Origin of the sequence: Blautia sp. HCP3S3_C4 (assembly GCF_052064095.1) — a bacterium.
Lineage (GTDB): Bacteria > Bacillota > Clostridia > Lachnospirales > Lachnospiraceae > Blautia_A.
In genome coordinates this window covers 1-91,717 of record NZ_JBQHWF010000016.1, presented here as the reverse complement: position 1 = coordinate 91,717, position 91,717 = coordinate 1, and the positions used below count along the sequence as shown (strand labels likewise).

Here is a 91,717-nt window from a genome sequence, read left to right as displayed (position 1 = left end):
GTCACGAAGTGACCCCCGCGGAGTACAATACTCAATCGGCAACGCAGAAAGTTAATTCTCAAGGAAATGTCAACATGTATGTAGTTTTGAAGATACAGTAAAAACCAGCTAACTACTAGCTGGCTTTTTTGTATGTAAAAATATAAAAAATATTCCGAGTTTATAGATAATCCCCCTGTTGTTACGTTAATCGAAAAAATATTTAAGATTAATTTAGCGGTTAAAATAACAACAAGGGGATATTGTAATCGAAATTATTTATAAAATAATTCGATAATCTTTAATCCTACATCTACAGCAATATCCATTCCTTCAACAGTAATGTGTTCATAAGGTCCATGATAAGCATGTCCTCCTGTTCCGAGATTCGGGCATGGGAGTCCCATAAAGCTTAACTGGGCGCCGTCTGTGCCTCCGCGGATCGGGGTGATAAGCGGCGAGATATTGCATTCCTTGCATGCTGCAGTTGCATGCTCGATCAGTTCCATGCAGGTGTCGATGATTTCTTTCATATTTCGGTACTGTTCTGTGATGGTAAGTGAGACAGTTCCTTTTCCCCATTTTTCATTTAAAATTTTAGTGATGTGTTCCATACTCTTCTTACGGACATCAAAAGAAGCTGCATCGTGGTCACGAATGATATATTCGAGAGTAGCGTGTGAGACATCTCCCTTTATGGAATAGAGATGGAAAAATCCTTCATAGTCTTCTGTATCTCTTGGTGTGTCAGCGGAAGGGAGCATGGAATTGAACTCCATGGCAACAAGTGCTGCGTTGACCATTGTATTCTTAGAAGAACCCGGGTGTACGTTTACACCGGTAAATTCTACTACTGCTCTGGCAGCATTAAAGTTTTCATACTGGATTTCACCTTCTGTATCACCATCAAGTGTATAAGCAAAATCCGCTCCAAATTTTTTAACATCAAAATGGGCTGGTCCCATTCCTATTTCTTCGTCAGGAGTAAATGCAATGCAGAGGGGACCATGCGGAATAGTATTGTCATTGAGGTATTCAATTATTGTCATGATCTCGGCAATTCCGGCTTTATCATCTGCGCCTAGTATGGTAGTTCCGTCAGAAGTGATAAGAGTTCTGCCTTTTAATGTGGAGAGATGAGGGAACATTTTCGGGGAGAGAATTCTGCCGCTGGTTCCAAGTGCAAGGTCTTTGCCGTCATAATTCGGAGTGATAACCGGAGTAACCGGATGATCGCAGAAATCAGAGACTGTATCCATGTGAGCGATAAAGCCCAGTTTTTGGCGGGATTCATATCCTCTGGTTGCCGGAATATGTCCATAGACATAGCAATGTTCATCTACATCGGCATCTTTCACACCCAGTTCCCTTAATTCCTGAACCAGAAGTCTGGCAAGGTCAAACTGATACTGTGTGGATGGGGAAGTACCGGTTTCTTCACTGCTTGGAGTGAATACTTTTACATAAGATAATAAGCGTTCGTATGCTTTCATGAATTAATCCTCCTGACTGAGACCGAATTATTTGAAAAAGTTTCGGCTTTAATGTAATAAGTATGTTACTGTTCACACACCACTATCCCGCGAGGTGTTTTGGCATGAATATGCCAAAATCCCGAGACATACGAGCCAAAATTCCATTGCCGCAGGCAATCTGGAATGAATTTTGGCTACGTTACTGTGAACGGAGTGAACAGTAACATAAGTATAACATGTGGCTGAGATTACGTAAAAATATTTCTTGCATTTTGTAAATACTTATGATATGATGCTGCTCAAAGAAAAGGGAGTAGCGGCCATCGTTATGAAGAACTGGACTTGTTTTTCCTATAAATGGTACATAAATGCGTCAGAACGGCAGATTAAGAATGCCCGCATTATGATATAATCGGCAAGACTTTTGTTTTAGACATTAAGAGAAGAGCTCATGTTATGTCTGAAATGAAAGTCTTTTTCTTTTCTTCAGAAATTTTTAGAAGCAAAAAATTTAATTATGCCAAATGGTGAAACGGAGGAGAAAAGTGAACGAAAGAGTAAATCCATTTAAAAAATTACAGAAGCCGGGAAAACATGTGAAACGTATTGTAATAGGAGCAGCAGGGTTGGTGATTATTGCAGGGCTTGCAGGAGATGCTACCTATCAGATCCAGGAGCAGGAACAGGCAGTATTGACAACTTTCGGAGTGCCGAAGGCAGTGGCAGAAACAGGACTGCATTTTAAGATTCCTTTTATACAGAAAGTACAGAAAGTAAATACAACGATCCAGGGATTTCCTATTGGATATAGTATGGGAGATAATTCGGTGGTTGAGAATGAGGGCATTATGATTACCTCGGATTATAACTTTATTGATGTAGATTTCTTTGTTGAGTACAGAATTTTAGAACCGGTAAAATATCTTTATAATTCAGAGGAACCGGAAGATATTCTAAAAAATATTTCTCAAAGCTGTATCCGTACAGTAATCGCAAGTTATGATGTGGATGAAGTACTTACCACCGGAAAAGGTGAAATCCAGAGCAAGATCAAAGAAATGATCCTGAAGCAGATGGAGGAACAGGATCTGGGAATCCAGCTTGTGAATATCACAATCCAGGATTCAGAACCACCCACACAGGAAGTTATGAAAGCATTTAAAGCAGTGGAAACTGCCAAGCAGGGAAAAGAAACTGCTTTGAATAATGCCAATAAATACAGAAACGAAAAGCTTCCGGAGGCTGAGGCAGAAGCAGACCAGATCATTCAGGATGCTGAGGCGCAGAAGCAGGTAAGGATTAATGAAGCGGAAGCTGAGGTTGCACGTTTTAATGCCATGTATGAGGAGTATGTTAAGAATCCGGAGATCACAAAGAAGCGTATGTTCTATGAGGCAATGGAAGATGTGCTGCCGGGAATGAAGATTGTGATTGATAATGGAGATGGAGTGCAGAAGGTTCTGCCGCTAGATTCTTTTACAGGGAACAGTTCAGAGAATCCGACAGAGACACTGAACACGGATCCTGCTCAGGACACACAAGATTTAAATGATTCTGAGAACGAATAAAGAAATGACAGAAAATATTTCATATAAAAAGTGTTTTGGTAAATGAAATACGAAGGATAGAGATATAATTTGGAAAGGACTAATTTATGAAAGGTAATAAAATTGGAATATTAATTGGTGTGTCTGCAGTGGTTGTAGCTGTCGGAGCGTCGGTAACAGTAACTCAGCAAAATGAATATAAGCTGATCCGTCAGTTTGGTAAGGTTGACAGGGTGATCAGCTCATCGGGAATCAGTTTTAAGATTCCGTTTATAGAGAGTACACAGTCATTGCCAAAGGAAACACTGCTGTATGATCTGGCAGCATCTGATGTAATTACAAAAGATAAGAAAACGATGATCAGCGACAGCTATGTTCTCTGGAAAATTAGCGACCCGCTTAAATTTGCACAGACATTAAACTCTTCTGTGGAAAGTGGTGAAAGCCGAATTAATACTGCTGTGTATAATGCCACTAAAAATGCGATCAGCAGTATGTCACAGGATCAGGTGATCACAAGTCGTGACGGAGAACTGTCTGATATGGTTATGGAGGCAATAGGAACAAACATGGATCAGTATGGAATCGAACTTCTCAAATTTGAAACCAAGCAGCTGGATTTGCCGGATGATAATAAGGAAGCTGTGTATGAACGAATGATATCTGAACGAGATAATATTGCAGCGACTTACAAGGCAGAGGGAAACTCCGAAGCAAAGGTGATTCGAAATAAAACAGACAAAGAAGTAGCAATCCAGATTTCCGATGCCAAAAAACAGGCAGAGATCCTGGAGGCGGAAGGGGAGCAGGAATATATGAAAATCCTTGCGCAGGCTTATGGAGAAGAGGACAGAAGTGAGTTTTATTCATTTGTGAGAAGCCTGGATGCGCTGAAGACATCTATGAAAGGTGAGGACAAAACAGTGATACTGTCCGCGGATTCACCGATCGCTCAGATTTTTGAAGGGAAATAAAAGAAAGTAACAATAATACACTCTAATTTTTCACCAGATAAATGGAAGATAGACATAGAAGATAAGGAATGTTATAATTTTTTTACAAAGAAATCCTGAAGCAGAAAATGTAAGTATAATCTGGAAATAATATACAGAGAAAACGGAGAGATTATCACGGATTCCTGTTTAAAGATTGCTGGTAAATTGTATCATATTGAATGTCAAAGTGCAGACGATACAACTATGGCAATTCGTATGATAGAATATGATTTCTCCATAGCAATTGAAAATGCACAGAAACAGGGACGCAAATACAGGATGGATTTTCCAAAGTCCTGCGTATTATATTTGAGAAGCGGAAAGAATACGCTGGATTTTCTGGAGATAGAGATGGTACTTTCGGATGAGAACATAGTACATTATTGGGTTCCGACAATGAAATGGGAGACATATACGAGAGATAGTATTTTTGAAAAAAATTTACCGATGCTTCTGCCGTTTTATATTAAGCGATATGAAAAGGATATTCATGAAATGAGTGAGAATCCGGAAATGTTCCAGAGTTTGCTAAATGACTATGAAGAAATCCGGATAAATCTGGAAAGAGAACTTTCAGGAGCAGATAAGACGGCTTTATACATGAATTTAAATAAACTGATCATAAAAATAGCGGACTATATATGCAGGAATGAAAAAACAGTCCGGAAAGGAATAGATGAGATTATGGGTGGAAAAGTTCTTGAACTGGAATCTGAAAGGCTCGAACGGCTTCAAAAAGAGGCGGAAGCAGAGGCAAAAGCAATTGGAGAAGCAATCGGCGAAGAACGATTAAGCACTTTGCTTAATCGTCTGATTATGGATGGAAGAAGTGCAGAAATACAGTCTGCTGTGACAAATGCAGAGACTCGAAAACGGTTATATAAGGAATATGGAATTTTACCAGAATAGGTATTAAATAAAACGACAGTATTACTTTTTATATATGAGTTAAGGGGTGAAATTTTAGAGATAAAATGAAACTTGACGAACGATATGAATGTGGATATAATAGGTTCAGAAATGAAAAATTGGAATTTTTAACCGGATTTTACCGGTCCTGATATCGCTAAGGAGGAACATTTTATCATGAAAATCGGAAATGATATTTATTATGTAGGTGTAAATGATCATCAGGTAGATCTGTTTGAAGGCCAGTATGTAGTGCCAAACGGTATGTCCTATAACTCATATGTGATCATGGATGAAAAGATTGCAGTTATGGATACCGTAGATGCTAATTTCAAAGATGAATGGCTTGAAAATGTAGCCAAAGTCCTGGACGGTGCGAAACCGGATTATCTGGTAGTACAGCATATGGAGCCGGATCATGCCGCAAATATCGAGAACTTCATGAAAGCATATCCTGATACAACCGTAGTTGCAAATACCAAGACCTTCACTATGATGGGAAATTTCTTCAGAAACCTGAATCTGGACGGAAAGAAATTGGTGGTTGCAAACGGTGACAGCCTGACACTTGGAAAACATGTGCTGACTTTCGTATTTGCACCAATGGTTCACTGGCCGGAGGTTATGGTTACATATGACAGTACTGATAAGGTTCTGTTCTCAGCAGACGGTTTCGGTAAATTCGGAGCACTTGACGTGGAGGAAGACTGGGACTGCGAAGCACGCCGTTACTATATCGGAATCGTTGGAAAGTACGGAGCTCAGGTTCAGAAACTCCTGAAAGCAGCAGCAACTCTGGATATCCGGACAATCTGTCCGCTCCATGGACCGATCCTTACAGAGAACCTTGGACATTACATTGAGAAATACGATATCTGGTCCTCCTACAAAGTAGAGAGCGAAGGTGTTGTGATCGCCTATACATCTGTATATGGTAACACAAAGAAAGCAGTAGAACTTCTGGCACAGAAACTGGAAGAAAAAGGATGCCCGAAAGTAACTGTATTTGACCTTGCAAGAGATGACATGGCAGAAGCAGTGGAAGATGCGTTCCGCTATGGCAAACTGGTACTTGCAACTATTACATATAACGGAGATATTTTCCCATTCATGCGTACTTATATTGAAAATCTGACAGAACGCAACTACCAGAACCGCACCATCGGACTGATTGAAAACGGAAGCTGGGCACCTGCTGCAGCAAGAATCATGCAGGGAATGCTTGAAAAGAGCAAAAATATTACATGGCTTGAAAATAATGTAAAGATTACTTCTTCCTTAAGCGAAGCAAACGAAGCGGAGATTGAGGCTATGGCAGAGGAACTTTGCAAATAATTGATAATTGTAAACAGCAGGCTCGAAAGATTCTGCTGTTTTTCAGAATAAGATAAACCCGGTTACTGAGAACGGAGTACACAAGTAACTAAATCCGTAAGAGAAAGGCAGGAACAAAACATGACAGTAGCGGAAGTTGTAAAGAAAATGGTAGAGTATTCCAAGGGAGATCTTCATGACATCAATCATTTCATGAAAGTATACGCATATGCAAAAACAATCGCAGAGGGCGAAAATCTGTCACCGGAGCAGCAGAAGCTGGTGGAGGTGACTGCAGTTGTCCATGATATTGCCTGCCCTCTCTGCAGAGCAAAATACGGAAATGCCAACGGTAAGCATCAGGAGGAAGAAAGTGCGGCACTGATAGAGGAGTTTTTCGCAGATTCAGATCTGCCGAAAGAATTTGTAGATCGTGTTTCTTATATTGTAAGTCATCATCATACAATAACCGGAATCGACGGTATTGATTATCAGATCATGATAGAGGCAGATTATCTGGTAAATGCAGATGAGAGTAATTTTTCCGGAAACAATGTGAGAAACATGCTGGAAAAAGTATTCAAAACAGAGACAGGAAAATTCCTGCTCCAGTCTATGTATTAGAAGAGGCTGAATGCTGAAGAATAAAAAGAAAACGTTAAGAAAGATTATGAGTGAAAAAAACCGGTGCAGAAATGTGTCGGTTTTTTTGTAGGAAAATTCAGGGATTATAATTTGCTTGTATTACAATTATATGCGGACGAGAAGTTATAATAAATATAAAAAATCTGGCATCTGAAAATTTATTTAAAAGATATGAAACTTTTCTCTATAATTCCCCATCTAATAAGTGTAAAACAAAACAACAAAGCTTCATTCGAATGAAACATATTTGTAAAAACATAAGAGCTACTGGACATGAAGTAAACAGTAACACATAAAACTCTAAGCAAGGAGGATCAGCATTTGATACAGTTGGTAAAACGCTCCATCTCAGGAGATGCGGATGCATTTCTGGAACTGATGGAAAAGAATTCTCTGGCAATGTACAAGGTGGCGAGGGGAATCCTTGATAATGATGAGGATGCCGCAGACGCCATGCAGGATACCATACTTACCTGCTTTGAAAAAATACATACACTGAAGAATCCGGAATATTTCAAAACCTGGATGATCAGGATCCTGATCAATGAATGCAATAAAATCCACAGACACTACAAAAACTTCAACAGAGCCGAAGAACTTCCGGAAGTCCCCGGACAGGATATGTCCATTGAGGAATTTGAGTTCAAGGAAATGCTTGGAATGTTGGACGAATCCTACAGGATCATACTGGTTCTGTATTATGTAGAGGGATTTCGGATTGCAGACATTGCTTCTATATTAAATATGAATGAAAACACAGTAAAAACCAGACTGGTCAGGGCCCGGGTGCAGCTAAAGCAGGAATATACTTCAGCAGAAGATAATATTCAGAAGGAAAGACTGCAGCAGAAGAAAAAGAAAAACAGAGAATTTACAGGTATAACAGAAGAGCTTGCGGAAAACCAGAATGGAAATATGAGAACAGGATCGGTAACAGCAGGAAGTATAACGGTAAGTGCAAGAAAGGGATGAAGTGATTATGGCGAAGAAGTTGGATTTTGATAAAGAAAAGAATAACAGAAATGATAATGCGATAGAGGAAATCATGCAGGCAGATTTTCCATTGCCAAAGCAGGCAGAAGATGCAAAAAACGAAGCATTTGCTAGAATCAGGGAAATGGCAGCAGCTTCTGAAAATGTGGAAAATGCAGAGAATATTGTGCAAAGATTGCCAGAGAAATCAACAGAAAAATCAACAAGAAGTTCCGGAAAGAAATCCACAGGAACAGTAAAATCGCATAAGAAATTCAAAACAGTGTACAAAACAGCTTTGGGACTGACCGCAGCGGCAGCTGTGTTTTCCGCAGTGTGTATCACAAATCCTGCATTTGCAGAGAACATTCCTCTGGTCGGAAATGTGTTTAAGCAGCTCGGCAATTCCCTGGGATTTTATGGTGATTATTCGAAATACGCAAAGCAGCTGACAGCATCTGCAGAAGATACACTGTCTGCAGATGCTGATGGAAGTCAGGAGAGCAGCAGTAATTCTCAAAATGCACAGTCTGAGGATCAGAATACAACAGAAAATAACAATGCAGATAAAACGAAAGACAATGAATCATACAGTAAAACAGTAGATGGAACAACTGTCACGCTTTCAGAAGTATACTGTAATGAAATGGCTCTGTACCTGTCCATGACAATCCATACAGAGGACAAATTCCCGGATACCTTCATTACATCTGATGGAAAACCCAATGTTAAGCTCAGCGAAAATTCTACAGTGAAATATGATTATATGGATGGAAAAAGTAATCTGTTCAATGTTTATCTGGATGGAAAAATGCTGGATGATAACACCTATGCAGGAGTTTTGCGTATTCCTGTGGAAGATATGACAGTGGATGATGCAGGATGGACAAAATTTTATAAAGTGCGTAATGCATTTTTCAAAGAAAAAGGGATTGATGTAGATTCTGAGGATTTTAGTTTTGACAAGTTAGCCCAGACACTGGGAATGGATGAATACAGTGATGCGAAGCTTCCTCAGGTGGGAGGTCCGGCAATCAGTGATTATGTCAAAGACATCAAAGTACCTGACCGGTTTACCATGGAGCTGGATCTGAAAGATATTGTGGGTACTCTTCCGGATGATCAGGATACCACTCCGGATATCCCTCAGGATTTGCGGGATGAATATAATCAGAAAATGGCAGAGCATGGAATCAGCACAGACGATGCAGATTATGAGAGTCTGACAGAAGAGCAGAAGAATCTGGAATATCAGTTTTACACTGAGATGTGGAATGAGTATTTTGAACGGTATCCTGAGGCAAAAGAAGGTAATAACAGATATAACTCATGGACACTGAAGGGTGACTGGAAGTTCAGCGTAGATGTAGAGAAAAATACTTCCGATACGGTTAAAAAGGATGTAAATGTGGTAGATGAAAATGGAGATGGTGTTCTCTCCATTACGAAAACACCATTTGAGATCACTATGAAAATGCAGGATCCGGAAACAAAATATTTTGCTATTATGCTGGATGCCAATGGAGATATCATGCCATATGGCGGAGTGGCAAACAGTAATGCGGACACATATGCAATACAGGACAGAGATGTTTCCACAGTATATATCTATCTTTGCGATTACTATGAGTATATGGACGAGCTGAAAGGCTACTACTGGTCCGATGACTACGAAGAAAAAGCAAAGACCAGGACCTTCAAACAGCTCCTGGACGAACGGGCAGTTGCCGGCACAGAAGTACATTTTGATACAGATAAATAATGATATAAAGCTTCTTTTTGCCCTTGATATCAGATGATAAAGTCCCGTAACTGAAACAGCATCTTCACAATTTTCTGCAGAAAGATGATGTTTTAGTTATTTTGATAAAAAAAGGTCAGAAAAACAGTAGAATCTGAGCCAAGTTAATGTTACAATGTAGGCGTCTCAAAAAAAGAGTGCAGAAGGGAGCCAAAACAAAATGGACTACGCAAAAGAATCTTTAAAAATGCATTATGAGTTAAAAGGTAAAATTGAGGTTGTATCAAGAGCCAAAGTAGATTCCAAAGATGCTTTAAGCCTTGCTTACACACCAGGTGTTGCTCAGCCTTGTCTTGAAATTCAGAAAGACGTAAATAAGAGCTATGATCTGACAAGACGCTGGAATACAGTTGCTGTTGTAACAGACGGAACTGCAGTACTTGGACTGGGAGATATCGGACCGGAAGCAGGTATGCCTGTTATGGAAGGCAAATGTGTACTCTTTAAAGAATTTGGCGGTGTAGACGCGATTCCGCTCTGCGTCCGCAGTAAAGATGTTGATGAGATCGTTAAGACAGTAAGCCTCCTGGCCGGATCCTTTGGAGGAATCAACCTCGAGGATATTTCCGCACCGAGATGTTTTGAAATTGAAAAGAAACTGAAAGAATGCTGTGATATTCCGATCTTCCATGATGACCAGCACGGAACAGCAGTTATCACACTTGCAGGTGTTATCAATGCGCTGAAACTGGTTGGAAAGAAGCTTGACGAAGTGAAGATCGTTACTTCCGGAGCCGGTGCAGCAGGTATCGCTATCATCAAACTGTTAATGTCCATGGGACTTAAGAATGTAATCATGACAGACAGAAAAGGTGCGATTTACGAAGGCAGAGAAGGATTAAACCCGATTAAAGAAGAGATGGCTAAGATCACAAACTTCAACAAAGAGAAAGGTACTCTTGCAGAAGTGATCAAAGGCGCAGACATCTTCATCGGTGTATCCGCACCTGGAACACTGACACAGGATATGGTCCGCACAATGGCAAAAGATCCTATCATCTTTGCATGTGCAAACCCGGTACCTGAGATCTTTCCTGACGAAGCAAAAGCAGCAGGCGCAGCAGTGGTGTCCACAGGACGTTCTGATTATCCGAACCAGGTAAACAACGTACTCTGCTTCCCGGGACTCTTCCGTGGTGTACTGGACGCAAGAGCATCAGATGTTAACGATGAAATGAAAGTTGCAGCAGCATATGCAATCGCAGGTCTGGTAAGCGACGAAGAATTAACAGCGGAATATATTCTTCCGGCAGCCTTTGACCCACGTGTAAAAGACGCTGTAGCTAAAGCTGTAGCAGAAGCAGCAAGAAAATCAGGCGTAGCAAGGATCTAACCGAATAGAATAATGAAGCCCTCTGTTTTCATGTGAGCAGCATGCAGACAGAGGGCTTTTTTGCATAATATTCAATCTGACCCCTAAAAAAATCGAAAAATTGGTCATTGAAATAATGACACATTTCGCGTATGATAACTTCAACATATTGATGCGTCAATATATAAAATATCTGATAGCGAAAATCAAACAAGTAATCTGACTTATTGATATGAGCCTTCTATCAGATCATACGAGAGGGGACAGTTATTATGAATACTCAGAACAGCACAATTACAAAACTTGCAGAGACAGCTCTTATGGCTGCATTATGCTATGTATCCTTTACATTCTTGCAGATTAAGATTCCTGTACCGGGCGGTGATGCAACATCCATCCATATTGGAAATGCATTTTGCGTACTGGCAGCACTTCTGATCGGCGGTGTATACGGTGGATTATCCGGTGCCATCGGAATGGGAATTGCAGACCTGATGGATCCTGTGTATATCACAGGCGCACCAAAGACATTTGTACTGAAATTCTGTATTGGCCTTATCACAGGTCTGGTAGCACATAAGATTGCAAAGATCAATGAAAGCACAGATAAAAAATATGTTTTCAAATGGAGTGTGATCGCTTCTGTAGCAGGTCTTGCGTTTAATGTTGTGGCAGATCCGATCGTAGGATATTTCTACAAACAGTATATTCTCGGACAGCCTCAGGAACTGGCACAGGCACTTGCAAAAATGAGTGCTGTAGCCACATTATTCAATGCAGTAGTTTCTGTGATCCTGGTAGCAGTGATCTACAATGCAGTACGTCCGGTACTGATCAAGAGTCATCTGCTTACAGTTACCGGTAAGAAAAAAGAACAGGCAGCATAAAAAATGAAAAGCATTTCAGTTTTGCATCATACAGCAGACTGAAATGCTTTTTTGGTGTATAGAGTATTTATGAGAAGAAAAAATAAAAAGATGGGGTTGAAATAGGGAGGAATATATAGTATTGTAGGTGATATAACGCTTAGGGCGAGGACTGTCTTTGGACAGTCTCTTTTTATGAAGAAGGATGAGGAAAAAATTATGGAGAGGACAAAAGAAAGGTTATCGTTTCGTAAGAAGTTTATCGGTGACAGGAAGTTTTATATGATGGTTCTGGCTGTGGCTGTGCCGATTATGATTCAGAATGGAATTACAAATTTCGTAAGTCTGCTGGATAATATTATGATCGGACGGATCGGTACGGAGCAGATGTCAGGGGCTTCCATTGTGAATCAGCTGATTTTTGTTTATAATCTGTGTATTTTCGGAGGAGTATCCGGGGCAGGGATTTTTACAGCACAGTACTTTGGACAGAAGGATAATGAAGGAGTGCGGCAGACATTCAGGTACAAGTTATGGATGGCTGTGATCCTGACCATCGGGACGACTTTGCTGCTTCTGACGGTTGGAGAGAATCTAATCAGTATGTATCTGCAGGGGGATGGAACTGCGCAGCAGATTGCAGATACACTGAATTATGGAAAACAGTATCTGGATATTATGCTGTTGGGATTACCACCTTTTATGATGGTGCAGATTTATTCCAGTACTCTGCGAGAGTGCGGAGAGACGGTTCTTCCTATGAAAGCAGGAGTTGTGGCAATCTGTGTAAACCTGTTATTTAATTACCTGCTGATTTATGGTGTATTTTTCTTCCCGAGACTGGGCGTGAGAGGTGCGGCAATCGCAACTGTGTTGTCACGTTATGTGGAGGCTGCAATTGTAATCAGCTGGACACACAGGCATACGGAGAAGAATCCCTTTGCAAAAGGGTTGTATAGCACGCTTAAGGTTCCTGCAAATCTGACAAAGAAAATTCTGGTCAAGGGAACTCCGCTGTTATTTAATGAGACTTTATGGGCTTCAGCTATGGCTATGCTGACACAGTGTTATTCGGTTCGAGGGCTGAATGTGGTTGCTTCCCTGAATATTTCCAATACTATCAACAATGTGTTTAATATTGTGTTTATTGCCCTGGGAGATTCCGTGGCAATCATTGTAGGACAGCTTCTGGGAGCGGGAGATATGAAGAAAGCGAGAGACACAGATAACAAGATGATTGCCTTCTCAGTAATGTGCTGTACAGGGGTCGCAATTGTCATGTTTATTATGGCTCCGCTGTTTCCAATGCTTTATAATACCAATCAGGAAGCCAGGGGGCTGGCGAAGTATCTGATTATGATCACTGCATTCTTTATGCCGCAGAATGCATTCCTGCATGCAACCTACTTTACCCTGCGTTCCGGTGGAAAGACCATCATTACGTTCCTGTTTGACAGTGTGTTTATCTGGTGCATCAGTGTGCCGATCGCCTTTGTACTGAGTCGTTATACAGGGATTCATGTGCTTGTGATTTATGCATGCGTACAGTTGGCAGATCTGATCAAATGTGTAATCGGATTTGCTCTGGTTAAGAAGGGTGTATGGCTGCAGAATATTGTATCATAATGATAAAACAGTCAATAACATTTGGCTTGACTAACCAATATACTATAGTGTATTATCAGAAAAAATATTTATATTCTCTTTGCACTGCATTACATTCAACAGAATGCGAGATCAACAGTACAAACTGAGCAGGCGATGCCCGAGGTGATTAAGGGCATGGGGCCGGGCCGCGTGAAGCGGCAACAGATATGAAAATTTTCAGACATATCTGTGGGACAGTGTATGTTCCGCAGGTGTGTCTTTTTGTTTTCAGAAGAATATAGGAGGTTTTGGTTATGGAACAGTCAAAAAAGTTAAACATGACATCAATGTCATCACAGAAAAACAGTAACATACAAACAGAAAAAGAAGAACCGGCATGGGAACATAAGGTGGCAATGAAGGTATCCGGTGTGAGTATTGCTGTAAACCTTTTACTTTCATTGTTTAAGCTGATCGCCGGAATTGTGGCGCATTCCGGTGCCATGATTTCAGATGCAATCCATTCAGCATCTGATGTGGGAAGTACATTTGTAGTAATTGTGGGCGTGAATTTATCCAGCAAAAAATCCGATAAAGAGCATCAGTATGGACATGAGCGGATGGAATGTGTATCTTCTATTATTTTGTCAGGCCTGCTTCTGGCAACCGGCATCGGAATCGGTATGAGTGGTATCCAGAACATTATGAAAAGTACTTCAGGAAAGGATATCGCGATTCCGGGTACTCTGGCACTGGTTGCAGCAGTAGTTTCTATTGTAGTGAAGGAGTGGATGTTCTGGTATACCAGAAGTGCTGCGAAGAAAATCAATTCCGGAGCATTGATGGCAGATGCATGGCATCATCGTTCAGATGCAATGTCTTCTGTTGGTGCATTTATCGGTATCCTGGGTGCAAGACTTGGCTTCCCGATCCTGGATCCAATTGCCAGTGTGGCAATCTGTGTACTGATCGTGAAAGCATCGGTAGATATTTTCAGAGATGCTATTGATAAGATGGTTGACCATTCCTGCGATGAGGCAACAGAAGAGAGTATGAGAGAAGTGATCCTGGGAGTGAAAGGAGTGAAGGGTATCGACCTTCTCCAGACACGACTTTTCGGTTCCAAGATGTATGTAGACATTGAAATCTCAGCAGATGGAACGATTCCACTGAATGAGGCACATGACATTGCAGAAAATGTTCATCATAGTATAGAGAAAAATTTTAAAGACGTAAAACACTGTATGGTCCATGTGAATCCGGTGAATGAGTAATTTACTTCAAATAAGATATCCGTACTTAGCAGTTGTTCTGATTGCAAAATCTATCCTATGGAGTTACAATGACAATGCGGCAAAGTAAGTCAGACACAGGATAGATTAAGGAGGCTAGACAACAATGAATGAGGGAGAAGAAGTCAGAAAGGGGAAGTCTGTATTTAGATCAGTGATATTGCTGATGGCAGTGGTGTTTGCAGTTATGGCCGGAAATACCGGAATTTATTCTGCTCAGGTTGGAGAAACAAACGGAAATGATACCACAGAAATCGTCAATCCAACGGTAACACCGGAGCCGGACATAACAATAACACCAGAAGCAACACCGATTGTAAAGAAGGGGCTTTTGAAAGAGGGAAATTCCTATCGCTATTATATCAATGGTAAAATGGTTACAAATACCTGGAAGAAGGTGAAAAACCATTATTATTGGTTCAAGTCCAATGGAAAAGCTGCTGCAAATGGTTATTATAAAGTGAAGGGTGTATATTATGTTTTTGATGAAAAGGCACGCAGACTTTCCCCTGCTAAAAAATCAGTAGTAAAGGTTAAAAATATCAGTTATTTTGTAGATACAAAGGGCAGAGCTGTCAAGGGCTGGAATGAATATAAAAATAAAATGTATTATTCATATTCCAATGGAAAATGTGCGGTAAATACGAAAATAGATGGTATTAAATTTAATAAAAACGGGGCTGCAGATCTTACTCAGGCCAGAGAGATGCTGGAAGCCAAAAAGTTTATTGCAGCGCATACCACCAAAAATATGAATAACTACCAGAAGCTTCGTGCCTGCTTTAACTATATTATGTGGTATACAAAATATACTCCCTGGAAACGCCCAACAGAGGCTGAATTTAAAACACAAACATGGGTATATAAATATGCCTTGGATATGTTTCAGACAAATCTTACCGGAAATTGCTATGGCGTAGCCAGCTGTCTGGCAGCAGTTGCCAAAGAATTGGGCTATGAACCTTATGTGATCACTGCTTTGGAGGATCATGCTTTTGTTATGATCAATGGCCTTTATTATGACAATATGTATGGAACTCTGTTTGGATCACCTACCCATCCCTATTATCATTTAAGACAGAAAATCAAGTTTTAACAGATTTGATTTTGACAAAAAACGAAAGTGCTCGAAAGCCAGTAAATACAAGGCTTTCGAGCACTTTTTAAGAGCAGGGGATGAGAGAATCGAACTCCCACCAAAGGTTTTGGAGACCCCTATCATACCATTTGACCAATCCCCTATGAACTTATATGTAAATTTCGTTTACTGTTGCAATTATACATATAAAAGCAACGATTGTCAAGTCCATTGTACATTTATTATAAATATTTTTTGATGATGGATAGAAAAATGGAAATAAAAAATCCTGCTACAGAGCAGGAAAAGATAAAAGCGGAGATGGAGGGATTTGAACCCTCGCACCGGTTGCCCGGCCTGCCGCATTTCGAGTGCGGTCCCTTCAGCCTCTTGGGTACATCTCCATATTAAGATGAAAAACAGTTCCGCAGCGTAACCGGAACTGTTTTTCATTATATAAGGAATCTGCGAAAAGGTCAATTCTTTTTTTATTGACGAATTGGTTTTACTGTAATAAGATAATAACAAAATGCAGTTGTAAGGAAAGTAAACAGGTGATGATCATGACAGACAAAAAGAAAACAATTCTGGAAGCTGTGGATAAGCTGACAGATACTTACCGTAAGGAAGAACTTTTTCTGGGAGAAAACAGAAATCCTCTTCCCAATAAGAAAGAAATTATTGATTTTATTAAAGATATGAGATCCGTTATTTTTCCCGGATATTTCAGTGTGGATTCCAGTGCCAGTGTGTTTCCGGAACATTATGTGGCATATCGCCTGAATGATCTGTATGACTGCTTGCAGGAACAGATTAAGGTTGCATTTTTATATCAGGGCGAGCCCCTGCAGCAGGCAAAAGAACGGGCAGAGCAGATTACAGAGCGTTTTTTTGTAAGTGTACCGGATATCCAGTCCACGCTTCTTACTGATTTACAGGCAGGCTTTGATGGTGACCCTGCTGCAAAGAGCAAGGAGGAGATTATTTTCTCCTATCCTGGATTTTATGCAATCTATGTATACAGACTTGCCCATGTTCTCTATCTGGAGAATGTGCCGTTTATCCCCAGGATCATGTCAGAATATGCACATGGTTATACAGGAATTGATATTAATCCGGGTGCGACCATCGGAGAGTATTTCTTTATTGACCACGGAACAGGCGTTGTAATTGGTGAAACGACTGAAATCGGAAGGAATGTAAAGCTGTATCAGGGTGTGACACTTGGAGCACTTTCTACCCGCCAGGGACAATTGCTTGCCAATGTGAAGAGACATCCGACAATCAAGGATAATGTAACGATTTATTCAAATTCTTCTGTACTTGGTGGGGAGACCGTGATCGGAGAGAATACGATCATCGGAGGTAATACTTTTATTACAGAGTCTATTCCGGCAAATACCAAGGTCAGTGCCAAGAGTCCGGAGCTTGTGATCAAGAAACCCAGAAGTGCTGTGGAAGCTGCCAATGTATGGGATTGGGATAATTAGAATTGTAGCAGATGTCAATAAAATATAAAAAATACAAAAAAAATAAAAATAGTGTTGACAAATGCTTTTTCATAAGATATAATAAAGTCCGTTGATGCGTAAGAAATGTATCAACGGCACCAAAATGCGGGTGTAGTTCAATGGTAGAACACCAGCCTTCCAAGCTGGATACGTGGGTTCGATTCCCATCACCCGCTTATGCGATAGTGGCGTAGTTGGTAACGCGCGACCTTGCCAAGGTCGAGACCGCGGGTTCGAGCCCCGTCTATCGCTCTTAACTGAATATGCGGGTGTAGTTCAATGGTAGAACACCAGCCTTCCAAGCTGGATACGTGGGTTCGATTCCCATCACCCGCTTACGCGATAGTGGCGTAGTTGGTAACGCGCGACCTTGCCAAGGTCGAGACCGCGGGTTCGAGCCCCGTCTATCGCTCTGAAAAAGCTCCGGAATTTTGTTCCGGAGCTTTTTTTTGAAGTTTATTTGATTTTTAAAATCTGTTTTGAGGTGGTGTCATAATCCATACTGAATGCTTCCTGTACCTGAATTGTTACATCACTCTCATCTTTCAGAGAAAATGCCTGACATACGGTTACAGTCTGTCCGGGCTGGATCTCCGCTGTGAAATGATCAATAGCATCATCGTTTGTCTCGGGGATGGCAGCATCACATACTTCACCATGCTGGTAGGCTTTCATGCTTACATCTACCATAGCACTGGAAGTACCGGATGCACGATTGGTATAATCATAGTAAATCATAACACAGGGATTTCCTGCAAAATCCTTGGTTACTGTGTGTTTTTTGTATTTTATAGTAAATTTGTCGGTGGTCAGATCCAGAGTATCGCTTTCGGAAGCTTCTGGTACAGAAGCTACATCAGATCCATCGGAGTTTCCCATGTTGTTGATGGAATTATTAACTTCTTCTTCAACATTTTTGAAATTCGCAGACATAATTTTGACAGTTTCATCATCCAAGGAAACAATTTTCCAGCCTTCGTTTGTTTTGATCACCGGATAAGTGATGTCTGCTTCAGAATATTCGTCCGTTTTACTTTCCTTTGCCTTTTCATTCAGAATAGTGGCAAGCTGTTTTTGAGTTTCTTCTTCTGTAAGCTTATTGCCTGCATAAGCACTGGAAACAATCTGACGGAGAAATTCAGTAATGGTTTCTTTGTAAATACTGGTACCGTCAATATATTTAATGTGGGCGGTAACAGAAGCAGTGCCATCCTGGAGTCTGAAACGGTTTCCTGTAATTTTATAGGTCATTTTTTTGTTGATGGCCGTAAAGAAATCTGTATATGCGGCGTTGCGGATGTCTGCATTATCCAGGGCTGAAAGATCACTGCTCTGAAGCATGGATTCCATTGTATTAAAATCCATTTTCTGCATACTGGACAGGAATTTTTCTGCTGCTTTCTTGGGCTGCTGGCGCTGATAAAAATAGAATCCTGCGCCTCCTGCAATTGCAAGAACCAGAATGATAATAAAAATAATCAGTCCAATATGGCTCTTTTTTGTGTTTTTACTCATAGTTCCTCCTGATATTAGGATGGGTTACTGTTCTCAGTAACCCATGATTAATATATACGTAATTTCATTATAGCAGAAGAAGTTGACAATAGCAAATATCTTACCTATAATTACGGTAACCAATAATTAGCGTGAACAATAATTACAAAAGGTAAATCTGGCTGTGTGCAGGCAGATTATTTTATGGAGAGGAGTGGGATTATGAGGTATGAAGGAGCTTTTGTGTCGGAAGCAGATGGGCTGAGTATTTCCACAGCAGCTATGATTCCTGACCAGAAACCGTATAGAGCGATAGTACAGCTTGTTCATGGCATGAGTGAGCATAAAGAGAGATATTTTCCGTTTATGGAATATCTGGCAGGGCTTGGTTATCTTGTAGTGATCCATGACCACAGAGGACACGGCAAAAGTGTAAAAGCTGTGGAGGATCTGGGATATACTTATGGAGGGGGCGCTCAGGCGATGCTGCGGGATATTGGAACTGTAAACCGCAGACTGAAAGCAAAGTATCCGGATCTGCCGTTGATTCTTATGGGACATAGTATGGGTTCTCTTGCAGTCCGTGCCTTTGCGGCAAAACACGATAGCTGTATGGATATGTTGATTGTCTGTGGTTCACCAAGCTATAATGCGGCCTGGCCGTTAGGAGTAGCTATTGCAAAGACTGAGAAAGCATTATTTGGACCGCGCCACAGGAGCAAGCTGATCGAGACTCTATCTTTCGGAAGCGGTGTTTTGAAGTTTCGCAAGGACAAAAACTGTACTGCCTGGATTTGTTCAGATCCTCAGGTGGCCAGGGAATATGAGGATTCTCAACTTTGCGGCTTCACTTTTACAGATGATGGATATCTGGCCTTGTTTGAACTGATGAGGCGGGCATACGATGTGGAAGGTTTTTCCTGCACAAATCCGTCTATGCCGGTGCTGTTTATCAGCGGAGCAGAGGATCCCTGCCTGATAGATGTGAGGCATTTTGCCAAAACTGTAAGGGCAATGCGCAGGGCTGGATACAGGGATGTAAAGGGAAAGCTTTATCCGGGAATGCGTCATGAGATCCTCAATGAGATCAATAAGGAACAGGTTTACAGAGATATTGCAGCTTATATGCGTAAGAAAGGATTTTAAGGAGACTGATTATGGAAGAACAGAAAAATGAGAATCTGCCGGAGGAGGTTCAGGCAGACAATTCAGCAGAAGAGGATAACGGGGAACAGGAAAAGGCTTCCGGAAGACGGATGCTTCTCTGGGGACTGGCAGGAATCTATCTTCTGTATACGGGATTTAGTCTATGTAAAGGTTTTATCAATGGTGAAGAAGGAAGTCAGATGGGATTTATGATTGCAGGAATTGCATTTCTGGCCATTGGAGCAGGACTTATTTTTGTAGCTGCCAGAAATGCATTAAAGTCTGGCAAGGTGAAAGAACTGAAGGAAGCAGGAGAAGCAGCTGGCAGAGCAGGTACAGAAGCTGCAGCAGGCGGAGAACTGAAATCAGAAGACAGACCACTGACAGATCGTTCTATGAGTATTGCCCAGAGAGCAAATCTGACTCAGAGGCTTGCAGATGAGGAGTCAGAGCCTGTGGCAGATAAGGAAAAGACAGAATGAAAATATTAATTACATTGTTGAAACCCTTTTCCTTTGCACCGGCCATTCTGCTGATGATTCTGATCTATTCTTTTTCAGCACAGACCGGAGATATTTCCGGTAATCTGAGCTATCAGATCAGTTATACTATTGTGGAGACCAAGAATGAAGTGCTGAATGAGGGAAAAGGCTATGAGGAACTGGCTTATGAGGCGGACGGCATCCATTATTATGTAAGGAAAGCAGCCCATATGACAGAATATTTCCTACTGGCTATTGCAATTTCCTTTCCTTTATATGTGTATGGTGTGAGAGGAATCTGGCTGATGATCCTTGCCGGTATTGTCTGCGTAGGTTTTGCGGGACTGGATGAATATCACCAGTCCTTTGTAGGCGGACGTACACCGGCTGTAAAGGATGTGTGTATTGACAGTACAGGAGCATTGATCGGAATCCTGTTAGTGCAGGCTTTTTGCTGGTCAGTGCTCAATAATCCCAATAAAAAGAAGAAAAAACGAAAAAAGTGTAAAAGAAAATAGTTTATGCCTGTACCCTGAAAAGGCTGTGGAGCCCGGCTTTTGTATGGCGGACAAAGATGTCCCGGATAGCCTGGATTTCGCCAAGGCCCTTCAGGGTACAGGTAACAGAATATCCCTCTTTTTCCAGGATGCTTTTCCAGGAATCCCTGTCCTCTCCGGACATATCATTGGTTGCATGATCTCCGGCAACAATCATAAAAGGTGCCAGATGAATATGCTCAGGATGAAGCTTTTTTAATTCATCAAGGAAGCTTTCAATGCAAAAATCTCCCTCTACAGTGCCCATATGCATATTGGAATGACCGAAATGTTTAAATAACTGATCCATCTCAGGGTAGAGTTCATTGGCAACATGTTCTGTTCCGTGTCCCATAAATAAGAGAACCTGGTCAGCTTCCGGATGATATTCCCGGACCATAGCCTGACAGACTTCTTCTTTATCCTGTTTTGAAATCATCAGAGAATCGCAGATAATGACAGAATCAAAATTTTCTTTATGGGACAGGACTTTTTCCTTCATGGCATCACTTTCAAATCCGGTGATCACATAGGTAGGCTGGACAACTACATTTCGGATTCCGTCAGCTTTCAGCTGGGCCATTGCCTCGTCAATATCCATGATATGGATTCCGTCCCGCTTTTGAAGCTTTGCGCGGATGCGTGGACTTGTCCATGCCCGGTATAACGGATATTCCGGAAATGCATGGTGCAGGTCAGCTTCAATCTGTTCAATCGTTTTCTTTCGTGTTTCCTCATAACTTGTACCGAAACTGATAACAAGAATTGCTGTTTTTTCAGATACCCCCATTTTAAATCTCCTTTAAATATATTGACAACTATTCTGTGGTCTGCTACGCTGTGAGATATTGAATAGCTGTGTATAGTTTTGCTGTTTTTTGCGAATTATAAGAAAAAATGTCATAATTACAGACAGTGCTTATATTATACAGGGAACAATGGGGAAACACAAGAAAAAGCTAAGAATACTGGAGGAAAAGAGATGTATCAGTCATTTAAAGGAGGGCTTGGCGGAATTGCCCTGGCAAAAAATGGCAGAAGCCGTGCGATCAATGCAGAGAATCCACATGGAGAAAAAGGAAAAGGCGGAATGGCAGCAAGTCATCTGGGACCGTCCAGAAAAGGAAGTCCCTGTCTGAATGATATTGAACCTGGTGAGACTGTGACCCTGGCAGAGATGGAGGGGCCAGGAGAGATCAATCATATCTGGATCACAGTAGATAATAAGACAACCGATGCCGACTGTTTTGTATTAAGAGACCTGGTTATCCGCATGTACTGGGATGATGAAGAGTATCCGTCTGTGGAAAGTCCTCTTGGAGATTTCTTCTGCTGTGGATTCGGAAGAGAATGTGCTGTGAATTCTGTACCTATGGCGGTAGTGCCAAACAGAGGATTCAACTGCTATTTTCCTATGCCATTTAAGAAAAAAGCGAAGATTACCCTGGAAAATCAGCATGCAAATAAAATCCCTGCATTTTTCTATCAGGTAGATTACTGTCTGTATGATGAACTTCCGGAGGATATTACTTATTTCCATGCACAGTGGAGAAGGGAACGTCTGACAGAGAAGCAGAAGGATTATACAATTCTTGACGGAGTAAAGGGAAAAGGACACTATGTAGGAACTTATATTGCACTTACTACTTTGGAACGTTACTGGTGGGGAGAAGGCGAAGTGAAATTCTACATTGACGGAGATGAGGAATATCCTACAATCTGCGGAACCGGTACAGAAGATTATTTCGGAGGCTCCTGGAGTTTTGCAAAGCAGGTGGACGGAAAAACTGTGGAACAGAATTACAATACACCATATTTGGGTTATCCATATTACTCTGCTCATGATGAACTGATTCATAACTTTTATCATAATGATGACTGCCCTCCAATGAGAGGATTCTACCGCTGGCATATCCAGGATCCAATCTGTTTTGATGAGGATCTGCGTGTGACAATCCAGCAGATAGGGGTTGGATACAGAGGATTATTCGAGCGTCAGGATGATGTGGCAAGTGTTGCGTATTGGTATCAGACACATCCTCATGCACCGTTTGCACCATTAATGTCAAAGGAAGACAGATGGCCCAGATAAAACAGATGAGCTTATTGCTGCCCGGTATAAGGCGGCAGTAAGCTTTCATCTGTTTGCGGACAACAGGAGGTGTCTTCATGCAGAATCAACAACCATCAACTTTAAAGGAAATCCGTGTCCATGGTACTCAGAATTTTCCTTGTGCTTTTTATCAGACAGGCACAAAAACGAAAGGGAATATGGTGAAGCATCATTGGCATGAGGAAGTGGAGCTTCTGTATTTCTCAGGGGGAGAATTTTGCCTGGAAGTCAATATGGAGCGTTTTTATATTTCAGAGGAATGCTTTTATTTTATTAATCCCGGAGAACTTCACAGTATATCTGTTGAAAAGAATGGCGGGTGTGTGGAAAATGCATTGGTTTTCCATATGGATATGTTTAGTTCGGTATATTCACTGGATCAGATTCAGACTAACCTGATCCAGCCGGTCCAGATAGGCAGCATTCAGTTTCCCAGATGCCTGCGTAAGGAGGATTCGGCATTTGAACTGGTAAAAAAATCCTATAAAGAAATCAGAAATGTATTTGGCGGAGATTCTTTCCCTGATAATTATTATGACGGCGAGGCAGTTACTGACGATATTACCAGACAGCTATTTATCAAATCAGCATTGCTGCGGATTCTGGCAGTTCTGTCTGTGAATAATCTGTTTGAGGTAACGGAGAAGAACCATGACCACAGAATCGAGACGATCAAGACAACACTAACTTACATACAGGAAAATTATAAAGAGAAAATTTATATCCGCGATCTGGCAGGGCTGATCGGGATGAATGAGCAGTATTTCTGTAGATTTTTCAAGAAAGTAATCGGTCGTTCACCAATGGAATATGTGAATGAGTACAGGATAAAAAAAGCAATGCATTATCTGAAGGAATCAGATCTGACAGTTACGGAAATCTGTCTGGAATGTGGGTATAACAATTTTGGGAATTTTCTGAGAGAGTTCAGAAAATATACATCAACAACGCCGCTGCAATACCGCAAACGTTCTTTGGATGAAATAGAGAATACTGATAAATAGAATATGCAAAAGTTAAAATATCGTATTTTTATATCAAAATAGGATAAGACAGTTTCTGTGAATCCTGATAAAATCATGTTTATTGAAAAAGAGAACTTGGATAAAAATACAGGAGGATTTTTGCAATGACAAAGAAATGGTGGAATGAAAAGGTTGCTTATCAGATTTACCCGAAGAGTTTTTATGATACCAATGGTGATGGGATTGGAGATCTGAGAGGTGTTATTGAGAAACTGGACTATCTGAAGGATCTTGGAATTGATATTATCTGGCTTTCACCCTGCTATCGTTCACCGTTAGCTGATCAGGGATATGATATTTCCGATTATTATGATATTGACCCACGATTTGGAACTATGGCAGATATGGATGAGCTGATCGCTGAGGCAAAGAAGAGGGATATGTATATTCTTATGGATCTGGTGGTAAACCATTGCTCAGATGAACATGAATGGTTTAAAAAGGCTTGTCAGGATCCGGATGGAAAATATGGAAACTTTTTTTATCTCCGTGATAAAAAAGAGGGAGAATTGCCTACGAACTGGAGATCCTATTTCGGAGGTTCAGTGTGGGAGGACCTGCCTGGAACCAATAAGCAGTATCTTCACGTATTTCATAAAAAACAGCCGGATCTGAACTGGGAGAACCCGGAGGTAAGAGAAGCGGTTTATAAAAACATTAACTGGTGGCTGGATAAAGGGTTGGGCGGTTTCCGCATTGATGCTATTATTAATATTAAGAAAGCCCTTCCACTCCATGATTATGAGCCTGACCGTGAGGATGGTCTGAGCAGTATCCATAATATGCTGGCTGAAGCGCAGGGAATCGGAGAATTTCTGGGAGAGATGCGTGACCGCACCTTCAAAAAATATGATGCTTTTTCAGTAGGCGAAGTTTTTAATGAGAAACCGGAGGAGATTCCTGATTTTATTGGAGACAACGGATATTTTTCCAGTATGTTTGACTTTGCAGAAACAATCTGTGGAGGCTCTGAGAAGGGATGGTATGACTGCAGACAGATCACACCGGATGAGTATAAAGCATGTTGCTTTGGCACGCAGAGAAAAATCGGGGATATTGGTTTTGTTTCCAATATTATTGAGAATCATGATGAACCCCGTGGTGTCAGCAGATATATCCCGGAGGGTGACTGCTGTGATGCAAGTAAGAAAATGCTTGGTGGTCTGAATTTTATGCTTCGCGGAATTCCCTTTATCTATCAGGGACAGGAGCTTGGAATGGAGAATGTGAAGTTTGAATCCATTGACCAGGTAGATGATATTTCCACATTAGATGAATATAAGGTTGCTTTAGATGCCGGATGTACACAGGATGAAGCTCTGAAGGTGGTTTCCAGATTCAGCCGTGATAATGCCAGAACCCCAATGCAGTGGACAGACGGTGAAAATGCTGGATTTACAACAGGTAAACCATGGCTGAGGGTAAATGAAAACTATAAAAAAATCAATGCTGAAAGCCAGATTAATGATCCGGATTCTGTAAGAAGCTTTTATAAGAAGCTGATCGCACTGCGCAAAAATCCGGAATATAAAGAAACTGTTGTATATGGCGCTCTGGAACCGGTATGGGAAGAGGTACATAACCTGATGGCCTATTATCGCAAAGGTGACAGAACCCTCCTTGTAGTGGGTAATTATCAGAAAGAACCACAGACAATCGAACTTGCAGGAGAATGTAAGAAAATTTTGATCAATAACTATGATCATGCAGCTATAGTTGGAAATAAGATAGAATTGCAGGGGTATCAGTTCCTTGTTCTTGAGATATAATATACTTTAGAATCTGCATCACAGGCATTTTACGGAAAATATAAATAAAAGAGAAGGAAAATTCAGTTTTGGCAGGAAAGCTGGATTTTCCTTCTCTTTTTATATTATATGAGGATACCATGTTGCTGGGAACGGAGTGAACAGTAACTAATATTGTGCAGACGGATTTCCTAATTGACAAGTCTTGTATGTGGGAGGTAAATATTGTATAGTATAAGTATTCGGATTTACAGGAAAATACGATTGGGTATGGCAGAGAGGGATAATGAGAAAAATACAGATTATTGTGAATAACGGAGCGGGAACCGGACAGGCACACAGGGTATGGAATGAAACTCAGTATCTGTTTCGGGGGTACAAAATAAAATATGCCGCTTATATGACAAAATATCGGGGACATGCTACAAAACTGGCAGAGCACATTTCATCAATGAAAGGTGAGGAGCCGGTTTACCTGCTGGTGGTAGGGGGAGATGGCACGATTAATGAAGTCCTGAACGGTATTACAGATTTTGAAAAAGTACGTCTTGGGGTGATTCCCACAGGTTCGGGAAATGATTTTGGCAGAAATCTAAATCTGCCCAAAACACCAAAGGAGAGCCTGAAGGAAATATGTGCCTGTATCAAAAAGGATCAGAGAGGGGAAGAGCTCCTCAGGATAGATTTGGGGCAGGTAAGCTGGGAAGGCTGTAAGAAGCCACGGATTTTTGGAATCAGTTCCGGCCTTGGGCTGGATGCCCTTGTGTGCAAAAAAGCACTTCATTCCAGACTGAAACAGGTTTTGAACCGTTTCCATCTGGGTAAGCTTACATATCTTGCATTAACAGTGCAGTCTCTTTTTACCATGGAAACGGCAAATGGAAAAGTGATTACAGAACATGGGGGATTTATTCTGCCTGGGATGATCTTTGCAGCAGCTATGAATCTTCCTGCTGAAGGTGGAGGTGTTCCCATGGCACCTCATGCATCGCCGCAGGATGGTCTGCTCTCGCTTAGCAGTGCATCCGGAATCGCCAAATGGCAGACTTTTTTCCTGCTTCCATTTCTGGTTGCGGCAAAACAGGAGCGTATTAATGGATTTAATATTAGAGACGAAAAAGCGTTCCGGCTGATTCTGGACAAACCGATGGTACTCCATGCAGATGGAGAGTACTGCGCAAATGTGACGAGAGTGGAATTCCGGTGTTTGGAGAAGAAGCTGTGGCTGCTGCATGAATAAGCGGTATTACGAAAGTACAGTTGAGTATAAAAGCCAGAAATGCTATAATGCAGTGAAATATGCAAAACAGTAGAGAAAATAAAGAATATGGGAGTGTGGAAAATGAGTTACGCAGATGATGTATTTATAAAAATGTGCCAGGATATCCTGGAAAACGGGACAAGTACTGAGGGAGAAAAGGTACGTCCGGTCTGGGAGGATGGGACTCCGGCATATACGATCAAGAAATTTGGGGTGGTAAACCTATATGATCTGAGAAAGGAATTTCCGGCAATGACGCTCAGACGTACAGCCTTAAAGAGTGCTATGGATGAAATCCTCTGGATCTGGCAGAAGAAATCCAATAATATCCATGATCTTAACAGCCATATCTGGGACAGCTGGGCAGATGAGAAGGGTTCCATTGGTAAGGCTTATGGATACCAGCTTGGTGTGAAGCATCAGTATAAGGAAGGCATGATGGATCAGGTGGACAGGGTGATTTATGATCTGAAGAATAATCCCTTCAGCCGCAGGATCATGACAAATATTTATGTGCATCAGGATCTCCATGAAATGAATCTGTACCCCTGTGCATATTCTATGACCTTTAATGTGACACAGACACCGGGGAGCGATAAGCTGACTTTGAATGCAATCCTCAATCAGCGTTCCCAGGATGTTCTTACAGCAAATAACTGGAATGTATGCCAGTATGCCCTTCTGCTTATGATGATGGCTCAGGTATGTGATATGGAGGCAGGAGAATTGCTTCATGTGGTGGCTGACTGTCATATTTATGACCGCCATATTCCGTTAGTAAAGGATATGATTCAGAGAAAACCGTACCCTGCACCTATTGTGAAACTGAATCCGGAAGTGAAGGATTTCTATCAGTTTACAACAGATGACCTGATCGTGGAGAATTATGAAACATGGCCGCAGATTAAAAATATTCCGGTGGCCATCTGATAAATTAAGAGAGGAAAAAATAAAATGAATGTTATCGTAGCAGCAGATAAGAACTGGGGAATTGGCAAGGATAATAAACTTCTTGTAAGTATCCCGGCAGATATGAAGATGTTTCGTGAAGAAACCAGTGGAAAAGTAGTCGTTATGGGAAGGAAAACTCTGGAAAGCTTTCCAAATGGACTGCCACTGAAAAACAGAACTAACATTGTGATCACCAAAAATAAAGACTATGATGCCAAAGGTGCGATCGTAGTACACAGCATTGAAGAAGCACTGGAAGAGGTTAAGAAATATCCTTCAGAAGATGTTTACTGCATCGGCGGTGACAGCGTATATACACAGATGCTTCCATACTGCGATGTAGCCCATGTGACAAAAATTGATTTTGCTTATGAGGCAGACAGTCATTTTCCGGATCTGGATGAAGATGAGGAATGGGAGATCACAGCAGAAAGCGATGAGCAGACTTATTTTGACCTGGAATATCAGTTCGTGAAATACGAGAGGAAAAAATAGAAGAAACAAAGCAGAACTGGAAAAACCAGTGATGTAAAAGAAAAAATATCCCGTAGAATGTGTTCAAACTAATTCTGCGGGATATTTTTGTAATAGTTAACTGTTCGGCAGTCAGCTGTTATTTATTCAATAACTTTCAGCCATCCTTCCGGTGCCTGGATGCGGCCCATCTGGATACCTGTTAATGTGTCGTAGAGCTTCTGGATAACCGGACCCATTTTCTCCATTCCACTTGGGAAGCAGATTTCCTTACCGTGGTCAACAATCTTTCCGACAGGAGAGATAACTGCAGCAGTACCGCAGAGACCACATTCAGCGAAATCTTTTACTTCATCGAAGTATACTTCTCTTTCTTCAGCTTCTAATCCAAGGTATTCCTTGGCAACATAGATTAAGGAACGACGTGTGATAGAAGGAAGGATACTGTTGGACTTCGGTGTGACAACTTTACCGTCTTTTGTAACGAAGATAAAGTTAGCACCGCCTGTTTCTTCTACTTTAGTACGTGTAGCTGCATCAAGATACATGTTCTCATCGAATCCGTTCTTGTGAGCATCTACGATTGCATGTAAGCTCATTGCATAGTTAAGACCTGCTTTGATATGACCTGTTCCGTGAGGTGCAGCACGGTCAAAATCGCTGACACGGATTGTGATCGGTTTAGCGCCGCCTTTGAAGTATGGTCCTACAGGTGTAGTGAATACACGGAACATATATTCGTCAGCTGGCTTCACACCGATAACAGGGTTGGTACCCATCATGTAAGGACGGACATACAGAGTAGCTCCTGAGCCATATGGCGGAACATATGCTGCATTTGCTTTTATTGTCTGTATGATGGCATCAACGAAACGGTCTTCCGGGAATACCGGCATTTCAAGCCTTTTTGCTGAATTTGCCATACGTTCTGCGTTTAAATCCGGACGGAAAGTAACAATATGTCCGTCTTCTGTTGTGTAAGCCTTCATTCCCTCGAAAACAGTCTGTGCATACTGGAATACACCGGCACACTCATTTAATGTTACGTTAGGATCTGTAGTAAGTTCACCTGCATCCCATGCACCGTCTTTGAATTTAGATACATAACGATAATCGGTCTGTACATAACCGAAGCCTAAGCTGCCCCAGTCCATATTCTTTTTTTCCATAATATCAATTCCTCCGTTCACATTCATTACTTTGTGTAATTTATCTCTTTACCATTGTAAAACTTTTGACTGCTAACTTCAATGGGGAATTTGATTTTTTGGATTTTTTTTGTTCCTGTTTGTACTTTGCTTTCCCGCGTGTTGCTTTTTAGACAGGATTTCGCTATAATAAATAGCAGAAATATGGGAGGAAAAAATGAGTAATCAAAATTTGAATCAATTTGGAGAGTTAGGGGACAGACTTAAAACCATCATTGATGACGGCGTAAACTCCCAGGACTATCAGAAAATGACAAAAGAAATAAAAAATACAGTAAATGATGCAGTAAATCTGGCAGTGAATACAGCAGTAGAGACCGGAAGCACAGCCATTAAAAATGGCCTGGATAATGTGTTTGGAAATGGAAATACCAACGCCGGGATACAGAAAGAACAGCAGAAGACCAGAACACAAGCTTTTGAGGAAAAGCGAAAGCAGGAGCGTGCGGCACAGGATGCTGCCAGATCTCAGGCAGATGGGAAAAAGGAAATGCCTGCTCTTTATGAGAAAATGACAGGTGTCCGTGTGAAGGGGCTGCTTATGTCTGTTACAGGAGGAATCCTGGCCAGTGGAATGGGACTGGGATGTCTGGTTTTGGGAATTTTCGGTACAGTAGCGAAAATGAATTCCATAGTAGCCGGCGGTATTGGTTTTCTGGCAGCTGGAGCTGTTATCGGCGGTGGCTTTCTGGCAGCAGGCGTAAGCAGACTGGGAAGTCTGAACCGTTTTCAGAGATATCAGCAGATACTGGGAGATCATACCTATTCTAATTTTGAACAGTTATCCATTGCTGTGGACAAACCCGTGGATTTTGTAAAGAAAGATATCAAAAAAATGATAGCCAGAGGCTGGTTTCGCCAGGGACATATTGATAATCAGGAAACATGCCTGATCACAAGTAATGAGACATACAGACAGTATACAGTCACACAGAATGCACTGGAGCAGAGAACACAGGAAGAACAGAAAAAGCAGGCAGAGGCAGACAGGCTCAGGCAGAATACTGCTCCTGAGGTACAGGAGATTCTGGATAAGGGGAATGATTATCTGAAAAAGCTGGGAGAATGCAATGATGCAATTCCCGGTGAGATGATATCAGCCAAGATTTCCAGAATGGAGCTGATCGTGAAACGTATTCTGGAGCGTGCCCAGGAGCATCCGGAGATAGTGCCGGATCTGAAAAAAATGATGTCCTATTATCTGCCAATTACAGTGAAGCTTTTGAATGCATATGCAGATATGGATAAGCAGCCGGTGCAGGGAGAAAATATTCAAAATTCCAAAAAGGAAATTGAAGAATCTCTGGATACCTTAAACCTGGCTTTTGAAAAACTGCTGGATTCTATTTTTGAGGATACAGCTATGGATGTATCCAGTGACATTTCTGTATTACACACTCTATTGGCACAGGAAGGGCTGACAGAGGATGATTTCAACCGTATGAAGAAGCAATAACAGCAAAAGCATAATAGAAAAGGAGAGAACTTATGGGAAACGAAATGCAGGATTTTGAAAAAGCAAATTTAGTATTGGAACCAACAGAGGCACCAACCTTAACATTGGATCCTGATCTGGGAGAAACAGAACCGACAGCCGTTTCCGTGCCGGAGCCTGAAAAAAAGCAGGAAGTAAAAGCAAAAATGCCGGTCCTCTCTCCGGAAGAGCAGAAAATGGTAGATGATTTTGCTGCTAAGATCGATATTACCAACACAAACCAGATTCTTCAGTATGGAGCCGGAACCCAGAAGAAAATGGCTGATTTTTCAGATGCAGCTCTGGAAAATGTAAAGACTCAGGATCTGGGCGAGGTTGGGGATCTGATTTCAAGCGTAGTTGGAGAATTAAAGGATTTCAGCGCTGAGGAGGAAAATAAGGGCTTTTTTGGATTTTTCCGCAAACAGACCTCCAAGATTGAGAATCTGAAGAACAAATATGACAAAGCCGAGATAAGTGTGGGCAAAATAACAGATGCCCTTCAGGAGCATCAGGTACGCCTTCTGAAGGATTCTGCAATGCTGGATAAAATGTATGACCAGAACCTGAGCTACTTTAAAGAACTGACCATGTATATTGCAGCTGGAAACCAGAAGCTGGAGGCAACCAGAAATGGTGAACTGGCAGAACTGAAGAATAAAGCAGCTTTATCAGGACAGCCGGAAGATGCCCAGGCAGTCAGGGATATGGAGGAAAAATGCAATCGTTTTGAAAAGAAGCTTTATGATCTGGAACTTACCCGGACCATCGCTATGCAGACTGCTCCTCAGATCCGTCTGATTCAGAATAATGACACAAGTATGGTAGAGAAAATCCAGACAACGATTGTGAATACCATTCCTCTCTGGAAAAGCCAGATGGTCCTTGCACTGGGAATTGCTCATTCCACAGAAGCGGCTCAGGCTCAGCGTCAGGTAACGGATCTGACCAATGAGCTTCTGAGAAAAAATGCAGAAACCCTTCATACAGCCACTGTAGAGACAGCCAGGGAATCTGAGCGTGGTATCGTAGATATTGAAACTTTGCAGAAAACCAATGCAGATTTAATACAGACCCTGGACGAGGTGATCCGTATTCAGCAGGAAGGCCATGAGAAACGGAAGGCTGCTGAGGCAGAGATGCGTCGTATGGAAAATGAGCTGAAGGACAAACTGCTGGAAATCCGAAAATAATGTAACTGTTTGAAAGCCGGAGGATGTTGCCTGATAAGGGCAATGTCACATATAAAAAGAAAAAGAGGTTATTTTCATGTATAGAGACCACACTAAAGTAATTCAGATAGGAAACAGAAAAATCGGCGGCGGGAATCCCATACTTATCCAGTCCATGACCAATACAAAGACCGAAGATGTAGATGCCACTGTCAGTCAGATTTTATCCCTGGAACAGGCAGGCTGTGATATTATCCGCTGCGCAGTGCCGACTATGGAAGCGGCCAGGGCTCTGGGAGAAATCAAAAAACAAATACACATTCCACTGGTAGCAGATATTCATTTTGATTACCGTCTGGCCATTGCAGCTATGGAAAATGGTGCAGATAAAATACGTATTAACCCCGGTAATATTGGAAGCACTGACAGGATCAAGGCAGTAGTGGATACAGCAAAGGAGCGTAATATTCCTATCCGTGTAGGGGTAAATAGTGGTTCCCTGGAAAAGGAACTGGTAGAGAAATATCATGGTGTTACAGCAGAGGGGCTGGTGGAAAGTGCCTTGGATAAAGTACACATTATTGAAGAACTGGGTTATGATAATCTGGTGATCAGTATCAAATCTTCTGACGTTCTCATGTGTGCCAGGGCTCATGAGCTGATCGCACAGCAGACAGATTATCCTCTTCATGTAGGAATTACAGAAGCAGGAACTCTATATTCAGGAAATATTAAATCAGCTGTGGGACTGGGGATTATTCTGTATCAGGGAATAGGAGATACCATTCGTGTATCTTTGACAGGAGCGCCTCTGGAGGAAATTAAATCTGCAAAGAGAATCCTGAAAACCCTTGGACTGCGTAAAGGCGGGGTAGAGGTAGTTTCCTGTCCGACCTGTGGCAGAACTCAGATTGATCTGATTGGTCTTGCAAATCAGGTAGAGACTATGGTACAGGATATTCCGTTGAATATTAAGGTGGCTGTAATGGGGTGTGTGGTAAATGGCCCTGGGGAAGCCAGAGAAGCTGATATCGGTATTGCCGGCGGTGTAGGAGTTGGCCTGTTGATCAAGGGCGGCGAGATCATAAAGAAGGTTCCTGAAGATCAGCTGCTTGAAACATTGCGTCAGGAGCTTCTGAACTGGCAGAAATAATGGAAAGATAGGAATGGTTTTTCAGACAGGGTTTTCTGGCTGAAAAAAGGAGATTTTATTTTGGAAAAAGATTTTTTTGATGTATTTCCCAACTTAAAAGTGAAAAAAGAATTGGAGGAATTGCTGGAAATGGTCACTGTGACCAAAGTTTCCTGTAATCCCTCCAAAACTCATATCTGGGTTTATATAAAAAGTGAACGGTGGATCCACAAGAAACATATTTTTGAATTGGAGGACCAGATTGAAAGGCAGCTTTTCTCAGGACTTGAACTGCGAGTGACTGTTATTGAAAAATTCCGGTTGTCCAGACAGTATACCCCGGAGAACTTTCTGGAAACTTATCGTTCCAGTATGGAACTGGAACTGCGCAGCTATAACATGCTTGAGTACAATATGTTCAAACAGGCACAGATTACTTTTCCGGGAGAGAATGATTTGCGTATGATACTTCCGGATTCTGTAATCGCCAGGGAGAAAAGTGAAATTCTGGTGGAATATCTCCACAAGGTTTTTTGCGAGAGATGTGGCATGGATCTGAAGGTGGAACTGGATTTTGTGGAGACACAGGAGAGCAGATACAGGAAAAATGCAGCTGCCCAGATTGCACAGGAGGTAGATAATGTTATCCGCCATGCAAAACTGAACAGCAGCAAAGAAGAGGACGGACAGAAGCCGGCAGAAGAGGTAAAGACGGCGAAGACGGAAAACAAAGACAAAAAAGAAGACAAGACATCTGTAAAACAGGAGAAAAAACCGTCCTTTGGAGAGCGGAAAGAAAAAAAAGGAGATTTCCGCGGCGGTTTCCGCAAGGACAGCAATCCGGATGTTATTTATGGAAGAGACTTTGAAGGAGAGCCCATTACCTTGGAATCTATTACCGGCGAGATGGGTGAAGTTATTGTACGCGGACAGGTTATGGATGTGGAAGCAAGGGAGATCCGTAATGAGAAAACAATCCTGATCTTTCCGATTACAGACTTTACAGACAGTATTGTAGTAAAAATGTTCCTCAGAAACGAGCAGGTGCCTGAGGTTACAGAGCATGTAAAGAAGGGAGCTTTTTTAAAGCTCCGAGGTGTTACTACAATTGACCGTTTTGACAGTGAACTGACCATCGGTTCCATTGCGGGAATTAAGAAGATTGCCAATTTTACCACTGCCAGGGTGGATACCAGCCCTCAAAAGCGAGTGGAGCTTCATTGTCATACCAAAATGAGTGATATGGATGGAGTCACAGATGCCAAGGCTCTGGTAAAGCGTGCCTATGAATGGGGACACAAGGCAATTGCCATTACAGATCATGGCGTAGTTCAGGCTTTTCCGGAGGCAAACCACTGCTTTGATGCATGGGGCGGTTGTGTGCCCAAGGATTCGGATTTTAAAGTTCTTTATGGTATGGAGGCTTACCTGGTAGATGATTTAAAGGGTATGGTTACAAATGGTAAAGGACAAAGCCTGGATGGGAAATTTGTGGTATTTGATATTGAAACCACAGGCTTTTCCTCTCTGACCTGTCATATCATCGAAATTGGAGCAGTGCTTGTAGAGAATGGCCAGATCACAGAGCGTTTTTCTACTTTTGTAAATCCCAGGGTTCCCATTCCTTTTCGGATTGAACAGCTGACCAGTATTAATGACAGTATGGTAATGGACGCCCCTCCCATCGAGGAGGTTTTGCCCAGATTCCTGGAATTCTGCAAGGGTGCGGTAATGGTTGCCCACAATGCAGACTTTGATATGGGATTTATTATGAAAAACTGTGACAGACTGGGGCTTTCTCATGATTTTACCTATGTGGATACTGTAGGTATGGCCAGATTTCTGCTTCCTGCATTGAACCGTTTTAAGCTGGATACAGTAGCGAAAGCAGTAGGTGTTTCCCTGGAGAATCATCACAGGGCAGTGGATGATGCGGCGTGCACTGCGGAGATCTTTGTGAAATTTGTGCAGATGCTGGCAGAACGTGATATCGTAGATGTGGATGAATTAAATAAGCAGGGAGCAGTTTCAACGGATACTGTCAGAAAACTGCCTACTTATCATGCTATTATTTTTATGCGGAATGAACCGGGACGCATTAACCTGTACAAGCTTGTCAGCCAGTCTCATCTGAAATACTATCACAGAAGACCACGAGTACCAAAGAGCGTGCTGGAAAAATATAGAGAAGGACTTTTGGTAGGAAGTGCCTGTGAAGCAGGGGAGCTGTATCAGGCCCTTCTTAGGAATGCACCTGAGGCAGAAATCGCCAGATTGGTGAATTTTTATGATTATCTGGAAATCCAGCCAATAGGAAACAATAAGTTCATGCTTGCAGATGAAAAGCATGATATGATAAATTCAGAGGAGGATCTCCGGGAGATCAACCGCCGGATCGTGAAGCTTGGAGAACAGTTTAAAAAGCCGGTGGTAGCTACCTGTGATGTACATTTTATGGATCCTCAGGATGAGGTTTACCGCCGGATCATTATGGCCGGTAATGGATTTTCAGATGCGGATGAGCAGGCGCCTCTGTATCTGCGTACTACGGAGGAAATGCTGGATGAGTTTTCCTATCTGGGCAGCGAAAAGGCTGAGGAAGTGGTGATCACAAATCCAGGTAAGATCGCAGATATGATCGAAAAAATTTCACCGATCCATCCGGACAAATTTCCACCAGTTATTGAAAATTCGGATCAGGATCTGAAGAATATCTGCTTTACCAAGGCTCATGAAATGTACGGCGATCCTCTTCCAAAGATTGTAGAGGACCGTCTGGATAAAGAACTGCATTCCATTATTTCCAATGGTTATGCGGTAATGTATATTATTGCCCAGAAGCTGGTATGGAAGTCTAATGAAGATGGATATCTGGTAGGCTCCCGAGGCTCTGTAGGTTCCTCTCTGGCAGCGACTATGTCAGGAATTACAGAGGTTAATCCTCTGCCGCCCCACTATTTGTGCCCTAATCCTGACTGTAAATACAGTGATTTTGATTCTCCTGAGGTCAGAAAGTATTCCGGAATGGCAGGTTGTGATATGCCGGATAAGATATGCCCTAAATGTGGAACCAAAATGAAGAAAGAGGGATTTGATATTCCTTTCGAGACATTCCTGGGATTCAAGGGAGATAAGGAACCGGATATTGACCTTAACTTTTCCGGAGAATATCAGGCGAATGCTCACAGATATACGGAGGTTATTTTCGGAAAGGGCCAGACCTTCAAGGCAGGTACCATTGGTACACTTGCCGAGAAAACTGCCTTTGGTTATGTGAAAAATTATTATGAAGAACGTGGAGTACATAAGCGTTACTGTGAGATTAACCGTATTGTCCAGGGCTGCACCGGTGTGCGAAGGACTACCGGACAGCATCCGGGAGGAATTATCGTACTTCCTATGGGAGAAGAGATTGAGAAATTTACTCCGGTTCAGCATCCGGCCAATGATGTGAACAGTGATATTATCACAACACATTTTGATTATCATTCTATTGACGGAAACCTGCTGAAGCTTGATATACTCGGGCATGATGATCCTACCATGATCCGTATGCTGGAAGATCTGACAGGCATCAGTGCCAGGGATATTCCACTGGATCAGAAGGATGTGATGTCACTGTTTGCCAGCACGAAGGCACTTCACATTGAGCCTGAGGATATAGGGGGATGTAAGCTTGGCTGTCTGGGAATTCCGGAGTTTGGTACAGATTTTGCCATGCAGATGCTTATAGATACTAAGCCGAAATATTTCTCTGATCTGGTTCGTATTGCGGGGCTTTCCCATGGTACTGATGTATGGCTGGGAAATGCCCAGGTACTGATCCAGGAAGGAAAAGCAACGATTTCCACTGCGATCTGTACACGTGATGATATTATGATCTATCTGATCGGTAAGGGAGTGGAGAGTGGTCTGGCCTTTACCATTATGGAGAGTGTCCGTAAGGGCAAGGGTCTTCGTGAGGAGTGGATCACGACTATGAAGGAGCATGATGTGCCGGACTGGTATATCTGGTCCTGTAAGCTGATCAAGTATATGTTCCCCAAGGCTCATGCAGCAGCCTATGTTATGATGGCATATCGTATTGCCTGGTATAAGGTATTTCAGCCATTGGCCTATTATGCGGCTTATTTCAGTATTCGTGCCACTGCCTTTTCTTACGAACTGATGTGTATGGGAAAAGAACGTCTGGAATATTATATGGCAGAGATACGCAAAAAAGGAGATGCTGCCTCAAAGAAAGATCAGGATACTTTAAAAGATATGCGTATTGTACAGGAAATGTATGCCAGAGGGATTGAGTTTGTTCCTATTGATATTTATACTGCCAAGGCCCAGCGGTTCCAGATTGTAGACGGAAAACTGATGCCAGCACTGGCCACCATTGATGGTCTGGGAGGTAAGGCGGCAGATGCAGTGGTGGATGCTGCCAAACAGGGCAGATTTTTGTCAAAGGATGATTTTCGTGACAGGACCAAAGTTAGTAAAACTGTAATTGATCTGATGGATGACCTGAAATTGTTCGGCGATATTCCTCAGTCCAATCAGATGTCATTGTTTGATTTCACCAACTGATCTGTACAAGTGTCAGATTGGACATATCATAAGAGACAGGAAAACAAGGAGATGGATATGCGAAAAGAAGAATTAAGATATTTACAGAGACTGGCTGAGCTTTATCCTACAATAGGAAAAGCTTCTACGGAAATCATCAACCTGCAGTCGATTCTGAATCTGCCTAAGGGTACGGAACATTTTCTGTCAGACCTGCACGGAGAATATGAGGCATTTTCCCATGTCCTCAGGAATGGCTCAGGAGCAGTGCGTAAAAAGATTGATGATGTGTTTGGACATACTCTCAGCAACAGTGACAAGCGGGCTCTTGCTACTCTGATCTATTATCCCAAGGATAAAATTGATGTGATTAAAAATGAAGAAGAGGATATGGAAAACTGGTATAAGATTACCCTTTACCGTCTGATCGAGGTGTGTAAGACAACTGCCTCCAAATATACCAGATCCAAGGTACGCAAGGCTTTGCCGGCAGATTATGCCTATGTGATCGAGGAGCTGATCACAGAGAAAGCAGAAGTACTGGATAAAGAAGCTTATTATGATGCGATCGTAAATACCATTATTCAGATTGGAAGGGCAGAAAATTTTATTATTGCCCTGGCAGAATTGATCCAGAGGCTGGTTGTGGATCATCTGCACATTCTGGGGGATATTTATGACAGAGGTCCGGCACCTCATTTTATTATGGACAGACTGATGGAATATCATTCCCTGGATATCCAGTGGGGAAACCATGATGTAGTGTGGATGGGTGCGGCGGCAGGACAGCAGGCATGTATTGCCACTGTTTTAAGAAACAGTATCCGATATGGTAATCTGGATATTCTGGAGGATGGATATGGAATTAATATGCTGCCTCTGGCCACTTTTGCCATGGAAGTTTACGGAGAAGATTCCTGTGAGATTTTTTCCATAAAAGGAAATTCTGATTATAATATTCTGGAAAAAGAATTGGGCAAAAAAATGCATAAGGCCATTGCTGTGATCCAGTTTAAATTAGAAGGAAAGCTTGTGCGTAAGCACAGGGAATTCCAGATGGAAGACAGGGCATTACTGCACAGGATCGATCCGAAAAAGGGAACGATCGTCATGCCGGATGGAAAGGAATATCCACTGCGGGATACGAACTTTCCTACTGTAGACTGGAACCATCCTTATGAGCTTACTGAAGGAGAAAGGGAGGTTATGGATAAACTTTCCTCAGCTTTTCGTAATTGTGAAAAGCTTCAGAGACATATCCTTTTTCTTCTTGATAAAGGGGGACTTTATAAAGCATATAACGGGAATCTGCTTTTTCATGGAAGCATTCCTCTCAATGAGGATGGAACCTTCCGTGAAGTACAGATCTATGGGAAAAGCTATAAGGGTAAGGAACTTTATGATATTCTGGAAGCCTATGTGCGCAGAGCGTATTATGCGGTAGATAAAGAGGAACAGAAAAAAGGCAGAGATATTATGTGGTATATCTGGGCAGCACCTAATTCTCCTTTGTTTGGAAAAAGCAAAATGAGTACTTTTGAAAGGTATTTTATTGAAGATCCTGCTACTCATGAGGAGAAGAAAAATGCATACTACAGACTCTGGGAGAAAGAGGAAATCGTGGACCAGATGCTTCTTGAGTTTGGACTGGATCCGGAAAAGGGACATATTATTAATGGACATGTTCCTGTTCATCAGAGTGAAGGTGAGAGCCCTGTGAAATGTAATGGCAAGGTAATTGTGATTGATGGTGGTTTTTGTAAGGCCTATCGGAAGGTTACGGGAATTGCAGGATATACTTTGATCTATAATTCCTATGGACTGACTCTCTGTGCCCATGAGCCCTTTACATCTAAGGCAGATGCTATTGCAAAGGAAACAGATATTGCTTCAAACCGTGTTGCAGTCCGTTATACACCGAGACGTCTGCTGGTTGGAGATACAGATACCGGATATGCCCTGAAGGAAAGAATCCAGGAACTGATCCAGCTTCTGGAAGCTTACAGAAAAGGTATCATTAAGGAAAAAAGTAAGTAATAGATGAAGCGGTTTGAAAATATCCGCTATATAAAAGGAGACGGATAATTTGTCGGAAACGAAACATAACAGGAGAAACAGAAGAGGCAGAAAAAAAAGAATACTGACCAGACTTCTTATTGTATTGATTATTATATTCCTGCTTGTAGGTCTGGCAGGAATCCTTATGGCCAGACAGAAACAGGCTATGGAAAAACAGCAGAAAAAAGATGAGGCCATAGCAGCACTGGCCAGTATTCCTACAGTGACACCCACCCCGGCTGCGACACCAACTCCTACGCCTACACCGATTCCTACAGTAACTCCCACACCTGTTATTACCAGGGCACCTGCTTTTAATCCTGAGGATTATATGGGAGTCTGGAAAAGCGAAAACGGAAGGGTTACCATACAGATCACAGAGCTTACAGAGAAAACCATTACCTTTACTTATACACAGACCAACAAAAAAGGAACTGCTGTGTGTGAGGCAAATGTGAAAAAATCTGTGGCAGGAAATGCGGCAAATTTTTCCTTTAAAGATTCTCTGGGAAATAAGGCAAAGGGTTTCCTGACCTTTGACAACGGCAGGCTATATGCGTATATAAAAACCAGAAAAAAGGCAGAGGGCGCAAAAGTTCATCCGTCAGTGGACGGTATTATGATAAGAAATTAAAATGCAGGAGGAATAGACTGAAAATACAGTCCTTCCTCCTGCATTTATATTTTATTTTGCCATTTTTTTGTTATCTGTACGTCCCACAAGATAGTCCAGGCTGATTTCATAATAGTTGGCAAGGCGAATCAGCATTTCAATGGGAATATTTCTGGAACCGGTCTCATAGTGAGAGTAGGAACGCTGACTGATGTGAAGGATTTCGCTGAGTTCACGCTGGGACATATCAGCATCAGTACGCAAGTCCTGAATACGTTGAAATTTCATATAGAGTTCGCTCCTTTTTTATTATAATGTAAAAAGTATAAATCAGAACAAAATGAACACTTGCAAATTAGAGCAAAATGGGCTATAATAAAAGATAATCTTTTTCTCATTTCTTATTTTCTAAGCAGAGTTTTATCGTTTGACTGCGATTTCATCTGCGTAATTTCCAAAATATATATTTATGTGTGAAACAGCGGGGATTTTTGCGCAAAGAAAGGAGTAAATTTGTTTGCAAGTGTTTTATCTGCTGCAATTCTGGGGATAGAGGTGCGTCCGGTCCAGGTGGAGGCAGATGTAAGTAATGGTCTGCCATCCTTTACAATGGTTGGTTTTCCTTCTGCTCAGGTGAAGGAGGCACAGGACAGAGTGCGGACAGCACTGAAAAATAATGGTTTTCAGTTTCCGCCTAAAAAAATCACAGTAAATCTGGCTCCTGCAGATATGAAGAAAGAAGGAGCCGGATTTGATATGCCGGTGGCTGCTGCTGTGATGGCTGCTTTTGAGATGATAAAGCCTCAGGTATTGGAGGGGGTGATGATGTCCGGTGAAATCAGTCTGAATGGGGAAATCCATGAGGTTTCCGGAATTTTGCCCATGGTTCTCTGTGCCAGAGATCTGGGCTGCAGACTGTGTGTGGTGCCTTATGGAAATTTAAAGGAGGGCAGGCTGATCCGGGATGTTCCGGTAGCCGGAGTGAAGAATCTTCAGGAACTGATGCAGTGCTTAAATGATCCGGAACCCTATATACAGAGAGAAAAGCAGGAGGAACCGGAAGACGGAGGGAAAAGGAATCAACTGGATTTTGCGGACATTGAAGGACAGGAAAGTGCAAAGAGGGCAGCAGAAATTGCAGTGAGTGGATTTCATAATATATTGTTTATAGGACCGCCGGGAACCGGAAAAACTATGCTTGCCAGAAGGCTGCCTACGATTATGCCGGGAATAAGCTTTGAAGAGAAGCTGGAACTTACCAAAATATATAGTATTGCCGGACTCCTGGCCAGAGACCATCCTCTGATCAGCCAGAGACCTTTCCGCAGTCCTCATCATACAAGCACCGCCTATGCGCTGGCCGGTGGGGGACGCAATCCAAGACCCGGTGAGATTACGCTGGCCCACAGGGGTGTGCTGTTTCTGGATGAGATGCCTGAGTTTTCCAGAAGTAGTCTGGAACTTCTCAGGCAGCCGCTGGAGGATAAGGTGATTCATATTGCCAGGGTAAGCGGAACCTACACGTTTCCGGCAGATTTCATGTTGTGCGCAGCCATGAATCCCTGTCCCTGCGGTTACTATCCGGATCTGAACCGTTGTACCTGCACTCCGGGGGCGGTAGCCGGTTATCTGGGAAAGATAAGCCGTCCCCTTCTTGACAGAATTGATATCAGTACAGAAGTACCGCCTATTTCTTTTGAGCAGCTTCATCAGGGAAAAAGAGGAGAAAATTCAGAAGTGATCAGAAGCAGGGTGGAAAGAGTGCAGAAGCTTCAGAAAGAACGTTATAAAGATATGGATATCAAATTCAATGGTCAGCTTCGCAGCAGCCAGATCGACAGATTCTGCCCTGTGACAGACAGCGGTGCCAGACTGCTGGCAAGAGCTTTTGAACGTATTGCATTCAGTGCCAGATCCTATCACAGGATTCTGAAGGTTGCCCGGACCATTGCAGATATGGAGGGAGAAGAAAAAATTGCCAGTCATCATATTGGAGAGGCTTTATCCTACAGAGTTTTTGATAAGGAGTCAGTCATAAAATAAGAGATGGGAAGGTATTTATTATATGAAAGAATCTATTTCTGAAAATATCAGATGCATTACAAAGGATGATCCGGAATACCCTGTAAAAATGAAACAGTATCCATCTATGCCTAATAAACTTTATGCAAAGGGCAGACTGCCTCTGGCAGAAAAGCCGGCAGTGGCTGTGATTGGTGCAAGAATGTGCAGTCCATATGGCAGAATTCAGGCATTCCGGTATGCGAAAGTATTAAGTGAAGCAGGCATTCAGATTATAAGCGGAATGGCCCTGGGAATTGATTCAGAGGGGCACAAGGGTGCACTGGAGGGGAAAATGCCTACCTTTGCAGTACTTGGAAGCGGAGTGGATGTCTGCTATCCCAGGGCAAATCGAAAGCTTTATGAGAGAATTCTCTGGGAAGGGGGCGGAGTGATCAGCGAGTGCCCTCCTGGGACACAGCCTATGCCATGGTGCTTTCCGGCCAGAAACCGTATCATCAGTGCACTGGCAGATGCAGTACTCATCGTGGAAGCAAAGGAAAACAGCGGTTCTCTGATCACAGCAGGGTTTGCTTTGGAACAGGGAAAAATGGTGTATGCTATTCCAGGTGCAGTTACAGATGCTTTGAGCAGGGGCTGCCATAAACTAATTTATGATGGAGCCGGAATTGCCTACAGCCCGGAAATTATACTGGAAGAATTGGAAATCTGTACAAAAACTGATATAAAAAGCGATGAAAAAAATGACTTAGGGCTTGCAAGTGATTTGAATATGGTGTATAGTTGTCTCGATTTACGACCAAAAAATGTGGACTATATTGTGCGAAAAACAGGTTTTTCTCCTGGTCAGGTAAGTAATTATCTGATAGAATTAATGCTTCAGGGATTGATTACAGAATGTGGAAAACATTATTATACAAGGACGTAGAGAAGGTAACAATTCGGTTGTCTGTGGGACAACTGATGAAACAGAAAGTTGCTGTAAAATAAACAGTGACAGCAGATAGTATAGATTGTAACTAGGAGAGATAGCATGGCGAAATATCTGGTGATAGTGGAGTCACCTGCAAAAGTAAAAACGATCAAGAAATTTTTGGGTGCAAATTATGATGTGGAGGCTTCCAACGGACATGTGCGTGATTTCCCCAAAAGTCAGTTTGGAATTGATGTAGAACATGATTTCGAACCTAAATATATTACCATTCGCGGAAAAGGAGAGCTTCTTGCCAAATTACGTAAGTCTGCAAAAAAAGCAGATAAGATTTATCTGGCAACTGACCCTGACCGTGAGGGAGAGGCAATCTCCTGGCATCTGATGCAGGCGTTAAAGGAAGATCCGAAAAAAATGCACAGGATTACTTTTAATGAAATCACTAAAACTGCAGTAAAGGCTTCTATCAAACAGGCCAGAGATCTGGATATGGACCTGGTAGATGCACAGCAGGCCAGACGTATGCTGGACCGAATGGTAGGTTATACAATAAGTCCGCTTCTCTGGGCAAAGGTTAAAAGAGGGTTAAGTGCAGGCCGTGTACAGTCTGTGGCTCTCCGTATCATCTGTGACAGAGAAGAGGAAATCAATGTGTTTATTCCTGAAGAGTACTGGAGTCTGGACGGAGAATTTCAGGTGCAAGGTGAGAAAAAACCTCTGCAGGCTAAATTTTATGGTACAGATAAGAAGATGAATATTCATAATAAGCAGGAAATGGATGAACTACTTGCTGCTCTTCAGAATCAGGAATATGAGATTACGGAAGTGAAAAAGGGAGAGAGAACCAAGAATGCACCTCTTCCATTTACCACCAGTACACTGCAGCAGGAAGCTGCCAAGACACTGAACTTTTCTACTCAGAAAACCATGCGTCTTGCTCAGCAATTATATGAAGGTGTTGATATTAAAGGAAGCGGTACAGTAGGTGTGATCTCTTATCTGCGTACAGATTCTACACGAATTTCCGAGGAAGCGGATACTGCGGCAAGAGAATATATCACTGCCCAGTATGGAGAGGATTACGTATCAAAAACAGAGAAGGCTGTTAAGAAGGGACAGAAAATACAGGATGCTCATGAGGCAATCCGTCCTACAGATATCAGCAGGACTCCGGTGCTTCTGAAGGAATCCTTGTCCAGAGACCAGTTCAGGCTTTACCAGCTGATCTGGAGACGATTTGCAGCCAGCCGTATGGCTCCTGCAAAATATGAAACCACCTCTGTCAAAATAGGAGCAGGTGATTATACTTTTACAGTAGCTGCCTCTAAAATTGTCTTTGATGGATTTATGTCGGTTTATACAGACGAAGAAGACCAGAAAAAAGGAAACGTACTGAATCAGAGCCTGGAAAAAGGAATGAAGCTTACTCTGAAGGAATTGAAACCGGAGCAGCATTTCACACAGCCGCCGGCTCATTATACAGAGGCCTCTCTGGTAAAAACCATGGAAGAGCTTGGAATCGGCCGTCCCAGTACCTATGCTCCCACAATTACCACGATCATCAGTCGCCGCTATGTAGCGAAGGAACAGAAAAATTTATATGTTACAGAGCTGGGAGAGGTGGTAAACAGTATTATGAAGCAGGCTTTCCCAAGCATTGTAGATGTGAATTTTACAGCTACCATGGAGGGATTGCTGGACTGTGTGGCAGCAGGGACTGTAAAGTGGAAGACAGTTGTGAGCAACTTCTATCCGGATCTGAAGAGAGATGTGGATGAGGCTGAGAAGGAACTGGAAAAGGTGGAAATTCAGGATGAAGTTACTGATGTGATCTGCGATAATTGCGGCAGGAACATGGTGATCAAATACGGTCCTCACGGACGTTTCCTTGCCTGCCCCGGATTTCCGGAATGTAGAAATACAAAGCCATATTATGAAAAAATCGGTGTTCTCTGTCCGAAATGTGGTAAGGAAGTTGTTCTGAAGAAAACCAAAAAAGGACGAAAATATTATGGATGTGAGAATAATCCGGAATGTGATTTTATGTCCTGGCAGAAGCCGTCCAAAAAGAAATGTCCAAAATGCGGAAGCTATATGGTAGAAAAGGGAAATAAGCTTGTCTGCAGCCAGGAAACCTGTGGTTATGTAGAAGAAAAAACACAGGACTGACCGGGGAAAAAGAGAGTGATCTGTAAAAAGGAAAGCTTAGGAAACAGGATTCTGTAAATCAGCAGAATTCTGTTTTTTTGCGCTTTTTAACTTTAATATCAGAAAATCTATACCATCGGGGAAAATGTATTTGTTGAATAATATTTGGAAAAGAAATCTATTTTCAGAAAAGCAAAAATAAAATGAAAAATAGTAAAATTTATCTTGTAATTTTCAATCAAAACGTGTAGTATTAGACTATAAATATATGATTAAACATAACAAAGGCGAAAGGAGGACAATATGAGCGTTCAGTTGCTGGATAAAACAAGAAAGATCAATAAGCTTCTGCACAACAGCAGCTCTAGCAAGGTGGTGTTCAATGATATCTGTCAGGTACTGATGGAGACCTTGAGCTCCAATATTCTGGTACTCAGTAAGAAAGGTAAGGTTCTGGGCGTCAGTTTGTGTCCGGGTGTTGATGAGATTACTGAGCTGATAGAGGATAAGGTCGGTGGATATGTAGATACTTTATTAAATGAGAGATTTCTGGGAGTTTTATCAACGAAAGAGAATGTAAATCTGCAGACACTTGGTTTTGAACATGTGTCAAACAGCTATCAGGGGATTATTAATCCTATTGATATTGCAGGTGAGCGTCTGGGAACTGTATTTATGTATCGATTTGACAGACCTTATGATATTGAGGATATCATTGTCAGTGAGTACGGTACCACGGTCGTAGGACTGGAGATGATGCGTGCAGTTCATGAGGAGAACGCAGAGGAAGACAGAAAACAGCAGGTTGTGAAATCTGCATTTAATACCTTGTCCTTCTCAGAACTGGAGGCGATTATCCATATCTTTGATGAGCTTGACGGAGATGAGGGAATCCTGGTAGCCAGTAAGATTGCTGACCGAGTGGGAATTACAAGGTCTGTGATCGTTAATGCTCTCAGAAAATTTGAAAGTGCAGGTGTGATCGAATCCAGATCCTCAGGTATGAAGGGAACCTATATAAAAGTTCTCAATGAGGTGATCTTTGATGAGCTGGAGGAGATCAAGGCTCAGAGAAACAAGAAAGGCTGATGGCATCAGATAAGCCGGAAGAGAACAAATGTTAAATTTTAAGACTGCCTTTTATCCTTAAACAATATGGGATAGAAGGCAGTCTTTATCATTGTACATCAGTTATATTGTCGCAAATCTGGCAGGCGATTTCTACCATTTGGATAAAATAATTTGGAAATTAAGAAAAAGAAAGAAAAAGCGAGTATAAATTAGAAAGAAAGAGTATATATTAAATTATACAATACTCAGTGAAGTTGCTAATTTTACTTGTTTTAAATATTATATGGACAGTGATTAGCACTCGAGGTAAATGAGTGCTAGCAGAAATCGGCAGAATCTGACAAGGCGCCGAGACAGTTACCGGATATTTTGCAATAACAAAAAAGGTACGGTAACAGGAATGTTTTAGTTGGAGAATAAAGGAGGACATAGATCATGACATTAGTACCTTTAGGTGACAGAGTTGTATTAAAACAGGTTGAAGCAGAAGAGACAACAAAATCCGGAATCGTTCTTCCGGGACAGGCACAGGAGAAACCACAGCAGGCAGAAGTTGTAGCTGTAGGACCTGGCGGAGTTGTTGATGGCAAAGAAGTGAAAATGGAAGTAGCTGTAGGTGATAAGGTTATCTACTCCAAATATTCAGGAACAGAAGTAAAAATGGATGGAACAGAGTATATCATTGTAAAACAGAATGATATTCTTGCAATTGTTAAATAATCAGAGTTTAAACAGGAGGTCATATTATCATGGCAAAAGAAATTAAATTCGGCGCAGAAGCCAGAGCAGCTCTTGAAGCTGGTGTAAATAAATTAGCTGATACAGTAAGAGTAACATTAGGACCGAAAGGAAGAAATGTAGTTCTTGACAAACCATACGGTGCTCCGCTTATCACAAACGACGGTGTTACAATCGCAAAAGAAATTGAACTGGAAGACGGATTTGAAAACATGGGCGCACAGCTGATCAAAGAAGTTGCTTCCAAGACAAACGATGTAGCAGGAGATGGTACAACAACAGCTACAGTTCTTGCACAGGCTATGGTTCATGAAGGAATGAGAAACCTGGCAGCAGGCGCTAACCCGATCATCCTCAGAAAAGGAATGAAGAAAGCTACAGATGTAGCTGTAGAAGCAATCAAGAACATGAGCCAGGCAATCAGCGGCAAGAAACAGATCGCAAACGTTGCATCTATTTCCGCAAGCGATGAGACTGTTGGACAGTTAGTAGCAGATGCTATGGAAAAAGTTTCTAAAGACGGCGTTATCACAGTAGAAGAATCCAAGACAATGCACACAGAACTTGACCTTGTAGAAGGTATGCAGTTCGATCGGGGATATGTATCCGCATATATGTCAACAGATATGGAAAAAATGGAAGCAAATCTGGAAGATCCATATATCCTGATCACAGACAAGAAGATCAGCAACATCCAGGAAATCCTTCCATTACTGGAGCAGATCGTAAAAGTTGGTGCGAAACTTCTCATCATCGCTGAGGATGTAGAAGGTGAAGCTCTCACAACTCTTATTGTAAACAAATTAAGAGGAACCTTCCAGGTAGTAGCTGTAAAAGCTCCTGGATATGGTGACAGAAGAAAAGAAATGCTTCAGGATATCGCAATCCTTACAGGCGGTCAGGTTATCTCCGAAGAAGTTGGTCTGGAACTGAAAGATGCAACTATGGAGCAGTTAGGACGTGCGAAATCTGTTAAAGTTGCAAAAGAAAACACAGTTATCGTTGACGGTATGGGCGACAAAGAGGCAATCGCAAACCGTGTTGCACAGATCCGTGGACAGATTGAAGAGACAAAATCTGAATTTGATAAAGAAAAATTACAGGAAAGACTTGCAAAACTGGCTGGCGGCGTAGCTGTTATCCGTGTTGGTGCTTCCACTGAGACAGAAATGAAAGAAGCTAAGCTTCGTCTGGAAGATGCTCTTGCAGCTACAAGAGCAGCAGTAGAAGAAGGTATCATTGCAGGTGGCGGATCTGCTTACATCCATGCATCCAAAGAAGTTGCGAAACTTGCAGCTACTCTGGAAGGTGATGAAAAGACAGGTGCAAACATTATCCTGAAAGCTCTGGAAGCTCCTCTGTTCCGCATTGCAGCAAATGCAGGACTGGAAGGCTCTGTAATCATTAATAAAGTAAGAGAATCTGAACCAGGAATCGGTTTCGATGCTCTTAATGAGAAATATGTAGACATGGTAGGTGAAGGTATCCTTGATCCTGCAAAGGTTACAAGAAGTGCCCTTCAGAACGCTACAAGTGTTGCGTCTACCTTACTGACAACAGAATCTGCTGTTGCAATTATTAAAGAAGACACACCGGCACCGGCTGCTAACCCGGGAATGGGAATGATGTAATCCATAAAGAACGTGGTCTAAACAATATAAACCACAGTAAAGGGAATCATCGTCATAGACGTTGGTTCCCTTTTGTGGTATAATGCCTAATAAAATAATCCGGAAGACCGGAAAAATAAGAAAAGGAGTGATAAAGGATGAGTGATCTATATTCAGAATTATTGGTAAAACGGGAGCGCACAATCAAAGACAGCATTGTAAAGTATGGCTTGATTGTGTTGACAGTAATTGCAGTAATTGCCAGTCTGATTAGCACCCCCTTGATATGGATTGCAGCTATTGCATTGGGAATTGCATGCTATTTTGTAATCCCGAAGACAGATGTGGAGTATGAATATCTGTTTGTGAACGGAGAGTTTGACATTGATATGGTTATGGCAAAGTCAAAGAGAAAGAGGGTAAAAAGCTTCAATCTTTCTGAGGCAGACCTGGTGGCACCGTTAAATTCCCACAGAATGGACTATTATAATGGGAACCAGAACATGAAAGTTCTTGACTATTCATCAGGAAATCCACAGCACAAACGTTTTGGTGTGATCACCAGACTGGACAATGCTACATGTAAGATTATTCTGGAGCCGGATGAGGCTCTTGCCCAGGCAATGAAAAAAACTGCACCAAGCAAAGTATTTTTGGATTGACACGCTAACTAATTTTTGTTACACTTGATAAAAATAAAGGGCCAGTTACTGGTTCCTTATTTTTATTTTCTATTTAGGAAGGTCCTTTCGGGCCGAAGTTTTTTCTATACTTACTAATTTCACATACGCAAGGGAGGAAATGCAATGGGTACTATCATTGGTGAAGGTATTACTTTTGATGACGTCCTGTTAGTTCCGGCTTATTCAAAAGTAATTCCGAATCAGGTAGATGTCACAACGTACTTAACGAAAAAGATCAAACTGAACATTCCCATGATGAGCGCAGGAATGGATACAGTTACCGAACATCGTATGGCAATTGCCATGGCAAGACAGGGTGGTATTGGTATCATTCACAAAAATATGTCTATCGAGGCACAGGCAGAAGAGGTAGATAAGGTAAAACGTTCTGAGAACGGTGTTATCACAGATCCTTTCTATTTATCTCCTGAGCATACATTGAAAGATGCAGATGAGCTTATGGCAAAATTCCGTATCTCCGGTGTACCGATTACAGAGGGCAGAAAGCTTGTTGGTATCATTACAAACCGAGATCTGAAGTTTGAGACAGATTTTACCAAGAAGATCAAAGAGTGCATGACTTCTGAGGGACTGATCACAGCCAAAGAGGGAATCACTTTGGAAGAGGCAAAGAAAATCCTTGCCAAATCCCGTAAAGAGAAATTACCCATTGTAGATGATGATTTTAATTTAAAAGGCCTGATCACAATCAAGGATATTGAAAAGCAGATCAAATATCCTCTGGCTGCCAAAGATGAGCAGGGACGTCTGCTCTGCGGTGCAGCAGTAGGAATCACAGCCAATGTACTTGCACGTGTAGATGCGCTGGTGAAGGCATGTGTAGATGTAATTGTAATTGATTCTGCACATGGTCATTCAGAGAATATTCTGAAGGCTGTCCGTGAAATTAAAGCTGCATATCCGGATCTTCAGGTAATTGCAGGGAATGTAGCTACAGGAGCAGCTACCAAGGCTCTGATCGATGCAGGCGTAGATGCAGTTAAGGTTGGTATCGGACCTGGGTCTATTTGTACCACACGTGTGGTTGCAGGTATTGGCGTGCCACAGGTTACTGCAGTAATGGATTGTTATGAGGTTGCTAATCGTTATGGAATCCCGATCATTGCAGACGGTGGTATCAAATATTCCGGAGACGTTACCAAGGCAATTGCAGCTGGTGCAAATGTATGTATGATGGGAAGTATCTTCGCAGGATGCGATGAGAGCCCGGGAACTTTTGAACTGTATCAGGGACGTAAATATAAAGTATACCGTGGTATGGGATCTATTGCTGCTATGGAGAACGGCAGTAAAGATCGTTATTTCCAGGAAAATGCAAAGAAGCTTGTTCCGGAAGGCGTAGAGGGACGTGTTGCATATAAAGGACATGTAGAGGATACTGTATTCCAGCTCATGGGTGGTCTTCGCTCAGGTATGGGATATTGTGGTGCAGAGAATATTGAGACTCTTAAGACTACAGGTAGGTTTATCAAGATTTCCGCTGCTTCTCTGAAGGAATCTCATCCACATGATATTCATATCACCAAAGAAGCTCCAAACTATAGTGTAGATGATAAATAAATAATGAATGATACCCCGGAGGTCTTGTGAATCTGCCGGGGTATTTTTGTGGAATTACCGGATTTGATAGTGAAAAGAAAAGAATTCAATGGTATAATAGAAAAAACGAATTCCAGGAAATGGGTGGCAGAGAAAAGCTATGATACAAAAGAATCGGAGCGGTAGAAAAAGTACCGGATCTGTAAAAACAAAGAGAAAATCAGTTTCAAAATCAAAAACCAGTGCTGCACACAGAAAAATATCTGCCGGGAAATCAAGAAAAAACAGCAGAGTTCGACAGAGAAATCTGAGGATGCTGCTAATCTGCATTATCCTGATGGTGGGAGTAAGTATAGGATGCTGGTATGGAATAAATAATATGCAGGAGAGAGAAAGAAAAGAGCAGGAGGTACTTCTGGAGCAGGAAAATTCAGGAAGCGGTCCTGAGCAGTGGCAGAAAGAAGGGGCTCCCTATATTGATGTGGAGCTGCTGACTCCCAATGAATATTCCAGACCGCAGATTCCCATTGAAAGCGTAAAATATATTGCAATTCACTATACTGCGAACCCAGGAGCAACAGCAATGGCCAACAGAAATTATTTTGAGAATCTGGCAAATACACATGAGACAAAGGTAAGCAGTCACTTTGTCATTGGCCTTGATGGTGAGGTGGTACAGTGCATTCCTACATCGGAGATGTCTTATGCGACAAATTCCCGTAATGTGGATACCGTATCGATTGAGTGCTGTCACCAGGATGAAACAGGAAAATTCAATGATGCAACCTATGATTCGGCTGTAAAACTGACAGCATGGTTATGTGTGCGATTCGGACTTACTTCTGAAAACGTGATTCGTCACTATGATGTGACAGGAAAGAACTGTCCCAAATATTATGTGGAGAATCCGGATGCATGGATTCAGATGAAGGCCGATATTGCTTCTCAGATTGAGGTTGACTATAAATTAAAGAATACTCAGTAATGGTATATCCTATTGTTTTTGAAAAAAAGCAGGAAACAAAAAAATTGCCTTGAAATCTGCAAAGAAGTATTGTACTATAATAACAGTGTGTGAGTTTCACAACAGTACCTGCATGACTGGCGGAAGTAGGATTACCTACAGGGAGTGCAGTGTGTATATGAGCCGACCGCCTGGGCAGCCTGGAAATTATTCAATGAATAAATAGGTTTCCCAGGCTTTTTTTAACCTTATTTATAACGAAAAGGAGAAAAATTATGGAAATGTTATCACTGGAAAAAGAACTGAAAGAGAATTCCTATCCTGGAAGAGGAATTGTGATCGGACGTTCCGCAGACGGTAAGAAAGCAGTGACAGCTTATTTCATCATGGGCAGAAGCGAGAACAGCAGAAACAGAGTATTTGTAGAGGATGGTGAGGGAATCCGTACCCAGGCATTTGACCCGTCCAAGCTTACAGATCCAAGCCTGATCATTTATGCACCTGTACGTGTACTGGGAAACAAAACAATTGTAACTAACGGAGATCAGACAGATACCATTTATGAGGGAATGGATCATCAGCTTACTTTTGAGCAGTCTTTAAGAAGCAGAGAATTCGAGCCAGACGGTCCAAACTATACACCTCGTATTTCCGGTGTTATGCATGTAGAGAACGGAAAATTCAACTATGCAATGTCAATTCTCAAGAGCAACAACGGAAATCCGGATGCATGTAACAGATACACATTTGCATACGAGAATGCCATTGCAGGAGAGGGACATTTTATCCACACTTATAAATGCGATGGAAATCCACTTCCAAGCTTTGAAGGCGAACCGAAACTGGTAGCAATTCCGGATAATATGGATGAGTTTGCAGAACTTCTCTGGAACAGCCTGAACGAAGATAACAAAGTATCTTTGTTTGTAAGATATATTGATATTGAGACAGGTAAGTACGAAAGCAAGATCATTAATAAGAATAAATAAAACAGGGCAGATATGATAATGGAGGATTTATATAATGAAAGAATTCGAATTAAAATATGGCTGTAACCCAAATCAGAAACCTGCAAAAATTTATATGGCAGACGGATCAGAACTTCCGGTGAAGATTCTTTCCGGAAGACCGGGATATATCAATTTCCTGGATGCCTTTAACGGCTGGCAGCTGGTATCAAACCTGAAGAAAGCAACTGGACTTCCTGCTGCAACCTCTTTTAAACATGTATCTCCTGCAGGTGCTGCTGTAGGACTTCCACTGACAGAGACTCTGGCAAAGATCTACTGGGTAAATGATATGGACTGGAAGAATTTTTCACCATTAGCATGTGCTTATGCAAGAGCCCGCGGTGCTGACAGAATGTCCTCTTTTGGTGATTTCATTTCTCTTTCTGATGTGTGCGATAAAGATACAGCACTTCTGATCAAGAGAGAGGTATCTGATGGTGTTATTGCACCTGGATACACAGAGGAAGCACTGGAGATCCTGAAGCAGAAGAAAAAAGGAAACTACAATGTAATCCAGATCGATGAGAACTTTGTACCGGCTCCGCTGGAACACAAAGAAGTATTTGGTGTAACTTTTGAGCAGGGCCGTCAGGAGCTTGAAATCGATGATGCAATGCTCTCCAATATTGTGACAGAGAATAAAGAGCTTACAGAGGAAGCAAAACGTGATATGAAGATTTCTCTGATCATTCTGAAATATACACAGTCCAACTCTGTATGTTTTGTAAAAGATGGACAGGCTATCGGTGTTGGTGCAGGTCAGCAATCCCGTGTACACTGTACAAGACTTGCAGGACAGAAAGCTGACAACTGGTTCCTTCGTCAGTGTCCGAAGGTGCTGAATCTGCCATTTAAAGATACAATTTCCCGTGCAGAGCGTGACAATGCCATTGATGTTTATATCGGGGATGAATATATGGATGTACTTGCTGACGGTATGTGGGAGAAAACTTTCACAGAGAAACCGGAAGTATTTACAAAGGAAGAGAAACGTGCATGGCTGGATCAGATGACAGATGTTACACTGGGATCTGATGCATTCTTCCCATTTAGTGATAATATTGAACGTGCGCATAAGAGTGGTGTGAAGTATATTGCTGAGCCGGGCGGATCTGTGCGTGATGATGCTGTGATCGAGACCTGCAATAAGTATGGAATGGTGATGAGCTTTACTGGTATTAGATTGTTCCATCACTAAATTCTTGATATGGTGACGCGCAGGACATTATATGTTTTTGCCCGCGGTTTCGGAGCCTAAGAAAAACTAAGCGCCAGGAAATCTGCTAAAAACATGTAAAAAAATTTCAAACTCGCCGCAAATGCGGCTCAGACAGTGAAATTTTTTTACATAACGCAGATTTCCTGGCGCTAACTTTTTCTAAGACCCCTGCAAATGCGTGCAAAAACATATAATGTCCTGCGCTGGTTATTGATTTAACCGAATCAAGCAAGTACCCTGCTTCAATTGCGAATATCCGCTTGAACCAGGGATATTGGCTATAGATGTTATTCGCAGATATGGAATTGCTATAGTTATGGAAAGTTAATAGAAGGGGATGAAAAAAGCATCAGCCTTAGCTGATGCTTTAAGAGCGATAGACGGGGCTCGAACCCGCGGTCTCGACCTTGGCAAGGTCGCGCGTTACCAACTACGCCACTATCGCATTTATGATGTCGTTTGAGCGATTACCTTAGCGACAAAATATATGATACTATATACAGTGGAGTTTGTCAAATGTTTTTTTTCTTTATTTTGAAATTTTATGAAGATTCCGTGAAGGATGGGGTGGAAAATTGCAAATTGGGAGGGGGTGTGCTATGATAGGACAGACGGAGAGAGACGATAAAGGAGTTGAGGCTCAGTTTATGAAGAAAAAAATTTTAGTATTATTAGTTTGTAGTATGCTTACTTTACCAACAACAGTTTCTGCGGATATTCTGGATTATGAGGGGACAGTTAATGCTTATAAGCAGGATAATAAGACACTGCAGACCTTTGAGATTGATAATGGAAGTGGAGAGAAGGTAACTGCAGTTGCCAAGTCAGATAAGGTTTCTGTTTCTGCAAAGGCGACTTATATACGTTCTATGCCAGGGAAAAACGGAAAGAAGCTTGCAAGAGTGTATCTTGGTACCGGTGTAGAGAGAGTGGCCGTATGTGATAATGGCTGGAGTAAAGTGACTTATGAGAAAAAGAGCAAAAAGGGTACGAAAAAGATCAGTGGCTATGTGCCCACAAAACATATCAATGATAGTGATCAGGTTGCTCAGGCAAGGGGAACTTTTACAGCACTGAAGGACAGTGATATTCTGGATTATCCGGGAAAGAAGGATGGACAGATAGTAGGTGAGGTCATTCAGGAGGATGAAGTGAAGCGCCTGGCTACAGTGAACGGCATCTGGAGTCAGATTTACTATAAAAAAGAGAATGGAAAAAGAGGCATTGGATATATTCCAACCAGTGTTCTGGAGAATACAGCAACAGAGGAGAATACGGAAGAGTCAAAGGTCGCTAAAGTAGACGGCGAAGAAGCTGGAACGATTCATAAGAGTGAGGGCAAAGGCGTTTTTGCAGAGGCTGTGGATGGTGTAACTGCTTCAAAGGGAGAGTCTGTGGATGGAGTGAAGGTGGGAACTCCGGTAGCTGTGTCTTCAGATGCGTCACTGGTTCCGCTGGGAACCTTTAAGATTACTCATTATTGTCCCTGCAGTATTTGTTGTGGCCCTTGGGCAAATGGCATTACTTCTACAGGGGTGACTGCTACGACAAACCGTACGATTGCGGTGGACCCTACACAGATTCCATATGGATCTAAGGTTGTGATCAATGGACAGGTTTATGTTGCAGAGGACTGTGGTGGTGCGATTAAACATAATTGTATAGATATTTATGTTGCTACCCATCAGGAAGGGGAGGACAAAGGGGTATATTATACAGATGTTTATTTGTTAAAGTAGAAAATAAGAAAGAATTTAACCGAATCAAGTAGCAAAGCGGATTGCGAATATCCGCTTGACCTGAAAATAAAAATCCGGGAGAATCTGGAAATGATCTGTTATATCTGTGATCATTTCAGAAGTTCTTCCGGATTTTTTGAAATTATCTTTTATGCGTTTTGTAATGCCTGTTCAATATCAGCAATAATGTCATCCACATTTTCAATACCAACAGAGAGACGGATCATTCCCGGTGATACGCCGGCTTCTGCAAGCTGCTCATCGTTCATCTGACGATGAGTATGGCTTGCCGGATGCAGGATCATGGTCTTAGATGCTGCTACGTGAGTTGCGATGGTGGCAAGCTTTAAGCTGTCCATAAAGCGGACTGCAGCTTCTCGACCGCCTGTCAGTTCAAAGGAGATAACGCCGCAGGTTCTGCCTTCGTGCATGTATTTTTGAGCAAGTGCATAGTATTTGTCATCAGGAAGTCCTGCATAGTTTACGTGAGATACTTTCTCATGGGCATTCAGGAATTCTGCAATCTTCTGTGCATTATAGCAGTGACGTTCTACACGAAGAGGAAGAGTTTCCAGTCCCAGGTTTAACAGGAAGCAGTTTGCAGGAGACGGGATAGAGCCAAGGTCACGCATCAGCTGAGAGGTTGCCTTTGTGATATAAGCCTTCTTTCCAAACTGTTTAGTATAAATAACACCATGATAAGATTCATCCGGTTCAGTCAGTCCGTGATATTTGTGGCCATAGGCATCCCAGTCAAAGTTACCGCTGTCAACGATAGCACCGCCAACCTGTACAGCATGTCCGTCCATATATTTGGTTGTGGAATGGGTAACGATATCAGCGCCCCATTCAAAAGGACGGCAGTTTACAGGTGTAGCAAAGGTGTTGTCTACAATAAGCGGAACTTCATGCTCGTGAGCAACCTTTGCGAATTTTTCAATATCCAGAATTACCAGAGCCGGGTTTGCGATGGTTTCTGCGAAAAGTACTTTTGTGTTCGGACGGAAGGCAGCTGCGATTTCTTCAGAGCTTGCATCGGTGTCAACGAAAGTGCAGTCAATGCCAAGCTTCTTGAAAGTAACAGCCAGGAGGTTGAAGGTTCCTCCGTAAATGGTGGAGGCTGCTACCACATGATCTCCAGCTTCACAGATATTGAAAACTGCGTAAAAATTAGCTGCCTGTCCGGAAGAAGTAAGGATTGCAGCAACACCACCTTCCAGATCTGCAATTTTTGCTGCTACAGCATCATTTGTGGGATTTTGCAGACGGGTATAGAAATAACCCTCTGCCTTCAGATCGAAAAGCTGTCCCATTTCATCAGTAGTATCATACTTGTATGTTGTACTCTGACAGATTGGAAGTGCACAAGGTTCACCCTTTGATGGGGTGTAACCGGAATGGAGACATTTAGTCTCTAATTTTAAGTCACTCATGAGTTTGATTCCTTTCTTTATGCGTAAGTTGCTCCAGTAAATTATGTATTAATATGGGAAAATCAGATAATATGATGGGATATTGATACAAAATTTCATGATAGCAGTAAGAAAATTATACCGCCGAAAACCAGATAAGACAATAAAAAGACAATAAAAAATGAAATAAAAAAATGCCCAGAGCCGGAATCGAACCAGCGACACGAGGATTTTCAGTCCTCTGCTCTACCAACTGAGCTATCTGGGCATTTGGTCTGTGATTTGTTGCATCACAGGCCTTATCATAGCATATTGATTGTTTGAATGCAAGTAATTTTTATAATTTTTGCGAAAAAAGAGAAAGTTATAACAAAAATTTACTTTATCTTGCCATAAGGTAGATTTTTTCCATATCTCTCATATTGAGCTGCTTGAAGACTCCGATGGTTCGAGTGTCTTCGAAACTGCATTTGAATGCCAGATCATGAATTTGCTGATCTGTGAGATCCAGACCCAGTTCGTGTAAACTGGTGGGTATTTCTACAGAACGGAAAAAATTTTCCATTGCTACGATTCCTGCAAGGGCTGTTTCTTTATAATCAGTTCCACATGGAATGTCAAATACGTTAGTGGCAAACTGAGCGAAACGTTCAGGATTTACCTCGTAGACATAGCGTGCCCAGCTTCCCCAGATGGCAGCAAGACCTGCACCGTGGGTTACATTGTAGACACCGCCCAGTTCGTGTTCAAGCTGATGACAGGCCCAGTCACCGCCCCCGGTACCGCATCCGGTCAGACCATTGTGGGAGAGACTTCCTGCCCACATGATTTCTGCCCGTGCACTGTAGTTTTCCGGTTCCTTCATAAGGATACGGGCATTATAAATGACCGTCTGCATCAGAGCTTCGCTGATACTGTCTGTGATCTCCATAGTTTCAATATTTACAAAATATCGCTCCATAGTGTGCATGAGGATATCCACACATCCACTTTCTGTCTGATATTGTGGAAGTGTATAGGTGAGACGTGGATTTAAGATAGCAAATTTGGGTCTGCAGTAATCAGTCTTTGCACAGCCTCTTTTTTCCTTGGTTTCTTCATTGGTGATAACGCTGGAACTGCTCATTTCACTTCCGGAAGCTGCAATTGTAAGAATGACACCGATGGGCAGACAACCGGTTGGAACAGCCTTTTTCAGACAGAAATCCCAGACATCGTTGTCCGGATTTGCAACACCATAGCCGATAGCCTTGGAAGAGTCAATAACACTTCCACCTCCTACAGCAAGAATAAAGTCCACATTTTCTTTTCTGCATAACTCAATTCCCTCGCGGACTTTGGAGAGGTGTGGATTAGGAACCACACCACCCAGAGTGACATATTCAAGGTCTGATTCTCTCAGGTTAGAAGTGATTTCATCGATTAGTCCGGAACGGACAGCACTTTGACCACCGTAATGGATCAGCACTTTTTTTGCACCATATTTCTTCAGCAGGGAACCTGTCTGAAGGTGGGTATCTTTGCCAAAAACAACTTGGGTTGGTGTATAATATTCAAAATTTCTCATGATATGTAAAAGACCTCCTATAGCTTTACAGGTTAACCGAATCAAGTAAGTCCCCTGCGTTGAGTGTAAAACGTAACATGTAGCAGGTGGGACTTCCTCTTTATATTAAAACAAATAATGGGAAAATAGTCAAAAAATAATAAAATAACAAAAAATATTTTTACTACACGGACAAATGTCTTTTTGCGGTTGACACAACGGAAAGAATTGGTTATAATCGTGATAATTACTGAGCTTATAACAAAGGAGGATTACTAAGATGTATTCAATCGACGACGTAGCAAAGACAGACAAGGATATCGCAGATCTGATCCAGGCGGAGCTTGCACGCCAGAATTCCCATATTGAGCTGATTGCTTCAGAGAACTGGGTAAGTAAAGCAGTTATGGCAGCAATGGGAAGCCCTCTTACTAATAAATATGCGGAAGGATATCCGGGGAAGAGATTTTACGGCGGATGTTCCTGCGTGGATGAGGTGGAAGCTCTTGCAATCGAACGTGCGAAAGAATTATTCGGATGTGAATATGCAAATGTACAGCCACACTCCGGAGCACAGGCAAATATGGCAGTCTTTTTTGCAATGCTGCAGCCGGGAGATACTGTAATGGGTATGAATCTGGATCATGGTGGACATCTGACACATGGAAGTGCTGCAAATATGTCCGGAACCTACTTTAAGCCGGTATATTATGGAGTCAATGATGACGGTGTGATCGATTATGAAGAAGTCAGAAGAATCGCCATTGAGAATAAACCAAAGCTGATCGTAGCAGGTGCAAGTGCCTATGCCAGAGTTATAGATTTTAAGAAATTCCGTGAGATTGCAGATGAAGTTGGGGCTTATCTGATGGTAGATATGGCTCATATCGCCGGTCTGGTAGCAGGAGGACAGCATCCAAGCCCGATTCCTTATGCAGACGTTGTAACTACAACCACACACAAAACTCTGCGTGGACCAAGAGGCGGTCTGATCTTAAGCAGTGCAGAGAATGCAAAGAAATTCAACTTTAATAAAGCAGTATTCCCGGGAATCCAGGGCGGTCCTCTGATGCATGTGATCGCTGCCAAGGCAGTATGTTTCAAAGAAGCACTTCAGCCGGAATTTAAGGACTATGCAAAGATGATTGTTGAGAATGCGCAGGCACTTTGTAAAGGACTCCAGAAACGAGGAATTGATATCGTTTCCGGTGGCACGGACAATCATCTGATGCTTGTAGACCTCAGAAGTCTGGGCGTTACAGGCAAGCAGATGGAGAATCTTCTTGATGAAGTAAACATTACCTGCAACAAGAATGCAATTCCAAATGATCCACAGTCTCCATTTGTTACAAGCGGTGTACGTCTCGGAACAGCAGCAGTTACTTCACGAGGCATGAAACCGGAAGATATGGACAAGATCGCAGAAGCAATTGCTATGACCTTAAAAGAAGAAGGCAGCCAGGAAAAGGCAAAGGCAATCGTCAAAGAACTTACAGACAAATATCCTCTGGTTGGATAAATAAATCATACAAAATAATGTATAAAAGTGAAATGCATGGTTCATGAGTGAACAGCACTTCGCTTTTATTTATTATGTCGCTGAAGCGCGAAATTTATTTAACCCGGATAAATTATACAAAAATTATCCAAATAAAATCGTGGATTTTTTTCAGGAAACGTAGTATAGTAACAATAGCTGATGATTATACTGAAAAGCAGAACAGGTTAAATGACAGTTGATGATTTATTGGAATTGGTCATAATAATTAATTGCTGTATTCAGAGTGTATATCACAGTGTATTGAGAACAATCACAGAGAGCAGGTGACATAAATTGGAGAAAGTAATAATCATAGGTGCCGGACCTGCAGGAATTTCCGCTGCGCTTTATGCAGTTCGTGGAAATCTGGATCCCCTGGTGATCAATAATGGGATCGGTGCTTTGGAAAAAGCTGAGAAGATAGAGAATTATTACGGGCTGGAACATCCTCTGTCCGGTCAGGAACTATATGATGCAGGAATCGCTCAGGCGAAAGCACTGGGTGTACGAATATTGGATGCACAGGTTCTGGGAGTCGGCGGGTTTGATACCTTTGTGGTAAAGACTACGGAAGGGGATTTCGAGACACAGAGTCTGATACTTGCAACAGGAAGTAAGCGTGCTGCACCAAAGATTCCGGGTGTTAAAGAATTTGAGGGAAAAGGTGTCAGCTACTGTGCAATCTGCGATGCTTTCTTTTACAGAGGCAAGGATGTAGCAGTTCTTGGAAACGGTGATTTCGCCATGCATGAAGCAAAGGAATTGTCCAATACTGCTTCTACAGTAACCATTTATACAAACGGTGAAGAACCGGAATTTACACCTGAAGAAAATATCAGTGTAAACACAATGAAGATCCAGTCTGTAGAGGGCGATGATCTGGTATCCGGAATCCGTCTTGCACCTGATGTACAGGCACAGGAAATAAATGGAGAAGCAGGTCAGCAGATAAATGATTTCTGTCCTGCAGACGGTGTATTTATTGCAATGGGAACTGCAGGCAGTACTGAGATTGCCCGTCAGATGGGAGCCGAACTTACGGAAAAAGGAAACATTAAAGTTAACGAAAATATGGAAACAACCATCCCGGGACTCTATGCGGCAGGTGACTGTACAGGTGGGCTTCTTCAGGTGGCGAAAGCTGTTTATGAAGGTGCACAGGCAGGTATTCATGCAGGAAAGTATGTGAGATCTTTAAAATGATGTTAGAGTCAAAAGAATAAGCAAAGGAGATATGAATTATGGCAAAAGAGATTACAACAGCAAATTTTGAAACAGAAGTATTAAAATCTGAGAAACCGGTTCTTATTGATTTCTGGGCAACATGGTGTGGTCCATGTATGCGTCAGGGTCCGATTGTAGAAGAACTGGCAGAAGAGGGATACGCAGTAGGAAAAGTAGACGTAGATCAGAATATGGCACTTGCACAGCAGTTTCGCGTTGTAAGCATCCCTACACTGATCCTGTTTAAGAATGGGGCAGAAGTGCAGCGTTTTGTAGGTCTTACTTCCAAAGAAGACTTAAAGAATGCACTGGAAGGCTAAAGCTTTATGAAGATTTTACTAGCGGCATGCAATGCCAAATATATTCATTCCAATCTTGCAGTCTATGATCTGCAGGCATATGCATCTGAATATACAGACCATATCATATTGAAAGAATATACTATCAATCAGCAGAAAGATGATATCATGCGTGATATTTATCTGGAGCATCCGGATGTGGTATGTGTGTCCTGCTATATCTGGAATATTTCTTTTGTAAAAGAACTGATGGCAGATCTGGCAAAGATTCTTCCGGACGTCGACTTCTGGGCCGGCGGTCCGGAAGTTTCTTATGATGCGGAGAAATTTCTGTCAGAGAATCCGGAATTTACAGGAGTTATGGTAGGAGAAGGGGAAGAAACTTTTCAGGAACTTTCAGGATATTATGTTAAGAAGAATCCGGAAAAACTGGAAAATATAACAGGAATCTGCTACAGAGACGGAGAGAAGATCATACATAATGGATGGCGTCAGATCATGGATCTCAGCAGCATTCCCTTTATTTACAAAGATCTGTCAGAGTTTAAGAACAGGATTATTTATTATGAGAGCAGCAGAGGATGTCCCTTTTCCTGCAGCTATTGTTTGTCTTCTGTAGATAAGAAGCTGCGGTTCAGGGATATAGAGATGGTGAAAAAGGAACTGCAGTTTTTTATAGATCATAAGGTTCCGCAGGTGAAATTTGTAGATCGTACCTTTAACTGTAAACATGATCATGCGATGGCAATCTGGAAGTATATTAATGATCATGACAATGGGGTAACAAACTTTCATTTTGAAATATCAGCAGATCTGTTAAGAGAAGAGGAACTGCAGGAAATGTCAACCATGCGCCCAGGTCTGATCCAGCTGGAGATCGGAGTACAGTCCACAAATCCGGATACAATTAAAGCGATACACAGAACAATGGATTTTGAAAAGCTGAAAGGAATTGTGGATCGTATCCACAGCTTTGGAAATATCCATCAGCATCTGGACTTGATCGCAGGACTGCCCTATGAGGACTATGACAGTTTCCGTAATTCTTTTAATGATGTTTATGCGCTGAAACCACAGCAGCTTCAGTTGGGATTTTTGAAAGTTCTGAAAGGCTCGCACATGATGGAAATGTGCCGTGAATATGGCATTGTCTATAAGAATCGGGAACCCTATGAGGTTCTTTCCACAAAATGGCTGGATTATGATCATGTTCTGAAATTGAAAAATGTGGAAAATATGGTGGAAGTGTATTATAATAGTGGACAATTCCAGAAAACACTGGAATATGCGGAGAGCTTTTTTCCGGATGCGTTTTCTATTTATGAAGGTCTTGGAATCTTTTATATGGAAAAAGGGTATGGAGATGTTTCTCATACCAGAATGAGACGGTATGAAATTCTTCTGGAATATCTGGAAACTGTACCGGGAATTTCCAGGGCAGAGGTAGCTGACCGGATGATACTGGATCTTTATCTGAGAGAAAATCTGAAGAGTCGTCCGGGATTTGCCGGGGATCAGAAGCCCTATGAAAAGCTTGTATGGGACTACAGAAAGCGGGCACATGTACCGAAAAATGCCCATGTGGAAGTATTCGGAAACGGCAGAGCTTTGTATTTTGACTATAACCGCAAGGATCCTCTGGATAACAATGCTTATGTGGAGGATGTTACAGAACAAATTTTTAACCGAATCAAGTAGCGAGGTGGATTGCGAATATCCGCTTGAATTTCAGAGACAACTCTGAGAGTTGTTATTAAAACGAGGTGACAGAAATGGGAATGTTTAATCCAAAAAAACGTAAAGTGATCTGTGCGATCATTGCTGTGATTCTGGTGCTGGCGATGGTAGTGCCGATGGTATTATCTCTTCTGGTTTATTAAGGGCAGTACAATGAGACTGGGACAAAAAGCAATGGAAGCATTACAGGCAGAGGTTACCGGATGCCTGCAGCCGGGAGATGAACTGGTTGTGGCCTGTCCGGTGGCGCTGGGAGGAACTTCACGTATTGCAAAACAGGAGAGAGAGAAACTGTCAGAGCGATTTTCAGCAGGCTTTGTCTGTGACTGTATGTTGTTGCAGCAGGAATACGGATTCAGTAAAAAAGACCATGAAGGCAGAGATATGAGTAATCTTCATCTGGAGGAAAAAGCAGAAGGCAGCAGTATATGGCAGATGGCTGTGCAGGCAGGTGCAAGTGCTCTCTATGCCATGGGCGAAGGGGGATTTTTAAGTGCCCTCTGGAAAGTGGCAGAGGCTTCCCAGGTGGGACTGACTGTGGATTTCCGTAAGGTACCTGTCCGTCAGGAAACTATAGAGGTCTGTGAAATATTTGATCTTAATCCATATAAATTGTGTTCACATGGATCTGTGCTTATTGGAATCTGTGGCGGAGAGGCATTAGTTCAGGAACTTCATAATGCAGGCTATGAAGCTGCAGTGATCGGACAGACCAATGCCGGAAATGATCGTTTGCTGTACAGCGGTGGGAATGCAAGATATCTGGAACGACCGGCAGAGGACGAATTATATAAAGTGTGCAAGAAACAAAAGAAATAAAAAGAACAGGACTAATAAAATGGCAAAGTTAAATATTGTACTTCATGAGCCGGAGATTCCGGCAAATACAGGAAATATTGGACGTACCTGTGTGGCAACAGGCACCAGACTTCATCTGATCGAGCCGCTGGGCTTCTCCCTGAGCGAGAAGGCGCTGAAGCGTGCAGGAATGGATTACTGGAAGGACCTGGATGTAACTACCTATCTGGATTATGAGGATTTTCTGCAGAAAAATCCGGGAGCAAAGATTTATTATGCCACTACAAAAGCTCCCCAGACCTATGTGGATGTTAATTATGAGGAAGACTGTTATATTATGTTTGGCAAAGAAAGTGCAGGAATCCCGGAGGATATTCTTGTGAACCATCAGGATACCTGTGTGAGGATTCCTATGATCGGAGATATACGCTCTTTGAATCTGAGCAATTCTGTAGCTATTGTTCTTTATGAGGCACTGCGTCAGAATCATTTTGACCATATGAATCTGGCCGGACATCTGAGAAATTATGAGTGGGATTGAGTTAAAGATTCTGGACTGCCTGATGGAAGTTTTTTTATGTTATAGGAAATTACTCCGTAATGTTCCTATAACATAAAAAAGCCCTCCGGGCAGGATCGCACTGCGACGGAGAGGAATTATGTCGCTGAAGCGACCCGCCGCAGGCGGAGAATCCTGCAAGCAGGATTCTCTCTTAACATTTATTTAGAGCTTGGTGGTCCATTGAGACAGATCCCAGACCTGAGTAGCCAGGCCTTCATAGAATTCCGGCTCATGGCAGACCATCAGGACACTTCCCTTGTACTCCTTCAGGGCTCGCTTTAATTCTTCCTTGGCAGCCACATCCAGATGGTTGGTTGGCTCGTCCAGCAAAAGTACATTGGTAGGTCTGTTTAACAATTTGCAAAGTCTTACCTTGGCTTGTTCGCCGCCGCTTAAAACCATGATACGGCTCTCAATATGTTTAGTGGTGAGACCACATTTCGCCAGAGCAGAGCGTACCTCATACTGGGTGTAGGAAGGAAATTCCTGCCAGATTTCATCAATGCAGCTGTTATCTCCGGAACCGGACATTTCCTGTTCGAAATAACCGATTTCCAGGTAATCCCCCTGTTCTACTTCGCCGGACAGAGGCGGGATTAATCCCAGAATACTTTTTAACAGAGTAGTCTTACCGATGCCGTTGGCACCGATCAGGGCTACTTTTTCTTTGCGCTCCATGGTCAGATTCAAAGGTTTGGACAGCGGCTCGTCATATCCGATGACAAGATCCCTTGTTTCAAAAATAATGCGGCTGGTGGTGCGGCCTTCCTTGAAATGGAATTCCGGTTTTGGTTTTTCTGCAGCCAGTTCGATCATATCCATTTTGTCCAGCTTTTTCTGACGGGACATTGCCATATTACGGGTGGCAACACGGGCCTTGTTTCTGGCTACAAAATCCTTCAGGTCTGCAATTTCCTTCTGCTGTCGGTTGTAGGCGGCCTCTAGCTGGGATTTTTTCATAGCATACACTTCCTGAAATTTATCATAATCGCCTACATAGCGGTTCAATTCCTGATTATCCATATGATAGACCAGATTGATCACACTGTTCAGAAATGGAATATCGTGGCTGATCAGGATAAAGGCATTTTCGTAATCATTCAGATAACGTTTCAGCCATTCAATATGCTCTGCATCCAGATAGTTGGTGGGCTCATCCAGGAGAAGAATATCCGGTTTCTCCAGCAGAAGTTTGCCCAGCAGGATCTTGGTACGCTGCCCGCCGGATAATTCTGTTACATCACGGTCCAGACCGATTTCTGTCAGTCCCAGTGCCCGGCCTACTTCCTCAACTTTGGCATCAATCATATAGAAATCATGCATGGTCAGCAGATCCTGGAGGGTACCCAGATCCTCCATATACTGCTCCAGCTCTTCAGGAGTAGCATCGCCCATTTTTTCACAGATTTCATTCATCTGTTTTTCCATATCGTACAGAAAATCAAAGGCAGAGGCCAGTACCTGGCGAATAGTCATTCCGGGAGTCAGTACGGTGTGCTGATCCAGATATCCAACCCGGACATTTTTGGCCCATTCCACTTTGCCTTCGTCCGGCATTAATTTTCCGGTAATAATATTCATAAAGGTAGATTTTCCCTCGCCGTTGGCTCCGATAAGCCCCACATGCTCACCTTTCAGCAGACGAAAGGACACATCATTAAAAATCGCACGGTCACCAAAGCCGTGAGTCAGGTGTTCTACATTTAATATACTCATAAATTCTCCTCTTCTTGATGCGAAAATACAAAGTCAGTGTAGCAAACACAGGGTATGCTGTCAATAAGACATCATAATAAAAATATGTTTATAGATTTTATAAAAATTTTCGTTGACCATATCCTTCTCTTTCGTTAGATTTAAATTATGATTTACTGATACAATATAGAAATTTTATAAATAATATGGAGGCAGATCTATGTCGAACACCACGAAGATTGCTCTGGAGGATTCCCTGAAGCGTTTGCTTTTGCGAAAGCCTTTGGATAAGATTACAATTACAGATATTACTACGGATTGCGGGATCAGCAGGATGGCCTTTTATTATCACTTCAAAGATATCTATGATCTGGTGGAATGGTGCTGTGTGGAGGATGGAACCAAGGCATTGCAGGGTAAGAAAACCTATGATTCCTGGACAGAGGGGCTGACCCAGGTATTTGAGGCTGTTCTGGAGAATAAACCTTTTATTATGAATGTGTATCGCTGTGTCAGCAGAGAAAAAATGGAAAATTATCTCTACAAGCTGACCTATCACCTGATTGCAGGAGTAGTGGAAGAGAAATGTAAGGGAAAAAATGTAACCCAGGAGGATAAGCAGTTTATTGCGAATTTTTATAAATATGGTTTTGTAGGAATTATGCTTGAATGGATTCAGGATGGAATGAAGGAAGATATTAATGAACTGGTTGGAAAAATCAGCCTTACCCTACATGGAACTATTACTACTTCAATTGAGAATTTTGCAATGTGAATAAGATTTTATCAAAACCCGGCAGATGATAAGTTTTTTATCATTGACCGGGTTTTGTAAATTGAAAAGAGAAATGTGGACTGCTATGATACGGCCATAAACAAAAAAGAAATATATTACACAGAATACAATGTTCAGATGCAAAGAGGATCATGTAATGTAAGGTAACTGACAATGGATAAAATGCAGTGACGATGGATAAAATAAAGTCAGAGAGACTGCTGATAAGAAAGGTGGACAAACATATGGGTAAAAATAAGGGCTTAGGTATGGTATCTGCGCTGGCAGTAGGAGCAGGTGTTGCAGCATTGGCAGCAGGAAAGAAATACAAAACAGCTGAGACAAAGAAAAAAGAAGAGTATGACGCACTTCATAATACAAGTGAATATCGCAATACAGAACGTGGAAAATATGAGAAAAACAGCAAGGGAATCTATTATACAAACGGTAACTATGAAGCATTTGCACGTCCGAGAAAACCGGAAGGCGTAGATGACAAACATGCTTATATCGTAGGAAGCGGACTGGCTTCTCTTGCAGCAGCCTGTTTCCTTGTACGTGACGGACAGATGCCTGGAAAGAATATTCATATTCTGGAAGCGATGGATATTGCAGGCGGTGCATGTGACGGTATCTTTGATCCAAGCCGTGGATATGTAATGCGCGGCGGACGTGAGATGGAAAACCATTTCGAATGCTTATGGGATCTTTTCAGAAGTATTCCGTCCATTGAAACACCGGGTGTATCTGTACTTGATGAATACTACTGGCTGAATAAGGAAGACCCCAACTATTCTCTTTGCCGTGCAACCAAGGATAGAGGAAAGGATGCTCATACAGACGGTAAATTCAATCTGAGCCAGAAGGGCTGCATGGAGATCATGAAGCTGTTCATGACAAAGGATGAAGATCTTTATGATAAGACAATTGAAGATGTATTTGATGAGGAGGTATTTGATTCCACATTCTGGTTATACTGGAGAACCATGTTTGCATTTGAAAACTGGCATAGTGCACTGGAAATGAAATTATACTTCCAGAGATTTATCCATCATATTTCCGGACTTCCGGATTTCAGTGCCCTGAAATTTACGAAATACAATCAGTATGAATCCCTGATCCTGCCAATGCAGAAATATCTGGAAGAAGCAGGCGTTGAATTCCAGTTCAATACAGAGGTTACAAATGTACTCTTTGAGTTTGAAGGCAATAAGAAGATTGCAAAAGCAATCGAGTGCAAGGTAAATGGTATTGAGAAGGGAATTGTTCTTACAGAGAATGACCTTGTATTTGTAACAAACGGAAGCTGTACAGAGGGAACCATCTATGGCGATCAGAATCATGCACCGAACGGAGATGCAGAAGTTCGTACAAGCGGATGCTGGAGCCTGTGGAAAAATATTGCAAAACAGGATCCGTCATTCGGACATCCTGAAAAATTCTGTTCTGATATTGCTAAGACAAACTGGGAGTCAGCAACAGTTACCACTTTGGATGATAAGATTATTCCTTATATTACAGATATCTGCAAACGTGATCCGAGAACAGGCAAGGTTGTTACAGGTGGTATTGTAAGCTGTCAGGATTCCAGCTGGTTATTAAGCTGGACGATCAACAGACAGGGACAGTTCAAGGATCAGGACAAAGACAAGGTTTGTGTATGGGTATATGGTCTGTTTACAGATGTACCTGGTGATTATATCAAGAAGCCTATGAAAGAGTGTACAGGTAAGGAAATCACAGAAGAGTGGCTGTATCATCTTGGCGTTCCGGTTGACCAGATTGAAGACATGGCTGAGAACAGTGCAGTTTGTGTACCGACTATGATGCCTTATATTACAGCATTCTTTATGCCAAGAACAAAGGGTGACAGACCTGATGTTATCCCGGATGGCTGCGTAAACTTCGCATTCCTGGGACAGTTTGCCGATACACCAAGAGATACTGTATTTACTACTGAATATTCCGTAAGAACTGCTATGGAGGCTGTATATGGACTTCTGGGTGTTGACAGAGGTGTGCCGGAAGTCTGGGGCAGTGTTTACGATATCAGAGAATTACTGGACAGCAGTGTGAAGCTGATGGATGGCAAATCTCCACTGGAAATTGAACTTCCGGGACCACTGGATATGCTGAAGAAACCGCTTCTGAAAGCTGTTAAGGGAACTGTGGTAGAGAAAGTACTCAGAGATCATGATGTGATCAAAGATTATATGATGTAAATATAGAGATGTAAGTTATATGAAAAGGCTGCAGGAGAGATCCGGCAGCCTTTTTTGTAAAGCCGCTAAAAGTTGGCGTAAGGTTGCTTTGATAAAAAAACAGGTTGCAAATTAAAAATACAGATGATAATATATAATGAAATGTATAGAAAAAAATAATTAAGATAATAAATAGTCTGAAAAAATAAACAAATATGATAAGATATTGGAAGCTTTGCTGTAGTAATGAATGTGTGGAACAGGAGGCTTTCAAGGGAGCGAAAGGAGGTTTTTTATGGAGCTTGAGATGTACCGCAGATATTCTCAGATGGCAAGAGGAATTGAGAAGGCTGAGCTGGTGTTTAAGAATGGACGGGTATTCAGCTCAGGGACAGGAGAGTTTATTGATAGGGATGTGGCTGTTGCGGATGGGATCGTGATCGGTGTTGGTACCTATAAGGGGGAGAGGGAGATTGATCTGGAAGGAAAGGTGATCTGTCCGGGCTTTATTGATAGTCATCTGCATTTGGAATCTACCCTGGTAACACCAGGTGAACTGGTGCGGCAGGCTGCACAGTGTGGAACTACAACATTTATTGTAGATCCTCATGAGTCTGCCAATGTGTCCGGTACAGATGGGATTGATTATATTCTGGATCAGACGGATAATGTGCCGGCAAATGTATATGTGATGATGCCTTCCTGTGTTCCGGCAACTCATGTGGATGATAATGGGTGTATTCTTACAGCAGGAAAGATGAAGGGATATCTGGAACATCCAAGGATTCTGGGACTTGGTGAAGTGATGGATGCGACTTCTGTGATTAATGGAAGTGTTGCCATGCATGAAAAGCTCCAGCTGTTTCAGGACAGAGTGAAGGATGGTCATGCACCGTTTCTGGCACCTGGTGATCTGTCAGCATATGTACTTGGAGGGATTGATACAGATCATGAGTGTGTGGACTATGAGTATGCAATGTCTGAAGCAAGAAACGGGATGTATGTGTTGATTCGTGAAGGCAGTGCGGCAAGAAATCTGGATGCAATTGTGTCGGGAATTGTGGAGCATCATACAGATACTACCAGTTTCTGTTTCTGTACAGATGATAAGCATATTGAGGAAATACGCAGAGAAGGACACATTAATTACAATGTAAAACGTGCAGTACAGCTTGGACTGCCGGTGGAGAAAGCTCTTCAGATGGCAACGATTCAGGCGGCTAGATGTTATGGCCTGTGCCATCTTGGGATGATCGCTCCTGGAAGACAGGCGGATTTTGTGATTTTGGATAATGTGATAGATTTAAATGTTGTAGATGTATATCATTGTGGAAAGAGGATTATCAAAGAAGAAAAAACGGAATTAAAGATATGTCCGCCTTACCTGAAAAATACAGTCCATGTATCTGGTTTCAGTGAAGAACGTCTGAAATTGAAACATCCGGGGACAAAGGCACGAGTGATTCAGATGCAGGAGAAACAGATAGTGACAAAGGCCGTTCTGGAAGAGGTTCCATGGGTGGAAGAAAATGGTGGAAAATATTTTGCTCCGGATAGGGAGTATCAAAAAATTGCAGTGATCGAGAGGCATAAGAATACGGGAAAGATGGGGGTAGGAATCGTAAAAGGCTACGGAATCTGTGGTGGAGCGATTGCTTCCAGCGTTTCCCATGATTCCCATAATATTATTGTAGTAGGAGACAATGACCATGATATGGCTCTTGCCGTAAAAGAAATGATACGTACTCAGGGAGGATATACTTTGGTATGTAATGGGGAGATTTATGGAACTTTGCCGCTTCCGGTCATGGGACTGATAAGTGATGCTGGATACGAGAGGGTAAATGAAGCCCTTGCCAGAATGATTCCGAAAGCCCATGAGATGGGAGTAAAAGAAGGATTTGATCCGTTTATTACACTGTCCTTTATGGCTTTACCTGTAATTCCGGAAATAAGGGTCACACCAAGAGGAATTTATCTTGTAAATGAAGACAGCATAATAAGGACGCCATTTGGCTGAAAGTCAAAAATACCGTAATAAAGACAGCTTTGTTGCCTTTATTGCGGTATTTTGGTGTAGAAGAATTGATAAGGGAGCAGCTTATTTAGCTTTCTCCAATGTAAAGATAAATTCTGTTCCTACGCCCTCAGTGCTGATTACATCAATATTCTGATTATGAGCATTGATGATCTCTTTGACAATGGAGAGTCCCAAACCTGTGCCTTTGCGGTCTTTTCCCCGGGAGGCATCAATTTTGTAGAAACGATCCCAGATTTTTGAAATATTATCTTTGGAAATTCCGGAACCGTGGTCTTTGACAGATACAAATACCCGGCCGTTTTTTACCGTAGTTTCAATCTGGATAGAGGAGCAGTCATTACTGAATTTAATGGCATTGTCTAACAGATTGTACAGTACCTGCTGGATCTGTTCCATATCAGCCCTGACATAAAGTTCCCTGCCTGAAAGCAGCAGTTCCAGACGGATCTGACGTCCGGCGCAGGTTCCCTCAAAGGTAGCAGCCGTGTTTTGGATGGTATCGTTGATATCAAAACGGTGGATATGCATCATTCGTTTTTTCATATCCAGTTCATTTAAAGTGAGCAGGCTGCGGGTAAGCTTTTCCAGACGTTCGGATTCAAAGGCAATGATCTTCAGATAACGTTCCTGCATCTCATAGGGGATTGTACCATCCAGGATCGCATTGACATATCCCTTGATAGAGGTAAGTGGAGAACGGAAATCATGGGACACATTGGCAATGAATTTACGCTGATACTCTCCGTTTTTGTTCAGCTTATCGGACATATAGTTCAGGGTTCGGGCCAGGTAACCCAATTCGTCATCTGAGTTAACCTGGATTTGGTATTCCAGATTTCCACTTGCATATTCGGATGCCCCCTTCATAATCTGGGTAAGAGGCTTGCGGATGTAATGGCTATAGACCCACAGTAGTCCGCTGGTAGCTATATAGCAGAGTAGAAAGATGATCTGCATGATCATCAGAATATCACTGCGGTTTTGATATAGATTCGCCATATCGTAGTGCAGGGCAATGTATCCAAGGATATTTTTATCGGAGGAGACAGGTACAACTATGCTTAGATGACTGGTGGGAAAATATCCCTGGAAATCTCCTACCTCATAATAGTTGTTATTCCAGATGGATCCATTAAAATTGTCTAATGGAATGGGGTGAGCAGGATCAATATCTTCTGCAGTACTGTAGTTTAATTCTCCCTGGCTGTTGATGATCCATACTACTGCATCCTGAAAAGTTGCAATTGCAGATAACTCTGGCCGAAGATAGCTGATATTTTCAGAATCCATGCTTGCTTTGACCTGATCGCTGGAGGCAATATTGTACCCTTCCTTGTATAAGGTGGAACTAAGAAAATGCTCATAGTGTTTTTCTACCAGATAAGAGCCGACCAGGGTTACCAGAAAAAATCCAAGGATTCCTATACCAATATAGAATCTTAGAAATTTTGTGGAGAGGTGATGCTGTTTCATTGATTTTTCACCTCAAATTTGTAGCCGATTCCCCAGACAGTGGCAATAGACCAGGCAGGGTTATCTTTGATTTTTTCCCGAAGTCTCTTAATATGTACATCTACTGTACGGGTATCTCCGATATATTCATATCCCCAGATATGATCCAGCAGCTGTTCTCTTGTAAAAACCTGATTAGGAGAAGCTGCCAGAAAATACAAAAGTTCCAGTTCTTTAGGGGGCATGTCGATTTGTTTTCCCATATAGGTGACCGCGTAGTTGGTCAGATTAATGACCAAATCAGGATAGCGGACACATTTTTCATTGGAAACAGGAGCTGGCTGTTTTACCTGGAAACGGCGAAGCACAGCACGGACTCTGGCAACCAGCTCTTTGGAGTCAAAGGGCTTGATAATATAGTCATCTGCCCCAAGCTCCAGTCCAAGAACTTTGTCAAAGGTTTCTCCCTTGGCGGAAAGCATGATGATTGGAACATCAGAGCTGTGCCGGATTTCTCTGCAGACCTGGTAACCGTCAATTCCCGGGAGCATCAGATCCAGTATGATCAGATCAGGCTGGAATTTCCTGAATTCCTTCAGGGCTTCTTCCCCGTCATTTACAATTTTTGTCTCAAAGCATTCTTTGGTGAGATACAGGGCAATCAGCTCTGCGATATTGTTATCATCATCCACGATAAGGATTTTCTGCTTGGAAACCATGTAAAATACCTCCTCATATATTTATTTTTTAAATTCTACAATTGTCACACCTGCATCACCCTCGCCGAATTCACCCAGACGGAAGGAATCTACATGTTTCTGACGTTTCAGATAATTATGAACACCCTTTCTCAGGGCACCGGTTCCCTTACCGTGGACAATGCGGACAGATTTCAGATGAGCAATATAGGCGTCATCCAGATATTTATCAAGCTCTGCGATTGCCTCATCTACAGTTTTTCCCAGAAGATTGATTTCTGTGGATATATGTGCAGATTTAGACATACGAATCTTGCCGGTACCTGTACGCTGCATGGTTGGAGTGGTGATTTCTGCCTCATCGATCAGCTCCAGATCAGAAAGCTTTACTTTGGAACGGATAATTCCCATCTGCACAAACAGATTGCCCTTACTGTCAGGACGGCTGCTTACCGTACCTTTCAGATTCATACTCAGAACCTTTACTGCATCTCCCAGAGAGATATCTTTGGCAGTCAGTTCCTTCTTTGGCTTCTGGACTGCAGTTTTCTGGGTCATGCCTTTTTCCGCTTTATTCATACGTTTGCGCAGATCCTGACGCTCTTTTTCCACAGCAGCCAGATCCACATGGTCTTTCTGGAATTTATGGAACATTTTCATGGTCTGGTCAGCATATTCTTTGGCTTCCCGCAGTACTGCATGGGCTTCTTCATTTGCCTGACGGATAATACGGTCTCTTTGATCTTCCAGTTTTTCCTGTTTGGTTTCCATCTGGGCTTTGAGTGTTTCTACTTCTTTTTTATACTGTTCAATCTGGCGGCGCTCGTTCTCGATAGTTACGCGGCTGCTCTCCAGAGAGGTGAGAACATCCTCAAAGGATTCGTCCTGTTCACTGATCTGCTCTTTGGCTTTCTCAATAATATAATCAGGAAGTCCCAGCTTGGAGGAAATCGCAAATGCATTACTTTTGCCCGGGACACCGATAAGCAGACGGTAGGTAGGGCGAAGGGTTTCTACATCAAATTCACAGCAGGCATTTTCTACACCTGAAGTGGAGAGAGCGTATACTTTTAATTCACTGTAATGTGTAGTGGCCATGGTACGGATGCCCTGCTCATGAAGATGGGAGAGAATGGCTATGGCAAGAGCTGCACCCTCTGTAGGGTCAGTACCTGCACCCAGCTCATCGAACAATACCAGGGAATGACGATTGGCTTTCTGCAGAAAAGAAACCACATTGGTCATGTGGGAAGAGAAAGTACTTAAGGATTGTTCAATACTCTGTTCGTCACCGATATCTGCGTAAACCTCTTCAAATAATGCCAGTTCAGAACGATCCAGGGTTGGAATATGCAGACCGGACTGTCCCATCAGGGTCAGCAGCCCAACGGTTTTCAGGGATACAGTTTTACCGCCGGTATTAGGACCAGTAACAACCAGCAGGTCGAAATCTTCCCCCAGACGGATATCAATGGGAACTGCTTTTTTCTTATCAATAAGTGGATGGCGGGCCTGTTTCAGGCGGATTCGCCCTTCGTCATTGAAGATTGGTTCTGTGGCATTCATATCCATGGCAAGAGCTGCTCTTGCAAAAATAACATCCAGTTGTACCATAATATTTAAATCTGCAAGGATGGAATCTGTCTGTGCTGCAGTCTGCTGGCTTAAGTCTGCCAGGATTACCTCAATTTCCTTCTGTTCCTGTAGTTCCAATTCACGGATATCATTGTTCAGCTTAACTACAGCCATAGGCTCTATGAAAAGAGTAGAACCTGTAGAGGACTGATCATGTACCATACCGGGTACCTGTCCTTTGTATTCTGCTTTGACCGGAATACAGTAGCGTCCGTTTCGCATAGTGATCACTGCGTCCTGAAGGTAATTACGTGCGCTTCCGTTTACAAGAGAGGACAGCTGGGTATGGATTCTCTCTCCGGTGATCTTCATATTTCTGCGAATCTGACGCAGGGTGCTGCTGGCATCATCACTGATCTCATCTTCAGAAAGAATACATCTGCGGATTTCTGTAGTGAGAGGAGTAAGAGGCTCCAGTGCATCGAACATCCCATCCAGAGAATCCGGAAGGGAATCTCCGCGATCACTTCTGGAATAGGCCTTGACGCGGTTGGTATTTTCAAGCATGCTGCAGATGGCAAGAAGTTCACCGATTCCCAGTGAACTGCCGATTTCCAGACGTTTCAGAGAACCGCGGATGTCCTTTACACTTCCAAAGGAAATATTTCCCTTTTGGAAAAGTCTGGTCAGAGCGTCCCTGGTCTGAGTCTGCATATGGCGGATTTCCTCAATGTCAGTAGAGGGTTCTGTTTTACGGCAGATATCCTTACCCATGGAGGAGGATGCCTTGTCTGTGAGCATATGGATGATTTTGGAATATTCAAGCGCTTTATATGCTTTATGATTCATATTGATCTCCTGATAAAAAATTGATAAATCGAATTTGCGGGCAAAAATCTTATCAGAAGGCATCAACACCTTCTGATTTTTTTGACCCTGATATCATATTATATATGATTTTGAAGGGTATGAAAAGAAAAAAGTTAAAATTATTAAAAAAAATAAAAAAATCCCTTGACACTTGGAAATATTTTTGGTATAGTACCAATTGTCGCAACAATAAGTAAAACTTATAATAGAAACGCGATATGCGGAAGTGTCGGAACTGGCAGACGAGCAAGACTAAGGATCTTGTGAGCATTGCGCTCGTGTGGGTTCAAGTCCCATCTTCCGCATGATTGAGAGCAAACCAGAGAATTATGGATTTGCTCTTTTTTATTTATTATTTTTCAGAATAGTTCCCGGTGCATTAAAAACGCTCCAGAGCTTTCCTGAGAGATATTCATAAAAAGTTCACATGTTTTTGATAAAATATTTTTACTACCGTGACAAATGGATGGAGAGATAGAGAGGCAGAGGTTTATGCGTTATTTAAATGAATTACATGAGGGTGACAGAATCAGTGGAATATATCTGTGTAAGCAGAAGCAGTCAGCAATGACTAAGAACGGAAAACCATATGAGAACATAATTTTACAGGACAAAACAGGCGTGCTGGATGGCAAGATCTGGGATCCAAATTCGCTGGGAATTGATGATTTCGATGCACTGGATTATATAGATGTTGTGGGAGATGTGACCAGCTTTGCAGGGGCTATGCAGCTGAATATCAAGCGTGTGCGCAAGGCTGCCGAAGATGAATATGATCCTGCAGATTATCTTCCTGTAAGTGAGAACAGCACAGATGATATGTACAGCCAGCTGAGAGCATTCATTGACAGTGTGGAGAATCATTATCTGTCTGCACTTCTGAAGAAATTATTTGTGGAAGATGAAGCTTTTGTGAAAGCATTTGAAGGACATTCTGCAGCGAAGACAGTACATCACGGATTTATTGGTGGTTTGATGGAGCATACTCTTGGGGTGACCAGACTCTGCGATTATATGTCAAAGGCGTACCCGGTCATCAACAGGGACTTACTGATCACAGCATCACTTCTTCATGATATCGGAAAGACAAAAGAATTATCTGCATTTCCGTTAAATGATTATACAGATGAAGGCCAGCTTCTGGGACATATTTATATGGGAGCGCAGATGATCAATGATCTTGCACGCCAGATACCGGAATTTCCGGAGGTGCTTAAGAATGAACTGATCCATTGTATCCTGTCCCACCATGGAGAACTGGAATACGGTTCCCCGAAGAAACCTGCACTGGTGGAGGCTGTAGCCCTCAATCTTGCAGATAATACAGATGCAAGAATGGAAACCATCACAGAGATTTTTGCAGCAAACAAGAGCAAAAAAGAATGGCTTGGATATAATAAATTGTTTGAATCCAACTTAAGAAGAACAGATGAGGTGTAATCTTTATGGAATTTCGTAAGAACGATCTTGTTACGTTAGAGATAGAAGATTGCGGAATTGACGGTGAAGGTATCGGAAAAGCCGATGGCTTCACCGTTTTTGTCAAGGACGCAGTAATCGGAGATACAGTAACAGCCAAAATTATCAAGGCAAAGAAAAATTATGGTTACGGACGTCTTATGGAAGTGCTGAAGCCATCTCCGTACAGAGTTGAGCCCAAGTGCGAATTTGCCCGTCAGTGTGGCGGATGCCAGCTTCAGGCACTTTCCTATGACCAGCAGCTTGTATTTAAGACAAATAAGGTGAAGGGACATCTGGAACGTATCGGCGGCTTTACAGATATCCCCATGGAGCCGATCATTGGCATGGATGAACTTTTTCATTACAGAAATAAGGCACAGTTTCCTGTAGGCAGAAATAAAGAGGGAAAAATCGTTACAGGTTTCTATGCAGGAAGAACCCACAACATTATCGAGAACCGTGACTGTGCACTTGGTGTACCTGAGAATAAAGAAGTTCTGGACCGTGTGATCGCACATATGGAGAAATACGGGATTGAGCCATACAATGAAGCAACATGTAAGGGTCTGGTGCGTCATGTTCTGATCCGTTACGGATACTTCACAAAGGAAGTAATGGTCTGTCTGATCCTGAACGGAAATAAGATTCCGAAAGAGGAGCAGATTGTAAAATCTCTGTGTGAGATTCCGGGAATGACAAGTATCACCATCAATGTAAATAAGAAACGCAGCAATGTGATCCTTGGGGAAGAAATCCGTCTGCTCTGGGGCCAGGAATATATCACAGACAGGATTGGAGATATTTCCTATCAGATTTCTCCTCTGTCTTTTTATCAGGTAAATCCTATGCAGACCCAGAAGCTTTATGCAAAGGCACTGGAATACGCAGATCTTCACGGTCAGGAAACAGTATGGGATCTCTACTGTGGGATCGGAACCATTTCCCTGTTCCTGGCACAGAAAGCAAAATTTGTCCGCGGTGTGGAAATTGTTCCGGCAGCTATTGAGAATGCGAAAGAAAATGCGAAACTTAATGGTCTGGAGAATACAGAGTTCTTTGTGGGTAAGGCAGAAGAAGTGTTGCCAAGAGAGTATAAGAAAAATGGTGTTTATGCAGATGTTATCGTTGTAGACCCGCCAAGAAAAGGCTGTGATGAAACTCTGCTGGAGACCATGGTCGAGATGAACCCGGAAAGGATTGTGTATGTAAGTTGCGACAGTGCGACGCTGGCAAGGGATCTGAAGTATCTGTGTGAGAGGGGATATGAGCTTAGAAAGGTATGTCCGGTGGATCAATTTGGGATGACGGTTCATGTGGAGACGGTTTGTCTCCTCTCTAAGAAATGCCCAGTTTAAGCGGGTTTGAGGGCTATATTGGCTAGAACATATTAATAAAATAAGCCTGTTAAATATGTGCGTTAATCGAAAAATAGAATACGGGTGTAGTGAAAATAAACCTTTTGGCGTAGCTTACAATAAGTGCGCTGAAAGGTTATTTTTATGGGATTTTGTACGCGGAGAAGTAATAGACTGTACGCCGAAAGTTATGTAGGTTTAGATTGATTTTCGGCGTCTTGGCGCTTATAATAGAAATTAGGATAAAATGTCGCATTTTATAACTTTATTGAGGTAAGAAAATATGGAGTTTATGACTATTAAAGAAGCAGCAGAAAAGTGGAACCTATCAGTTAGAAGAGTGCAGACAATCTGCAATGAAGGAATGATAGAAGGGGCTATGAAGTTTGGTAATACTTGGGCCATTCCAAAGAATGCTGTAAAACCAGCGGATAAAAGAATTAAGTCCGGGAAGTATATCAAGTCCTGATTTTGGGACAACAGATATGGGAGAATGGATTAGAAAGGAAGAGTATGCCTATGTTACCAGAAGAAAAAGCTCGTGTAAAAATTGATAAGCAATTAAGAAATGCCGGCTGGGATATAGTGGCTCGAAATGAATATCTGCCGAATAGCACATCTGCTGTTAAGGAAGCTTTGATGGGAGGAAACACAGAAAGTGATTACCTGCTCTTTATTGATGGAAAAGCTATTGCAGTTGTTGAGGCAAAAAGAGAAGAGAATCCTCTTGGTGATGAAGTCAAGAAGCAGGCAGAGGACTATGCTGTTTCTCCACAGGACTGGTATGGCTTATGGTTTGAGGAACTTATTCCGTTAGTGTATATGGCTAATGGAAATAAGATATATTTCAAAAATATGTTGGTTGAAAACAGTGATTATGAAGAACTGTCACAGATGCATTCTCCTAAGAAGATGCTTCAGATTATTGGAAAGAAGTCCGAGTATGGTGCTCTTCCGTTAATCGAGAAGCGTGGCCTTCGCGATTGTCAATATAGAGCATAAGTAAAGTTTGAAGAATCATTAAAAATGGGAAACAAGAAAAATCTGGCAGTACTTGCAACCGGCTCTGGTAAAACTTATCTTGCATGTTTGGCAGCTTATAGATTGCTTAACTATACGCCTACAAAGAGAATTTTATTCCTTGTAGATAGAAATAACCTTGCAAGGCAAACAGAGTCTGAATTTAGCGTGTTTGATCGTACAGAAGGCCAGCAGAAGATGGGAAACCTTTATACAATCAACAGACTTAAGAAGGAAGAAGATATCAAGGGTGATATTGTAATTTCTACAATTCAGAAATTATTTTGCGTATTAACTGGTCAGGAAATAAGTGATAGCGACGAAGATGCCGAGGATGAAAAGGCTAAAATAGACGAAGAAAAGGACAGTAAGACTGAAGTTGATCTGGGTAATGATTTGAAGCTTCCACCGGACTATTTCCAGCTGATCATCGTGGATGAATGTCATAGATCCATTTATGGTAAGTGGAAAAAGGTATTGGATTATTTCGCTGGTGCAACGGTGCTTGGTCTTACAGCTACACCTACGCCAGAAGCATATGCATATTTTAACAAGAATGTTATTGAAGAATATACCTATGATGATTCAGTTGTAGATGGAGTTAATGTTCCACCTCGTGTATATCGAATTATTACGGATATTACAGCGCATGGTGGCACTATTGAAAATGGAGCTAAGATTACAGAAACATCTAAGAGAACTGGAAAATCTGAAACAATAGAAGCTGGATCTTCTGTTGAATATGGTGCGTCAGAACTTGATAGATCGGTTGTAAATAAAAAGCAGATAAAAGAAGTGCTGATGGCATATAAGAAAGCTATTTATGAAGATTTATATCCTAGTCGTGAGCGGAAATGGGAATATATACCCAAAACATTAATCTTCGCAAAAAGCGATCCACACGCAAATGATATTGTGGAAATTGTTGAAAAGGTATTTAAGGTGGAATTTGAGAACGGCAAATTACCAAAAAATTTTGTGAAGAAAATCACATATACTGCCGGTGATTCTAATGCACTTATCAGAGATTTAAGAACTGAGAAAGATTTTAGAATTGCAGTGACGGTAACTCTCGTGGCAACTGGAACTGATGTAAAGCCTTTGGAAGTAGTTCTCTTTATGAAGGATGTTCATTCAGATGTCCTTTATACTCAGATGAAAGGTAGAGGCTGTCGTGTTATCAGTGATGACAAGTTAAAGGAAGTCACACCTAATGCCGACACAAAGGAATGTTACTACATCGTGGATGCAGTTGGTGTAACTGAGTCAGAGAAGTATATTCCAAAGCCTAGTCCTGATGGCTCTGGCAAGAAGAATTTATCTCTGGAACACCTTCTTGAAAGATTAGCTCACAATGAAGTAAGTGATGAAAATCTAATGCTTCTTAGGGATTACTGCTCAACCATCAATAGAAGATATGAGGAAAGTGTGCTATTTGGAAGACACCTTGATTACTTCATTACTAACTTTGGTTTTGCACCAAGAAAATTGGCAAATGATATCAATACAGCATTTGCACAGGGAACATTAGTAGAATACATTAGTCCATCTCATGACAACTCAATGAGAATGGGACTGATATATTGTTTGATTGGAAATCTTCAGGCAAGAAATAAACTGCTTGAAATGCAGAGAGGTTATCTTGTAGAAACCGGCGACGATGACAAGGTACTATATGCAGGATTCTCAAAGGAATCTGCAAAGACGTATATTGAGAATTTCGAGAAATATCTGGAAGACCATAAGGATGATATAGAGGCACTTCGAATTATCTATAATTCTGAGGATAAGGTTATCACACACGAAATGCTTATGGAATTAAGAGATAGATTGCTCTCTGAAAGTCGTCAGTATGGCGTATATCAGATTTGGAAGAATTATAAGCTTCTTGATGAACAGGGAGATGTAGAAGCTCTTGATGGCAAGGCAAATGTAAATGCTCTAACGAATCTGATTCAAATCGTTAGATATGCTTACAAGAAGAGTCAGAAACTTACAAGCTTAATCAATGGATATGCGAGTAGATTTAGTTTGTATTGTGGTCAAAATCAGCGAATACTTACAGAAGAACAGAAGGATATCATGCAGCAGATTGCAGAATACATTATTAATGATGGCGCAATTACAGTTATGGAATTAAATGAAACAGATACTGAACTTTGGAAGAAGGCAGTAAAAAGCTTCGGTGGTAAAACACTTGCAAGTGAAATTCAAACATTATCAAAATTTATATTAAAGGTGGCATAGCATTATGGCGAATCAAAAAAGTGAAGCGGCGTTACTTAAAAAAGTGTGGGATATAGCAAATGTACTTGCGGCAGCAGGTGTTGGTTTTACTGACTATATCACACAGCTTACATATATCCTATTTCTTAAGATGGATAGTGAAAAAGAAGAATTAGGACTTGGTAGTTCTATTCCAGAAGGGTATAAGTGGGAAGATTTAGTAGACCTTAGCGGAACTGATCTTGTAGAAAAATATGAGGAAATCTTAAAGGAACTTTCTGAGAGTGAAGGTATCATCGGAACAATTTTTACAAGAGCAACTAACAAAATTGATAAGCCGGTTATGCTTGCAAAGGTTATTGAAATGGTATCTTCTGAGCAATGGTACATGATGGAGGGGGACTTTAAGGGTGCTATCTATGAAGGCATTCTTGAAAAGAATGGTCAGGATAAAAAGAGTGGAGCAGGTCAGTACTTTACTCCAAGAGTACTTATTCAGGCTATCGTAGAAGTAGTTAATCCAAAGATTGATGAAACAGTAGCAGATCCTGCGTGTGGAACAGGCGGTTTCCTTCTTGCAGCATATGACCACATGAAAGGTCAGAGTAAGGATATTGAGAAGCAGAAGTTCCTTAAGAATCATGCGCTATTTGGTGCAGATAATACTGCGCTTGTAGTGACACTTGCATCAATGAACCTATATTTACATGATATCGGTGTAAATAAGAGTCCGATTGCGTATCAGGATTCTCTTATTGATACATCAGATAAAATGTATAAGGTAGTATTGGCAAATCCACCTTTTGGAACCAGGCCGCAAGGAAGTGTAGAGGTTGCAGCAAATAGGCCAGAGTTTGTAAAGACATCCGATAATCAGGTTAATTTCTTACAGCACATCATGTCCATCGTAAAAACAGGTGGACGTGTAGGTGTGGTACTTCCTGATAGTGTACTTACAGATACTGGTGCGACAGCACAGGTAAGAGAAAAGCTTTTGAAAGACTTTAATCTTCATACCATTCTTAGATTACCTACAGGTATTTTCTACGCAAATGGTGTTAAGACAAATGTACTGTTCTTTGAAAAGGGTGAGTCTACAAAGAATATCTGGGTATACGATTACAGAACTGGCATCAAGCATACAATGGCTACAAAACCTATGACAAGAGCACATCTTCAGGACTTTGTCGATTGTTATAAGACTGGTGCAATTCAGGATAGAAAAGCAACTTACGATAAGGATACCAATCCTAATGGAAGATGGAGATGCTTTACAGAGGAAGAAGTAAAAAATGCGGATAATCTTGATTTTAAGTGGCTTGATTTGGAAGAGAAGGATGAGAGAACTATTGCAGAAATCCTAGATGATATGCAGGTAGAGTCGGATGGAATAGCAGAGGCTGTTTCTATGCTCAAGAACTTGTTGGGAGGGATTGAGATTTGATAGATACAGCAGCATTAAGAAAGAGAATACTTGATTTAGCGATTCAAGGATTACTTACACCCGATGTTACAGTTGATGAAGGCGTTAATTTAAAAGTGAATAATATTCTTGTAGAAAATGAAATTAAGAACGATATTGTTTTAAGTGATATTCCATATGATATTAAAAATACTTGGTGTTGGATTAAACTGGGATGGATTATGGGTATAGAGCGAGGCGGATCACCTAGGCCTATAAAAGCTTATATTACCGAGGCGGAGGACGGGATTAATTGGATAAAAATTGGTGATGTTTCTAAGGATGGAAAATACATTGAAAAAACGAAAGAAAAAATAATACCGGAGGGAGAAAAGAAGAGTAGGCATGTTTATCCCGGCGATTTTTTGCTAACTAATTCAATGAGTTTTGGTAGACCGTATATATCTAAAATAGATGGATGCGTGCACGATGGTTGGCTAATACTGAGAAATACTGAAGAGCTTTTTGATATGGATTTCTTATATCATCTGCTCTCGTCGTCATATGTATATAATCAGTTTTCCAAGAAAGCTTCAGGAGCTACAGTAGATAACTTAAATATTGATAAAGTTGCAGATGCTATTATTCCGCTTCCACCTGTTGAGGAACAAAAGATTATTGTGGAAAAAGTGGAAGAAATGATGCAATATTTAGAAACTATTTCAAAACTTCAAATTATGTATTCTTCAGATCTTGAAGTTTTGAAATCAAAGATTATTGATGCAGGAATTCAGGGGAAACTTACTGAACAGCTTCCAGAGGATGGAACAACTGAGGAGTTGCTGGAGCAAATTGCAGAAGAGAAGAAGCAGCTTATTAAGGAAAAGAAGATAAAAGCAACAAAAGCGCTTCCTGAAATCACAGAAGATGAGATACCTTTTGAAATTCCGAGTAATTGGAAATGGGTGAGACTAGGGGATATATCTACATTTAAAGGCGGATTTGCATATAAAAGCAATTTATATGTGAAGGAATCAATGAATCAAATTATTAGATTGGGTAACGTAAAGCAGAATAAATTGTTATTAGACGCACGCCCAGCATATATTTCTGATGAGCTAGCAGATGAGACAGAGGATTATCGTATTAAAGAAAAAGATATTTTGGTTACTATGACAGGGACAAGAAAACGTGGCGATTACTTTTTTGTGAAATTGATAGATGGGGATGATATTTTGGATAAAAGATTATATTTAAATCAACGTGTTGGCTGTATTAATCCGTTTAGTGGAGTGTTACCGGAGTATTTGGTAAAAGCATTGCAACATTCTTTAATTCGAAAAATTATATTTAATTACGAAACAGGTGCAGTTAATCAAGGAAACTTGGGTTCAGAAGAAATAAAGAAACATGTTTATATACCACTTCCACCAGTTGCAGAACAAAAAAGGATTATCACACGAATAGATCAATTGATGGAGCAAATGTAGGTAAATTAGATTGACTAATCAAAATGAATTTGGCTTGGGATTAGTACAGAAATGTGTTGTCCCGTTGCCAACAGTTATTAAGCAGATAATGATAGTTGTGAGATTAAATAGCTTTATTGGAGAAATATAATTATCGACAGGGGGAGCCTTAATGCCAACTGAAAATTATGTCTATAAAAAAGAAGTAGACTGGTCTTTGTTGCAGGAAGGGCTCACTTTGCCCTTTGACAATCAGGTTGTATTTGGACAGATAATGGGGCGTTTCCTAAATAGAGGTGAGTCTAAAGATATCACGCTTTATCTGAATGGAAAATCTTATAAGGCTCAGATCAGAAATGTGAATTTTGATCCAAAATTTAAGAGAAAAAAGGACACATTGCAAATACGATATTCTAAGAATGGTGAACTTGCAAAGGCATTGCAGTTATACTTTTCAAAGAGCTATCAGTTTATAAAGACCACGCGTGAAATGCGTGAACCAGGTGACAGAACAATGATAAGGTTGCCTGAAGAGTGTAAGGAATACCTTGCAATATATACAACAGAATATGATGATTCTTACGTATTAGAGACCATTGTTGCGGATGATATTGTTTCTTTAAGGCAGGCAGTTTCTGGTCAGAAGGAAAGAATCATGGAAGCTGGATTTAATTACGACGTGGAAGATTCGACATCTACAATTCTTGAAACCGAAAGAATTGTTAAGATTAGAAAGCTTAACAAGAAGATAGGAGATAATTTGAAACTCTTATATGGTTATCGTTGTCAGATATGTGGCCAGTTAATTGGTGAGGAGTTTGGCTCACATATTGTTGAGGCGCATCATATTGATTATTTTGTATCAAGCCTTAATAACGATGCAAGTAATCAACTTATTGTATGCCCGAATCATCATAGCATAATACATGACACTAATCCGATATTTGATAGGCGAAGACTGTTATACATATACAAGAATGGTCTGGAACAGAAGTTGGTATTGAATCAGCATTTATAGATTAGGTGAGGAGGTGATTAGTAAATGGATTTGGTGACAGCAATTGGATTGCTTAGCTCTTTTGTTACTTTAGAAGAGGCAGAAAGAAGCTGGGTATTAATTGTAAAAGACAAATTAAAGAGAAAAGAAATTGACATTAGTAATTGGGATTCAGATGATCCTTTAGTTCAGGCTTGCCTTGATAGATTTAAAACTGATATGGGGGATAAATATAATGATCATATTTTTTCAGTGGAAGAAATCCAAGAAATCATTCGGGGCTTTTTTGAGCAGAATAGAGAGCTGCGTATAGGGAATGAGGAAAAGAAGCAAATGACTCAGATTATTGAGGATATTTTATACGCATATAATGAGTATACGAAGTCCCTTATGTCAAGCGGCGAAAGAACACTACATAACACACTATCATCGGATTTTTCCAAGATAATGGATAAGCTGGGGGTGATAGAAGAACAACCTCGTAAGAAAAACATTAAGAAGTTTTTGCGTGCGATTGAAATAAGTAAAGAAATTGAACTTGAAAATATTGAAGAGCTTATTAACGGTGAATATGAAATTGACAGGTCAGAAATTATAGAAACGATACAGGCAGGACGAGAAAAATTAGTATCGATACAGGGAAATGCTGGTTCTGGTAAATCAGTTGTATGCAAAAAACTATTAAAGGGAAAAGAATACGTATTAGTCACGCGAGCAGAGAATTTGTCCACTGGAAAGAAAGTAAACGAATTGTGGGATTGCGATATAGAGGATGCAATACTGTGGTTAGAAAATAAACCGCTATATATTTTTATTGATGCTATCGAATTTATTGCAGATTGTGGTGACAATGCATTTCCGTTATTGCAGGAGATATATAGGCTTGCAGATAAATACAGCAATGTATATATTATTACTTCGTGTAGAACTACTGATAGTTCTGCGTTTATGAAGATTAATACAAAATATAGAATCAAAACATATGAGATTCCGGATTTGGTGAAAGATGAGATTGATAAGGTTGCTAAAAGTTATCCTATTATTTTATCTTTACAGCAGAGTAAAAAATATTCGGATTTATTATGTGTGCCATTTTATCTCAATTTAATTGTATCGGGTGGATTTGTAGAAGAAAATATTAACGATGAGAATAATTTTAGAAATCTCATATGGGAAAGAATCGTCTGTTTAAAAGACAAGTGCAAAAAATACGGTGTCTCACAAAGTGAGGTTAGAAAAAATGTTGAGCGTATTGTTTTTGAACGTGCTAGTCGTTTTGTTGTTGGTGTTGATAGTGATATTGTAGATAGCGATATCCTAGAAGCATTGAAATCAGAAGGAATTATTGTTGAAAGCAAGAATAAGATACGTTTGAAATATGATATTTTTGAAGATATTTGTTTTGAACGATATATAGATAAGGCGTTCGATGCATGTCATGGATCGTATAATAATTTTTTTGATGAAATAGAGAAAATCGGACGTTGCATATATAGGAGATACCAGATTTGGATATCTAATAAACTGTTTGTACAGGAGGCTCGCGAGAAATTTGTATATACACTGTTAACGGATAATAGTATTGAGGAAAATTGGAAAAAGCAAACAGAAATTGGGATAGTAAAATCAAAATACTGTGGAATGTTTTTCAAGGAATTTCAGGAGTTGCTCGATGAAACAGTGATCGAAGAATTGTTAGATATAACAAACTTATATGCATTTGAGGCGAAAATTAATCATTCACCAGCATTAATAATGAATGTAACACCGATAGGAGCTGCACGTGAAAATTTAATTGGTATGGTTTTTGAAGAACGCATAAGTCTAGATAAAAATAGAGCTTCTATTATTAAGCTATGTGATGATTATGCAAATTGCTCTTATAAAACTGCGGATACTGAAGAAAAAGCATGCAAAATAATAATAAGATATATTGACGAGCTAATAGAAAAGAGTAAAGAGGAAAAATCATATTATCAACATGATGAAGAGATTGTACAGCTTTTCCTTATAGTTGCAAAAATGGCAAAGACATCTAAGTCATGGCTGAAAGAATTTGTTGAAAATATGATAGCAGAATATTGCTCTGGAATTAGTAGAACGGACAGTGTTGCTGAAGAGATTCTAGGGGCAGTTGTGAAAAAATGTTCTATTTCATTTGCTATGGAATTACCAGAATTAGCATGTAGATCAGCGGAAACGTTATGGAGACAAAGAGTGTCAAGAAAGCATTTTGAGTATGATGGATATGACTATAATAATGTAAGAGCGTATGGTCTATCTGACAATGCAGACCACTTCGGCAATAATGAAAACGGCGTGTATAATAATACTTTTTTTTGGTATGTTATGAAATGTGACTTCGTAAAAGGCCTTGAGTGGGCAATATCATTTGTTAATAATGCAGTACAGACATTTGCAGAGAATAAGCCAGATGAGATAACAAAAATAGAAATTTATTTTCCAAAAGAAAACAAGAAAAGAGTGTATTGGGGTAATGGATGGTTGTGGATGGCGGATATCATGGAACATAACCTTCCGGTGGTATTGACGGACATTGTTTTCGTAATAAAGAAGACTGTTATTAATACTATGAGAAATTCTTCTGACAGCGAATATATTAAGGGCTTGGCAGAATATGTTAAGAAAACTATATATGAAAAGGCCAACAGCGTATTGCTTTTGTCTATTATTGAGGCTATAGGGATGAATTATCAAAAAGAAATGCCGGGGTATGCATTAGAATTAGCATCCAGTATGGAATTAATATATTTTGATATTCATCGTAGTGGCGAATTTATTTCTAATCCGACAAAAGAATTGTTGGAAAAACAGATAATGCTATCGATGGGAGTTCCAAAAATAACCAGGAGATATGAGAAAGACGAAAAGTGTGCGTGTAATTTGCAACAATATTTTGCTAATTTGTATCTTTGTGGAGATGAAGGAATAAAAAATAGATGTCATGTTATTTTAGATTACTTATATTCTATATATGATGAAAAAACTTATCCAAATGAGAATTTGCAGATTCAAAAAATGGATTTTCGCGATGCTGCTGTGACAGAAATAGATGAAAAGACAATAATGATCGAACCGCAGATCAAGGGGGAAGCTCAAAAGATTGTAAAAAACAATGAAGAAGCAAATGAACCCATATCGAATATGAATGAAATATTAAATCGACTGATAAGTGATATCAATGAGAAAAAAGCTGATGCTGGTCAAATTGTTTCAGTAATTAATATTCTTTGTGAAGAAATGAAGGATGATTATCGTATTGAAATGCAGTTTGAATCAGTACTTGTTACATTAATTGCTTCAGTTTTGATAATGCCAGATGTTACGGATGAACAGAGAAATATACTAGTCGAGGAATGGATTAAGCGTGTAAAGAAAATATTTTTAAACCAATCTTATGTAGCTGAAGTTAATATGGTAATTGCATTGTGGGAACAATTGAATAAAGATATAAATAACGATCTTAAACAGCAGATATTGTTAATGATATTAGAGAGTATAGTTAATGACGAAAATTCAGGATTAATTAGCCAGATAGCAGAATTAACAAAGTATTTTTTAGCAAAAAATAAGAATTATGCATGTAGTATTTTTAATACAATTGTTATGCTTGCTGAAGATGAGATGAACCATCAGAAGTTTAATGCTGCATTTATAAAAGAAAATCGTAATGATACTGAGTATGAATTTATTCCCAATATGGTTCCTAAATTACGTGGCGTGGATCGTTGGATTCGAGAAAATAATAGAAATGAATATCAAAATAAGAGGTCCGAGATAATTCAAGAATATTTGTATGATGGTAAGGGAGTAGATCTTTCTGAGTTTGATATCAGTAATTATGATATAGGCCTTCTCTGTAATATTGCATGTTGTGGATTGGATACATCAGATGAGAAATTTGTCATAGTAATTAATTCGATTGTGCAATGTATGATTGAAATATGGCATAAAAACTGTAAAAAAATGCGGGCTCATAAAATAATTAACACATTTCAAGAATATAAAGTATCCTCTTATTTTCAAAGAGAATTGAATATGATAGGACGAAATCCAGAAGCCGTTTATGATATTCTATTTAAAGAAACTGACTTTTCGATATTTACTAGAGATACAGTGGATTTTTATGAAGATGTTCTTAGTGGCTTTTTGGCGGCATATGTTGATGGATTTAGGGAGAAGGGTAAGAGAGATGACATTGAGAAGAAGATTCGAATTCTTGAAACTTATGTAAATAATATTCCAGAAGACTATGTAAGAAATATTCTTGAAAAGAGATTGTTCCTTTGTAAAGGAAGATATAGCAGATGGGATGTAAACAAAGTAAAGGCAGAATATAGTTATAAAGATAAGTGTTTTTTGAATGTACAAATTGAAAAGTATGGCTCCAATCATTTGATGGATGTTCTATACACAGTATATTTGTTTAATATTAGTGAGCTTTTACCAGAGATTTTGATCTCTATTAGTTCGTGCTTTACAAAAGCTATTAAAAATAATAAAGAACAGTTTGCAAAAGAGATAAAAGATTCACAAGTGATAGTTGATATGATTATCTTAAAATCCTTTATATTCCATAGCGATGAAATAAAGAAGGATGAGAAGCTGATTAATGCGTACGAGGACATACTATTAGCATTGACAGAAATAAGAAATGAGAAGGCGGCTGTACTATTAGATGAATTTCGAATTCATTGATTTGAGTTTGGAAGGTAGATAATTTAAAAGAGAAACGCACAATAAAAATTTGGAGGATACTATGAAACAGGCGATTGTTAATTTTTGCAAGTCAACGGATACGGGATTGTTCTTGCTAGATATGCCGACCGGCTGTGCGCCACGAAGGCGAGGACTTGTGGCATGAAGCCAAACAAGTATAGCCATGCTGTGTGAATGATGATGGCAGGCCCATCGGAACCGCC

Annotated in this window: 68 protein-coding genes, 9 tRNA genes, 2 pseudogenes and 2 riboswitches; of the genes and pseudogenes, 64 read left to right on the top strand and 15 right to left on the bottom strand. The window is 41.3% G+C overall.

Features of this window, described 5'->3' with window-relative positions:
• Positions 1–254: 254 nt before the first annotated feature.
• Entirely contained in the window at positions 255–1,472 is a 1,218-nt protein-coding gene (pepT, locus tag ACTNC6_RS13670) for a peptidase T (protein WP_441044362.1), read from the bottom strand.
• Between the two features lie 527 nt (positions 1,473–1,999).
• Here pepT and hflK point away from each other — a divergent pair.
• The 12 genes and pseudogenes from hflK to ACTNC6_RS13610 all read left to right on the top strand — a co-directional run bounded on the left by hflK (position 2,000) and on the right by ACTNC6_RS13610 (position 15,790).
• A complete protein-coding gene (gene hflK, locus ACTNC6_RS13665) occupies positions 2,000–3,022 on the top strand; it encodes an FtsH protease activity modulator HflK (protein WP_062807301.1) in 1,023 nt (340 codons plus the stop codon).
• 86 nt (positions 3,023–3,108) lie between these two features.
• A complete protein-coding gene (hflC, locus tag ACTNC6_RS13660; protein WP_195567125.1) occupies positions 3,109–3,975 on the top strand; it encodes a protease modulator HflC in 867 nt (288 codons plus the stop codon).
• A 225-nt stretch (positions 3,976–4,200) separates the two neighbouring features.
• Positions 4,201–4,905 (top strand): hypothetical protein, encoded by a 705-nt coding sequence (locus ACTNC6_RS13655; protein ID WP_441034952.1) that lies wholly within the window; start codon positions 4,201–4,203, stop codon positions 4,903–4,905.
• A gap of 177 nt (positions 4,906–5,082) precedes the next feature.
• Positions 5,083–6,237: pseudogene (locus tag ACTNC6_RS13650) on the top strand (FprA family A-type flavoprotein); the annotation flags it as partial.
• A 123-nt stretch (positions 6,238–6,360) separates the two neighbouring features.
• Positions 6,361–6,843, top strand: a complete 483-nt coding sequence (locus tag ACTNC6_RS13645; protein WP_441044361.1) for an HD domain-containing protein — start codon at positions 6,361–6,363, stop codon at positions 6,841–6,843.
• A 342-nt stretch (positions 6,844–7,185) separates the two neighbouring features.
• Positions 7,186–7,836 carry an RNA polymerase sigma factor gene (locus tag ACTNC6_RS13640; RefSeq protein ID WP_441034947.1) on the top strand — a complete coding sequence of 217 codons (651 nt, stop codon included), beginning with the start codon at positions 7,186–7,188 and terminating at the stop codon, positions 7,834–7,836.
• A gap of 7 nt (positions 7,837–7,843) precedes the next feature.
• Entirely contained in the window at positions 7,844–9,598 is a 1,755-nt protein-coding gene (locus ACTNC6_RS13635) for a DUF4179 domain-containing protein (protein ID WP_441044360.1), read from the top strand.
• Between the two features lie 199 nt (positions 9,599–9,797).
• Positions 9,798–10,970, top strand: coding sequence for an NAD(P)-dependent malic enzyme (locus ACTNC6_RS13630; RefSeq protein ID WP_173698420.1), 1,173 nt, complete (start codon positions 9,798–9,800; stop codon positions 10,968–10,970).
• Positions 10,971–11,221: 251 nt separating this feature from the next.
• Positions 11,222–11,836, top strand: a complete 615-nt coding sequence (locus ACTNC6_RS13625; protein ID WP_008705795.1) for an ECF transporter S component — start codon at positions 11,222–11,224, stop codon at positions 11,834–11,836.
• Between the two features lie 198 nt (positions 11,837–12,034).
• Positions 12,035–13,441, top strand: a complete 1,407-nt coding sequence (locus ACTNC6_RS13620) for an MATE family efflux transporter (protein WP_441044359.1) — start codon at positions 12,035–12,037, stop codon at positions 13,439–13,441.
• Between the two features lie 114 nt (positions 13,442–13,555).
• A riboswitch (NiCo riboswitch) is annotated at positions 13,556–13,662 on the top strand.
• Between the two features lie 87 nt (positions 13,663–13,749).
• Positions 13,750–14,676: a cation diffusion facilitator family transporter gene (locus ACTNC6_RS13615; RefSeq protein ID WP_441044365.1), complete on the top strand. Its 927-nt coding sequence runs from the start codon at positions 13,750–13,752 to the stop codon at positions 14,674–14,676.
• Between the two features lie 124 nt (positions 14,677–14,800).
• Complete coding sequence (locus ACTNC6_RS13610; protein WP_441044358.1) at positions 14,801–15,790, top strand: hypothetical protein; 990 nt, start codon at positions 14,801–14,803, stop codon at positions 15,788–15,790.
• Positions 15,791–15,864: 74 nt separating this feature from the next.
• Here ACTNC6_RS13610 and ACTNC6_RS13605 read toward each other — a convergent pair.
• Positions 15,865–15,935 (bottom strand) — tRNA-Trp (locus ACTNC6_RS13605).
• Between the two features lie 153 nt (positions 15,936–16,088).
• Positions 16,089–16,176: transfer RNA gene (locus tag ACTNC6_RS13600), tRNA-Ser, on the bottom strand.
• 159 nt (positions 16,177–16,335) lie between these two features.
• On the opposite strand from ACTNC6_RS13600, the gene epsC reads away from it, so the two are divergent.
• The 5 genes from epsC to ACTNC6_RS13575 all read left to right on the top strand — a co-directional run bounded on the left by epsC (position 16,336) and on the right by ACTNC6_RS13575 (position 17,695).
• Positions 16,336–17,262 carry a serine O-acetyltransferase EpsC gene (gene epsC, locus ACTNC6_RS13595; protein ID WP_044997148.1) on the top strand — a complete coding sequence of 309 codons (927 nt, stop codon included), beginning with the start codon at positions 16,336–16,338 and terminating at the stop codon, positions 17,260–17,262.
• 126 nt (positions 17,263–17,388) lie between these two features.
• A tRNA-Gly gene (locus tag ACTNC6_RS13590) sits at positions 17,389–17,459 on the top strand.
• Between the two features lie 3 nt (positions 17,460–17,462).
• Positions 17,463–17,535 (top strand) — tRNA-Gly (locus tag ACTNC6_RS13585).
• A gap of 13 nt (positions 17,536–17,548) precedes the next feature.
• Positions 17,549–17,619: transfer RNA gene (locus tag ACTNC6_RS13580), tRNA-Gly, on the top strand.
• Positions 17,620–17,622: 3 nt separating this feature from the next.
• Positions 17,623–17,695 (top strand) — tRNA-Gly (locus ACTNC6_RS13575).
• Between the two features lie 44 nt (positions 17,696–17,739).
• Here the strand turns inward: ACTNC6_RS13575 and ACTNC6_RS13570 are convergent.
• A complete protein-coding gene (locus tag ACTNC6_RS13570; RefSeq protein ID WP_441044357.1) occupies positions 17,740–18,798 on the bottom strand; it encodes a DUF5067 domain-containing protein in 1,059 nt (352 codons plus the stop codon).
• 201 nt (positions 18,799–18,999) lie between these two features.
• Here ACTNC6_RS13570 and ACTNC6_RS13565 point away from each other — a divergent pair, with 201 nt between their 5' ends.
• From ACTNC6_RS13565 to ACTNC6_RS13555, 3 genes are read left to right on the top strand one after another with little or no spacing between them, the layout of a single operon-like run.
• Positions 19,000–19,923, top strand: coding sequence for an alpha/beta fold hydrolase (locus ACTNC6_RS13565; RefSeq protein ID WP_441034937.1), 924 nt, complete (start codon positions 19,000–19,002; stop codon positions 19,921–19,923).
• Positions 19,924–19,934: 11 nt separating this feature from the next.
• Positions 19,935–20,405 (top strand): hypothetical protein, encoded by a 471-nt coding sequence (locus tag ACTNC6_RS13560; RefSeq protein WP_441044356.1) that lies wholly within the window; start codon positions 19,935–19,937, stop codon positions 20,403–20,405.
• Entirely contained in the window at positions 20,402–20,923 is a 522-nt protein-coding gene (locus ACTNC6_RS13555) for a VanZ family protein (protein WP_303243212.1), read from the top strand. The genes ACTNC6_RS13560 and ACTNC6_RS13555 overlap by 4 nt, the downstream gene beginning before the upstream one ends.
• 1 nt (position 20,924) lies before the next feature.
• On the opposite strand, the gene ACTNC6_RS13550 is transcribed toward ACTNC6_RS13555, so the two are convergent.
• Positions 20,925–21,731, bottom strand: coding sequence for a sirohydrochlorin cobaltochelatase (locus ACTNC6_RS13550; protein WP_303243213.1), 807 nt, complete (start codon positions 21,729–21,731; stop codon positions 20,925–20,927).
• 192 nt (positions 21,732–21,923) lie between these two features.
• Between ACTNC6_RS13550 and ACTNC6_RS13545 the strand changes: the two genes are divergently transcribed.
• The 6 genes from ACTNC6_RS13545 (at position 21,924) to ACTNC6_RS13520 (ending at position 28,534) form a co-directional block, all read left to right on the top strand.
• On the top strand, positions 21,924–23,033 hold the full coding sequence (locus ACTNC6_RS13545) for a glycoside hydrolase family 172 protein (protein ID WP_441044355.1): 1,110 nt from the start codon (positions 21,924–21,926) through the stop codon (positions 23,031–23,033).
• A 77-nt stretch (positions 23,034–23,110) separates the two neighbouring features.
• Entirely contained in the window at positions 23,111–24,058 is a 948-nt protein-coding gene (locus ACTNC6_RS13540) for an AraC family transcriptional regulator (RefSeq protein ID WP_441034933.1), read from the top strand.
• A 125-nt stretch (positions 24,059–24,183) separates the two neighbouring features.
• Positions 24,184–25,848 (top strand): alpha-glucosidase, encoded by a 1,665-nt coding sequence (locus ACTNC6_RS13535; protein ID WP_441044354.1) that lies wholly within the window; start codon positions 24,184–24,186, stop codon positions 25,846–25,848.
• Between the two features lie 265 nt (positions 25,849–26,113).
• Positions 26,114–27,067 carry a diacylglycerol/lipid kinase family protein gene (locus ACTNC6_RS13530; RefSeq protein WP_441044353.1) on the top strand — a complete coding sequence of 318 codons (954 nt, stop codon included), beginning with the start codon at positions 26,114–26,116 and terminating at the stop codon, positions 27,065–27,067.
• A 102-nt stretch (positions 27,068–27,169) separates the two neighbouring features.
• On the top strand, positions 27,170–28,018 hold the full coding sequence (gene thyA / locus ACTNC6_RS13525) for a thymidylate synthase (RefSeq protein WP_441044352.1): 849 nt from the start codon (positions 27,170–27,172) through the stop codon (positions 28,016–28,018).
• 24 nt (positions 28,019–28,042) lie between these two features.
• Positions 28,043–28,534 (top strand): dihydrofolate reductase, encoded by a 492-nt coding sequence (locus ACTNC6_RS13520; RefSeq protein WP_173743201.1) that lies wholly within the window; start codon positions 28,043–28,045, stop codon positions 28,532–28,534.
• Positions 28,535–28,656: 122 nt separating this feature from the next.
• Here the strand turns inward: ACTNC6_RS13520 and ACTNC6_RS13515 are convergent, their stop codons facing one another.
• Positions 28,657–29,682, bottom strand: coding sequence for a branched-chain amino acid aminotransferase (locus ACTNC6_RS13515; RefSeq protein WP_441044351.1), 1,026 nt, complete (start codon positions 29,680–29,682; stop codon positions 28,657–28,659).
• A gap of 196 nt (positions 29,683–29,878) precedes the next feature.
• Here ACTNC6_RS13515 and ACTNC6_RS13510 point away from each other — a divergent pair, with 196 nt between their 5' ends.
• The 6 genes from ACTNC6_RS13510 to ACTNC6_RS13485 all read left to right on the top strand — a co-directional run bounded on the left by ACTNC6_RS13510 (position 29,879) and on the right by ACTNC6_RS13485 (position 40,745).
• The gene (locus tag ACTNC6_RS13510; protein ID WP_441044350.1) at positions 29,879–31,177 is read left to right on the top strand and encodes a 5-bromo-4-chloroindolyl phosphate hydrolysis family protein; all 1,299 of its coding nucleotides are present in this window, start codon (positions 29,879–29,881) and stop codon (positions 31,175–31,177) included.
• 32 nt (positions 31,178–31,209) lie between these two features.
• Positions 31,210–32,388, top strand: a complete 1,179-nt coding sequence (locus ACTNC6_RS13505) for a toxic anion resistance protein (RefSeq protein WP_441044349.1) — start codon at positions 31,210–31,212, stop codon at positions 32,386–32,388.
• A gap of 76 nt (positions 32,389–32,464) precedes the next feature.
• The gene (ispG, locus tag ACTNC6_RS13500) at positions 32,465–33,520 is read left to right on the top strand and encodes a flavodoxin-dependent (E)-4-hydroxy-3-methylbut-2-enyl-diphosphate synthase (RefSeq protein ID WP_441044348.1); all 1,056 of its coding nucleotides are present in this window, start codon (positions 32,465–32,467) and stop codon (positions 33,518–33,520) included.
• Between the two features lie 60 nt (positions 33,521–33,580).
• The gene (locus tag ACTNC6_RS13495; protein ID WP_441044347.1) at positions 33,581–38,074 is read left to right on the top strand and encodes a PolC-type DNA polymerase III; all 4,494 of its coding nucleotides are present in this window, start codon (positions 33,581–33,583) and stop codon (positions 38,072–38,074) included.
• Positions 38,075–38,131: 57 nt separating this feature from the next.
• A complete protein-coding gene (locus ACTNC6_RS13490; protein ID WP_441034969.1) occupies positions 38,132–40,090 on the top strand; it encodes a fructose-1,6-bisphosphatase in 1,959 nt (652 codons plus the stop codon).
• Between the two features lie 49 nt (positions 40,091–40,139).
• The gene (locus tag ACTNC6_RS13485; RefSeq protein ID WP_441034916.1) at positions 40,140–40,745 is read left to right on the top strand and encodes a hypothetical protein; all 606 of its coding nucleotides are present in this window, start codon (positions 40,140–40,142) and stop codon (positions 40,743–40,745) included.
• 51 nt (positions 40,746–40,796) lie between these two features.
• On the opposite strand, the gene ACTNC6_RS13480 is transcribed toward ACTNC6_RS13485, so the two are convergent.
• Positions 40,797–41,012, bottom strand: coding sequence for a helix-turn-helix domain-containing protein (locus ACTNC6_RS13480; protein WP_019160965.1), 216 nt, complete (start codon positions 41,010–41,012; stop codon positions 40,797–40,799).
• Between the two features lie 225 nt (positions 41,013–41,237).
• On the opposite strand from ACTNC6_RS13480, the gene ACTNC6_RS13475 reads away from it, so the two are divergent.
• The 11 genes from ACTNC6_RS13475 to ACTNC6_RS13425 all read left to right on the top strand — a co-directional run bounded on the left by ACTNC6_RS13475 (position 41,238) and on the right by ACTNC6_RS13425 (position 54,659).
• A complete protein-coding gene (locus ACTNC6_RS13475; RefSeq protein ID WP_441034914.1) occupies positions 41,238–42,767 on the top strand; it encodes a YifB family Mg chelatase-like AAA ATPase in 1,530 nt (509 codons plus the stop codon).
• Between the two features lie 22 nt (positions 42,768–42,789).
• Complete coding sequence (gene dprA, locus ACTNC6_RS13470; protein ID WP_441034912.1) at positions 42,790–43,674, top strand: DNA-processing protein DprA; 885 nt, start codon at positions 42,790–42,792, stop codon at positions 43,672–43,674.
• 105 nt (positions 43,675–43,779) lie between these two features.
• Positions 43,780–45,846 (top strand): type I DNA topoisomerase, encoded by a 2,067-nt coding sequence (topA, locus tag ACTNC6_RS13465; RefSeq protein ID WP_441044346.1) that lies wholly within the window; start codon positions 43,780–43,782, stop codon positions 45,844–45,846.
• A 282-nt stretch (positions 45,847–46,128) separates the two neighbouring features.
• A complete protein-coding gene (gene codY / locus ACTNC6_RS13460) occupies positions 46,129–46,914 on the top strand; it encodes a GTP-sensing pleiotropic transcriptional regulator CodY (protein WP_019160969.1) in 786 nt (261 codons plus the stop codon).
• Between the two features lie 417 nt (positions 46,915–47,331).
• Complete coding sequence (groES, locus tag ACTNC6_RS13455; RefSeq protein WP_008705701.1) at positions 47,332–47,616, top strand: co-chaperone GroES; 285 nt, start codon at positions 47,332–47,334, stop codon at positions 47,614–47,616.
• A gap of 29 nt (positions 47,617–47,645) precedes the next feature.
• Positions 47,646–49,265 (top strand): chaperonin GroEL, encoded by a 1,620-nt coding sequence (gene groL, locus ACTNC6_RS13450; protein WP_441044345.1) that lies wholly within the window; start codon positions 47,646–47,648, stop codon positions 49,263–49,265.
• A gap of 137 nt (positions 49,266–49,402) precedes the next feature.
• Entirely contained in the window at positions 49,403–49,906 is a 504-nt protein-coding gene (locus tag ACTNC6_RS13445; RefSeq protein ID WP_441044344.1) for a DUF6106 family protein, read from the top strand.
• 144 nt (positions 49,907–50,050) lie between these two features.
• Positions 50,051–51,508: an IMP dehydrogenase gene (gene guaB / locus ACTNC6_RS13440; protein WP_441034903.1), complete on the top strand. Its 1,458-nt coding sequence runs from the start codon at positions 50,051–50,053 to the stop codon at positions 51,506–51,508.
• A 292-nt stretch (positions 51,509–51,800) separates the two neighbouring features.
• The gene (locus ACTNC6_RS13435) at positions 51,801–52,472 is read left to right on the top strand and encodes a peptidoglycan recognition protein family protein (protein ID WP_441044364.1); all 672 of its coding nucleotides are present in this window, start codon (positions 51,801–51,803) and stop codon (positions 52,470–52,472) included.
• 102 nt (positions 52,473–52,574) lie between these two features.
• Positions 52,575–52,655: riboswitch (ZMP/ZTP riboswitch) on the top strand.
• Positions 52,656–52,726: 71 nt separating this feature from the next.
• Entirely contained in the window at positions 52,727–53,440 is a 714-nt protein-coding gene (locus tag ACTNC6_RS13430; protein WP_173682423.1) for an IMP cyclohydrolase, read from the top strand.
• Between the two features lie 34 nt (positions 53,441–53,474).
• Positions 53,475–54,659, top strand: coding sequence for a phosphoribosylaminoimidazolecarboxamide formyltransferase (locus ACTNC6_RS13425; protein ID WP_019160977.1), 1,185 nt, complete (start codon positions 53,475–53,477; stop codon positions 54,657–54,659).
• A 393-nt stretch (positions 54,660–55,052) separates the two neighbouring features.
• Here ACTNC6_RS13425 and ACTNC6_RS13420 read toward each other — a convergent pair.
• Positions 55,053–55,125: transfer RNA gene (locus tag ACTNC6_RS13420), tRNA-Gly, on the bottom strand.
• A gap of 154 nt (positions 55,126–55,279) precedes the next feature.
• Between ACTNC6_RS13420 and ACTNC6_RS13415 the strand changes: the two genes are divergently transcribed.
• Positions 55,280–56,419 carry a 3D domain-containing protein gene (locus ACTNC6_RS13415; protein WP_441044343.1) on the top strand — a complete coding sequence of 380 codons (1,140 nt, stop codon included), beginning with the start codon at positions 55,280–55,282 and terminating at the stop codon, positions 56,417–56,419.
• Between the two features lie 149 nt (positions 56,420–56,568).
• Here ACTNC6_RS13415 and ACTNC6_RS13410 read toward each other — a convergent pair whose 3' ends face one another.
• From ACTNC6_RS13410 to ACTNC6_RS13400, 3 genes are all read right to left on the bottom strand, one after another.
• Positions 56,569–57,852, bottom strand: a complete 1,284-nt coding sequence (locus tag ACTNC6_RS13410) for an O-acetylhomoserine aminocarboxypropyltransferase/cysteine synthase family protein (protein WP_441034890.1) — start codon at positions 57,850–57,852, stop codon at positions 56,569–56,571.
• A gap of 174 nt (positions 57,853–58,026) precedes the next feature.
• A tRNA-Phe gene (locus ACTNC6_RS13405) sits at positions 58,027–58,099 on the bottom strand.
• Positions 58,100–58,213: 114 nt separating this feature from the next.
• The gene (locus ACTNC6_RS13400) at positions 58,214–59,398 is read right to left on the bottom strand and encodes an iron-containing alcohol dehydrogenase (protein WP_441044342.1); all 1,185 of its coding nucleotides are present in this window, start codon (positions 59,396–59,398) and stop codon (positions 58,214–58,216) included.
• A 259-nt stretch (positions 59,399–59,657) separates the two neighbouring features.
• Here ACTNC6_RS13400 and glyA point away from each other — a divergent pair, with 259 nt between their 5' ends.
• From glyA to ACTNC6_RS13370, 6 genes are all read left to right on the top strand, one after another.
• The gene (gene glyA, locus ACTNC6_RS13395; RefSeq protein WP_441044341.1) at positions 59,658–60,896 is read left to right on the top strand and encodes a serine hydroxymethyltransferase; all 1,239 of its coding nucleotides are present in this window, start codon (positions 59,658–59,660) and stop codon (positions 60,894–60,896) included.
• Positions 60,897–61,211: 315 nt separating this feature from the next.
• A complete protein-coding gene (locus ACTNC6_RS13390) occupies positions 61,212–62,120 on the top strand; it encodes an NAD(P)/FAD-dependent oxidoreductase (protein WP_441034886.1) in 909 nt (302 codons plus the stop codon).
• A 38-nt stretch (positions 62,121–62,158) separates the two neighbouring features.
• Positions 62,159–62,461, top strand: a complete 303-nt coding sequence (gene trxA, locus ACTNC6_RS13385; protein WP_019160983.1) for a thioredoxin — start codon at positions 62,159–62,161, stop codon at positions 62,459–62,461.
• Between the two features lie 6 nt (positions 62,462–62,467).
• Complete coding sequence (locus ACTNC6_RS13380; protein ID WP_441044340.1) at positions 62,468–64,138, top strand: B12-binding domain-containing radical SAM protein; 1,671 nt, start codon at positions 62,468–62,470, stop codon at positions 64,136–64,138.
• Between the two features lie 192 nt (positions 64,139–64,330).
• On the top strand, positions 64,331–64,996 hold the full coding sequence (locus ACTNC6_RS13375; RefSeq protein WP_173743180.1) for an AIR synthase-related protein: 666 nt from the start codon (positions 64,331–64,333) through the stop codon (positions 64,994–64,996).
• A gap of 19 nt (positions 64,997–65,015) precedes the next feature.
• Positions 65,016–65,516: a tRNA (cytidine(34)-2'-O)-methyltransferase gene (locus ACTNC6_RS13370; protein WP_019160987.1), complete on the top strand. Its 501-nt coding sequence runs from the start codon at positions 65,016–65,018 to the stop codon at positions 65,514–65,516.
• Between the two features lie 183 nt (positions 65,517–65,699).
• On the opposite strand, the gene ACTNC6_RS13365 is transcribed toward ACTNC6_RS13370, so the two are convergent.
• Positions 65,700–67,253: an ABC-F family ATP-binding cassette domain-containing protein gene (locus tag ACTNC6_RS13365; protein WP_441044339.1), complete on the bottom strand. Its 1,554-nt coding sequence runs from the start codon at positions 67,251–67,253 to the stop codon at positions 65,700–65,702.
• A 199-nt stretch (positions 67,254–67,452) separates the two neighbouring features.
• On the opposite strand from ACTNC6_RS13365, the gene ACTNC6_RS13360 reads away from it, so the two are divergent.
• From ACTNC6_RS13360 to ade, 3 genes are all read left to right on the top strand, one after another.
• Positions 67,453–68,007 carry a TetR/AcrR family transcriptional regulator gene (locus tag ACTNC6_RS13360; RefSeq protein ID WP_441034879.1) on the top strand — a complete coding sequence of 185 codons (555 nt, stop codon included), beginning with the start codon at positions 67,453–67,455 and terminating at the stop codon, positions 68,005–68,007.
• A 245-nt stretch (positions 68,008–68,252) separates the two neighbouring features.
• Entirely contained in the window at positions 68,253–70,229 is a 1,977-nt protein-coding gene (locus ACTNC6_RS13355; RefSeq protein ID WP_019160990.1) for an oleate hydratase, read from the top strand.
• Positions 70,230–70,503: 274 nt separating this feature from the next.
• The gene (gene ade, locus ACTNC6_RS13350) at positions 70,504–72,228 is read left to right on the top strand and encodes an adenine deaminase (RefSeq protein ID WP_441044338.1); all 1,725 of its coding nucleotides are present in this window, start codon (positions 70,504–70,506) and stop codon (positions 72,226–72,228) included.
• Between the two features lie 81 nt (positions 72,229–72,309).
• Here the strand turns inward: ade and ACTNC6_RS13345 are convergent, their stop codons facing one another.
• Genes ACTNC6_RS13345 through ACTNC6_RS13335 form a run of 3 tightly spaced genes read right to left on the bottom strand, consistent with a single transcriptional unit; the run spans position 72,310 to position 76,823 of the window.
• Positions 72,310–73,722: an ATP-binding protein gene (locus tag ACTNC6_RS13345; RefSeq protein WP_441044337.1), complete on the bottom strand. Its 1,413-nt coding sequence runs from the start codon at positions 73,720–73,722 to the stop codon at positions 72,310–72,312.
• Positions 73,719–74,420: a response regulator transcription factor gene (locus ACTNC6_RS13340; RefSeq protein ID WP_173743175.1), complete on the bottom strand. Its 702-nt coding sequence runs from the start codon at positions 74,418–74,420 to the stop codon at positions 73,719–73,721. Before ACTNC6_RS13340 ends, ACTNC6_RS13345 begins: the two co-directional genes overlap by 4 nt.
• A gap of 21 nt (positions 74,421–74,441) precedes the next feature.
• Positions 74,442–76,823 carry an endonuclease MutS2 gene (locus ACTNC6_RS13335; protein WP_441044336.1) on the bottom strand — a complete coding sequence of 794 codons (2,382 nt, stop codon included), beginning with the start codon at positions 76,821–76,823 and terminating at the stop codon, positions 74,442–74,444.
• 241 nt (positions 76,824–77,064) lie between these two features.
• On the opposite strand from ACTNC6_RS13335, the gene ACTNC6_RS13330 reads away from it, so the two are divergent.
• The 11 genes and pseudogenes from ACTNC6_RS13330 to ACTNC6_RS13280 all read left to right on the top strand — a co-directional run bounded on the left by ACTNC6_RS13330 (position 77,065) and on the right by ACTNC6_RS13280 (position 91,493).
• Positions 77,065–77,149, top strand: a tRNA-Leu gene (locus ACTNC6_RS13330).
• 187 nt (positions 77,150–77,336) lie between these two features.
• Positions 77,337–78,284, top strand: coding sequence for a 3'-5' exoribonuclease YhaM family protein (locus tag ACTNC6_RS13325; RefSeq protein ID WP_173743172.1), 948 nt, complete (start codon positions 77,337–77,339; stop codon positions 78,282–78,284).
• A 5-nt stretch (positions 78,285–78,289) separates the two neighbouring features.
• Positions 78,290–79,660 carry a 23S rRNA (uracil(1939)-C(5))-methyltransferase RlmD gene (gene rlmD / locus ACTNC6_RS13320; RefSeq protein ID WP_441044335.1) on the top strand — a complete coding sequence of 457 codons (1,371 nt, stop codon included), beginning with the start codon at positions 78,290–78,292 and terminating at the stop codon, positions 79,658–79,660.
• A gap of 283 nt (positions 79,661–79,943) precedes the next feature.
• Positions 79,944–80,129: a helix-turn-helix domain-containing protein gene (locus tag ACTNC6_RS13315; protein WP_005339647.1), complete on the top strand. Its 186-nt coding sequence runs from the start codon at positions 79,944–79,946 to the stop codon at positions 80,127–80,129.
• 50 nt (positions 80,130–80,179) lie between these two features.
• Positions 80,180–80,662 carry a hypothetical protein gene (locus tag ACTNC6_RS13310; RefSeq protein ID WP_441044334.1) on the top strand — a complete coding sequence of 161 codons (483 nt, stop codon included), beginning with the start codon at positions 80,180–80,182 and terminating at the stop codon, positions 80,660–80,662.
• An 18-nt stretch (positions 80,663–80,680) separates the two neighbouring features.
• Positions 80,681–81,313: pseudogene (locus ACTNC6_RS13305) on the top strand (DEAD/DEAH box helicase family protein); the annotation flags it as partial.
• Positions 81,314–81,481: 168 nt separating this feature from the next.
• Positions 81,482–82,927: a type I restriction-modification enzyme R subunit C-terminal domain-containing protein gene (locus tag ACTNC6_RS13300; protein ID WP_441044363.1), complete on the top strand. Its 1,446-nt coding sequence runs from the start codon at positions 81,482–81,484 to the stop codon at positions 82,925–82,927.
• Positions 82,928–82,931: 4 nt separating this feature from the next.
• Positions 82,932–84,350: a type I restriction-modification system subunit M gene (locus ACTNC6_RS13295; protein ID WP_441044333.1), complete on the top strand. Its 1,419-nt coding sequence runs from the start codon at positions 82,932–82,934 to the stop codon at positions 84,348–84,350.
• Positions 84,347–85,798 (top strand): restriction endonuclease subunit S, encoded by a 1,452-nt coding sequence (locus tag ACTNC6_RS13290; protein ID WP_441044332.1) that lies wholly within the window; start codon positions 84,347–84,349, stop codon positions 85,796–85,798. The genes ACTNC6_RS13295 and ACTNC6_RS13290 overlap by 4 nt, the downstream gene beginning before the upstream one ends.
• 151 nt (positions 85,799–85,949) lie before the next feature.
• Entirely contained in the window at positions 85,950–86,795 is an 846-nt protein-coding gene (locus tag ACTNC6_RS13285; RefSeq protein WP_441044331.1) for an HNH endonuclease, read from the top strand.
• A gap of 24 nt (positions 86,796–86,819) precedes the next feature.
• Positions 86,820–91,493 carry a hypothetical protein gene (locus tag ACTNC6_RS13280; RefSeq protein ID WP_441044329.1) on the top strand — a complete coding sequence of 1,558 codons (4,674 nt, stop codon included), beginning with the start codon at positions 86,820–86,822 and terminating at the stop codon, positions 91,491–91,493.
• Positions 91,494–91,717 lie beyond the last annotated feature (224 nt).

Bases quoted from the DNA above. Each gene is read 5' to 3' on its own strand.
- pepT (WP_441044362.1), bottom strand. From the start codon at position 1,472: ATGAAAGCATACGAACGCTTATTATCTTATGTAAAAGTATTCACTCCA.
- hflC (WP_195567125.1), top strand. From the start codon at position 3,109: ATGAAAGGTAATAAAATTGGAATATTAATTGGTGTGTCTGCAGTGGTT.
- ACTNC6_RS13655 (WP_441034952.1), top strand. From the start codon at position 4,201: ATGGCAATTCGTATGATAGAATATGATTTCTCCATAGCAATTGAAAAT.
- ACTNC6_RS13645 (WP_441044361.1), top strand. From the start codon at position 6,361: ATGACAGTAGCGGAAGTTGTAAAGAAAATGGTAGAGTATTCCAAGGGA.
- ACTNC6_RS13635 (WP_441044360.1), top strand. From the start codon at position 7,844: ATGGCGAAGAAGTTGGATTTTGATAAAGAAAAGAATAACAGAAATGAT.
- ACTNC6_RS13630 (WP_173698420.1), top strand. From the start codon at position 9,798: ATGGACTACGCAAAAGAATCTTTAAAAATGCATTATGAGTTAAAAGGT.
- ACTNC6_RS13625 (WP_008705795.1), top strand. From the start codon at position 11,222: ATGAATACTCAGAACAGCACAATTACAAAACTTGCAGAGACAGCTCTT.
- ACTNC6_RS13620 (WP_441044359.1), top strand. From the start codon at position 12,035: ATGGAGAGGACAAAAGAAAGGTTATCGTTTCGTAAGAAGTTTATCGGT.
- ACTNC6_RS13615 (WP_441044365.1), top strand. From the start codon at position 13,750: ATGTCATCACAGAAAAACAGTAACATACAAACAGAAAAAGAAGAACCG.
- ACTNC6_RS13610 (WP_441044358.1), top strand. From the start codon at position 14,801: ATGAATGAGGGAGAAGAAGTCAGAAAGGGGAAGTCTGTATTTAGATCA.
- epsC (WP_044997148.1), top strand. From the start codon at position 16,336: ATGACAGACAAAAAGAAAACAATTCTGGAAGCTGTGGATAAGCTGACA.
- ACTNC6_RS13570 (WP_441044357.1), bottom strand. From the start codon at position 18,798: ATGAGTAAAAACACAAAAAAGAGCCATATTGGACTGATTATTTTTATT.
- ACTNC6_RS13565 (WP_441034937.1), top strand. From the start codon at position 19,000: ATGAGGTATGAAGGAGCTTTTGTGTCGGAAGCAGATGGGCTGAGTATT.
- ACTNC6_RS13560 (WP_441044356.1), top strand. From the start codon at position 19,935: ATGGAAGAACAGAAAAATGAGAATCTGCCGGAGGAGGTTCAGGCAGAC.
- ACTNC6_RS13555 (WP_303243212.1), top strand. From the start codon at position 20,402: ATGAAAATATTAATTACATTGTTGAAACCCTTTTCCTTTGCACCGGCC.
- ACTNC6_RS13550 (WP_303243213.1), bottom strand. From the start codon at position 21,731: ATGGGGGTATCTGAAAAAACAGCAATTCTTGTTATCAGTTTCGGTACA.
- ACTNC6_RS13545 (WP_441044355.1), top strand. From the start codon at position 21,924: ATGTATCAGTCATTTAAAGGAGGGCTTGGCGGAATTGCCCTGGCAAAA.
- ACTNC6_RS13540 (WP_441034933.1), top strand. From the start codon at position 23,111: ATGCAGAATCAACAACCATCAACTTTAAAGGAAATCCGTGTCCATGGT.
- ACTNC6_RS13535 (WP_441044354.1), top strand. From the start codon at position 24,184: ATGACAAAGAAATGGTGGAATGAAAAGGTTGCTTATCAGATTTACCCG.
- ACTNC6_RS13530 (WP_441044353.1), top strand. From the start codon at position 26,114: ATGAGAAAAATACAGATTATTGTGAATAACGGAGCGGGAACCGGACAG.
- thyA (WP_441044352.1), top strand. From the start codon at position 27,170: ATGAGTTACGCAGATGATGTATTTATAAAAATGTGCCAGGATATCCTG.
- ACTNC6_RS13520 (WP_173743201.1), top strand. From the start codon at position 28,043: ATGAATGTTATCGTAGCAGCAGATAAGAACTGGGGAATTGGCAAGGAT.
- ACTNC6_RS13515 (WP_441044351.1), bottom strand. From the start codon at position 29,682: ATGGAAAAAAAGAATATGGACTGGGGCAGCTTAGGCTTCGGTTATGTA.
- ACTNC6_RS13510 (WP_441044350.1), top strand. From the start codon at position 29,879: ATGAGTAATCAAAATTTGAATCAATTTGGAGAGTTAGGGGACAGACTT.
- ACTNC6_RS13505 (WP_441044349.1), top strand. From the start codon at position 31,210: ATGGGAAACGAAATGCAGGATTTTGAAAAAGCAAATTTAGTATTGGAA.
- ispG (WP_441044348.1), top strand. From the start codon at position 32,465: ATGTATAGAGACCACACTAAAGTAATTCAGATAGGAAACAGAAAAATC.
- ACTNC6_RS13490 (WP_441034969.1), top strand. From the start codon at position 38,132: ATGCGAAAAGAAGAATTAAGATATTTACAGAGACTGGCTGAGCTTTAT.
- ACTNC6_RS13480 (WP_019160965.1), bottom strand. From the start codon at position 41,012: ATGAAATTTCAACGTATTCAGGACTTGCGTACTGATGCTGATATGTCC.
- dprA (WP_441034912.1), top strand. From the start codon at position 42,790: ATGAAAGAATCTATTTCTGAAAATATCAGATGCATTACAAAGGATGAT.
- topA (WP_441044346.1), top strand. From the start codon at position 43,780: ATGGCGAAATATCTGGTGATAGTGGAGTCACCTGCAAAAGTAAAAACG.
- codY (WP_019160969.1), top strand. From the start codon at position 46,129: ATGAGCGTTCAGTTGCTGGATAAAACAAGAAAGATCAATAAGCTTCTG.
- groES (WP_008705701.1), top strand. From the start codon at position 47,332: ATGACATTAGTACCTTTAGGTGACAGAGTTGTATTAAAACAGGTTGAA.
- groL (WP_441044345.1), top strand. From the start codon at position 47,646: ATGGCAAAAGAAATTAAATTCGGCGCAGAAGCCAGAGCAGCTCTTGAA.
- ACTNC6_RS13445 (WP_441044344.1), top strand. From the start codon at position 49,403: ATGAGTGATCTATATTCAGAATTATTGGTAAAACGGGAGCGCACAATC.
- guaB (WP_441034903.1), top strand. From the start codon at position 50,051: ATGGGTACTATCATTGGTGAAGGTATTACTTTTGATGACGTCCTGTTA.
- ACTNC6_RS13435 (WP_441044364.1), top strand. From the start codon at position 51,801: ATGCTGCTAATCTGCATTATCCTGATGGTGGGAGTAAGTATAGGATGC.
- ACTNC6_RS13430 (WP_173682423.1), top strand. From the start codon at position 52,727: ATGGAAATGTTATCACTGGAAAAAGAACTGAAAGAGAATTCCTATCCT.
- ACTNC6_RS13425 (WP_019160977.1), top strand. From the start codon at position 53,475: ATGAAAGAATTCGAATTAAAATATGGCTGTAACCCAAATCAGAAACCT.
- ACTNC6_RS13415 (WP_441044343.1), top strand. From the start codon at position 55,280: ATGATAGGACAGACGGAGAGAGACGATAAAGGAGTTGAGGCTCAGTTT.
- ACTNC6_RS13410 (WP_441034890.1), bottom strand. From the start codon at position 57,852: ATGAGTGACTTAAAATTAGAGACTAAATGTCTCCATTCCGGTTACACC.
- ACTNC6_RS13400 (WP_441044342.1), bottom strand. From the start codon at position 59,398: ATGAGAAATTTTGAATATTATACACCAACCCAAGTTGTTTTTGGCAAA.
- glyA (WP_441044341.1), top strand. From the start codon at position 59,658: ATGTATTCAATCGACGACGTAGCAAAGACAGACAAGGATATCGCAGAT.
- trxA (WP_019160983.1), top strand. From the start codon at position 62,159: ATGGCAAAAGAGATTACAACAGCAAATTTTGAAACAGAAGTATTAAAA.
- ACTNC6_RS13380 (WP_441044340.1), top strand. From the start codon at position 62,468: ATGAAGATTTTACTAGCGGCATGCAATGCCAAATATATTCATTCCAAT.
- ACTNC6_RS13375 (WP_173743180.1), top strand. From the start codon at position 64,331: ATGAGACTGGGACAAAAAGCAATGGAAGCATTACAGGCAGAGGTTACC.
- ACTNC6_RS13370 (WP_019160987.1), top strand. From the start codon at position 65,016: ATGGCAAAGTTAAATATTGTACTTCATGAGCCGGAGATTCCGGCAAAT.
- ACTNC6_RS13365 (WP_441044339.1), bottom strand. From the start codon at position 67,253: ATGAGTATATTAAATGTAGAACACCTGACTCACGGCTTTGGTGACCGT.
- ACTNC6_RS13360 (WP_441034879.1), top strand. From the start codon at position 67,453: ATGTCGAACACCACGAAGATTGCTCTGGAGGATTCCCTGAAGCGTTTG.
- ACTNC6_RS13355 (WP_019160990.1), top strand. From the start codon at position 68,253: ATGGGTAAAAATAAGGGCTTAGGTATGGTATCTGCGCTGGCAGTAGGA.
- ade (WP_441044338.1), top strand. From the start codon at position 70,504: ATGGAGCTTGAGATGTACCGCAGATATTCTCAGATGGCAAGAGGAATT.
- ACTNC6_RS13345 (WP_441044337.1), bottom strand. From the start codon at position 73,722: ATGAAACAGCATCACCTCTCCACAAAATTTCTAAGATTCTATATTGGT.
- ACTNC6_RS13340 (WP_173743175.1), bottom strand. From the start codon at position 74,420: ATGGTTTCCAAGCAGAAAATCCTTATCGTGGATGATGATAACAATATC.
- ACTNC6_RS13335 (WP_441044336.1), bottom strand. From the start codon at position 76,823: ATGAATCATAAAGCATATAAAGCGCTTGAATATTCCAAAATCATCCAT.
- ACTNC6_RS13325 (WP_173743172.1), top strand. From the start codon at position 77,337: ATGCGTTATTTAAATGAATTACATGAGGGTGACAGAATCAGTGGAATA.
- rlmD (WP_441044335.1), top strand. From the start codon at position 78,290: ATGGAATTTCGTAAGAACGATCTTGTTACGTTAGAGATAGAAGATTGC.
- ACTNC6_RS13315 (WP_005339647.1), top strand. From the start codon at position 79,944: ATGGAGTTTATGACTATTAAAGAAGCAGCAGAAAAGTGGAACCTATCA.
- ACTNC6_RS13310 (WP_441044334.1), top strand. From the start codon at position 80,180: ATGTTACCAGAAGAAAAAGCTCGTGTAAAAATTGATAAGCAATTAAGA.
- ACTNC6_RS13300 (WP_441044363.1), top strand. From the start codon at position 81,482: ATGGCATATAAGAAAGCTATTTATGAAGATTTATATCCTAGTCGTGAG.
- ACTNC6_RS13295 (WP_441044333.1), top strand. From the start codon at position 82,932: ATGGCGAATCAAAAAAGTGAAGCGGCGTTACTTAAAAAAGTGTGGGAT.
- ACTNC6_RS13285 (WP_441044331.1), top strand. From the start codon at position 85,950: ATGCCAACTGAAAATTATGTCTATAAAAAAGAAGTAGACTGGTCTTTG.
- ACTNC6_RS13280 (WP_441044329.1), top strand. From the start codon at position 86,820: ATGGATTTGGTGACAGCAATTGGATTGCTTAGCTCTTTTGTTACTTTA.